This window comes from Kitasatospora sp. NPDC053057 (assembly GCF_044546945.1).
Lineage (GTDB): Bacteria > Actinomycetota > Actinomycetes > Streptomycetales > Streptomycetaceae > Kitasatospora.
Genome location: NZ_JBITZP010000012.1, coordinates 57672 through 173014, shown reverse-complemented (window position 1 = coordinate 173014; position 115343 = coordinate 57672). Strand labels below are relative to the sequence as shown.

Below are 115343 nucleotides of genomic sequence, written 5' to 3'. Positions count from 1 at the left end.
ATTTCGCATGGGGGTTTCGAGGCCCCTGAGGCTCAATAGGATTCGTCTGGTTCATACCCCGCAGCAGTGCCACAGGGGGCACGCGCGGCACGGCAAGTCGGCGGGCTGCCCACTCGGTGCGGTCCGCTCCGGAGGGATCCCAGATGTTGAAGAGGCAGGGGCGGAGTCTGTCCCGCATAACCACTGTCATGCTCACGACCAGTTTGGCACTGGGTGGAGGCCTGCTCGCGGCCGGTGCGGCGGCCGCGGCGGACACCCCGGCCTCGGGCGTGACCAAGGCCGTGATCCAGAAGGGCATGGTGGCGGAGAAGGTCGACGTCGCGGGCAAGGGAACGGTCGACGCCGGTCTCTTCACCCTCAAGACGAACGACGGCGGTCTGCTGCAGACCTACTGCATCGACTTCGACAACCCCGTGTACCTCGACAGCGGTGCGCAGTACCACGAGGCGGACTGGGCGGCGAGCTCCCTCGGGGCCAACGCCAAGGCCCCCATGATCCGGTGGATCCTGGACAACTCCTACCCGCACGTCAACCTGACGGCGCTGGCCGCGGCCATCAAGGTCGACAGCCTGACCGCCGAGGACGCCGCCGCCGGCACCCAGGCCGCGATCTGGAAGTTCTCGGACGACAAGAGCGTCACCCTGCACAACGCGAACGCCACCAAGCTGCGCGACTACCTGGTCAGCGACAACAACAAGGGCATCGCCGCCGAGCCGAAGCCCTCGCTGACCCTCACCCCGGACTCGGTCTCCGGGAAGTCCGGCGGCAAGATCGGTCCGTTCACCCTCAACTCCAGCGCCGCCGAGGTGAAGCTGACCGTCGCCGGCCCCGCCGCCGACAAGGCCAAGCTGGTCGACAAGGACGGCAAGCCGGTCGGCGCCACCCTGACCGGTCCGATCGCCAAGGACACCCAGCTGTTCCTGGACGTGCCGGGCGGCACCCCGGACGGTGCGGTCACCCTCAACGCGAACGCGTCGACCGTCGTACCCAGCGGCCGGGTCTTCATGACCGAGGTGGACGACGACGGCAACCACAGCCAGACCATGATCCTGGCCAGCTCCGACAAGCTCAGCGTCAACGCCGCCGCCAAGGCCACCTGGAAGCAGGGCAAGGGCGCGCTGGTCGACAGCAGCGCCAAGGTCGAGTGCGCCAAGAACGGCGTGACCGTCTCCGTCGCCAACAGCGGTGACGAGGCCGCCACCGTCACGGTCGACAAGCAGCAGGTCACCGTGCAGCCCGGCAAGACCGAGAGCGTGCTCGTCAAGGTCGCCGAGAAGGCCAAGTACGACATCAAGGTGGCCGGCCCGAACGGTTACACCAAGGAGTTCACCGGCGTCCTGGACTGCAAGGTCGGCGTGACCCCGAGCTCCGCCCCGACCACCCCGGCCGCCACCGGCACCACCACCGCCTCGGGCACCCCGAGCACCGGTGCCGCCCAGCCGGCCCCGTCGACCACCAGCGCCGCCCCGGGTACCGGTGGCCTGGCCCAGACCGGTGCCAACAGCAACACCCCGCTCCTGGCCGGTATCGCGGGCGCCCTGGTCATCGCCGGTGGCGCTGCGGTCTTCTTCCTGCGTCGCCGTGGTCGCCACGGTGGCAACGCTGCCTGACCGGTAGCACGCACTAGCAGCACCGGTCGGCGCTGCTAGGCCATGGGCCACGGCCCGGTTCCCCGCACTCGCTGCGGGGGCCGGGCCGTCGGCATTTCGGCAGGCCGGCGGGTCGGGCGGGCCGCGCGTGCGCCCCTCACCCGTCCGGCATGCCCCGGTGGGGGTCACCTGTGCGGTTCGGGGCTCCCGGCGGGTGCGGCACAATGGAAGGCTGCAAGCCGAATTACTCCCGACGACGCCGGAGCGATCTCACGTGGCGGAATACATCTACACGATGCGCAAGGTGCGCAAGGCTCACGGAGACAAGGTCATCCTTGACGACGTGACGCTCAGCTTCCTCCCCGGAGCGAAGATCGGCGTCGTTGGCCCCAACGGTGCCGGTAAGTCCACCGTGCTGAAGATGATGGCCGGCCTGGAGCACCCCTCCAACGGCGACGCCTTCCTCTCGCCGGGCTTCACCGTCGGCATGCTCCTCCAGGAGCCGCCGCTGGACGAGTCCAAGACCGTCCTGGAGAACGTCGAGGACGGCGTCAAGGAGATCAAGGGGAAGCTCAACCGCTTCAACGAGATCGCCGAGCTGATGGCGACCGACTACTCGGACGCCCTGCTGGACGAGATGGGCAAGCTCCAGGAGGACCTGGACCACGCCGAGGCCTGGGACCTGGACGCCCAGTTGGAGCAGGCCATGGACGCCCTGGGCTGCCCGCCCGGCGACTGGCCGGTCACCAAGCTCTCCGGTGGCGAGAAGCGCCGTGTCGCGCTCTGCAAGCTGCTGCTGGAGGCCCCCGACCTGCTGCTGCTCGACGAGCCCACCAACCACCTGGACGCCGAGTCGGTGAACTGGCTGGAGCAGCACCTGGAGAAGTACAAGGGCACCGTCGTGGCCGTCACCCACGACCGGTACTTCCTGGACAACGTCGCCGAGTGGATCCTGGAACTCGACCGCGGCCGCGCCTACCCGTACGAGGGCAACTACTCCACCTACCTGGAGACCAAGCAGTCCCGTCTCAAGGTCGAGGGCCAGAAGGACGCCAAGCGCGCCAAGCGGCTCAAGGAAGAGCTGGAGTGGGTCCGCTCCAACGCCAAGGGCCGCCAGGCGAAGTCCAAGGCCCGCCTCGCCCGTTACGAGGAGATGGCGGCCGAGGCCGACAAGATGCGGAAGCTGGACTTCGAGGAGATCCAGATCCCGCCGGGCCCGCGCCTGGGCAGCGTCGTCATCGAGGTCGAGAACCTCAACAAGGCCTTCGGCGAGAAGGTCCTGATCGACGACCTGAGCTTCACCCTGCCGCGCAACGGCATCGTCGGCATCATCGGCCCGAACGGCGCCGGCAAGACCACCCTGTTCAAGATGCTCCAGGACCTGGAGACGCCGGACAGCGGCACGGTCAAGGTCGGCGAGACCGTCAAGATCAGCTACGTCGACCAGACCCGCTCCAACATCGACCCGAAGAAGACCCTCTGGGAGGTCGTCTCCGACGGTCTGGACTGGATCAACGTCGGCCAGGTCGAGATGCCGTCCCGCGCCTACGTGTCGGCCTTCGGCTTCAAGGGCCCGGACCAGCAGAAGCCGGCCGGCGTGCTCTCCGGCGGTGAGCGCAACCGCCTGAACCTGGCGCTCACCCTCAAGCAGGGCGGCAACCTGCTGCTCCTCGACGAGCCCACCAACGACCTCGACGTCGAGACGCTCTCCTCGCTGGAGAACGCCCTGCTGGAGTTCCCCGGCTGCGCCGTGGTCATCTCCCACGACCGCTGGTTCCTGGACCGAGTGGCCACCCACATCCTCGCCTACGAGGGCGACAGCAAGTGGTTCTGGTTCGAGGGCAACTTCGAGTCGTACGAGAAGAACAAGATCGAGCGACTGGGTGCCGACGCCGCCCGTCCGCACCGGGCCACGTACAAGAAGCTGACCCGAGGCTGACATCCAGCTGTCACGACGGCCCGGCAGACTGCCCTCCGGGGCGGCCTGCCGGGCCGCGGCCCGTCACCGACACACGGCGGCGGGCGACCGGACACCGAGGAGAACACCCGTGGCTCGCCACATCTACCCCTGCCCGCTGCGCTGGTCCGACATGGACGCCTTCGGGCACGTCAACAACGTGGTCTTCCTGCGCTACCTGGAGGAGGCCCGGATCGACTTCATGTTCACCCAGGCCGCCGAGGCCGGGGCCGGGGAGTTCGCGGGTGGCTCGGTGGTGGCCCGCCACGAGATCGACTACAAGCGCCCGCTGGTGCACCGGCCGGAGCCGGTAATCGTCGAGACCCGGGTGACGCACATCGGCAACGCCTCGCTGACCGTCTCCTACGACATCAAGGACGTCCACCCCGACGGCTCCGAGACGGTGTACGTCCGGGCCTCCACCGTGGTCGTGCCCTACGACCTGGCCGAGGGCCGGCCGCGCCGGATCTCGCCGGTGGAGCGGGAGTTCCTCTCCCGGTTCATGGACGAGGCCCCCGCCGTCGCGGCAGTCTGAAAGTCCCAGGACCCCCGAACCGATTGAGCTGAGCCGCGTTGACCGTCACCGCCCGCCTCGCCCTGACCGACACCGGTGAGGCCGCCGACCTCTCCGCCTTCCTGCTGCGCCTGCTGCGCTTCGACAAGGCGGCGGCCGTGCGGCTGCGGGCGGTCGGCCCGGCCGGGGAGGACGGCGTGCTGGCGGTCTTCGGACGGCTGCCGCTGGGCGGCTCGGGCGCGCTGGCGATCCGCACCGCCCGGCTGAGCGGCCTGGACGAGCCGGTCGACCTGACCGTCTCGGCGGGCCAGTTGCTGGAGGGCGTGGACGGCGAGGCGGGCGCCGTCGCGCTGCCCGGGCCGGTGACCGGCCCGGCCTGGGCCGGGCTGCTGCCGCCGCGGGCGGGCTGGCGGCCGGTCGGGGCCCCGCCGGTGGCCGAGGTCTACCCGGAACTGATGGCCGGGGTGCGGGAGTTCCGCGAGCGCAGCGAGGCCGTCCCGGCGCACCACCGCACCCGCGCGGTGCTGGACCAGCTGGCGGACGAGATCTGGTCCCGGCCGGTCGGGGTGCTGCCGGAGCTGCCGCTGCGCGCGGTGCACGCCGCGTACGTGATCGGTTTCCTGAAGCCCGGCGCCCCGCTCTCGGTGCACCGGGCGGGCGGCTGGCTGCGGCTGAGCGCCCCGGCGGGCTCGGTGGTGGTGCGGACCGCGGCCGCGCCGGGCGCGGGGCTGGGGCTCAGCCCCCTGCGGTAGGAGCGGCCGCTCAGCCCGGGGTGTTGATCATCGAGGCGGCGGCATAGGTCAGGTAGTCCAGCAGCTGCCGCTCGTGCTCGGCGGGCAGCTCCAGGCCGGCCACGGCCGCCCGCATGTGCGTCAGCCAGGCGTCGTGCGCCGCCTTGTCGACCTTGAACGGCGCGTGCCGCATCCGCAGCCGCGGGTGACCGCGCTGCTCGCTGTAGGTGCGCGGGCCGCCCCAGTACTGCATCAGGAACAGCGCCATCCGCTCCTCGGCCGGGCCGAGGTCCTCCTCGGGGTACATCGGCCGCAGCAACTCGTCCTCGGCGACGCCCTCGTAGAACCGCCGGGCCAACAGCCGGAAGGTCGGCTCGCCGCCGACCTGCTCGAAGAAGGTCTCCTCGCTGAACGTGCCTCGTCCGATCTCTGTCACCCGACCATGGTCGCAGACGCCGACGGGAGTGTGCACTGGGACCAAAGGCGTACGACCGTTGCTTTGAATCTCTGGGAGTCTCAGCAATCCGGGCGTTTCCGCCCGGAAGGTCCGTACCGGTGTCACCAGAGCGCGAGTTGCGCTGCGGTGTCCTGATGACGGTCTCCCGTTTCCTTCTGCCGCTGGTGCGGCGGGGTTGCGCCACCTGCCCGCCCCGGCCCGGCCTTGCGGCCGGGCCGGGTGGTGCGGGTCTTGCGGTCGGCTCCACGGGGTTTTGGCGCTTTCGCGCCCTGGTCTCCGGCCACTCCGGTACCAGTGATGCGGGTTACCGCGTGGGCGGCGAGGTTGCGTGCCGCGTTCTCGTCCCGGTCGATGACCAGGCCGCAGGCGTCGCAGTGGAAGGTCCGGACGTGCAGCGGCAGCTTGGCTTTCACCGCGCCGCAGCCGGAACAGGCCTTGGAGGACGGAAACCAGCGGTCGGCGACCACCACGGTCCTGCCGTTCCATCCGGTCTTGTAGGTGATCTGCCGCCGGATCTCGCCGAACCCGGCGTCGGCGATCCGGCGGGCCAGCCGCCGGTTCCTGAGCATTCCGGCGACGTTCAGGTCCTCGACCACCACCGTGCCGTACTCGGCGGTGATGGTCGAGGTGAGCTTGTGCAGCGCATCCATGCGGAGGTTCGCCACCCGGTGGTGGACTCGGCCCAGCTCCTTGCTCGCCTCAAGCCATCCGTTCGACGGCTTCCGTCCGGTGCGCCGGTCCGGCCCCTGACGTCGGGAGACGCGGCGCGACAGCCGCTTGAGTACCTGGACCTCTTGCTCGTAGTGGCATGGGTTGGGGACGCGCCGGACCTCGCCGCAGCTGTCGGCGAGAACAGCCAGGCACTTCACGCCGAGGTCCACGCCGACCGTCACATCCGGTCGCGTCGGGGCACGCTGCGCTCGCTGGATCTCGACCTGGAAGCAGACGAACCACCGACCGCGCTCATGCCGGACGGTCGCCGAGAGGACCCGGGCGGATCCGTTCGCGATCCGGCGCTCCAGCTTCCGTGTGGACTCGTGCGTACGTACCGTCCCGATCCGGGGCAACGTCACATGCCGACGATCCGGCTCCACACGGATCGCGCCGGTGGTGAACCGACACGACAGCCGCGCCATGTGCTTGGACTTACAGCGCGGCAACCCCAGCGTCCTGCCCTTGCGCTCACCGCGCCGGGCCTTCGCGTAGTTGTCGAACGCCGCCGCCGCGTTCGCCAAGCCGGTGCTGTACGCCTCTTTGGAGTTCTCCCGCCACCAGTCGGCGAAACGCGGGTCGGTCTTCTTGACCTCGTTGAACACCTTCCGCAGTGCCGGCAACGACCACGGCCGCCACGGCGTCAGATCCTCCTCGGCGATGCCGTACGACGCCTCTGCCTTGCGTTGCCACCACGACGCCTCAACCCAGCACACCGCCCAGTTGAAAGCCGCGCGAGCCGCGCCACAATGCGACCTCAGCCGCCGCTCGGCCTCGACACCAGGGTCCAACGCGAACCGGAACGCCTGCACCACGAACCCCGGACGCGGCTCGAACCTTCGCACTGAACACCCCCCACCCGAACGAGAGCGACAACCAGGGCGACCGTAACAGCCACCACTGACACTGCTGAGCCGCGTGCAGGATCCGGCAAGTGGCACGGGGGAACGGATCGGTGGGCAACACCGATCCGTTCCCCCGGGCGGGTTCAAGAAGGAAGGGCCCTTGGTCAGGCGTCTTCCCACTTGAACAGCTTCCAGGCGATGCCGGTGAACACGGCCGCGAAGAGCAGCAGTCCGCCCATGGCGGGCAGGGCGTCCATCACGCCGCCGCCGCGGGTCAGGACGGACTGGGCGGCCGACACCAGGTGCTTCAGCGGCATGACCTGGGAGACGGTCTTCAGCCAGCCCGGGGCGCCGTCCAGCGGGAAGAACGAGCCGGACAGGAAGGACATCGGCAGCACGATGAGCTGGGAGATGCCGCTCGCCGCCTCCTCGGTCTTGGCGACCGAGCCGGCCAGCAGGCCGATGGACATGAAGGCGAGCGTCGCGCAGGCCACCAGCGGGAGGATCAGCCACCAGTTGCCGGTGAGCTTGAGCCCGAAGAAGCTGGTCGCGACCACCAGGAAGACGGTGGTCTGGAGGAAGGCGGTCAGCAGCGAGACCACGATCCGGGAGCTGACGACCGTACCGGCGCTGACCGGGGCCAGCCGAAGGCGGCGCAGCACCTTGGACTTGCGCCAGCCGACCAGGGTCAGCGCGGCGCCGAACACCGCGCCGGTGGCGACGGCCCAGCCGAGCAGGCCGGGGGTGAGGAACTGGATCGGCTTGAGCGACTTGTCCTCGACCTGCTGGGCGTCCACCACGAAGGTCGGCGGCTGCTTGGTGGCGGCCTGGTTGGCGCTCTGGACCACCGAGTTGACGATGCCCTGGAGCGCTCCGGCGCGGACCTGGTCGGCGGCGCTGTAGCGCAGCTCGACCTTGCCGTCCGGGCCCTGCGTGATCATCGCGTCGAAGTCGCCCTTGCGGACCTTCTCCAGCGTGCCGGCCTCGTCGTCGGTGCGGGTGATGGTGAGGACCTTGTCCAGCTCGGTCCGGCCCTCGCCCTGAATCGAGTCGAACAGCTTCACCGCGCCGACCTGGGCCACCTTGGCGTGCGGGCTGTTGTTGCCCTTGGTCACGCTGCCGAAGAAGACCAGGAACACCAGCGGGAACAGCAGGATGAAGAAGGTCGCGGTGCGGTCCCGCTTCATCCCGAGCAGCATCGCGCGGGACAGGCTCCAGAACGCGCTGACCCGCTCCCGCCCGTCGGCGGCGCCGGCCGAACCGCCGCGCGGGGCGGGGGCCTTCGGCTCGGTGGAGGTGGTTGCGGTCATGCGCGGAACTCCCGTCCGGTCAGCTGGAGGAAGACGTCCTCCAGGGTGGCGCCGCGCACTTCGAGGCCGCGCAGCGCGTTCTGCTCGGCCAGCACGCTGAGCACCGGGGCCGGAAGGCGGGTGGAGACGGAGAGCGAGACGGTGTCGTCCTCCAGGGTGGCGACGTCGGCGCCGGCCGCGGCCAGCAGCTCGCGGGCCCGTTCGACCGGCAGCTGGCCGGAGGCCACGCTGATCCGGACGGTGTCGTCGATCTCGCGGATCAGCGCCGCCGGGGCGCCGGTGTGCAGGATCTTCCCGTGGTCCATGATCGAGACCCGGTCGCAGAGCACCTCGGCCTCGTCCAGGTAGTGGGTGGTCAGGACAACGGTGCGGCCCTCGTTGTTGATGTCCCGCAGGAGGTCCCAGAGGTTGCGGCGGGCCTGCGGGTCGAGGCCGGTGGTGGGCTCGTCCAGGAAGACGAGCTCCGGGTCGTGGACCAGAGCGCAGGCGATCGACAGTCGCTGGGCCTGGCCGCCGGACATCTGGTCGGTGAGGGTCTCGGTCTTGTCGGCGAGGCCGACCCGCTCCAGCATCGCATCGGCCCGCTTGGGACCGACCCCGTAGAACGACGCGAAGGTGCGGATGGTCTCCCGGGCCGTCAGTTTCCGGAAGAAGGCGGAGGCCTGGAACTGCACGCCGATCCGCGGCAGCAGTTTCGGATTCCGCGGCCAGGGCGACATCCCCAGCAGTTCGACCCGGCCCTCGTCGGGCTTGCGGACCCCTTCCAGGATCTCCATGGTGGTGGTCTTCCCGGCCCCGTTGGGGCCCAGGATCCCGTAGAACTCGCCGGCCTCGACAGTGAACGACACCCCGTCGACGGCCTGCACATCCCCGTACCGCTGGCGGATGCCGTCAGCGGATATAGCAGCAGTCATGAGGCCAGAGAATAGGGGTTTCGGGGCGTCTTGTGCACACCGGGGACGGGGATTTGTGGATTTCCTGAGGAAGGCGGAAGAAAACCGGGCCGGGCGAAATGTTGAATTCCGCTCGGCCCGGCCGGAGTTGTCACTGACGAGGCCTCAAAGTGCAGGTCAGGCGCGGTGCACCGTGATCGTCGTCCAGGCGCCGATGTGGATCCGGTCGCCGTCGTTCAGTGGTACGGCGGTGTGCGGGGAGATCGGTTCCGCGCCGCCGTTCACGGTGGTGCCGTTGGTCGAGTCCTGGTCCACCAGTACCCAGCTGCCGTCCGCCTGTTCGGCGAGCAGCGCGTGCTGGTGCGAGGCGCCCGGATCCTCCGGCGGCACCGACAGGTCGATCTCCGGGACGGTGCCCCGGTGCTGGCTGCGCCGGCCGATCCGCAGCTGGCCGCGGCCGGTCAGCGGGATGCGGCGCTCGGGGCAGTACGGCGGGAAGAACAGGCCGGCCGCCTCGGGGCCGCTGCGGGCCATCATGTCGGTGAAGTAGTCGCGGTCGGCCGAGACCACCGCGATCCAGTTGGCCCGGACCGGTTCGGCCGGGACGGGCTCCGGCTGGGCCCCCGGCTGGGGCTGCGGCGGGGCCAGGTGGAAGGACGTGCCGAAGTCGCCGCCGCGGTTGTTCGGGCCGGGGCCGGCCGGCTGGGCGTACACCGGGCCGGAGTCCTCGCGCACCGGGGCCTCCGGGAAGGCGCCCTCCGGCGGAGGGTAGCCGTAGGTGTGCGGGTACTCCGGGGCCGACGGCTGGTGGGGCTGCGGCTGCGGCTGCGGCGGGACGGGCGGGGCCTGCGGAGGCTGCGCGGTGCCGCCGTAGGCCGCCGGGATGTTCAGCGGCGGGGGCTGCGCCGGACCGGGGGCGGGCGCGGGCGCCCCGCCGGCCGGCACCTGTCGGCGCGAGGGCGTGGACAGCTCGTAGTCGTAGCCGCACTCCTCGCAGAACCGGCCGGTCTGCGGGCTGCGGCAGATCGGGCAGACGGCCAGACCCTCGGTGAGGCCCTGCGGCGGCGGGGGCGGGACGGCCCCGGGCGGCGGGAACGCGCCACCCGGCGGCGGGTAGGCGCCGGGCGGGGGCGGCGGGACGGCCCCGGGCGGTGGAGGCGGCGCACCGTAGGGCGCACCGCCGTGCTGCGGGTGCCCGGCGGGTGCGCCGGGCGTGGGGTCGGCGCCGGGCGCTCCCGGGTAGCCCCCGTGGGCGCCGGGCGTCGGGACCGGCGGAGTCATCGGGAAGCCGCAGAAGTCGCACCAGTCCTCGGCCTGCGACTCGTGGCCCCTCGGGCAGATCGGCATCAGGTCCCCCTCGTTTCGGGCCGGTGCGGCGCGGCGTCGCGCCGGGCGGTCGGCCCGATCACGTCTTCAGCGGTCACTTCGCGGTCACTTCTTCACACGTACCGTCTTGGTCGACCGGGTCTCAAGGGTCATCGAGTCGGCCTCGCTCACGTTCTTACGGAACCGAACCGTACCCTCCTTCGGGTCGACCACGTCCACCACCTTCTGCAGCAGCTTGTACGTCCCGTCGTTCCCGGTCGCGTGGGCGATCCGGACGGCGGCGCCCAGCTTGGCGGTGGCGGTGTCGACGTCCCCGGCGCGGTGGGCCTCCAGGCCCTCCTGGATCGAGGAGGCGAGCTCGGCCTGCCCGGTGTAGTGGGCGACCTGCGGGCTGATCCGGGTGGAGGAGGCCAGGTCGTCCGTCCAGACCGCCTTGACCAGGCCCTGGCTGAGCACTTCGGGGGCGCCGCCGCCGACCTGCGGGGGCAGCACCAGGCTGACCCGGGCGGCGAGCATCTCGTTGCCGACCGAGGCGGCCGGGACCTCGACGCAGACGTGGTAATCGCGGCTCTCGTCGCCCCAGGAGCCGGTCGGGTAGTCGCCGGCCCGGGGGCCGGCCTCGGCGCGGCGTCCGGTGAGGTCCTCGACCGCGGGGGCGACCTGCTTGACGAACTTCACCGTGGCGTTGGCCGGGGTCCAGATCCGCAGGGCGACGTCGGCGACCTGCTTGCCCATCGCGCCGGTCATCATCGAGCGGAAGTCCTCGGCGAGGCCGGAGGGCTCGGCGACGATGTCGGTGGTGCCGAGCAGCGCCGAGGAGATCTTGCGCAGCTCGTCGATCCGCCAGTCGGTGCCGACGCCGCGGCAGTCGGCGGTGAAGTGGCCGGTGACCCGCTCGATGTTGCGGGCCAGGTCCTCCGCCGACTCGTGCTCGTTGTTGCCGTCGGTGAGCAGGATGGCGTGCCGGATGGCGATGTCGCGGCGGGTGAGGAAGAGCTTGTCGGCCTTGGCCAGCCAGGTGCCCATCGCGGTGCCGCCGGCCGCGGTGAGGCGGCGCAGCGACTCCTTGGCCTGCTCCCGGGTGCTCGGCGAGGCGGTCGCCAGGGTGCCGTCGCCGGGGTAGATGTCACGGGCCTCGTGGGTGCCGGCCACCACGGCGAAGGCGGTGCCGTCGCGCAGGGCGTCGATGGCGGCGGCGGTGGCCTCGCGGGCACCGTTGATCTTGGTCTTGGGGTAGTCCATCGAGCCCGAGCAGTCGACCAGGATCACCACGGCCGCGTCGGCGTCGCCGCGCTGCGGACCGGCGTCGGTGATCCCGAGCGGGCGGCCGCCGGAGGTGCCGCCGCCGGTGGAGGTGACGGTGACGATGGCGTTCACCTCGCGGGCGCCGTCGGCCAGGTACTCGTTCTGGAAGATCTCCACGTCGAACCTGGGCAGGTTCGGCTTCGCCAGTGTTGCCATGGGGCGGTGGCTCCCGTCGGGTGAGGGGTGGATGCGATCGGGTCGGTGGGGCGGTCCGGCAGTCCGGCGGACGAGGGCCGTCGGGCCGTCGGGCCGGGCGCGCGGACGGCCGGTCAGGCCGTCGGCGGGTGCGGCGGCTGCGGCGGGACGGGCGGCGAGACGGGCGGCGCGGGCGGGGCCGGGGGAGCCGTCGGCGGTGCGGGCGGCGCCGGCGGGGCGGCCGGGGCGGTCGGGACCGAGGGCAGCGGGGCGGCGGGGGAGCCGATCACCGGGAGGTCCGGCAGGGTCGGCTCGTAGTCCGGGTCGTCCTCGGGTGCGCCCGCGGGAGTGTGCGCCGCGGCGCCCGCGAGGACGGCCCTGGCCTCGGCCGGGGTGATCACCTTCAGGTCCAGCGCGGTGGGCGTCTCCTCGACCTCCTCGACGGAGACCGCCGGCGGGTCGATCGGCAGCACCGCGACGGTGATGTTGTCGTGCCCGCCGGCCGCGACCGCGAACTTCACCAGGGTCTGCGCCGCCGCGAGCGGCTCGGTGCGGGCGTCCGGCCGGACGAAGTACGCCAGGTCGGTGGCCGCCTCGGCGTAGTTCCACAGCCCGTCGGTGCAGATCAGCAGCACCCCGGGGACGTGCGGGGTGAAGTCGAGGGTGTGCGGCACGACCTCCTCGGCGTCGGCGCCGAGCCAGCCGGTGATCGCGTGGGCGCGCGGGTCGGCGTACGCCTCGGCCTCGCCCATCAGCCTGGCCTCGACCATCCGGGCCGCCCAGGAGTCGTCCTGGGTGAGCCGGAAGGGGACGGCGGTGGCGCGGTCGTCCGGGATCCAGTACGCCCGGGTGTCGCCCACCCAGCCGATGGTGATCCGGCCGCCCGCCGCTATGGCGCTGACGAAGGTGCAGGCGGGCGCGTTGAGGTCGGGGCGGGCGGGCCCGGCGCCGTCGGTGGCGAGGTCGGCGACGGCCTTGGCGGCGTCGGCGACGGCCGCGCGCATCGCCTCCTCCGGAGCCCGGCCGGCCTCCAGCGAGGTCAGCAGGGACTCCGAGGCGGCGTCGACGGCGGTCTCCGAGGCCTCGTCCGGCCGGTCGGAGGAGGAGACGCCGTCGCACACCACGGCGACCACGACCGGCTCCCCGCCGGGCAGGGAGGTGGCGGCGACGGTGAAGGAGTCCTCGTTGCGGTGGTGGCGCACGCCGCGGTCGCTGACCCCGGCGACGCCCGCGAGGGCCTTCTCCATGTGGTCGCGCGGGCGCGGCTGGGCGCTGCCGCAGCCCTCGCAGTAGCCGTCCTCGGTGACCTGCGGCTGCCCGCAGTTCACGCAGACCGGCCCGCGCTGCGACGGGACGGCCTCACCGCGGGCGGCGGCCCAGCCGGCGGGCATCGCGCCCGGGGCCGCCCGGCCGTCCCGGCCGGTCCCGCAGCGCCCGCAGAAGGCGTCGTCGGGGTCCATCGGCTCGGAACAGCTCGGGCACTCGGTCTGCTGCGGCATCGGCTACACCCACGTCCTGGGGCGGGCCCGGTTGGCCCGTTCCACCATCTCGATCCTGGTCTCGGCCCGGTCGGCCAACCGGGCGAGTACCCGGTAGGACTGTTCCAGGGCGAAGCGCAGTTCCCGCTCCACCGCGGGACGTCCCAGTACCACCAGGTCGGAGCCCTGCCGCGCACCGGCCGAACCGGCGCCGACCCAGCCGAGGGCCGCGCCGAGCACCTCGACGGAGAGCTCCTCGCGGCGGCGGTCGTCCAGCCGCAGCGCGGTCAGCTGGTCGGAGCCGGCGGCGAGGTCGGCGGCGAGCGGGTCGGTGGCGGCCCGTTCGCGCAGCCGGGCGCGGACGGCGGCGATCCGGGCGGCGGTGTACTGGCTGGAGGTGGCCGGGACGGACTCCAGCACGCGCACCGCGGCGGCCCGGTCGTCCTCGGCGAGGCGGACCCGGGCGAGGCCGAAGGCGGCGCTCAGGTAGGCGTGGTCGGTGGTCCACACCAGGCGGTAGAACTCGGCCGCGTCGCCGCCGTCGCCGAGCAGTTCGGCGCAGATGGCGAGGGCGAGCTTGGGCGCGGCCTCGCCGGGGAAGGCGTCGTAGACCGCGTCGAAGGCCTCGGCGGCGGCCCGGAGGCTGGTGACCCGCCCGCTCGCCTCCGGGCGCTCCTGCCCCTCGGCTCGGGGCGTGGCCCCGACCAGGGCGGCCAGGCCGCGGTACCAGACCACCCGCCAGTCGTCCGGGTGGTCGTGCTCCAGCTCGGCCAGTTTCTTCACGGCCGTGCCGTGGCGGCCGAGTTCGAGCAGGGCGCGCAGCTCGCGCAGCCGGCTCTCGATCGAGACGGCGGGGGCGCCGCCCAGGGCGACAAGCGCCTCCTCGGGGTCGGTGGCGAGCAGGGCGGCGAGGAAGCCGGCGTTGGGGTCCCCCGGGTCGACCCGGGGGACGGGCAGGGCGAGGGCGGCGGCCGACGGGTCCAGGTCGGCCACCCGGAGCTGCCCGGGCTGGGCGGTGGGCAGCACCAACTCGGTGTCGACGACGCGCAGTTCGGGGCCGAACAGGGTGGACGGTGCGGGCCGGGGCCGGTCGTCCTGGAGGGCCAGGATCTCCCGCAGGACGCCGGTGAGCTGGTCGGCCATCTCCTCGGCGGAGGAGAAGCGGCGGGCCGGGTCCGGGTCGGTGGCGCGGACCAGGAAACGGTAGTACGACTCGTACTTGGCGAAGACCTCGACGTCCTCGGGGCCGGGCAGCGAGTCGCGGTAGGTGGTGCTGTAGCCCTGGAAGTCGAAGGTGAGCACCGCGAGGGTGCGGGCCACGGTGTAGAGGTCCGAGGCGGGGGAGGGGCCGTCGGTGGCGATCTCCGGGGCCTGGTAGCCGATGGTGCCGTAGATCGGGCCGTCGTCGTCGAAGCGGCGGACCGCGCCCATGTCGATGACCTTGAGCGTGTCGCCGCTCTGGATCACGTTGTCGATCTTGAAGTCGCAGTAGACCAGGCCGCGGCCGTGCAGGTAGCCCAGCGCGGGCAGCGCTTCCAGGGCGTACGCGATCGCCTGCTCGACCGGCAGCGGCTCGCGCCGGCCGTCCGGGGTGCGGCGGTCGTTGGCGATGTCCTTGAGCGACTTGCCGCCGACGAACTCCATCACGATGTAGCCGTCGGTGGAGCCGGTGCGCAGGTCCGGGTGCTCGGCGAAGTTGATGATCCGGACGATGTTCGGGTGGTCCACCTCGGCCAGGAAGCGCCGCTCGGCGACGGCCGCGGCGAGCGCGTCCTCGTCCCCGGTGTCCAGCAGGCCCTTGAGCACCACCCACTTGTCGTTGACCCGCCGGTCCACCGCCAGGTAGATCCAGCCGAGCCCGCCGTGCGCCAGGCAGCCGACCACCTCGTACTGCCCGCCGACCAGGTCGCCGCGGCGCAGCTTGGGCGTGAAGGAGTACGGCGTGCCGCACTTGGTGCAGAAGCCGTCCGGACGGCCCGGGCGGCCGTTCTTCTCCCGGCCCACCGGGGTCTCGCACTTGGAGCAGTACCGCTTGCGCTCGGGGACCTCGGGGTTCTCCAGCACCGCCTTCGCCGGGTCGGCCGTCGCCACCGTCGGCACGGTGACCAGGCCGGCGCCCAGCCGGTTGCGGGTGCCCGCGCTGACGCTGCCCCGGGTGGAGCGCACCGAGACCGAGCGGCTGCTGCCGGTGCGGGTCGAGCGGTGCGAGCGGGAGCGGCCGGACATCGAGCGGGCGGAGCCGGTGCGGGCCGACAGCGAGCGGATCGAGCCGCTGCGGGCGGAGTCCGGGTTGACCCGGGCGGACGGGACGTAGGGCTGGGTGACGCCGGTGTCGGCGCCGGGCGGGGTCAGCCCGCAGTCGTCGCAGTAGCCGTCCGCGTCGATGGTGCCCGCGCAGTCCCGCGGGCACGGGGAGCCGGGGCCGGCGGCGGTCGGCGGGGGCGCCGTCGTTCCGGTGGTGCCCGTGGGGGCCACCGTGGAGGTCCCCGCCGGGGCCAGCCCGCACTCGTCGCAGTAGCCGTCGGCGTCGATCCTGCCGCTGCCGGAGCAGTCCGGCCGTACGCATGCCTCGCCCATCAACCTCAGCCCCCCTGTACCTGTCCGTCGACCGGCGTCTGGCCGGCCGCCTGGTGTGCCTGCGCGCCCTCGGAGGCCTCGGCCTGGGCCGGGCGCAGTGACTGCTGGAAGCGGGCCACCGCGGCGGCCGCCGCCCGCAGGTCGCAGGGCGCGCTCCACAGCAGCCAGCGCGCCTTCTCGTACCGCTCGATCACTTCCGGGTCCTCGGCGACCCGCATCCGGGCCGCCATCGCCTTGTAGGCGTCCAGCCGGCCGCGCAGTTCGGCCCGGACGGCCAGCGGCTGGGTGACCTCGGTGAGCGACTGCCGGGCCCGGGCCAGCTCCTTGGCGGCGGCGTCCTCCAGTGCGTCCAGCAGCGGCGCCAGCCGGCCCCATTGCCCGCCCTGGCGCAGCTCCAGCGCGGTGACGATCCGTTCGCGCAGCGCCGAGGCCGGGCCGGGCACGGCCGGGACGTCGCTGGAGGCTATCTTCGCCAGCACCTCGCCGCGCGCCCGGCGGGCCTCGGCCAGGGTGGCGTCGGCCCGCTGGAGCAGGTCGCCGACGCCCTGGAGGCGCTCCTCGGCGTCGTCGCGCAGCCGCAGCAGGTTCTCCAGCTCCAGCCGGACGCCGTCCAGCGCCCGCCCGGCCCGGTCGAAGCGCTCGGTGTCCACCACCCCGGACGGGGTGGCGAAGGCCTCGCCCTCGGGCACCGTGCCGCGCTGGGCGGGCACCCGGGCCGGGCGCCACAGCGCCAGCGGGTCCTGGCGGACCTCGGTGCGCAGCTCGGTGAGGTCGCGGCCCAGCCCGGCCAGGTCGTCGCCCAGCGGGTGGCTGCCGGTGCGCACGCCGAGCGAGGCCGCCAGGGTCCGCACCCGGTGCAGCTCGGCCAGCAGCAGGTCGATCCGGGCCGGCAGCGCCGACCAGACCGCGTCGGCGGCGCTGACCACCTCCAGCACGGTGGCGTACCAGGAGTTCATCCGGGCCATCAGCGCGTCCAGGCTGACCCGTTCGACCAGCTTGGCGGGCGCGCCCAGCAGTTGCGGCCCGTCCGGCAGCGCGCCGCCCGGGACGGTCACCGCCTCTCCGGTCAGCAGCTCGCTCAGCTCGGCGAGTTCGGGGCCGCCGGGCTTGGCCTTGCGGGCCCGGACCGCGCGGGCCGAGGCGAGCGCCTCGGAGTAGCGGTCGAACAGCGCCCAGAGCAGCGGAAGGCCCTTGCCGGCGACGGACCAGCGCTCCAGGGTGCGCCCGGTCAGTTCGGCGCCGTCCAGCAGCCGCAGGCCCGGATGGTCCTGCAGGGCGAGCAGCGCCGACTCGACCGCGTCCCGCTCCGCGCCGAGGCGCGCGAGCGCGCGGTCCACCTCCTCCCGGCTCAGTACCGGGCCAGCCGATGCCGCCACCGCGGTGTCCTTCCTTCCTCGCGCGGGCCGCCGTCGCGTGCGACGGGCGGTCCCACGACAACCCCCGTGTCCACCACCGGTCTCCCCGTGGTGATCGTCCCGAACCCTAGCCGGTGGGCGTTCGGGCGGTGCGGGCGCGGGGCGTCAAGACGGCGTCAACACCCCGCGTCCGCACTGGTCCGTACCCGATGCGGCGCCGCGCCGCTCAGTGCGGGACGGGCCAGTAGTGCTCGGCGTCGTTGAGCATGTACGGCTTCAGCCAGCGGTCGTAGCTGCGCCCCCACTCGCCGCTGGTGTGGTAGTCGGCCAGCACCTGGTTGACCCGCGCGGTGAGGTCCGGGCTGTTCTTGAACATGGCGACGCCGATCACCTCGGGCTGCACGTCGCCGTCCACGATCCGCACGGTCTGGTCCTGCGCCGCCTGACCGGCCGCCAGGCCGTCGTCGGTCATGGTGGCGTCGACCTTGCCGAGCTGCATCAGGACCAGGCAGTCCAGCTGGTTCTCCATCACGGTCAGTTGGGCCTTGGCGTCCTTCTTGGCGCCCTTGGCCGGGTCCATCACGTCGGCGGCGGTCGAGCCCTTGGCCACGCAGACGTTCTTGTGGCCGATCGCCTCGTCCAGGTTCTTCGCCGGGGAGGTCTTCGGCACCAGCACCCGCTGGGAGATGCTGAAGTACGGCTTGGAGAAGGCGACTTGCTCCATCCGCGCGCAGTTGACGGTCATCGTGCGGACGATCAGGTCGACCCGGCCCTTCTGCACCGCGTCGACCCGGTCGGCGGTGGCCACCGGCTTGAGCACCACCTTGTCCGGGTCACCCATGATGGCGGTGCCGATCGCCCGGGCCAGGTCGATGTCGAAGCCCTCGATCTGGCCGGTGTTCGGGTTGCGGGCGCCCCAGCGGTAGCTGTTCTGGTCGACGCCGATCACCAGGCTGCGCTTGGCCTTGATGGCCTTCACCGCCGGGCCGTCCGCCGAACTCGGCGGCACGCTGCTGTAGATGTCGCAGGTGTCGGACTGGTCCTGGGACTGCTGGACGGCCTGCGGCGCGGAGGCCGGTGCGGAGGTCGCGGCGGCAGGTGCGGCGCCGGAGGGGCCGCCCCCGCCGAGCACGGCCGCGCAGGCGGCCAGCGCGGCCAGGGCCGCGGCGCTCCTGGTCGGTACGGTCGTGGTGCGCATCGTTCCGTTCCCCTCTACCGGTACTCGGCGAGTCGTCGGCCCAGGCCGCGCAGCGCGGCGGCCGCGGCCACCAGGCCGAGCACCGCGGCGGCGCCGGCCGCCAGCCGGAGATCCCCGGCGGTGCCCTCGGCGGAGGCCGTGAACCGGGCCTGCTCGGCGTCGGCGGCCTGGGCGAGCGCCCGGTCGGTGGCGTTGAAGGCGGCGTCGGCGGTGCTGGTGCTGTCGGTGGCGGACACCGTCGCGTTCAGGGCACCCTGGTAGTCGGCGTTGTCGACCTCGGCCGTGCGCGCGGCGCGGTACCGGTCCTGCCAGACGTCGTACTGGTCCGCCGCCGTGGCCAGGGACTGGCGCGCGGCGGCGGGGGCGAGAATCAGCGCGTTGGAGAGCGTGCCGGCCCGGTCGCGCATCGGGGTGCTCTTGTCGGCCTTCCCGGCCAGGCGCTTGGTGACGTCCGCGTACTGGTTGGCGTAGGTGGCGGTGGAGCCGCGCGCGACCAGGTTCAGGTTCTCCGCCAGCCGGGCGGTCAGCACGTCCACCCGGGCCGAGTTGAGGGCCTGCAGCGGGAACGCCCCTTCGAGGTCGCTCTTCTTCAGCGCCGCACCGGTGGTCAGTCCGGCCACGGCGAGCCAGAGCGTGCCGGCCAGCACGGCGGCGGTGGCGCCCAGCAGGCCGATGTTGAACACCCGGTTGGTGCGGCGGAACAGGGTCAGCTGCACCCAGCCCAGCGCGGCCAGGGTGAGCACCGCCAGGACGTACGCGCCCCAGGGCGTCGACTGCGCCGCGGCGTAGTCGACCACCAGTTCGTGGTTCTCGATGGTGTTCAGCTCGGCGGCGGCCGGCAGCAGCACGGTCTGCATCTGCTCGGAGGCGTACCGCAGGTAGGCGCCGCCGAGCGGGATGCCCTGCCGGTTGTCGGCCCGCGCGGATTCCACCAGACCGGCGTACACCGGGAGTTGCTGGTTCAGCCGGGAGAGTGAGGCCTGTGCCGGGGAGGTCGAGGTGGTCCGGGCGGCGGCCTGGGAGACCAGCTTGGCGGCCTGGGCGAGGTCCTGCTCGTAGCGGGCCCGGACGTCCTTGGGCTCGGTGCCGGCCAGCAGGAAGCCGGAGGCCGCGGTGGTGGCGGCGTCGGCCAGCGAGCGGTGGATCTCGGCCGCGTCCCGGCTCAGCGGCTGGCTGTACGAAACCACCCGGTCGGCGGCCGACGCCCTGGTCTCCAACTGCCAGGCGGTGAGCCCGCCGAAGGCCACGGTGAGCACCGCGAGCACCACCCCGGCCAGCCGCAGCCGGCCCGGGGGCGTGCGGGTGGCCTTCGCCAGTCGGGCGCGTACGCCGCGCTCGGGCGCGCTCGGCTCGTAGTGCTTCGTGGACGCACCGGCCGGTCTGGGGACGGGAGAACCGGGCGGAGCCGCGCCCGACCCCGCTGCCGCCGCCCCCGGTGCGGCCGATGGCGCGCTCGGCCGCGCCGGGAACGTGGCGCCCGGTGCGCTGTTGCCTACTGGTGTTGCCACCCGCCTCATCCTCCCCTGGGGCCGGCCCGACACCCGGGGCCCGACCGATGGCAGCAGTATGGCCGTGACTCCCTTCGGCCACACCTGACTTGCGCCGATCTTGAGCATGTCGTGCACGGTTTCCGCACGCTCCGACAACGGCTCGCACCGTTCGCACCGTTCGCACCGTTCGCACCGCTCGTACAGTTCGTGCCGGTCATGCGCGGAGGTGGCGATCCGTGCGACGCGGGCGGTGCCCCGCGCGGTTCCGCGCCGCGCTGGTCCCGGGTGCGGCCAGCCCGCCCCTCCGTACCATGGGCCCCATGCGACTGCTTGGAACGATCTCGCCCGACCGCCCGCTGCTCGTCGTCGCGGTCCGCGAGGAGGCCGCCCACCTCGACGACCGGCTGCCCGTGCTGCTCACCGGGATCGGGAAGGTCAACGCCACCGCGGCCCTGGCCACCGTGCTCGCCCGGGGCGAGCAGCCCTCCGAGGTGATCAACCTCGGCACCGCCGGCGCGCTGCGCCCCGGCTGGGAGGGCATCCACCACGTCGTCCAGGTGATCCAGCACGACCTGAACAGCGAGGCCCTGCAGATCCTGACCGGCCGCAGCTACGGCGCCCCGCTGGTCGTCGGCAGGGGCGACGGCCCGGTGCTGGCCACCGGCGACCTGTTCGTCGACTCCCCGGCGGCCAAGGAGCGGCTGGCCGAGCACGCCGACCTGGTCGACATGGAGGGCTACGCCGTCGCCACCGTCGCCCACCGGGCCGGGGTGCCGGTGCGGCTGGTCAAGTACGTCAGCGACGAGGCCGGGGACGGTGCCGCGCACACCTGGCGGGAGTCGGTCGACGACTGCGCCCGGCACCTCGCGGACTGGGTGCGCACACAGGGCTGGTGACGTTTCGTCAGGCCGGGGCCGTCGCTGCGCTGGGTGCGGCGGGGGGGGGGGGGGCCCCCCCCCCCCCCCCCCCGGGGGGGGGGCGGGGGGCGGCGGGGGGGGGGGGGGGGGCGCCCCCCCCCCCGCCCCCCCCCGCCGGTGAGGCTCAGTCCCGGAAGGCCGAGAGGTCGAAGGAGGCCAGCCGCTCCGGGTCGAGGAGCACGTCGATCGCGGCGACCGCGCCGTCCACGACGGTGAACGCCATGATCGACAGCGCCCGGCCGTTGTCGCCGATGACCACCGCGCCCGCGGTGCCGTTGACCAGCGCCGGGCGGGCGAACGGCGACAGCTTGCCCCACAGGACGGCCTGCCCCGCGACCGTCGCGGCGCCGGTGAGCACCACGGTGTGCCGGGCCTGTCCGGCCCCGCCGTCCGAGCGCAGCACCACGTCCGGGTCGAGCACCGCGAGCAGGGCGTCCAGGTCGCCCTTGCGGGCGGCGGCGAAGAACGCGTCCACGGCGAGGCGCTGGCGGCCGAGGTCCGGGTCGGGTGCGGGCGCCTGGCCCTGCACCTTGCGGCGGGCCCGGCTGGCCAGCTGGCGGGTCGCGGCCGAGGTCTTCTCGATCAGCGGGGCGATCTCCTCGAAGGGCACCGCGAACAGGTCGTGCAGCACGAAGGCGACCCGCTCGGCGGGCGACAGCGACTCCATCACCACCATCAGCGCCAGGCCGACCGAGTCCGCGAGCATCACCTCCTGCTCCGGGTCGACCACCCCCTCGCGCCGCAGCAGCGGGTCCGGGATGCGCTCGGGGCCGCTCGCGCCGTCCGGTCCGGTCGGCTGCAGCGGCTCCTCGCGGCGCGCGGCGCGGTCGCGAAGCATGTTCAGGCACACCCGGGAGACCACCGTGGTCAGCCAGCCGCCGAGGTTGCCCACCGCACCGGTGTCGGTGCGGTCGTACCGCAGCCAGGCGTCCTGGAGCGCGTCCTCGGCCTCGCTGATCGAGCCGAGCATCCGGTACGCGACCGCGCGCAGGTGCGGTCGGTGCTCCTCGAAGAGCGCGGTCCGGGCAGATCTGTCGTCCACCGTGTCACATTCCTTGGTCGCCTCGGGTCAGGTCAGCAGAGCCACCCAACAGCGGGGACGGCCGGAGAGCAACCCCCGGCCGAGCGGCCGGCGGCTCGAACTGTCCTTCAGGCCTCGTAGGGTGACCGCCATGTCGTTCCTCCAGCGCCTCCGGGCCACCCCCGCCACCGTCGACTACCTGCTCTGGCCGGGGGACTTCTCCCTCGACGCCTACTCGCACGTGGAGGAGGTCGTGCTCGCCTCCGGGGAGGCCCTGGAGGAGGTGGCCAAGTGCGGTGGAGGCGGCACCTTCTTCCTGTGCGGCGAGGGCGGCGACGAGCGGCCCGTCCTCTACGCCGACTCCGAGGGCGGTGCGGCACTGATGGCGGTCGGGCTGGAGGAGATGGTCCGGCTGCTGCTCGCGGTGCCGTGGTGGCGGGACTGCGTGCGGCTCACCGAGGAGGAGAGCGCGGAAGCGGCCGAGGACTACCTGGAGGACGAGCCCGACCTGCTCGCCGACCGGGACGCGGCCGCCGCCGCGATCGGGCTCGAAGTGCCCACCGTGGCCGAGGCGTTGGCGCGGCTGCGGGAGGTCGCCTTCGGCTTCGGGCCGTCGTACACGCTGCTCAACGCGGTGGAGGGCAACGCGTACGAGCCGATCTTCAGGCCGTAGGGCCTTCGTTCGCGGCGTCGAGGACGGTCTGCGTCGTGACCACCTTGGCGAAGCGCATCGCGTGCAGGGTGGTCGCGGTGGCGCGGGCCAGGTCGGCGGCGGGGACGGTGGTGCCGTCGGGGCCGGTCATGTCGAAGGAGTGCATGGCGTCGGTCGGGAAGATCGCGTCGTAGCCGAGGTTGCCGGCCATCCGGGCGGTGGTCTCGTTGCACACGTTGGTGATGATCCCGGTGATCACCAGCTGCCGGGTGCCGCGCTCCTGGAGCCAGGTGTGCAGGTCGGGGGTGCCGTAGAAGGCGCTGTTCACGGTCTTGGTGATGTGCAGCTCGGGGGTGATCCCGGCGACGAAGTCCTTGAGTGCGTAACCAGGCGTGCCCTCGACCAGCGGCCCGACCGGGGAGGCGTGCTGCACGGTGACGATCGGGCGGCCGGTCGCCTGCCAGGCCGCGATCAGCTCGGCCATCCGCTGCTCGGCCTCCGGGTTGTCGCGCGGGCCCCAGAAGTCCTGGTCCTCGAAGCCCCGTTGGACGTCGATGAGGAGCAGGACGGCGTCGGGGTCGAGCGTGAGCGGGGCGTCGAAGGCGTCGGTGTTCGTCATGGGTCCATCGTGCTGGCCGCCGGCGGGGGACGGTGATGGGCAGGAATGCCACTCATCGATAGGTTCCTGCCATGCGAACTGTGGGCTGCCTGATCTTCGACGGCGTACGGGCCTTCGACTACGCGGTGATCGGCGAGGTGTGGGCGAACCGGGCCACCCGGCCCGGCGTGCCCGCCTTCGACCTGCGGGTCTGCGGCCCGGCCGGGGCCCGGGTGCGGCTGGGCGGCGGGCTGGAACGGGTCCCCGACCTCGGGCTGGAGGCGCTGGCGACCTGCGACCTGGTGGTGGTCCCGGGCGTCGAGGACCCAGCCGCCCGGCGGCCCCCGGAAGTCCTGGCCGCCCTGCGGGACGTCGCCTCCGCCGGCGTCCCCCTCGCCTCCCTCTGCGCGGGCGCCTTCGTCCTCGCGGAGGCCGGACTGCTCGACGGCCGCGAGGCCACCACCCACTGGGCCCTCGCCCCCGAACTCGCCCGCCGCCACCCGGCGGTGACCGTACGCCCCGAGGTGCTGTTCACCGGCGGCGACGGCCTGTGGACCTCGGCCGGCGTCGCGGCGGGCATCGACCTCTGCCTCCACCTCGTCCGCACCGCCCACGGCCAGCAGACCGCCGCCGCCATCGCCCGCGCCATGGTCACCGCCCCCTTCCGGGCCGGCGGCCAGGCCCAGTTCATCCCCAGCCCGGTGCCTCCGGTCGACGAGGACAACCCGCTCGCCCGCGTCCGCGCCGAGATCCTCGCCTCCCTCGACACCCCCTGGACCGTCCGCCGGATGGCCGCCGCGGCCCTGATGTCCGAACGGACCTTCGCCCGCCACTTCACCACCACCACCGGCACCACCCCGCTGCGCTGGCTCCTCGACCAGCGGATCCTCACCGCCCAACGCCTCCTGGAGGAGACGGACCTGCCGGTCGACACCGTGGCGACGAGCTGCGGTTTCGCCTCGGCGGTGTCGCTGCGGCCGGTGTTCGTCTCACGGGTGGGCGTGGCGCCGAGGGAGTACCGCCGGGCCTTCCGGGGGCGGGAGGGGGGTTAGCGGCCCTGGAGGCAGGCGGCCGGGAACGGGCCAGCGGCTTTCCCGGGGGCGGTTTCGTGCGGTCAGAGAAGGCGGCGCAGGAGGCGGGACTTGAGCGGGGTGAAGGGCGGGTAGGCCGGGCGGAGGGGGTCGGCGAGCAGGGGCTTGTCGAGGACGGACTTGGTGTGGCTGAAGGTGTCGACGGAGTGGGCGCCGTGGTAGCGACCGAGGCCGCTTTCGCCGACGCCGCCGAAGGGGAGGCCGGGGACGGCTATGTGGGCGTTGGGGACGCCGAAGGCGAGGGCGCCGGAGGAGGTGGCGGTGATGAGGCGGCGCTTGGTCGCGGCCGAGGAGGTGAAGGCGTAGAGGGCGAGGGGCTTGTCGCGGGCGGTGATGAAGGCGATCGCGGCGTCGAGGTCGGGGACGCGGATGATCGGCAGGACGGGCCCGAAGATCTCCTCCCGCATCACCGGGGCGTCCGGGTCGACGTCGGCGAGGACGGTCGGGGCGAGGTAGCGGTCGGCGCGGTCGTGGTCGCCGCCGGTGACGAGGCGGCCGTCGGAGAGCAGGGCGGTCAGGCGGTCGAAGTGGCGCTCGTTGACGATGCGGCCGTAGTCGGGGCTGTCGGCCGGGTCGGTGCCGTACATCCCGCGGATGGCGGCGGTGAGGTGGGCTTCGAGTGCGGTCGCGGTGTCGCCGATGGCGAGGACGTAGTCGGGGGCGACGCAGGTCTGGCCGGCGTTCATGAACTTGCCCCAGACGATCCGGCGGGCGGCCGTGGCGAGGTCGGTGCCGGGTTCGACGACGACGGGGCTCTTGCCGCCCAGTTCGAGGGTGACCGGGGTGAGGTGGCGGGCGGCGGCGGTCATCACGATGCGGGCGACGGTGCCGTTGCCGGTGTAGAAGACGTGGTCGAAGCGCTGTTCCAGCAGGGCGGTGGTCTCCGGCACGCCGCCCTCGACGACGGCGACGGCCTGCCGGTCGAGCGTGCGGGGCAGCCAGTGGGCGATGGCGGCCGAGGTGGCGGGGGCGAGTTCGCTGGGCTTGACCACCGCGCAGTTGCCCGCGGCGAGTGCGCCGACCAGCGGGGCGAGGGCCAGCTGCAGCGGGTAGTTCCACGGGCTGATGATCAGCACGGTGCCCAGCGGTTCGCGGACCGTACGGGCCCGGGCGGGCTGCAGCGCGAGCGGCACCGGGATGCGGCGCGGGCGCAGCCAGCTGTCCAGGTGGCGCAGGGTGTGGTCGATCTCGTTGATCGTGAGGCCGATCTCGGTGGTGTACGCCTCGGCGGCGCTCTTGCCGAGGTCGGCCTGGAGGGCGGCCGCGAAGGTGGCCTCCTGCTCGACCAACAGGCGGCGCAGCGCGCGGAGTTGGGCCTTGCGCCAGGCGAGGGGCCGGGTGCGGCCGGTGGCGAAGGCGGCGTGGAGGCGGGAGACGGTCGCGGCGGTCTCGTCGCTCCGGGCGGGCGTGGCTTCGACGGAGAGGCTCATGCCGCCGAGCATAAACGAAACGAAACGATTTCGTTTCTGGTTTTCGGTAAACTCCACGGCATGACGCACGGCACCACCCCGCCTCACCCCGCCGCACCCGCGCCGCGCCGGGGGCGCCCCCGCGACGCCGCCCGCGACCGGGCGCTGCTGGACGCCACGCTGGCCGTGCTGGCGGAGAACGGCTACGGCGGGCTGACCACCGCCGCCGTGGCGGCCCGGGCCGGGGTCTCGACCGCGACCCTCTACCGCCGCTGGTCCTCCAAGGAGGAACTGGTGATCGCCGCCGCCGCGCTCCACGGGGAGGGCTCGTACGAGCAGCCGGACACCGGCACCCTGGAGGGCGACCTGCGGGTCGTCCTGCGCGACAAGGCCGCCGCCATGACCGGCGAGGCGGGCCGGCTGATCCGCGCCCTGATCGGCGAGGCCGCCCACAACACCGCCCTGGCCGAGGCGCTGGTGACGGCCTTCCTCCAGCCGGTGTACGGGAGGGTCGCGGAGGTGGTCCGGCGGGCGGTCGAGCGCGGCGAGATCCCGCCGGTCGACGGGGTGGACCTGCTCGGCGAGGTGGTGGTCGGCCCGGTGATGACCCACTTCCTGCTCACCCCGCGGCTGCCCGAGGACGTCGACGAGGCCACCGCCCGCGGGACCGCCGACCGCCTGCTGCCGTTCGCCCTGCGGGCGGTCGGCGGGAAACCGTCCGGCTGACCGGGTTTCCGCGAGAAGAGGAGAGCCGTCCTTCTCGCTCTGGGCGGGTGCCGAAGAACGCGCAGGGCGTCCAGGGCGTCCAAGGCATCCGGGGGCTCATTGGGCGAGGGTGAGGCCGAGGGTGGCGACGGCCAGGGCCAGGTAGCCGGCGGGGAAGTAGATGTTGTGGATGACCCGGGTGCGGACGTGGGTGGCCACCGCGCCGACGTAGAACAGCACCAGCCCGACCGCGGCCGCGAGGCCCAGTGGCGGGACGGCGACCAGGCCGATCAGCAGTCCGGCGGCCCCGGCCGTCTTGAGCGCGGCCAGCCACGGGACCCACTCCGGCTTGACGTTCACCTCGGCCGAGTTGGCCAGGACGAATTCGGCCCTGGCGAAGTCGGCGGCGGCGATTCCGCCGTTGGCGGCGATGGCGACGACGGTCACGATGACGAGGGCGATGGACATGGGATTCCTTCGTGCCGGGACAGGACGGGACAGGACGGGACGGGACGGGACGGGCAAGTTCGAGGGGATCGGGGCGGTTTCCGCCTCGCCGCCCAGCCTCTTCGGGGCGCTCCCCTTGCGTCCAATACCTGCTTCCATAACCTGATGGAATGGATGTGGACACCCGGCTGCTGCGCACCTTCGCGGCCGTCGCCGAGGACGGCAGCCTGACCCGCGCGGCGGAGCGGCTGTACGTTTCCCAGCCCGCGCTGACCAAGCAGATCCGGCAGTTGGAGGGCCTGCTCGGCGTGCCGCTGTTCGCACGGTCCCGGGCCGGGATGGCGCTCACCGTGGCCGGCCGGAGTCTGGCGGCGCGGGTGCCGGGGCTGCTGGCGGACTGGGACGCGGTGCTGCGGGAGACCAGGAGTGCGGCGAGCCGGGCGGGGCGGGTGCTGCGGGTCGGCTTCCTGGCGAGCGCCGCCAACGAGGCGACGCCGGGCATCGTCGCCGGGTTCACCGCCCGGCACCCCGGCTGGCGGGTCGAGATGCGGCACACCGCCTGGTCGGATCCGACGGCGGGTCTGGCCGCCGGGGAGGCCGATGTCGCGCTGCTGCGGCTGCCGTTCCCCGGGCAGGAGCGGCTGCGGGTGGCCGAGCTGTTCACCGAGCCGCGCTGGGTCGCCCTGCCCGCGGCGCACCCGCTGGCCGCGCTGGAGGTGGTCCCGTTCCGCGAGTTGTGGGACGAGCCCTTCGTGGCAGCCCCGGCCGAGACCGGCCGCTGGCGGGACTACTGGGTCGCCGCCGACGAGCGCGAGGGGCACCCGGTCCGCTTCGGCGCGGTCGTCGAGCACCCGGACGACTGGCTGAGCGCCATCGCCAACGGCTACGGCGTCGCGCTCGCCCCCGAGTCCACCGCCCGTTTCTACGCCCGCCCGGGGATCGCCTACCGGCCGGTGAGCGGAGTGAGCCCGAGCCGGACCGGGGTCGCCTGGTCCCCGGCGGACGACGGGAACCCGGTGGTACGGGACTTCGTGGAGTGCTGCCTGGCCGCCGCCGCACAGGAGTGACGGGTGGTCGTCGACAAGAGGGAGGGGTGGCAGCCCTCAGCGCCGCCACCCCCATTGGCTACTCGGCACCGGACCGGTGGTTCATTGAGCCAAACCCCGCCTTGGGGTGAAACCGGGTGGGGATCCGTGCGGGGTTCGGTGGGGGTTCGGTGAGCGTCCCATCCGGTGGAGCAGGCGCGCCTGCTGGGAGTGGCCGGGCCGGTCTTGCGGGGCGGCGAAGTAGCGGTGGGTGGAGCCGGGGTCCACGGGGGTTTCGGGCAGGCCCGCGTAGACGGCGGCGAGGTGTTCGTCGAGCCAGCTGACGAGGGCGGGGTGGAGGGTGCCGTCGAGGCCGAGGGCGGTGGCGAGGTCCCAGGTGTGGACGGTGCTGTCCGCGGTCCGTACGGCGAGCGCCTGCCGGCCGGTGACGGGGCCGAGCGGGTAGTCCAGGACGCGGCACAGGGCGCCGGACTGGCCGTAGGCGTCGGCCAGTCGGCGGACGGACGCGGTGTAGGCGGCGGCGGGGGCCGCACTGAGCGCGTCGGCGTCGCCGAGTGCGTCGGTGTCGCGGAGCCGGAGGAACTCGGTGCGGTGGCCGCCGTTCAGCAGGAGGAGGTGGTTGAGGTTGCCCCGGGCCATGTGGTTCACCAACTGCCGTACGTCCCAGTCGGTGCAGGGCGTGGGCAGGGTCCACTGCCCGGGGCGGACGGACCGCAGGATCCGCTCGAACTCGCCGCTGGCGAGCAGGAACCGGTCGAGGAGTCCGTCGAAGGCGGCGGCACTGGTCATACGGCCCATCCTGCGAACCGGGGCCGGCCCGCACCGGCGGGTTTCGGACCTCGCGCTGGGGCGTTACCCGAACCCCGGAGCTCCTACCCGGGGTTCGGGGAGACGCCCCGGGCGGGCTCAGCCCGCGAGAGTCTCGCGCAGGCGCTTCTTGTCCGGCTTGCCGACGGATGTCAGCGGGATCGCGTCCACCAGGTGCAGGGCCTCGGGGGCGTAGATCCGCCCCTTGTTGGCGGTGACGAACGCGCGGATCTCCTCCAGCTGCGGCTGCTGACCCTGGGCGGGGACGACGGCGACGTGGACGTGCTCGGCCTGCTGGGTGTCGCGCACGCCGAAGACGGCGCACTGGGCGATCGCCGGGTGGGTGAGCAGCAGGTCCTCGACCTCGGTGGGGTAGACGTGGCCGCCGACGACGATGATCAGGTCCTTGAGGCGGTCGGCGAGGTAGAGGTAGCCGTCGGCGTCGAAGTAGCCGATGTCGCCGGTGTCCAGCCAACCGTCCCGCAGGACCTGGGCGGTGAGCTCGGGCTGCTTCCAGTACCCGGCCATGAGCGTGGCCGAGCGGACGTGGACCTCGCCCTGTTCGCCGGCCGGCAGCACGGTGCCGTCGGCGGCGCGGATCTCCACCTCCACGTCGGGGAAGGGACGGCCGACGGGGAGCGGACCGTTGTCGCCGAACTGCGCGTGCTCGGCGGGGGTGAGGAGGGCGATCTTCTGCGCCTCCGACATGCCGTAGAGGCTGACCAGGACGGGCCCGAACACCTTGAGGGCCTCGCGGATCCGGGTCGGGGCGGCGGCGCAGCCGCCGTAGGAGACCCGGCGCAGGCTGGACAGGTCGGTGCGGCCGATGGCCGGGTGGTCCAGCAACTGGTAGATCAGCGGGGGCAGGACCCACAGGTCGGTGATGCGGTCGCGTTCGATCGCGGCGAGCACCTCGCCGGGGTCGAAGGAGCGCTGGAGGACGACGGAGCCGCCGCGCTGGAGCGTCACGTCGGAGAACACACCGGCGAGGTGGGCGAGCGAGGTGGCGGCGAGGAGGCGGGGCGGTTCCTCCTCGGGGCGGCCGACGAAGGGGACGTCGAACATGTTGCGGTAGGGGCCGTGCAGGCTGACGATGCCCTTGGGGATGCCGGTGGTGCCGCCGGTGTGGCGGATGCCGAGGTCGTCGCCGGGGCCGATGTGCACGGCGGGCTCCTCGGCGGGCCGGCCGGCGGAGGCGGCGATCACGTCCTCGCCGATGGTGCCCGCATCGGGTCCGGGGCCGAGGGTGAGGACGGCCGGCACGTCGATCAGCGGCAGCAACTCGGCGGCGCCCGCGTACCGTTCGGCGTCCACGAGCAGGACGGTGGTGTCCACGCTGGCGGTGATCTCGGCCAGGACCGGGGCGCTCATCCCGTCGTACAGGTTGACCACCCGCGCGCCCGTGAGGCCGGCCGCGTAGCGGGCGCTGAGCGCCTCGGCGGTGTTGCCGGTGAGCAGGGTGACCGTCGCGCCGCGGCCCACGCCCCGGGCGAGGAGCTCGTGGGCGAGGCGGTAGGTGGCGGCGGCGAAGTCGCCGGCGGTGATCTCGACGCGGTCGGCGGTGGTGATGGCGCGCCGGTGCGGGTTGGAGACCAGGGACCGGAGGATCAAAGCGGGTGCGCTGACGAACTCCTGGTCGGACATGGCCACTTCTTCCTTGTAGTTTGCAACCATGACGTCAGGCTAACTCCATCCCCCGTCCGGTGTTGTCGAGTTCAGGCCATGTCAGGTCGGAAGTCTGACGGCAAGTCGGCCGAAGGGCGGAGGACCGTGTCGGTGACGGCCACATGGCCCTGCCGGCTGGGGAGTTCGGGGCGGGCCCGCCGGTGCACTCCTCCGGCGGGCCTGCGGCCTTGCGGTGCCCCGTCCGGGGCGGGGGCTACCGGTCGGCGGTGAGCTTGCCCGCCACGCCCCAGTTCTCCCCCTGGTACTCCTGGACCCACACGAACACGCTCTCGGCGGGGACCTCCAGCGCCTCCACGAAGGCCTCGGTGACCTTCTTGACCAGCTCGCGCTTCTGCTCGACGCTGCGCGGGCCCTGCTGAATGGTGACGATCGGCATCTTCGGCTCCTGACCGGGTGTCCTGCCGGGCTCTTCCGCCCGGCTCTTCCGCCGGTTTCTCCGGCTGAGAACAGTCCACCCGATCCGGCCGCCCGCACCCAGACCCGAATCACTCTGGCAGCGATCACGAATCCTGATCGCCCCAGGTCGGGGGCGCTTGGCGGCAGGCTGCCAGGAGCAGCCGGGGGAGTGGGGCGGACCGCCGTACGGCGATCGAGGTCGGCAGCGCCAGCGGGGTCCGGCAGGGCCGGAAGGCGACCCGGTGGGAGTTCGTCATCCGGGCGTTGGCGGCGTACACCACCGTCCACATCGGGGTGCCGGTACCGATCGAGGCCAGGGTGTCCTGCAGGGCGCCGTGCGCCGGGCCGAGGGTCGGCCGGAAGCCGGCCTCCGCGCACGCGCCCATCACCAGGTCCACCAGCGCCGGGTTGGTGCGGCGATCGGTCAGCCGGAGCGGCAGGGCGGCGAGGTCCGCGAGGTCGACCTCGTCCGCACCGGCGAGCGGGTGCCGGGCGGGCAGCGCGAGCACCAACTCGTCTTCCCAGACCGGCAGGAAGCGCAGGTCCGGACTGCTTTCGGCCATCGCCCCGCGCACGAACGCGGCATCGAGGCGCCCCTCGGACAGCCGCGCCAGCCGCTCCCGCACCGGCACGGACTGCAAGTCGACGCGCACCCCGGGGGCCTGCCGCTGATAGGTGTCCAGGATCAGGTCCAGCCGCTCGCCGAGCCCGCTGATGGTGCCCAGCCGCAGCACGGCCGGCGCGGCCAGATCGGCGGCAAGCGCCCGGGCGGCGTCCTCGGCCGCCAGGACGTTCCTGGCGGCGGGCAGGAACCGCTCACCCGCCGGCGTCAGCCGCACGTACCGGGGCGACCGGTCGAACAGCTCGACCTTCAACTCCCGCTCCAGTCGCCGGACCTGCTGGCTCACGGCCGGCTGCCCGAGCAGCAGCTTCTCGGCGGCCCGGCCGAAGTGCAGCTCCTCGGCGACGGCGACGAAGCAGCGCAGCTGCCGTAGCTCCATGCGGTTCCTCCGCTCGGTGGGTCGACGGGCTCATGGTCGCAGGCCGGGGCGGCGGGTTCACTCCTCGGTGTGGACAGTGCTCCTTCGGACCGGGAGGCCGCGAGGTCAGCGGGACTCGTTCCCGTCCGCCCCCGGTGGTCGGAGGCACCCCTCCAGGTGGTCTATAGTTAACCCATCACCCAGATGCGCGGGTGGCGGAATAGGCAGACGCGCTGGATTCAGGTTCCAGTGCCCGAAAGGGCGTGGGGGTTCAACTCCCCCCTCGCGCACAGTGAACGGCCGGTTGATCTTCGGATCAACCGGCCGTTCTGCTTTCCGAGTCAGTGGCAGAGGGCCGTGTCCACGGCGCTTTCGAGGTGCTTCGTGACCTCGCCGTCCGGCGAACGGGGCCCCACTAGGCTGGGCCGGTCGGCCGTACACGCCTGGGGGGAATCGGCACGTGAGCTTGATGGAGCACGATCCGCGGGAGATCGGCGGGTACCTCCTGGAGGGCAGGCTCGGCGCGGGCGGGATGGGCGTCGTCTACCGCGCCCGGTCGGTGTCCGGCCGCCAGGTGGCGATCAAGGTGATCCGGCCCGAGCTGGCCGCGGACGCCGAGTTCCGGGCCCGGTTCCGGCAGGAGGTCACGGCGGCGCGCAAGGTCAGCGGCGCTTTCACCGCGCCCGTGCTCGATGCGGACGCCGACGCCCCGGCCCCCTGGCTCGTCACCCTCTTCATCCCCGGCCCGTCCCTCGGCGAACGGGTCGCCGGCCAGGGCCCGTTGACCCCGCCCGAGGTGCGCCGCCTTGCCGCCGGACTGGCCGAGGCCCTGCGGGAGATCCATCGCGTCGGGCTGGTGCACCGCGACCTCAAGCCCGGCAACGTGCTGCTCGCCGAGGACGGCCCGCGCGTCATCGACTTCGGCATCGCCCGCAGCGCGGGCGAGACCCAGCTCACCAGCACCGGGGTCGCCGTCGGCACCCCGCCGTTCATGGCGCCCGAGCAGTTCCGCAACGGCACGGCGACGGCGGCCACGGACGTGTTCGCGCTCGGCTCGGTGCTCGCGTTCGCGGCCACCGGGCGCGGCCCGTTCGGCGCGGACTCCTCGCACGCGGTGGGCTTCCGGGTCGTCTACGAGGAGCCGGACCTCGCGGGGCTGGCACCGGAGCTGTATCCGCTGATCACCGGGTGCCTGGCCAAGGACCCGGAGCAACGGCCCACGGTGGAGGGGCTGTTGAGGATGATCGCGAAGGGGGCGCGGGAGCGGACGGTCCAGCTGCGGACGGGGCCGGTGGCGCCGGCTGTGACGCAGGCCGTTGCCACGCCGACGGCCCCCAACCCGGTTGCCCCTGCGGCGCCGGGGCCGCCCGGGCCGCCGACCGTCCCTCCGTACCTTCCGCCCGTCCCTGCCGACCGTCCACGCCCGCGCAAGGCCCTGCTGATCGGCTCAGCAGTGGCTGCCGTTGTGGCCGCGGCCGGCACGTTCGGCTACGTCGCCTGGCACGACCAGCAGCGGGGCGCCGGGCAGACCGGGCCGTCCGCCCTCGCCTCCGGTGTCGCCTGCGCCCCGGCCGGAAAGGCCACGATCGGCGCGGACGGCATGGAGGCCGCCCTCGTCCAGCAGTGGACGGCGGACTTCGGCAAGGCCTGCCCGAATGACCAGCTCACCTTCAAGCCCCCAGCCGGCCCCTTCGACGATCCCTTCAAGTTCGCCAACGCAACCCACTTCGCCAATGGTGAGGTCGACGGCGCCAGCTTCGACACCCCCCTGACCGACCAGCAGGCGTTCCAGTACGGCAAGCACTGTGCCGCCGGTCGGATGTCCCAGCTCCCGGTCACCGTGGTCCCCGTCGCGGTCGTCTTCAACGTGCCCGGGGTGACGGACCTGGTGTTCGATGCCCCGACGCTCTCCAAGATCTTCCAGCGCCAGATCGAGACCTGGAACGATCCGGCCATCAGGGCGCTCAACCCGGCCACGGTGCTGCCGAGTTCCCCGATCGACATACGGGTCGCGTCCGGCCAGTCGTGGTCCGGCTACGTCTTCCAGCAGTACCTCAGCAAGGCCGGCGGCTGGCCGTACGAGGTGAGCACGGTCTGGGATCCCACAATGAAGGCCGCACCCGGTACGACCGAGGCGAGCATCCCCGGCGTCATCGGTGGCGCCACCGGGTCGATCGGCGTCGTCCCGCTGAAGGACGTCGGGAACCTCCACACGGCCCGGGTGCGGACGGGTGACTCCGACGTGGCCCCGAGCATCCCGGGCGCCGAAGCGATGGCCGCGACCGGCACGGTGGAGACCTCGGACAGCCGGGTGTCGGTCAAGATCGACTACCAGAAGCCGGTGAAGGGCGGCTATCCCGTGGTCGGATTCGGCTACCTCGACTTCTGCGAACGCGGCGGGGGCTCCGCCAATGTGGCGAGCCTCGCGACCTACGCGGTCAGCGGGCCGGGCCAGGCGACGGGCGAGTCCCTGAAGTACGGCACGCTGCCCCCGGCCGTGACCCAGCAGGTGCAGAGCACCCTGGCCGGGCTGCGGTCCAAGTAGGGCCCGGCGTCGGGCCCGGCGTCCGTCAGAGGCTGCGGGCGGTGATGTCGCCGTTCGAGGTGGTGCGGATCCGGAGCTCGGCGCCGCCGTCGTTCCTGAGGGCGTTGCTGATGCGGCCGTGGCCGGTGCCGGCGTCCAGGGTGGCGGAGACGCCCGCGGCGGCGCCGATCGTGATGTTGCCGGACTTGGCGTGCTCCTGGCTCTGTGGCGCGGGCCGCTCCGGCCCGTCGTTCCTGATGACCACGAGCCTGGGGCCTGACCTTGGGTCAAGGTCAGGCGCGGATCCGAGAAGCCGAACGCGCCCGGACGGGCAAGGCCGTACGGGCGCGCGAGCGGGTCCGTCCCCCGTCCTACTGGACGACCTGGACCTTGTCGGCCTGCATGCCCTTCTGGCCCTGGACGACCTCGAAGGTGACCTTCTGGCCCTCCACCAGGGACTTGAAACCGCCCCCCTCGATCGCCCTGAAGTGCACGAACAGGTCGGGGCCGGACTCCGGGGTGATGAAGCCGTAGCCCTTCTCGTCGTTGAACCACTTCACGGTGCCGTTCTGGCGCTCGGCCATGTCCACTCCTCGGGATCGGATCGCACTGTCCCGTGATCCTCTCACGCAGAGGGTGCCAGTCGACACGAAGAGTAGTGGGCGCCGGGGATGGCGTCCGCCGAGGCGCGCAGGAGCAGGTCACGCAGGGCGGCGGGGTCGGGCGGGCCGGCCGTGGCGGAGCCGGTGTTCACCGTGGGCTCCGCGTCAGCGGTCGCCCTGCTCCTGGCGCGCCAGCGCCTCCACCAGGCTTCCGGGCCGTACGTCGGTCCAGTGTTCCTCGATGTGGTCGAGACAGGACTGGCGGCTGTCCTCGGCGTGGGAGATCCGCCAGCCGGCGGGCACCTCCAGGAACGCGGGCCACAGCGAGTGCTGGTTCTCGTCGTTGACCAGGACCAGGAAGCGGCCGTCGGGGTCGTCGAAGGGGTTCTGCACGACCGGGTGACTCCTTCGTTCCGAGGTGCGGGGCGCGGCGGGTTCCGGGCAGGGCGCTGCCACTGCTCGGCGGCGCAAGGACAGCCTGCCGCCCCCGGGGGCCGTCCACCAGGTCTTTAAGGCGGGACGAAAGAACCCAGGCGGGCCGGGGCGGATTGGCCCGGGAACAGGTGATGCACGTTCTGCTGGAGATGTCCAGGGGGGAGTTTTCTGCACCCGAGGACTCCAGTCCACTCTCCTGTCCCACCCGACGTGCGGGGCTAGGGTCGCTGGGCGGCCGGCGGGACGATGGGCGGTGACCCGAAGCGCGGAGCCGCAGCCGCCGATCGTTGATGCGGTCAACTGGCCTTCCCGGTCGGCCGGTTGACCGATCATGCGGCCGGATGGAATCATGTACAGGTCAACTGTTGGTCAAGTCAAGCATCCCAGTCCCGATCCTTAATTGCCTGTGAAGATTGAGTGGATCGTCCGCGACCCTGATCCCGGCTGAAATTCGCGGTTCGGGTGATTCGGCGAGTGCAACCCCTCTTCCGATGATGTAGAGGGGTCGCTTCCGCGTGCGGTGAGCCGCTGCCGGCCGGATGTGGAATTAATCCCTCCGGCTGTGAAGGGAAACGGGCCGGTGTCCGTCCAATGGTTCCCCTACTGTCTATCGCTGCTGCTTATCGTTGCCTACCCCCCGTTCGTGACCTATGGTGCGTATGGGTACTGTGGGACGCAGGGCGCCGGCGGGGCGCTAGTGGCGTCGACCTCGTAGCAGAAAGGTTCATTCGCAGGAGTCCTGGGAAAGTGTGGAGCTTGTCGTTCGCCTATACGGGGGTGGGAGCGTGACGCGCCTTATACTGTCATCTGCGAGTCTCGCGAAGACGCGAATCCTGGATGAGCCGGAAGAGCTCGTGGAGGCGCTTCTCGCATTGGAATTACTGGCCGCCGGAAGAGGTGGCTCGGAATTCGCCCCGTGGCGGGCGCAGGCTGTCGCCGCACTGGGCACCCGGGCCCTGTTCAAGCTGACCTCGATGCTGCACTCGCTCCCCGACGTCTATGACGTCGTCCGGGGCGTGGGCGGCCCGGACGGATCGACCGACGGGCAGCCCGGTGATTCCAGTTGGCGCGTCGTCAAGGACGTCCGGGAATTCCACCGGCACGCGATCGCCCCGCACTGGCACCGCATCGGCGGCAGACTCGCGATCGACCGGGCGGCGCGCGGGCAGATCATGCTCAGCGGCGGCATGGAGAAGGTGCTCAGCACGCTCCACCCCGCCGTCCGCTGGGAGTCGCCCCACCTCGATGTACCCGGTCCGGACGTCGAATGGAGACTCGGGGACGGCGGGCTGCTGCTGGCGCCCTCGCTCTTCCTGCACTCGCGGGCCCCCATGCTGCTGATCGACCCGTCGGGGGCCGGGGCGCCGGTGCTCGTCTACCCGATCCCGGTGAAGCAGAAGTGGCTGACCGCCATGTGGAACGAGGAGCCGGCCCGGGACGTCGCCGCACTGGGCGCCCTGCTGGGCCGGACCCGGGCGGCCGTCCTGCGGGCCCTCACCGACAGTTGCAGCACCACGGAGCTGGGGCACCGGGTGGGTATCTCGGTGGCGGCGGCCAGTCAGCACGCGGCCATCCTGCGGAGCGCCGGGCTGGTGACCACCCTTCGATCGTTCAACACCGTGACGCACACGCTCACCCCGCTGGGCAACGCGCTCCTCCACGAGGAGCTCATCGCCTGAGCGGGCGACGGGCGGGCTCGACGTGGTCGTGCCCGCCCCTCGCCCGTGCCCGGGGGCGGCGGCTGGGGGAATGAGCCGCCGCTTCCGGGTGCGACGTGTCGCCGTCGGCATCGCGCGGGGCCCGCTGGGGAGTCGGCGGGCCCCGGCGGCTGTGGTGCTACCGGGTACTGCGGGTCGCCACCGGTGTTACGCCAGGCTGAGCGTCACGTTGATGCAGACGCCCACCACGACGATGGCCAGCAACACCCAGGGCCACAGCGGACGTTCCTTTTGGGGCTGCCATCCAGACATGGTATTTCCTGTTCGCCGTGAGGAGTGGGAAGTAGTAGGGCAGCGGATGCTCTCCCGCTGCACAGCGAGGCTAACCCGCGCCCGGCGGCCGGCGCAGTCAGGTTCCCTACCGTTCGCAGGTGCAGTTCTCTGCACCCGTCCCGTCCGTCAGGCCCGTGCACGGCGGCCCGCCTGGGGCTGTTCGCCGGCTCCGGCCCGCCCGTCGAACACGATTCGACCAGCGCTATTCGGTCACTGTCAAAAGACGTAGCGGGGCCCGGCCGGGTGATCTTAAATCAAGAGCGTGCTCAGGGTGACGGGGAGTTCCCCCGAGCATTCCCGGACAAGTCGACATCCCGGTTTCCGCACTGCGGTCCCGGTATTTCCTCAGATCACTGTTGCCGCCGAGGCGAATAAGAGAATCCGCGTGGGTGGTAACGGGGGAAGGTCTATCAGGTGGTCATCAATACAGGAGAGCCCCGCCGGATTTCCGTGTTCGACACCACGCTCCGCGACGGCGAGCAGGCGCCCGGAAACGCCATGACGGCTGAACAGAAACTCGACGTGGCAATGGCGATCCAGAGCCTGGGCGTCGACATCATCGAGACCGGCTTCCCGGCGGCCTCTCCGACCGACTTCAAGGCGACCCGGATGATGTCCGAGCGGCTGACGGACGCCCGGCTCTCCTCGTTCTGCCGGTCGGTGCCCAAGGACGTGGAAGTGGCCGTCGAGGCCGGCGGCACCGAGCGGCACCAGATCCAACTCCTGGTCACCGGCAGCGACATGCACCTGGAGCACAAGCGCGGCATCACCCGCGAGCAGGCGTACGCCGAGGTCCGCGCCGCCATCAAGACGGCCAAGGAACTCGGTGTCACCGACATCTCGATCGGCATCGAGGACGCCAGCCGTGGCGAGCACGACCTGCTGCGCGGCTATTGCGAGATCGTCGCGGAAGCCGGCGCCACCACGATCGCCCTGGGCGAGACCTCCGGTTGCCTGGTGCCCGCCGAGTTCGGCGACCTCACCCACACGGTCCGGCAGTGGCTGCCCGCCGGGACGGTGCTGTCGGTGCACTGCCACGACGACTTCGGCCTCGCCGTCGCCAACACCCTCGCGGGACTGGAGGCCGGTGCCGACGAGATGCAGGTGACGCTCGGCGGGATCGGCGAGCGCGCGGGCAACGCCGCCCTGGAGGAGCTCGCCGCCGTCCTGCTCTACAAGGCGGCCCACTACGGCTTCACCACCACGATCCGGACCGAGCGGCTGTACGCGGCCTACCAGGTGCTCACCCGGGCCATCTCGATGGAGACCCCGCGCAACAAGGCCATCTTCGGGCAGTACTCCTTCGCCACCCAGGCCGGGATCCACCAGGCCGGCATGCTGGCGCGCCCGGAGACGTACGAGTACCTGGAGCCCTCCCGGGTGGGCCGGGAGCGTTCCCTGCTGGTCGGCCGCCACTCCGGCCGCGGCATCCTGGCGCACCTGCTGGAGCAGCTCGACGTGCCCGCCACCCCTGAGCTGCTGGACGAGCTGTACCACGACTACATCGCCAGCCGCACCGGCGGCGAGTGCGATGAGCTGTCCGTGGTCCGCGCCAGCCTGGCCGAGCGGTTCGCCCAGTCGGCCGGGGTTGCCGCGTGACGACCGACGCCCCCGCCACCCTGGCGGAGAAGCTGTGGGAGACGCACGTCGTGCACCGCGCCGACGGCGAGCCCGACCTGCTCTACATCGACCTGCACCTGACCCACGAGGCCACCTCCCCGCAGGCGTTCGACGGCCTCCGGCTGACCGGGCGCACCGTGCGGCGCCCGGAGCTGACGCTCGCGCTGGAGGACCACAACGTCCCGACCGACTCGACGGTCATCGAGGACCCGGTCAGCCGCCTCCAGATCGACACCCTGCGGCGCAACTGCGAGACGCACGGCATCGAGCTCTACCGGCTCGGCCACCGCCGCCAGGGCATCGTGCACGTGGTCGGCCCGCAGCTGGGGCTGGTCCAGCCCGGCATGACGGTGGTCTGCGGTGACAGCCACACCTCCACCCACGGCGCCTTCGGGGCGCTGGCCTTCGGCATCGGCACCAGCGACGTCGAGCACGTGCTGGCCACCCAGTGCCTGGCGATCAGCCGGCCCAGGACCATGGCGGTGGAGTTCACCGGTGAGCTGCCCCCGGGCACCGGCGCCAAGGACCTGGTCCTCGCGCTGATCGCCGAGATCGGTGCCAACGGCGGCCAGGGGCACGTCATCGAGTACCGCGGCGCCGCCGTCCGCGCGCTGTCCATGGAAGCCCGCATGACGCTGTGCAACATGAGCATCGAGGCCGGGGCGAGGGCCGGCCTGGTCGCCCCCGACGAGACCACCTTCGCCTATCTCAAGGGGCGCCCGCACGCGCCGCAGGGGGCGGACTGGGACGCGGCCGTGGCCCACTGGCGGACGTTGCGCACCGATGACGGCGCCGCCTTCGACAGGACCGTCGAACTGGACGTGTCGGGTCTGAGCCCGCTGGTGACCTGGGGCACCAATCCCAGCCAGGCGGTGCCGCTGAGCGGGCTGGTGCCGTCCCCCGCGTCCTTCGTCGACCCGGCCGAGCGGGCGGCGGCCGAGCGGGCCCTTGAGTACATGGACCTCACGCCGGGAACCCCGCTGCGCGAGGTCCCCATCGACGTGGTCTTCCTCGGCTCCTGCACCAACGGCCGGATCGAGGACCTGCGCGTCGCCGCCGAGGTGCTGCGCGGGCGCACGGTGGCCGGCTCCACCCGGCTGCTCGTCGTGCCCGGCTCCGTACAGGTACGGGAACAGGCCGAACAGGAGGGCCTGGACCGGGTGTTCCTCGACGCGGGTGCCGAATGGCGGCTGCCCGGCTGCTCGATGTGCCTGGGCATGAACACCGACCGGCTGACCGGGCCGCAGCGCTCGGCATCCACCTCCAACCGCAACTACGAAGGCCGGCAGGGCTCCACCGCCCGCACCCATCTGGTGTCGCCGGTGGTCGCCGCCGCGACCGCGGTGGCCGGCCGGCTGTCGGCGCCCGCCGACCTGGGATGAGAGAGGGCCATGGAACCCCTGATCACGCACACCGGGTGGGCGGTGGCACTGCGCCGTGATGACATCGACACCGACCAGATCGTCCCGGCCGAGTACTGCAAGCGGGTCGTCAAGAGCGGGTACGCGGACGCCCTGTTCGCCCGCTGGCGGCAGGAGCCCGGCTTCGTCCTCAACCGCCCGGCGCACTCCGGTGCGACCGTCCTGCTGGCCGGCCGGAACTTCGGCATCGGCAGCTCGCGGGAGCACGCCGTGTGGGCCCTGAAGGACGGCGGCTTCGTCGCGGTCGTGGCCTCCGGCTTCGGCGATATCTTCCGGCGGAACGCCATGAACAACGGGCTGATCCCGGTGGACCAGCCGGTGGAGGTGGTCCAGGAGCTGATGGCCGAGGCCGAGCGGGACCCGTCCTTCACCCTCACCGTCGACCTCCAGGAGCTCCGACTGGTCGCCGGCGGCCGCAGCTGGCCCTTCGAGGTCGAGCAGCGGGCCCGCGAACTGCTGCTGCAGGGTCTGGACACCATCGAGCTGACCATGCGGCGCGGCGAGCTGATCGAGGCGTACGAACGGCGCCGCCCCTCCTGGCTGCCGACCATCCCCGCGGGATCCGGCGCCGAGCACGTCACCGGGGGAGCGCGGTGACCGTGCCCCCGCCCTCCCGCACCACCCCGGGCCGTCCGCTCGGCGCGCAGCGCGTCCGGCAGCTGCCCGCCGGCGGCCTGGTCGCCCTGCTGGCGGCCCGGGGGGCGGACTCGGTGGATCTCGCGGCCGGCACCCCGGGGTGGCCGCCCACCCCGCCCGAGCTGGTGGAGGGCGCCGTCCGCGCGCTCCACCAGGGCGTCCACCAGTACGAGGACCCGGCCGGGAACCCGCGGCTGCGCGAGTGGATCGCGGGCTCCCTGCCGGGCCGGCCCGACCCCGACACGGAGCTGACGGTGACCGCCGGGGCGAGCGAGGCGCTCGCGGTGGCCCTGCTGGCCTGCGTCGACCCCGGGGACGAGGTAGTCGTCCTGGAGCCGTTCTACGAGAACTTCCTCAGCGCGGTCGCACTGGCCGGCGGGGTGCCGCGGTTCGTCCGGGCCGAGGGCCCGGACTGGGCCGTGGACCCGGCCGCGCTCACCGCCGCGTTCGGCCCGCGCACCAGGGCGATCGTCCTCAACAGCCCGGCCAATCCGACCGGGCGGCTGCTCACCGACGAGGAACTGAGCCTGATCGCCGAGCTGTGCGAGCGGTGGGACGTGCTGGCCGTCTCCGACGAGGTCTACGCCGGATACGTCTACGACGGCGCGCGGCACCGCTCGGCGGCCGAGCTGCCCGGGCTGGCCGAGCGGAGCATGGTGCTGGGCAGCTTCTCCAAGAGCCACGCCGTCAGCGGCTGGCGCGTGGGGTACCTGCGCGCCCCCGCCCCCTGGACCCGGTTGCTGCGGCAGGTCCACATCGCCACCACCGGCGGGGCCGCGGCGCCGCTGCAGCGCGCGCTGGCGGACGCCGGCCCGGCCCTGCGGGACGGCTGGGACCCGGCCGGGTCGATGCGGCCGCTGCGCGACCTGGCCGTCCGGATGCTCACCGAGGCGGGCTTCGACTGCGTCGCGCCCCAGGGCGGCATCTACGTGACGGCGGGGATCCACCGCCTCACCCCGGAGCCGAGCCCCGCCTTCGTCCGTGACCTGGCCGCCGAGACCGGGGTGCTGCTGGCGCCGGCCACTCCCTTCTTCGCCGACTCGCGGCGAGGCGACCGGTACGTCCGGGTCGCCTTCAACCGCCCCGAGGCCACCCTCCGCGAAGCCCACCGGCGCCTGACCGGCCGACCCTAGGACGATTCCGTGCAGATCGAGCAGAACACCCAGAAGATCATCGTGATGCCCGGCGACGGCATCGGCCCCGAAGTGACCGAGGAGGCCGTCCTGACGCTCCAGGCCCTCGGAGCCGGCCTGGAGTTCACCTTCCTCGACCAGATCAACGCCGACCGCTACCTCCGCGACGGCGTGGCCCTCACCGACGGCGAGCTGGAGACGGTCCGGACGGCCGGCACGGTGCTGTTCGGGGCCGTCGGCGACCCGCGGGTGACCGACCCGGACTACGCCCGCGGCGTGCTGCTCCGGCTCCGTACCGAACTGGACCTGTACGTCAACTACCGCCCGGCGGTGCTGCTGGACGAGCGGCTCAGCCCGCTGCGTGACGAATCCCGCCGCGGTATCGACTGCGTGGTGGTACGGGAGAACACCGAGGGCCTGTACACCGGAGTCGGCGGCAGCCTGCGGACCGGCACGCCCGACGAGGTCACCGTCGACCAGGAGACGAACACCTACCTCGGGGTGGAGCGGATCATCGAGTACGCCTACGGCATCGCCCGCCGGTCGGTGTGCATGGTCGACAAGTCCAACGCGGTGCGGTTCGGCGGCCGGCTGTGGCAGCGGGTGTGGCGGGACGCCCGGGACCACCACCCCGAGCTGGACTCGTCCCATCTGTACGTGGACGTCGCGGCGATGAAGCTGGTCAAGGATCCCGCGTCCTTCGACGTGATCGTCACCAACAACTCCTACGGCGACATCCTCAGCGACCTCACCGCCGAACTCGCCGGCGGGCTGGGCACCGCCGCCTCGGCGAACATCAACCCGCAGACCGGGGTGGGCCTGTACGAGCCGGTGCACGGCAGTGCCCCCGACATCGTCGGCAAGGGACTCGCCAACCCCGCGGGCGCCGTGCTGAGCGCCGCCCTCCTGCTGCGTGACCGGGGCTTGAAGAGCGAGGCGGAGGCCCTGGAGAGGGCGGTGCGCCGCACCATCGCCGAGCGCCGCTGCACCCCGGACCTCGGCGGCACCCTGAACACCCGGCAGGCCGGCGAGGCCATCCGGGCGGCGCTCGACTGACCCGCGTCCCCACGCGGCCACCCGCCCCGACGAACCAACCGCATCCGGACAACAGGAGGAGCACGTTCCCATGACCACAGCGATCACCCTGGCCGCGGAGCCCCGGCTCGGCGGGTTGGTCTGCGGAGTGTCCAGCCCGGGCCGTCCTGCGCTGACCGAACTCGGTGCCCAGCACGGCCCGTCCATCCGCGAACGGGTCGTCGGGCACGGTGCCGCGCTGCTGAGTGGGTACCGGTGGACCGACTGGAACGACCTGGACGCCTTCGTCAAGCAGGTCGTCGGTTCGCCGCTGGACTACACCGAACGCTCCTCGCCGCGCACCGAGTTGCACCCGGGCGTCTTCACGGCGACGGACCACCCGCCGACCGAGGAGATCTTCCTCCACACCGAGCAGTCCTACAACCTCACGGTGCCGCGCTACCTGTTCTTCTTCTGCCGGCAGGGCGCCCCCGAGGGCGGCGCGAACCGCCTCGCGGACTGCCGGGCGATCCACGACGCGCTGCCGCGCGAGGTGGTCCGGCGGTTCGACCGGGAGGGCTACCTGCTGGTACGCAACTTCCTGCCCGGGCTGGGCCTGACCTGGCAGCAGGCGTTCGGCACCGAGGACCCGGAGCGGGTACGCCGGTACTGCGCGGACAACGGCATCGAGGTCGAGTGGCTGGCCGAGGACCACGTCCAGACCCGGCAGGTGCGCTGGGCGGTGGCCACCCACCCGGAGACCGGCGCGAAGTCCTGGTTCAACCACATGACGTTCTTCCACTCCAGCTCGCTGAACAAGGACCTCGCCGAGCTGCTGCTGGAGGAGTACGGGCCCCGGGGGATCCCGACCAACACCTTCCACGCCGACGGCACCGAGATCGCCCCGGACGTCATCGAGGCGCTGCACGCCGGCTACCGCGACCACCAGGTCGACGTGACGTGCCGCACCGGTGACGTGCTGATCGTCGACAACCTGAGCGTGGCGCACGGCCGGGCCCCGTTCGTGCCGCCCCGCGAGCTGTTCGTGAGCATGGCCGACGCGCTGTCCTGGGAGCGGCTGCGCCCGGTGGAGCGGACCGCGCTGCCCGGCGGAGCGGTGGGACTCGCGGGGTGACGGAGCGCACCGAGGAGCCGGTGACGGCGCGGTGCGACGGGCGGGCGCAGGCGGCTGCGCCCGCTCGTCCGCTGCGCCGCAACCGCGAGTACAACCTGCTGTGGAGCAGCAACGTTCTCTCCCAACTGGGCTCCCAGGCGACACTGTTCGCCTATCCGCTGCTGGTGATGGCGATGACCGGGTCGGTCTTCCAGGCCTCGCTGGTGGAGTTCGCCGTGGCCGCCTCCCGGATGGTGGCGGGGCTGCCGGCCGGCGCGGTGGCCGACCGGGTGCCGCGCAAGCGGGTGATGCTGGCGTCCGAGGCCGCGCGGGCGCTGGCCCTGGCGGTGCTGGCCGTCGCGATCGCCGCCGGGCGGGCGCCGATCGCGCTGATCCTGGCCGTGGCCGTGGTCGAGGGCGTGAGCACCGCGCTGTTCAGCGCCGCCGACCAGGCGCTGCTGCCGCTGGTGGTGCCGGAATCGCAGCTCTCGTCGGCGGTGGCGCGCAACACCGCGCGCTACTACGTCGCCACCATCACCGGGCCCGGCCTCGGCGGGGTGCTCTACAACGTGATGCGCGTCCTGCCGTTCGCGACCCAGGCGGTGGCCTCGCTGGGCGCGCTGGTCGTCCTGCTGTTCCTCCGGGCGCCCGAGGAGCGCAAGCGGATCGCCGCCGCCGAGCCCGGGGGCCTGCTGCGGCAGACCCTGACCGGGCTGAGCTGGCTGTGCGGACACCGCCTGCTGCGGGCGACCGTGGGGCTCACCATGGGCTTCAACGCGGTCTTCAGCGGGCTGCTGCTGGTCGCCATCGGCATGGCCCAGCAGGCCGGGGCCGCCGACGAGGTCGGGCCGATCGGGATGCTGATGGGCACCGGCGGAGTGCTGGGCGCCCTCGCCGCGCCCAGGCTGCGGCTGCGGCTGGCCCCGTACACGGCGGTGCTGCTGCTGACGTGGGGGGCGAGCGCCCTGGTGCCGCTCCTGGCGGTGCTGCCGGCCGGGTACTGCTACGGGGCGGTGCTCGGTTGCACCGCCTTCCTGGCGCCGACCGTGACCGCGGTCATCGCCACGCACCAGATGACGACCACGCCGGACACGATGCGCGGCCGGCTGGCCGGGGCGATCGGGGTGAGCCTGGGCGCGGCCTCCGCCGTGGGCACGCTGGCGGGCGGGGCGCTGCTGGAGTTCTCCGGGCCGGTGGCCACGGTGCTGGCGGCCACGGCGGTCCTGGTGCTGCTGGCCCTGCTGGCCACCCTCAACGGAGCCATCCGCGCGCTGCCCGCGCCGGGTGAGCCGGGACCGGGACGGAGCGGTTGACCGGGCCGGTCTCCACCGGCCCGGTCAACGGCTCTTCGTTCAATCGCCCTGGGCGTCTATCGAGTTGAGGTACGTGAGCACGGCGCGCACCCGACGGTGGCCGCCGTCCGTGGCCGGCAGCCCGAGCTTGGTGAAGATGTTGCCGATGTGCTTGTTCACCGAGGTCTCCGCGATGAACAGCAGCTTGGCGATGGCGCCGTTGCCGTGCCCCTCCGCCATCAGCGAGAGCACCTCGCGCTCGCGCGAACTCAACGCGTCCAGCGGGTCGTTGCGCACCCGGCGCACCATCAGCTGGGAGATCACCTCGGGGTCCATGGCGACCCCGCCGCCCGCGACCCGCTCCAGGGCCTGGAGGAACTCCTCGACCCGGCTGACCCGGTCCTTGAGCAGGTAGCCCACCCCGGAGGCGCCGTGGACCAGCAACTGGGCGGCGTAGGCGTGTTCGACGTACTGGGACAGCACCAGGACCGGGAGGTCCGGCAGTTGCTCCCGGGCGGTCACCGCGCTGCGCAGCCCCTCGTCCCGGTAGGTCGGGGGCAGCCGGACGTCCAGCACGGCGATGTCCGGACGGTGTTCCAGCAGCGTGGGCAGCAGGCTGTCGCCGTCCTCCACGGTCGCGCAGACCTCGTGGCCCACGCTGGTCAACAACAGTGACATGCCCTCCCTCAGCAGGGCGTTGTCCTCGGCGATCACGATCCGCACGGCAGCTCCACTCGAAGTACTGTCGGTCCGCCGGGAGGACTGTGCAGCTCGGTCACGCCGTCGAAGGCCGCGACGCGGCGCTTGATGCCGCGGATCCCGCTGCCGGAGCCGGTCGTGGCCGCCCCGCCCTGCCCGTCGTCCCAGACGGAGATATGAATCCTGCTTTCGGTGGTGCGCAGCTGCACTTGGCTGCACTCGGCCCCGCTGTGCTTGGCGACGTTGGTCAGCGCCTCGGAGATGACGTAGTAGGCCGCGGCCTCCACCGCGGCGGGCGCCCGGCTGCCCCTGGACTCGTACTCCAGGTCCAGCTTGGTGGGGATCTGACAGGCCGCCACCAGCGAGCGGGTCGCCTCGGCCAGACCGTGGTCGGCGAGCACCGGCGGATAGATGGAGCGCACCGCGACGCGTAGCGACTGCACCGCCTGATCGGCCAAGTCGCGGGCCTGGTCGATCATTTCGGGCAGCTTCTCGGGGTTGTCCTGGAGCACCCGCTTCATCAGGGCCAGCCGCAGCGACACCGATACCAGTCCGGCCTGCGCACCGTCGTGCAAGTCGCGTTCGATGCGCCGCAGTTCGGCGGCGTGCGCCTCCAGGGCCTCGGTCCGGGTGATGGTCAGCTCCTCCACGCGCTTGGCGAGGGAGGTCCGGCGCTTGCGCGGCTTGAGCAGCGCCCGGGTCATCAGGGCGTGCAGCTGGGCGCACCAGGGGAGCAGCCAGCCGGCCAGCGCCCCGTAGGCCAGGCCCGCGAAGCAGGCCCCCAGCGCCGAGCCCCACGAATCGATGTTCCAGACGAGGAACTGTGCGGGCTTGGGCACGATCTGCCACCACAGCGGAATGGTCAGCCAGCTGGCCGACCCCACGCACAGCCCGATGGCCAACGCGGCGCCGAGCGTGCCGAGTACGGCGTGCAGCAGCAGCCACAGCAGGTCGGTGTAGGTGGCCTTGTCGGTGAGCATCACCTGCGCGCGGACCAGCACCCGGCCCCCGGCCTCCCGGTAGGAGGATGGGATCTCGCAGTCCAGCCACCGCCCCGCGCGCCGACGGTGGGAGTCGGCGGCTCTCCGGAGCCGGGCCAGGGACAGCGGCAGCAGACTCAGCCCGGGGCCGACCAGGCTCAGCACGAACACCGCGAGGAGGGCGTAGAAGCCTAGGAACGCCACCACCGCGGTGCCGCCGACTTCCAGGAGGTACCGCAGCGCCAGGACGAACCGTCGGACGAAGGCCTGCTGTGTGGTCGCCGGGGCCAACCCGCGGCGCGGCCGCTGGGGAACGCCATCCATCGTCGCCAAGCCCCCGTTACCCGTTTTCACCCACGGTATCACCGCGAGGTGATCTCCGCGGTTCGGTCGTCACCTGGACAGGGGGGTAGCCAGCTGCACCTTTCGAACTCCAGCAAACATCGTGGTGCCCACAGGAGTCGGGCGCCTAGCGTGAGTTCGACGTGTCGATAAGAGGGCGGGAAGGTGGGACGCTGTGGCGCACGGCCAGTGGGCGGTGGAGTTGCGGTCGGTCGAGAAGAAGTACGGTCGCGGAGCGGGTGAGGTCGCCGCGCTGCGCGATCTCAGCCTCTCCTTCGACCGGGGATCGTTCACCGCGGTCATGGGCCCGTCGGGTGCCGGAAAGAGCACGTTCCTGCACTGCGCGGCAGGACTGGACCGTCCGACCTCGGGCTCGGTGTGGCTGGCGGGCACGGACCTGGCGACGCTGGACGAGGCGCAGTTGACCATGCTGCGCCGGGAGCGGGTCGGCTTCATCTTCCAGGCGTACAACCTGCTGGGGTCGCTGACGGTGGCGGAGAACATCACGCTGCCGCTGCTGCTCGCCGGGGTCGCGGCCGAGCCGGGCTGGCTGGAACAGGTGGCACGGCGGGTCGGGCTGTCGGAGCGACTGCAGCACCGGCCGGCTCAGCTGTCCGGCGGCCAGCAGCAGCGGGTGGCGATCGCCCGGGCCCTGATCACCAAGCCCGAGGTGATCTTCGCCGACGAGCCGACCGGCGCGCTCGACAGCCGTACGGGCCGTCAGGTGCTGTCGCTGCTGCGGGAGATCGTGGACCGGGACGGCAACACCGTCGTGATGGTGACCCACGACCCGATCGCCGCCTCCTTCGCGCAGCGAGTGGTGTTCCTGGCGGACGGCGCCTTCGCCGAGGAGATGGCGGCGCCGACCGCCGAACGGGTGGCCGCGCGGATGACCCGCCTAGAGGAGTGGTGAGCAGATGGTGTTCAAGCTCGTCCTCATGACCTTGCGGGAGCGCAAGGCGGGACTCGTCGGGGCTTTCGTGGCGCTGGTCGGGGCGTCGATGCTGATCACCGCGTTCGGCGCGCTGCTGCAGTCCGGACTGGGCTCGGGGGTGGCCACCCAGCGCTACGCCGGGGCGCCGGTGGTGGTCGGCGGCAAGCAGTCGTTCAAGGTCACCGACGGCAAGACGAAGGAGAAACCGCTGCCCGTGCCCGCGCCGCTGAACAGCGACGTGACCGACAAGGTGGCCGGGGTCGAGGGCGTGCAGCGCGCGGTGCCGGACGTCAGCTTCCCCGCCCAGGTGGTGGACGAGGACGGCGGGCTGGACGCCGGCGGCGGCGAGCAGCCGTCGAGCGGGCACAGCTGGTCCAGTTCGGTGCTGGGCCCCTTCGCGCTGGATCGCGGGCGGGCGCCGCAGCAGGCGGGCGAGGTGGTGCTGGACGCGCGGCTGGCCGACCGGGCGGGGGTGTCGCCCGGGCAGCGGGTGCGCCTGGCGACCACGCAGGAAGCGCGGGAGTACACCGTCACCGGGGTGGCCGCGCTGAAGGGGGGCGGGAAGCCGCGCTCGCCGGCGGTGTTCTTCACGGACGCCGAGGCGGCGACGCTCTACGGCCACCCCGGCCGGATCGACGCGGTCGGGGTGCTGGTCGCGCCGGGCGCCGACCCGGACAAGGTGGCGGACCGGATCGACAAGAAGCTGGCCGGGGCGGGTGCCGACACCTATCTGGGCGAGGACCGCAGCCAGGTGGAGTTCCACGACGTGGCCTCGGCCCAGACCAACCTGGTCGAGCTGGCGGGATCGCTCGGTGCGACGGTGGTGCTGATCGCGATGATCGTGGTGGCCAGCACCCTCGCCCTCAGCGTGTACCAGCGCCGCCGTGAGCTGGCCCTGTTGCGGGCGGTCGCGGCCACCCCGCGCCAGGTGTACAAGATGATGGCGGCCGAGGTCCTGATCGTCTCCCTGGTGGCCTCGGTGATCGGGTGCGTGCCGGGCATCCTGGTGGCCAAGGTGCTGATGGGCGCGCTGAGCGTGATCGGCATGGTGCCCGACGACTTCGCGTTCTCCGCCGGCCCGGTGCCGATGCTGGTCGCCGTCCTGGCCTCGGTGTTCGCCGCGGAGGTGGCCGCGGTCGGGGTCGCCCGCAAGGCTGTGGCGATCCGGCCGGTCGAGGCGATGGGCGACGCCCAGATCGAACCGGCGAGGCTGGGGCGCGGCCGGGCGTTCTTCGGGGTGCTGCTGTTCCTGCTCGGCGTCGCGGCCTCGCTGCTGCCGCTGTTCTTCGGCAGTGTCTTCGCGGTGGCCGGGGCGGGCACCGGCGGACTCGTCATGATCATCTCCGTGCTGATGCTGGCCCCACCGGTGGTGAGCGTGGCGAGTCGGCTGATGGCCGGGCCGGTCCGCCGGCGCACCGGGCCGCACGGCTACCTCGCGGTGGCCAACACCCGGGCCAACGCCCGCCGGCTGGCGGCCGGCATCGGTCCGCTCACCCTGGCGATCGGCTTCGCGCTGGTGCAGCTGTGCATCCCGACGACGACCGCGGCGGCGGCCCAGGACCAGGCCGAGGCGGGCATCGTGGCCGAGTTCACGGTGCAGGGCGGGCCCGGTGGGCCGCCGCTCGGCGTGGTCAAGGACGCCGCGGCGCTGCCGGGAGTGGCCGCCGTCACCGGGGTGATCCGGGTCCAGGTGAACGGCTCCCGGAAGGTGCTCGACTCGCCGGAGATCTTCAAGTACCAGGCCCAGGGCGTCACTCCGGACAAGGTGGCGCAGACCATGGACCTGGGCGTCACCGAGGGCTCCCTGGACGACCTCCGCGGCGACGTGGTGGCGATCAGCGGCGGTGCGGCGAGCACGCTGGGCGCGCACGTCGGTGACCGCATCCGGCTGAACCTCCCGGACGGCGCCGAGGTCAGGCCCGCGGTGGTCGCGGTCTACGACCGGGGCCTGGGCTTCGGTGATGTGACGCTCCCTCAGGAGACCGTGCTGGCCCACAGTTCCCGTCAGCTGGAGGACGCGGTGTTCGTCAAGACCGCCGCGGGTGCCGACCAGGGTCAGGTCGGCAAGGCGCTGCGCGGCCTGGCCGGCCGGTACCCGGGCCTCAAGGTGCTGGACGGGGGCGGCCTTTCGGCCGCGCAGCAGGAGCAGGCCATGTCCTCGGTGCTGACCAGCGCGCTGCCGCTGGCGCTGGTCTTCGGCTACCTCGCCATCTCGGTGGCCAACACGCTCGTGCTGGCGACCCTGGGCCGGGTGCGGGAGTTCTCGCTGCTGCGGCTGGTGGGGGCGCCGAGGGAGCAGGTGGTGCGGATGATGCGGGTGGAGGCCGGGATGGTGGTGGCCATCGCGGTGGTGGTGGGGACGGTGGTGCCGCTGCTGCCGCTGATCACGGTGAGCCTGGGGCTGACCGGATCGCCGGTGCCGCACTTCCCGGTGCTGATGTACCTGGGGATCGTCGCGGTGACCGCGCTCATCGGACTGGGCGCGATCCTGGTACCCACCCGGTTCGCGCTGCGGACCCGCCCGGTGGAGGGCATCGGCTTGCGGGAGTAGCGTCCGGCCGACCCGATGGGCCCGTGGTGCGTTGGACGCGCCACGGGCCTTTTGGTTGTGATCGGGCCCGCACAGTGCTGTGATCGGGCCCACACGGCGGATACCCGCTTCCCGCACCCGCAGAATGCCAACCAGCGTTTTTCACAGAGGACTTAAGGACGCTGACCGGCGCAAAAAGCCCGTGCTAGCCTTCAGAAACAAGTCGATCTTCCCAAGTCGCGGTCCGTGCGCACCAGTCCGTGCGCAGCTGGAATTCGCGGCTGTTCCAGGCTGTCTGCGGCCCGTCACGGAAAGCGTCACGGAAAGCGGAGTAGAGGGGGTTCCTGGTGTCACCGGGACTTGTTGCCCAATTCCCGAGAATGGCCGCCGGTTTCGGGGTCCGAAACGCTCAGCTCGCGCTGCTCGACGACGCCGGAGTGCGGACGGCCCGCGTCGGCGGACCGGAGGCGGCGCAGCTGCGCTTCCCCTTCGCCTCCGTCACCAAGCTGTTCACCGCCACCGTGGCGATGCAACTCGTCCGCGACGGCGACCTCAGCCTGGACACCGCCCTCGGGCGGTACGGCGAGGAGTTCGCGGCCGCGCCCAACGGCCTCGGTGCCACGGTGACCCTGCGCCACCTGCTGAGCCACACCAGCGGCCTGGTCTGTTCCCTGGACGGCGAGGACCGGACCCCGCGCGGCTTCGCGGCCGCCGCGGGCGAGCCGGCCCTGCTGTTCCGGCCGGGCAGTGCCTTCTCCTACTCCAACGTGGGCTTCGCACTGGTCGGCCGACTGATCGAGGTCGCCGTCGGCCTGAGTTGGCGCGAGGCCGTGGACACCTTCCTGCTGTGCCCGCTCGGCATCACCCCGGTGCACCTGCCCGGCCCGGGGCCTTCGGCGCCGGGCCCGGCCATCGCCGTCGGCCACGCCGTCACCACGGCGGGCGCCGTCCCGGTGGACGTCCGCGTCCCCGCGGCCCTGGCGCCGACGGCCGCGCTGGCCGGCACCGCCGACGACCTGGTGGCCTTCGCCCGGCTGCACCTGGCGGAGCGCGTCGAGGCGTACGAGGCGCTGCTGGACGAGGACGGCGTCGCGGCGATGCGCGGCCCGGTGCCGGGTGCCGAGCCGTACGGGCTCGCCGACGGCTTCGGCCTCGGCTGGGCCAGGTACGGACCGGCCGACGAGCCCTGGATCGGTCTGGACGCCATGGGTGGCGGCACCACCTGCAACCTCAGGGTCCAGCCGGGCACCGGCACCGTGCTGGCCCTGGTCACGGACTCCACGGCGGGGCTCGCCCTGTGGCGCGAGCTGGTCGACCGGCTGCGCGCCGAGGGCCGGGACGTCGGCGCACCCCCGGTCGGGCGGTCCGAGGTGCATCCGGCGCCCGCGGGCGCCGCCGACCTGGCCGGCACCTGGGCCAACGGCAGCATGGCGTACCGCCTCACCGGTGGGGCCGGCGCCCCGCTGCACCTGGAGGAGGACACCGGGGCGCGCTACCGGATCGACCTCGACGGCCGCGGGCGATTCTCCGCCCATCGCCTGGATTTCCCCGAGGCCCCGTACGCGGGCCGGTTCCTGCCCGATCCGGATAGCGGGAGAAGTCCGCTCCTGCAGTTCGCCGGACGTGTTCTCCGCCGGGAATCCCCGTACGAGGAAAGAGCCGGGAATTCCCTCACGACCGGCTGACGAATGACCCGGACAAGCCTCCCTCCCTTCTCGCACGACTCATTCGCTGGAGTATGGAAGTGACAGGAACGAACGGCACCCGGCTGGTTTCCGCGGAAACGGCCGCCGAGAGCGGAGGATTGTCACCGGTCCAGCGGCGGCTGTGGTTCCTGAACCGGCTCCAGGAATCCGGCGCCGGTGCGACCACGGCCCGCGCCGTCCGACTCGCCGGTGCCCTCGATGCGTCCGCGCTCGGCGACGCGCTGGCCGACCTGCTGGCCCGCCACGACCTGCTGCGCACCGTCCACGTCGAGCAGGACGACCGCTGCCGCCCCGAACCGCGTCCCGCGCACGAGCCGTTCGCCGACCTGGCGGTCCGCTCGGCCGACCCGGCCGCGCTCGACCGGCGGCTGGCGGAGGCGGCGGCCCGCCCCTTCGACCTGACCCGGGACACCCCGCTGCGTGCCGAGCTGTTCCGGCTCGGCTCCGACGAACACGTCCTGCTGCTGGTGCTGCACCGCATCGCCGGGGACGAGGCGTCCTGGGGGCCCCTGCTGGGCGACCTGGCCGAAGCGTACGCCGCCCGCTGTCGCGGTGAGGCCCCGTCGAGTGAACGGCCGCTCCAACATGCCGAAGTGATGGAACGTCAGAACCTCGGAACGTCCGACCGGCCGTCGTCGGCCGCTGCGGTCGAACTGGAGTTCTGGCGCGGCGCCCTGGCCGGAGCTCCGGAACAGCTCCAGCTCCCGGCGGACCGCACCCGCCCGGTGGCCGCCACGTACGAGAGTGCCCGGCTCCGGCTGCGCCTGGACGCCCGGTGCCATCGCGCCGTCGAGGCGCTGGCCACCCGGACCGGAACCGAGGCCTTCGCCGTCCTGCACGCCGCGCTCGCCGTCGTGCTGCGCCGCTTCGGCGCGGGCGACGACCTGCCGCTGGGCACGGCGGTGAGCACCCGGGGAGACGGCGAGTCGGCCGCGGTCGGTCCGTTGGAGAACCTGGTGGTGCTGCGGACCGCGGTGCCGGCCGGCGGGAGCTTCGCCGACCTGGTGCGGGCCTGCGCGGCCACCGCCGACGCCGCCCGTGCGCACGGCGGGCTGCCCTTCCCGTGGCTGGTCGACGCGCTGCGGCCGGACCGGGCGCTGAACCGGCACCCGCTGTGCCAGGTCGTCCTCGACCTCGTCCACCCGGTGCCCGCCCCGGACGCCTTCGGCGACCTGGCGGCCCGGACCTGGGAGGTGCCCGCCGCCGGCTCGCCGTACGACCTCCACGTGCGGGCGGTGCCGGAGCACGCGGACGGCGCCCCGCGCGGCCTGGACCTGCTGGTCGACTACAGCCGCGAGCTGTTCGACGAGTCGACCGCGCGCCGTCTCGCCGAGGCCGTGCCGCGGCTGCTGGCCGAGGCCGTCGAGGACCCCGAGCGGGCGCTCGACGGCTTCGACGTCCTGGACACCGGCGAGCGCGAGCGCGTGCTGACCCGGTGGAACGCCACCGCCGGGCCGATCCCGGACGGCACCGTCGCCGACCTCTTCGAAGCCCAGGTGCGCGCCCGCCCGCAGGCCCCGGCCGTGGTGCACGCGGGCCGGACCAGCAGCTACGCGGAGCTGGACGCCAGGGCCAACCGGCTCGCCCGGGCCCTGGCCGACCGGGGTGCGGTCCCCGGCGCCTTCGTCGCGCTCGTGCTGCCCCGCGGCACCGATCTGCCGGCGGCCCTGCTCGCGGTCGCCAAGACCGGCGCGGCGTACCAGCCGCTCGACCCGGAGTACCCGGCCGAGCGGATCGCCCATGCGCTGGCCGACACCCGGCCGGTCGCCGTCATCACCGACAGCCGCACGGCCGGGCGGCTGCCTGCCACCGGTGCCCGCCTGCTCGTGCTGGACGACGCGGACACCGAGAACGAGTTGGCGGCGCTGCCGGACACCGCGCCGGTCGCGGTCGGCCGACGCACCGTGCCGGGCGCCGACCAGCCCGCGTACGTCATCCACACCTCCGGCTCGACCGGGCGGCCGAAGGGCGTGGTGGTCGGCCGGCGGGCGCTGGCCAACTTCCTCGCCGCGATGGCCGACCTGCTGCCGCTGACTCCCGCCGACGTGTGGACGGCGGTCACCACCGTCGCCTTCGACATCGCTGCCCTGGAGCTGTACCTGCCGCTGACCGCGGGGGCCACCGTGGTGCTGGCCGACCGGGAGACCGTCCGCGACCCGCGGGCCCTGGCCGGCCTGATCACCGGCACCGGGACCACGGTCATGCAGGCCACCCCCGGTCTGTGGCAGGCGCTGTGCGAGCAGCAGCCCGAGGCCGTCCGCGGACTGCGGATCGCCGTCGGGGGCGAGGCCCTGCCCGCCGCCCTGGCGCGGACCCTGCGGGAACTCGGGGCGGAAGCCGTCAATCTCTACGGTCCGACGGAGACCACCATCTGGTCCACCGCCGCCAGGCTCGACGGCCGCCCGGGCGCCCCGGCCATCGGCACCCCCATCGCCAACACCCGGGCGTACGTGCTGGACGCCCGGCTCCGGCCGGTGCCGGTCGGTGTGGCCGGTGACCTCTACCTCGGCGGGGCCGGCGTCGCGCACGGCTACCACGGCCGCCCCGGGCTGACCGCGGAGCGTTTCGTGGCCGACCCGTTCTCCGGCGAGCCGGGCGCGCGGCTGTACCGGACCGGCGATGTGGCCCGCTGGGCCACCGACGGCGCCCTGGAGTTCCTCGGCCGCAGCGACCACCAGGTCAAGGTCCGCGGCTTCCGGATCGAACCGGGCGAGATCGAGGCCGTCCTGGAGCGGCACCCGGACGTGGCCACGGCGGTGGTGACGGCCACCGAGGTCCGGCCCGGTGACATCCGGCTGGTGGCGTACGCGGTCGCGGCCGCGGGCCGGCGGCTGGACCCGGCCCGGCTGCGGGAGCACGCCGCGTCCGCGTTGCCCGACTACATGACCCCGGCCACGGTCGTTCCGCTGGCGGAGCTGCCGATGACCCCCAACGGCAAGGCCGACCGGGCCGCGCTGCCGACGCCCGTCCTGGAACCGGCCGAGACCCGGCGCGGGCCCCGGATCGCCCGCGAGGAGCAACTACACGCCCTGTTCTGCGAGGTGCTGGGCGTCGACGGGATCGGCATCGACGACAGCTTCTTCGACCTGGGCGGGCACTCCCTGCTGGCCACCCGGCTGGTCAGCCGGATCCGCGCGGCGCTGGACAGCGAGGTGTCCGTCCGCACCCTGTTCGAAGCCCCGACGGTGGCCGCGCTCGCCCAGCGACTGGACGGCTCCCGGAGCGGGGCCGGTCCGCGGCGGGTCGACCGCGGCGGGCCACTGCCGCTGTCGTACGGACAGCAGAGGCTGTGGTTCCTGCACGAGTACGAGCCCGGCGGCATCGAGTACAACTCGCCGCTGGTGCTGCGGCTGACCGGCGAGCTGGAGGCCGACACCGCCGAGGCCGCGCTGCGGGCGGTGGTCGCCCGCCACGAGGCGCTGCGGACCACCTTCGACGTCGTCGACGGCCGGGGCGTGCAGCGGGTGCACGACACGGTGGAGGTGCCGGTGCGCCGGGTGGACCTGTCCGACCGCCCGGCGGCCGAGCGCGACGCCGAGCTGGACCGGCTGCTGCGCGAGCACGCGTCGCTCCCGTTCGACCTGCGCCGCGGCCCGCTCCTGCGGGTGGTGCTGGTGCGGTTGTCCGGGCGGGAGCACGTCCTGGTGCTGGACATGCACCACATCATCACCGACGGCTGGTCCAAGAACGTGCTGGCGCGGGAGTTCTGCGCGTTCTACGAGGAGGCGGCCACCGGCACCCCGGCGGGCTCGGAGGCGCCGCCGGTGCAGTATCCGGACTACGCCGTGTGGCAGCGCGCCGAGGAGGAGCGGCGCAGTGGCGCCGGGCCGCGCGAGGACCTGGAGTACTGGCGGCGTCGGCTGGTCGGCGTCGGTCCGCTGGAACTGCCGACCGACCGGACCCGTCCGCCGGTCCGCACCTCGGCGGGCGACCAGCACGTCTTCGCCATCCCCGCCGAACTGGCGGAAAAGCTCGGCGAGTTGTGCCGCGAGCAGCAGGTCACGCTGTTCGCCGCGCTGGTGGCGGCGGTGCAGCTGCTGCTGTCCCGCTACAGCCGGCAGCGGGACGTGGCGCTGGGCACGATCGTCTCCGGGCGCGACCGGGTCGAGCTGGAGAACGTGCTGGGCTACTTCGTCAACACCCTCGTGCTGCGCGGTTCGGTCCGCCCCGAGGCGACCGTCGGGGAGTTCCTGGCCGAGACCCGGCGCATCGTCCTGGAGGCGCTCACCCACCAGGAGCTGCCCTTCGACCGCCTGGTCGAGGAACTGCAGCCGGAGCGGGACCCGAGCCGCACCCCGCTGTTCCAGGCGGGGGTGACCCTGCACCGGGCGCAGACCGTCGAGTCCGCCCGGCTGCGGGCCGAGGAGGTGCGCGCACCGCGGGTCACCTCGATGTTCGACCTGGGCTTCGAGTTCGAGGACCGGGACGGGGAGCTGTCCTGCCGGCTGGAGTACAACACCGACCTGTTCGACCGCTCCACCGTGGAACGGATGTCCGGCCACCTGCTGGTGCTGCTGGCGGCGATGGCCGCCGAGCCGCACCACACGCTGGGCGAGCTGCCGTTGATGGGCGAGGCGGAGCGCCGACTGGTCGAGCGCTGGAGCAGCCCGGACCCGGGCACCGGTGCGCCCGAGCACCGGAGCGTGCCCGCGCTCCTCGCCGAGCAGGTGCGCCGCCGACCGCACGGACTCGCCGTGGTGGCCGGTGCCCGGCGCCTGGAGTTCGGCGAGCTGGACGGGTGGGCCGATGCGCTGGCGCGGCGGCTGGTGGCCGAGGGGGTGCGCCCGGGCGAGGTCGTCGCCGTCCGCACCGGCCGGGGCCTGGAGATGACCGTCGGTCAGCTGGCCGTCCTCAAGGCGGGCGCCGCGGCGCTGCCACTGGATCCGGCGGTGCCGGCCGAGCGGGCCGCGGACATCCTGGACGACGCCGGGGTGCGGGTGGTGGTCGCCCGGCGGCACCCGGCCGACGGTCCGGTGCCCGAGCACGGCCGGGTGCTGTACGTGGAGGACGCCGACGGGGAGGCGGTGGACGGGCCGCCCGAGGTCCCGACCGGCCCCGGCGACCTGGCGTACGTGTTCTACACCTCGGGCTCCACCGGCCGGCCCAAGGGCGTGCAGATCGAGCACCGCAGCGTGCTGAACCTGCTGCGGTGGTACCGCGACTACTACCGGGTGGGCCCGGAGGACCGTGCCTCGCAGTTGGTGGCGCCGGGCTTCGACCCGACGGTGCTGGAGCAGTGGGGCAACCTCGGCGCCGGGGCGAGCGTGTGGTTCGTCCCCGACGAGCGGCTGGACGACCCGCACCTGCTGGTCGAGTGGTTCCGGGCCCACCGCATCACCCACACCGTGGTGCCGGCGCCGCGGCTGGAGTCCGTGCTGGACCAACCTGGCCTCTACAAGGGGGAGTTGCGCTTCATGCTCACCGGCGCCGACGTCGTCCGCCGCCGGCTGCCCGCGGACGCCCCGTTCACGCTGGTCAACCACTACGGTCCGACCGAGACCACGGTGCTGACCACAGCCGCCGTGCTGCGCGAACGCGGGGACGCCTCCGACGAGCGGTTGCCGTCCATCGGCTCGGCCATCGCCGGGACCCGCACCCGCGTGCTCGACGAGAACCTCCGGCCGGTGCCCGCCGGCGTGCCCGGTGAGCTGTTCGTCGGCGGCCGGGGCCTGGCCCGCGGCTACCTCAACCGCCCGGAGCTGACCGAGGAGCGCTTCGTCCCCGACCCCTTCGCCCCGGGGGAGCGGCTGTACCGCACGGGCGACCTGGTCCGGTGGCTGCCCGACGGCGAACTGGACTTCCTGGGACGGCTGGACAACCAGGTCAAGGTCCGCGGCTACCGCATCGAACTGGGCGACGTGGAGAACGCGTTGTCGCGGCTGCCCGGGGTGGCCAAGGCCGCGGTGATCGCCCAGCCGAGCGCCTCCGGCTCCGCCGTGCTGACCGGGTACGTGGTACCGGACGGCGCCGGCGAACCCGACCCGGAGAAGCTGCGGGAGCAACTCGGCGTCGGACTGCCCGAGTACATGGTGCCGGCCCACATCCTGGTGCTGGCCGCCTTCCCGGAGACCACCAGCGGCAAGATCGACCGCAACGCCCTGCCCCGGCCGTCGGCCCGTCCGCAGGGCCGGGCCGACCACGTCGCGCCCCGCAACGCGGTGGAGCGGGCGCTGACCCGCATCTGGGAGCAGGTCCTGGACACCGAGCCGATCGGTGTCCTGGACGACCTGACGGCCCTCGGTGCCAGCTCCGTCCTCACCCTGCAGACCGTCTCCCGCATCCGCGAGGACTTCGGCGTCACCGTCTCGGTGCGCGAGGTCTTCACCGCCCGGACGGTGTCCGAACTGGCCGGCGTGGTCCGGGACAAGGCCCGCGCGCAGCTGCGCCGGACCCGACCGGACGCCGTTGTCCGCACCACCAGCGCACGAGGGGAATGACATGCCCGACCAGATCGCCGGCACAGCCGGGCCGGATGACTTCGACCAGCTGGACGACGCCGCCCTCGACGCGCTGCTCGAAGAGCGGCTGAACGCCCGGACGGAGGCGGACCCGGAGTCCGCCGCCATCCCGCCGGTCGACGACGCCCGGCCCGCCCAGCTGTCCTTCGGGCAGGAGCGGCTGTGGTTCCTCGACCGGTACGAGTCCGGCAGCACCGAGTACAACTCCGCCATCGGGCTGCAACTGCGCGGAGAACTGAGCGTCGAAGCGCTCGCCGCTGCCCTCGGCCGACTGGTCGCCCGGCACGAGCCGCTGCGCACCACCTTCGCCACCGCCGGGGGGCGGCCGCACCAGGTGGTCCGCCCGGCGGGGCCGGTGGGCCTGGCCGTCCAGGACCTCGGCGGGCTCCCCGAGGACGCCCGGCAGGCCCGGGCGGACGAGCTGCTGCGGGCCGAACTCGGCCGCCCCTTCGACCTGGTGGAGGGGCCGCTGCTGCGGGCCTTGCTGCTGCGCCTGGGCACTGCCGAGCACGTCCTGCTGCTCACCGTGCACCACATCGCGGCCGACGGCTGGTCCAAGGGGGTGATCGCCCGGGAGCTGGGCGAGCTCTACGGGGCGGCGCTGGAAGGCCGTGAGCACCGACTGGCCCGGCTGCCGGTGCGCTACCGCGACTTCGCCAGCTGGCAGCGGGAGAGCCTGACCGAGGCCCGGCAGGAGTCGGAACTCGCCTTCTGGAAAGACCGGTTGGCGGGGGTGGAGCCGTTGGAGCTGCCCACCGACCGGCCCCGGCCGGCCGTCCGCACCACCAACGGGGCGCTGGCGCCGTTCAGCGTCCCGGCCGAGGTGGCCCGGGGCCTGGCCGAGCTGGGCCAGCGGTACGGCGGCACGCTGTTCTCGGCGCTGGTCGCCGCCTCGCAGGTGCTGCTGGCGCGCTACTCCCGGCAGCGGGACGTCGCGGTGGGCACGGTGAGCGTGGGGCGGGACCGCACCGAACTGGAGCCGCTGGTCGGCTTCTTCGTCAACACCCTGGTGCTGCGCTCGGACGTGGACGCCGACCTTCCCTTCACCGGCTTCCTCGCCGGGGTCGCCGACACCGTGTGGGAGGCGCTGGCCCACCAGGACGTCCCGTTCGACCGGTTGGTGGACGCGTTGCACATCGAGCGGGACCCCAGCCGCACCCCGCTGGTGCAGGCCGCGGTCGTCCTGCAGAACGCCCCCGCCGGCGAGATCGCGCTGCCGGGACTGGAGGTGACGGAGTTCCGTCCGCCGTCGGTGTCCTCGGTCTTCGACCTGACGTTGGAGTTCACCGAGACCGCCTCCGGTGAACTGGCCGGGACGGTCGAGTACAACACCGACCTGTTCGACGCCGCGACCGTGACCCGGCTCACCGGGCACCTGGGCGAGCTGCTCGCGGGCATCGTCGCCGACCCGGACCGCCCGGTCGGGGACCTGCCGCTCCTGACGGCCGGCGAACTGCACACCCTCACCCGGGAGTGGGGCGACCACCGCGTCCCGTACCCGGCCGACGCCACCGTGCACGGCCTGGTCGCCGACCGGGCCCGGCGCGACCCGGACGCCGTCGCGGTCGACGCAGCGGCGGGCCCGCTCCGCTACCGGGAGCTGGAGGGGCGCGCCAACCGGCTCGCCCACCACCTGATCGCCCAGGGCGTCCGGCCCGGCGACCACGTCGCGGTCTGCCTGCCGCGCGGCGCCGAGTTCTACCAGGCCCTGCTGGCCGTGCTGAAGGCGGGCTGCGCCTACGTGCCGCTCGACCCCGACCACCCGGCCGAGCGCTTGGCGCACATCCTGGACGACACCGGGGCGCCGGTGTGCCTGACCGAGCGGAGCCTGGCCGACCGGATACCCGCCGGCCGGAGCCGGACCGTCCTGCTGGACGAGGAGGCCGGGGCGATCGCCGCCCGCCCGCAGGACGCCCCTCCGGTGACGGTCGGTCCCGGCGACGCGGCGTACGTGCTGTACACCTCCGGCTCCACCGGCACCCCCAAGGGCGTGGTGGTCGAGCACCGCTCGATCGTCCGGCTGGTCACCGGCAACGACTACGCGCCGCTGCACCCGGACGACGTGGTGGCCCAGGCCGCGGACGTCACCTTCGACGCCGCCACCTTCGAGATCTGGGGCGCGCTGACCGCCGGGGCGCGGCTGGTGCCGCTGGAGCGGGAGACCCTGCTGGACGCCCGGGCGCTGACCGGGGCGATCGAACGGCTGGGCATCACCACGATGTGGCTGACCGCCGGGCTGTTCGACCAGGTGGTGGCCGTCGACCCGGCCGCGTTCGGCAGCCTGCGCAATCTGCTGTTCGGCGGGGACGCGGTCAATCCCCGCCGGGTGGCCCAGGTCCTCGCGACCGCGCCGCCGCAGCGCCTGGTCAACGGCTACGGACCCACCGAGACCACCACCTTCGCCGCCTGCCACCGGGTGTGCGGGGCCGACGGCACCAGCCCGATCCCGATCGGCCGCCCGATCGCCAACACCTCGGTGTACGTCCTGGACGAGCGCCGGTCGCCGGTGCCCGCGGGGGTGGCGGGCGAGCTGTACATCGGTGGGCCGGGGGTCGCCCGTGGCTACCTCAACCTGCCCGAGCTGACCGAGGAGCGCTTCCTCGCCGACCCCTTCTCCGACACGCCCGGCGCCCGGCTGTACCGCACCGGCGACCTGGTGCGCTGGCGCGGCGACGGCACCCTGGAGTTCCTCGGCCGTACCGACCACCAGGTCAAGGTGCGCGGCTACCGGATCGAGCCCGGCGAGATCGAGTCCGTCCTCGAACAGCATCCGCGGCTCTCCGCCGCCGTGGTGGTGGTCCGTCAGGACGGTTCCCGCAAGCAGCTCGTCGGCTACGTCCGGCCGTCGGACGGCGACGCTCCCGATCCGGCCGAGCTGCGGGTCTTCGCCGAGGCCCACCTGCCCGGCTACCTGGTGCCCTCGGCCTTCGTGGCGCTCGCGGAGTTCCCGCTCACCGCCAGCGGCAAGCTGGACCGGCGCGCCCTGCCCGCCCCCGCCGACCGGCACACCCCCGGCGCCGGCTACGCCGCCCCGACCGGCGAGGCCGAGCAGGCGCTGGCGCGGGTCTGGTCCGAGGTGCTCGGCATCGAGCGCGTGGGCACCCGCGACAACTTCTTCGATCTCGGCGGCGACTCCATCCTCAGCATCCAGGTCGTCGCCCAGGCCCGACAGGCCGGTTGGGAGCTGACCTCCAAGGACGTCTTCGCCCGGCAGACGGTGGCCGAGCTGGCGCGGGCCGCCGTACCGGTCACCGCCGGAGCCGACTCAGGGCCGGTCACGGGGGATGCGCCGCTCACCCCCGTCCAGCGGTGGTTCTTCGCCCATCACACCCGGGCCCCGCACCACTTCAACCAGTCCGTGCTGCTCACCCTCGCCCCCGGCACCGACGAGCGGGCGGTGGCGGCGGCGCTGCGCGCCGTGGTCGCGCACCACGACGCGCTCCGGATGCGCTTCCGCCGCCGGGGCGGCGAGCCGTACCAGGTCAACCTGCCGGTGGGGGAGGGGCCCACCCTGGAACGGGTCGAGCTGGGAGGCCTCGCCGCCGGGGAGCGGCGCCGGGCCGCCCTCGCCGTGGCCGAGCGGGCCCAGGCCGGACTCAGCCTCGAAGACGGGCCGCTGCTCCGCGCCCTGCTGTTCACCGGCGCGCCGGGCGAGCCGGCCCAGCTGTTCCTGACCGTTCACCACCTGGTGGTCGACGGGGTGTCCTGGCGGATCCTGCTGGAGGACCTGGAGCGGGCCCACGCCCAGGCAGCGGCCGGCCGGCCGGTGGACCTGGGCGCGAAGACCACCTCCTTCCTCGACTGGGCCCGCCGACAGGCCGAGCACACCGCCGCGGGCGGCTTCGACGCCGAGCTGGACCACTGGCGAGAGGTGGCCGGTCGACCGGCCGCGCCGCTGCCCGTCGACCGCGACGGCGGGAACACCATGGCCTCGGTGCGCCGGGTGCGGGCCGCGCTGGACGCCGGGACGACCGACGCCCTGCTGCACCGGATCCCGGCGGTCTACCGCACCCAGGTCAACGACATCCTGCTCACGGCCCTCGGCCAGGTCCTGTGCCGGTGGACCGGCGAGGAGCGGGTGGTGGTCGACCTGGAGGGGCACGGCCGCGAGGAGATCCTCGACGGGGTCGACGTCTCGCGGACCACGGGCTGGTTCACCTCGATCTTCCCCGTCCTGCTGAACGTTCCCGGCGGAGCCGGGCCGGGCGAGCTGATCAAGTCGGTGAAGGAGGGCCTGCGGGCGGTCCCGCAGCGCGGCGTCGGCTACGGGGCGCTGCGCTACCCGGCCGCGGGGCGGTCCGTGCTGCCCGAGTGCGCCCCGGCCGTCAGTTTCAACTACCTGGGGCAGTGGCAGGACGCCGGTGGCGACGGGCTGTGCACGGCCGTCGAGTTCGACTTCGGCCGGGACCACAGCCCGCTGGAGGAGCGCCCCCACCTGCTCGACATCGTCGGCGAAGTCCGTGGCGGCGAACTGGAGTTCACCCTCTACTACGGGCAGGACGTGCACGCGGAGGGGACCGCTCAGGAGCTGATCGACGGCCTGGCCGACGCGGTGCGCGCGCTGATCGGGCACTGCCTGCAGCCGGGCGTCGGCGGCGCCACGCCTTCCGACTTCCCGCTGGCCGGTCTCGACCAGGCGCGGGTCGACCTGCTGGCCGGGACCGGCGGCCAGGTCGAGGACATCTACCCGCTCACCCCGATGCAGAGCGGCATGCTCTTCCACGCCCTCACCGAGCCGGACGGCGCCTACCTCGACCACGTCGCCTTCCGGCTGGAGGGCGCCGGTGACACCGACGCCCTGGAGACGGCCTGGCACCGGGTGGCCGAGGCGACCCCCGCGCTGCGCACCCACCTCGTGTGGGAGGGGGTCGAGCAGCCGCTGCAGATCGTGCGGCGCGACGCCCGGCTGACCGTCCGGACCCTGGACTGGCGCGGCCGCACGGAGGACGAACGCGCCCGTCTGCTGGAGGAGCTGACGGCGCAGGAGCGGCGGGCCGGGATGGACCTGTCCCGCGCACCGCTGACCCGGGTGGTGCTGGCGAGGGAGAGCGAGGACGCCGTCCGGGTGGTGTGGACCTTCCACCACATCGTCCTCGACGGCTGGAGCACCTCCCGGATCCTCGGCGACGTCTTCGCCCAGTACCGCTCCCTGGCGGACGGGGTGGCGCCGCAGCAGGCCGTCCCGGTCCGGCCCCGGTTCCGCGACTACGTCCAGTGGCTCGGCCACCAGGACGCCGCCGAGGCCGAGGCGCACTGGCGGCGGGCGCTGGCCGGGCTGCACTCGCCCACCCCGCTCCCGTATGACCGCCTCCCCGCCCCGGGCCACCAGTCCGAGTCCGCCGAGCGGGTCCGGGTGGAACTCTCGCCGGAGCGCTCCGCCGCGCTCGTCGAGCGGGCCCGCAGCCACCGGCTCACCCTCAGCACGGTGGTCCAAGGGGCCTGGGCCCTGCTGCTGTCGCGCTACAGCGGCGAGCAGGACATCTGCTTCGGCGCCACCGCCTCCGGCCGGCCGGCCGACCTGCCGGGCGTGGGCGAGATGGTCGGCAACTTCCTCAACACGCTGCCCGTCCGCACCACGGTGGCCGAGGAGGACAACCTGCTGGACTGGCTGCGGCGGCTGCAGGAGGAGCAGGTCGAGTCCCGGCGCTTCGAGTACGCGCCGCTGCCCCGGATCCAGTCGGCCTCCGAACTGCCGCGTGGAACAAGGCTGTTCGACAGCATCGTGGTCTTCGAGAACTACCCGGGCAACGACGGCGTGGCGGCCGAGAACGGGCTCGCGGTCACCGACGTGGCCGCGGTGGACACCACCAGCTATCCGCTGGACCTCACCGCCCACCTCGACGGCGACCGGCTCGCCCTCCAACTCGCCTACGACCCCGCCCTGTTCGACCGGGCCCGGGTGGCCCGGATGGCCGAGCACCTGGCCGCACTGCTGCGCGGCACGTCCGACGGCCTGGACCGTACGGTGGCCGAGCTGAGCATGCTCACCGACCAGGAGCGGTCCCGGCTGCTCGGGGACTGGAGCGGCACGCCCCTCCCCTTCGACCAGGACAGCTGCCTGCACGAGCTGATCGCCCGGCAGGCCCGGCTCACCCCGGACACCGAGGCGGTGGTGTACGGCTCGGCCTCCCTCAGCTACGCCGAACTGGACGAGGCGGCCGACCGGTTGGCGCAGGAGCTGGCCGTGCGCGGCGTGGGCCCGGACACGGTGGTCGCCATCTGCGTCGAGCGCGGGCTGCCCATGATCGTCGCCCTGCTCGGCGTGCTCAAGGCGGGTGGCGCCTACCTGCCGCTGGACCCCGGGCACCCCGCCGAGCGACTGGAGTACGTGATCGCCGACAGCGCCGCCCGGCTCGTGCTCACCCAGGCGTCGGTGGCCGGCCGGCTGCCGGACGGCGTGCCGGTGCTCCGACTGGACGAGGAGTGGCCGCGGATCGCCGGCCTGCCCGCGCGGACCCCGGAGTCCGGCGTCACCCCGGGCCACCTGGCCTACGTCATCTACACCTCCGGCTCCACCGGGCGGCCCAAGGGCGTCATGGTCGAGCACCGCAGCGTCGTCTTCGCCGCCGAGTCCTGGAAGCGGGTGTACCGGACGGCGGAAGTGCCGCCCGCCCGCCAGCTCAACGTCGCCAGCATGTCCTTCGACGTGTTCGTCTCTGACCTGGCGCACGTGCTGTGCCACGGCGGAACGCTGGTCATCGCACCCGCCGAGGCCACCACCGACCCCGGGCTGCTGCTGGACCTGATGCGCACGGCCCGGGTGACCCACCTGGAGACCGTGCCGTCGCTGGCCAACGCCTTGGTCGAGGAGGCCGAGCGGCGGGGAACCGGACTGCCGCCGCTGCGGGTCCTCGCGGTCGGCTCCGACAACTGGCGGACGCAGGACTGCCGCCGGCTGCTCGCCCGGGCGGCCGAGGGCACCGAGGTGCTCAACTCGTACGGCGTCACCGAAGCCACCGTCGAGTCCTGCGCCTACCGCGTCCGGGCGACCGGGCTGCCGGACGGCGCCGGGGTGCCGGTCGGGCAGGCGATCCCCGGCGTGCGCACCTACGTGCTGGACGAGGCGCGCCGGCCCGTCCCGGTCGGAGTCGTGGGCGAGCTGTACATCGGAGGCCCCGGGGTGGCCCGGGGCTACCTGAACCGCCCCGAACTGACCGAGGAGCGCTTCCTGCCGGACCCGTTCGCCACCGAGCCCGGAAGCCGGCTGTACCGCACCGGGGACTTGGTCCGCCGGCGGGCCGACGGGGACATCGAGTTCGCCGGACGCTCCGACGACCAGGTCAAGATCCGGGGCTTCCGGATCGAACTGGCCGAGGTCGAGGCCGCCATGCGTCGCCACCCGGCGGTGGCCGACGCGGTGGCCGCCGCGCGGACGGACGGCGCGACCGCGCCCCGCCTGGTCGGGTACGTCGTACGCGTGCCGGGACGGCCGTTCGCCGCCGGCGAGCTGCGCGGCCACCTCGAAGAAGTGCTGCCGCGGTACATGGTGCCGACGGTCTTCGTGGAGCTGGCCGCGCTGCCGTTGAACGCCAACGGCAAGGTCGACCGCCGCGCCCTGCCCGCCCCGGACCCGGAGACCGCCCGCGGCACCGGGCACGTGGCGCCGCGCAACCGGGTGGAGCAGGCCCTCGCCGAGGTCTGGGCCCAGGTCCTGCGGGTCGACCGGGTCGGGGTCGAGGACAACTTCTTCGACCTCGGCGGCGACTCCATCTTGAGCATCCAAGTCGTGACCCGAGCACGACAGAAGGGGATTACCTTGTCGTCCAAGGACTTGTTCGCCCACCAGACGGTCGCCGAGCTGGCGTTCGCGACGACCGCCGCCGAGACGGCCGGTCAGGCGGCCGGCACCCGGCGCTCCGAGCCGGTGACCGGCCGCGTGCCACTGACCCCGATCCAGCGCACCTTCTTCGACCGTCACCGGACCGCACCGCAGCACTCCACCATGTCGGTGCTCGTCGACCTCGCCGGGGAGCCGGACACCGCCGCGCTGCGCCGCGCCCTCGACGCCCTGCCGGACCACCACGACCAACTGCGGGCCCGCTACACCAGCGCGTACGGGCGATGGCAGCAGGAGGTGGCCCCGGCGGGCACCGGCTGGCCGTTGGAGGAGGTGGACCTGTCCGGGCAGGACGCGCCCGAGGAGGCGATGCACCGGGCAGCCGCCCGGATCCAGGCGGGCTTCGAGCTCGCCGCCGGTCCCCTGGTCGGCGGGGCGCTGTTCCGCCCGGGCCACGGACGCTCCCCCCAGCTGTTCCTGACCGCCCACCACCTCGTGGTCGACGCGGTCTCCTGGCAGCAGCTGCTCGCCGACCTGGAGACCGGCTACGCCCAGGCGGTGGCCGGCGCGGCGGTGGACCTCGGGGAGAGGACCACCTCCTTCCGGGACTGGGCGCTGCGGTTGTCCGAGCACACCGCGGCCGGCGGCTTCGACGACGAGCTGGACCACTGGGTGGCCACCGGCCGCCGGGGCGAGCCGGGCCTGCCGGTCGACCGCCCGGGCACGGCGACCGTCGCCTCGGTGGGCGAGGTGCGGGTGTCCGTCGGGGCGGAGGACACCAGGGCGCTGCTGCAGGACGTGCCGGCGACCTACCGCACCCAGGTCAACGACGTCCTGCTCACCGCGCTCGGCACCGTACTGGCCGACTGGACCGGCCGGCCGAGCGTGCTGTTCGACCTGGAGGGCCACGGGCGCGAGGACCTCTTCGACGACGTCGACACCAGCCGCACCGCCGGCTGGTTCACCAGCGCCTTCCCGGTGGCGCTCACCCCGTCCGGCGAGGACTGGGGCGAGCGGCTGAAGGCGGTCAAGGAGCAGCTGCGCGCGGTGCCGCGACGCGGCGTCGGCTACGGCGCGCTGCGCCACCTCAGCCCGGCCGGCGCGCCCGCCGAGATCCTCGCCGAGACCCCGCGGGCCCAGGTGTGCTTCAACTACCTCGGGCAGGCCGACGATTCGCCGGCCGACGGCGGACTGGTGCGCGGCGTCCGGCTGGGCTTCGGCACCGAGCAGGCGCCCGAGGAGACGCTGGAGTACCTGCTGGACATCGTCGCCCAGGTCCGGGGCGGCCGCCTGGAGATCACCCTGTTCCACTCCGCGGCCGTGCACGACCCCGCGACCGTCGAACGGCTCGGCGAGCGCCTGGTCGCCGCTCTCGGCGGCATCGTCGCGCACTGCGCCGGGGCCGGCACCGGCGGCGCAACGCCCTCGGACTTCCCCCTGGCGCGGATCGACCAGCCGACGCTCGACCGGCTCACCGAACACGGCGGCCGGATCGACGACCTCTACCCGCTGACGCCGATGCAGAGCGGCCTGCTGTTCCACAGCCTCACCGAGGAGTCCGGGGAGGGCATCTACCTGGGCCACCTGTCGTTCGTCCTGGACGGCGTGGACGACCTCGCCGCGCTGGCCGAGGCGTGGCAGCTGCTGACCGACCGCACCCCGATCCTGCGCACCGCGGTGGCCTGGGAGGACGTGGACGACCCGCTGCAGGTCGTGCACCACGGTGTCCGGATGCCGGTGGAGGTGCTGGACTGGACCGGCCTCACCGAGGCCGAGCGCACCGGGCGCTTCGAGCGGCTGATGGACGAGGAGCGGGCCCGCAGCATGGACCTGACGGCCGCGCCGCTGTCCCGGGTCACGCTGATCGCCGAGACCGAGCGCAGCGTGCGCACCGTGTGGACCTCGCACCACGTGCTGCTGGACGGCTGGAGCAGCGCCGACCTGCTGGCCGAGCTGCTGGAGCACTACCTGCGGGTGCGCGGCCTCAAGCAGGGCCCGCTGCCGGCCCGTCGGCCGTTCCGCGACTACGTGGCCTGGCTGGACCGCCAGGACCCGGCAACCGCCGAGCGGTACTGGCGGGGCGTGCTGGAGGGCCACACGTCCCCGACCCCGCTGCCGGTCGACCACGACCTGCCGGGCACCGAGTGGACCGGATCCCGGGCCCGGGTCTCCTTCCAGCTCCCGCAGGAGACCTCGGACGCGCTCGGCGAGCTGGTCAAGCGGCACCGGCTGACCGTCAACACGCTCGCCCAGGGCGCCTGGGCGCTGCTGCTGGCCCGCTACTCGGGGCGCACCGACGTGTGCTTCGGATCCGCGGTGTCCGGGCGGCCGGCCGACCTGCCCGGGGTCGAGACGATCGCCGGCATCTTCATCAACAACATCCCGGTGCGCACCCGGGTCGACGGCGAACGGCGGCTGCTGGACTGGCTGGCCGACCTGCAGCAGGAACAGTCCGAGGCACGCAGCCACGAGTTCGTGTCGCTGTCGCAGATCCGCGGCTGGGCCCAGGTCCCGGCCGGCACCAGCCTCTACGACAGCTACATCGTGGTCGAGAACTACCCGTACGAGGGCGAGATGGGCGCCGGGTACGGGGTGAGCCTGCGCGACCCGCAGGCGCTGGAGTTCACCAACTTCCCGATGGTGCTGGCGGTGTTCCCGGCCGGACGGCTGGGCTTCCGGCTCGCCTACGACCCGGTGCTGTTCGAGCCGGAGACCGCCGAGCGCGTCCTCGCCGACCTGCGCGCCCTGCTGGAGGAGATCGCCCACGCCCCCGAGCGCACCGTCGCGCAGTTCGGCGAGCTGAGCGACGAACACCGGCGCGAGGTGCTCACCGCGCACCAGGGCCCGCGGATCACCTTCGACGACCGCCCGGTGCACTTCCGGTTCGCCGAGCAGGCGGCGCGCACCCCGCAGGCGGTCGCGGTGGCCGACCGGAACGGCCGGCTCACCTTCGCCGAACTCGACGCCGCCGCCAACCGGTTGGCGCACCACCTGGCCGAGCGGGGCGTGGCCGCCGAGTCCCCGGTGGCGGTGCTGCTGGAGCGCGGCACGGACCTGGTCACGGCGCTGCTGGCGGTGCTCAAGGCCGGCGGCACGTACACCCCGGTCGATCCCGCGGCGCCCGTGGAGCGGCTGGCGGTGCTGCTGGAGGACACCGCGGCGCCCGTCGTGGTCACCCAGCGCAGCCTGCGCGGGCGACTGCCGCAGGGCGGGGCCGCGGTGGTGAGCCTGGACGAGGAGCGGGAGCGGATCGCGGCGCGGCCCCACACCGCGCCCGAGGTCGCCGTCTCCCCGGACGACGCGGCGTACGTCATCCACACCTCCGGTTCGACCGGGCGCCCCAAGGGCGTGGTGGTCGAGCACCGGAGCCTGGCCAACCTGTTCGACAGCCACCGGCGGACGGTCTTCGGCCCGGTCCGGGCGACCGCGGACGGCCGGGCGGTGCGGGTGGCGCACCTGGCCCCGGTGTCCTTCGACGCCTCCTGGAACCCGGTGCTGTGGATGGCCGACGGCAACGAGCTGCACATCGTCGACGACACCACCCGCCGGGACGCCCAGGCGCTGGCCGACTACCTCGTCGAGCACGGCATCGAGTTCCTGCAGACCACGCCGTCGTACCTCCAGCAGCTGGCCGACACCGGCCTGCTGGAGCGGCCCGGGCTGCGGCTGCGCGGCCTGGCCCTCGGAGGCGAGCCGATCGGCCGGCCCCTGTGGGACCGACTGCGCGCCCGCCCGGACCTGGTGAGCTTCAACTTCTACGGCCCGACCGAGTGCACGGTGGACGCGGTGACCACCCGGCTGGCCGACAGCGAGCGCCCGGTGCTGGGCCTCCCGGTGCAGAACACCCAGGCGTTCGTCCTGGACGAGGACCTCACCCTGCTGCCGGTGGGCGCCACCGGCGAGCTGTGCCTGGCGGGGGCCGGCCTGGCCCGGGAGTACCTGGGACAGCCGGAGCTGACGGCGCGGTCCTTCGTCCGGGCCCCGTTCGGTGCCGGAGAGCGCCTCTACCGCACCGGCGACCGGGTGCGCCGACTGCCCGACGGGACGCTGGAGTTCCTGGGCCGCCTGGACCACCAGATCAAGCTGCGCGGCTACCGGATCGAACCGGGGGAGATCGAGCACGCGCTGACCGGCCACCCGGACGTCGAGGAGGCGGTGGTCGCGGTCCTCGGCGAGGGCGAGGCCAGGCGCCTGGCCGGATACGTCCGGGTGGCCGACCCGGCGGCCTTCGACGCCGAGGCGGTGAGCGCCCACCTCGCCGAGCGGCTGCCGGACTACATGGTGCCGCCGGTGCTGGTGCCGCTGGCGCGGTTCCCGCTCAACGCCAACGGCAAGGTGGACCGCAAGGCCCTGCTGGAGACCGGGGTGCCACAGGCCGCGGGCTCCGGGTACGTGGAACCGCGCACCGACACCGAGAAGGCCCTCGCGAAGATCTGGGCCGACGTCCTGGAGGTGGAGCGGGTCGGCGTCCACGACAACTTCTTCACCCTCGGCGGGCACTCCATCCTCAGCCTGAAGACGCTCTCCCAGATCAAGCGGGCCTTCGGCGTCCGGCCCAGCTTCCGGGAACTGCTCGAAACCCCGACGCTGGCCGGCTTCGCCGAGCTGATCGAGGAGGCGCTGCTGCGGGAGCTGGAACGCACCGCCACCGAGGGAACCACAGCGGACGGCGCCGCCGGCCCGGAACGGAAGGCCTGAGACGTGTCCACATCGCGCGAGGACAGGATCGCCGCGCTGCCGGCGCACCTGCGCGAACAACTGCTGCGCCGCCTGGCCGGAGCCTCCGGTCCGGCCGAGGAACCGGGCATCCCGACAGTGCCGCGCAGCGGGCCGCTGCCGATGTCTTTCGCCCAGCAACGCCTGTGGTTCCTCCACGAGTTGGACCCCGAGTCGGTCGGCTACAACTCCTGCTTCGGGCTGCGGCTGACCGGTGAGCTCGACGCCGGGGCGCTGCGTTCCGCCCTCATCGGCGTGGTGCGGCGGCACGAGGCGCTGCGCACGACCTTCGACTCGGTCGACGGAACACCGGTGCAGACCCCGGGCGAGGAGTTCGCCCTCCCCTTCGAGCAGGTCGACCTGAGCGGACTGGACGGTGCGGACCGGCAGGCGGAGCTGGACCGCGCGGTGGCGCGGGACCTGGCCCGGCCCTTCGACCTGCGCACCGGCCCGCTGCTGCGGGCCCTGCTGGTCCGCCTGGCGGAGCGGGAGCACGTCCTTGTCCTGACGCTGCACCACATCAACCACGACGGGTGGTCGATGAGCATCGTGACCCGGGAGATCGGTGAGCTGTACCGGGCCGGGCGCGAGGGCCGGGCCGCCGACCTGGCGCCGGTACCGCTGCAGTACGCCGACTTCGCGGTGTGGCAGCGCGAACAGTGCTCACCGGACGCGCTGGCGCCGTCGCTGGCCTACTGGAAGGAGCGGCTGGCCGGCCTGTCGCCGCTGGAGCTGCCGGCCGACCGGCCCCGGCCGGCCGTGCGCACCTCGGGCGGGGACGTGGAGTCCGTCCTCGTGCCGGCCGGGGTGGCCGACGGGCTGCGCGCCCTGTCCCGAGAGTGCGGAGCCACACTGTTCATGACGCTGACCGCGGCCGTCCAGGTGCTCCTGGCCCGTTGGACGGGGCAGCGCGACGTCGCCGTCGGAACGCCGGTGGCCGGGCGCGGGCACCCCGGCCTGGAGGGGGTCGTCGGCTTCTTCCTGAACACCCTGGTGCTGCGGGCCCGGCTGGAAACCGGCCGGTCGTTCACCGAGCTGCTGGCGGGCGCGCGCGAATCCGTGCTGGAGGCCTTCCAGCACGAGGAGGTGCCCTTCGAGCAGGTGGTGGACGCGGTCCAGCCCGAGCGGGACGCGGGCCGGATGCCGCTGGCGCAGGTCCTGGTCGTCCTGCAGAACGCCCCGGAGGCGCGGCTGGAACTCAGCGGGCTGGGCGTCGAGCAGTACCGGCTCCCCCAGGCCAGTACGGGCTTCGACCTCGTCCTCGGCTTCGAGGAGCGGCCCGACGGCTCGCTGGGCGTCGACGTCGAGTACAGCGGCGACCTGTTCGACGCCGCCACCGTACGGCGGCTGTGCGGACACCTGGTGACGCTGCTCGGCTCGATCGCGGCCGCACCCGACCTGCCCTGGACGGACCTGGCACTGCTGACCGACGAGGAGCACCGGCGGCTCACCGGCGAGTGGGCCCGCACCCCCGCGCCGGACATCGACGACGTCGGCGTGCACGAGCTGATCGCCCGGCGTGCGGCGGAGCATCCCGGGGCGGTCGCCGTGGAGTGCGGCGAACAGCGGCTGACGTACGGCGAACTGGACCGCAGGTCGGGCGAGTTGGCCCGACACCTGGCCGCCGTGGGGGTGACGCCCGGGTCGGTGGTGGGCATCTGTCTCGACCGCGGCCCGGACCTGGTGGTGGCCACCCTGGCCGCGCTGCGGACGGGCTCCGCCTTCCTCCCGCTGAACGCCGCCTTCCCGCCCGCCCGGCGGGAGCTGATGCTGTCGGAGACCGCGGCGCCGGTCGTGCTGACGCAGCGCTCGCTGCTGGGCGACTTCGCGGACACGGCCACCCGTGCCATCGCCGTGGACGGGCCGTGGCCCGGCGACGGCGACGGCACGGACACCGTCGAGGAGCCGCGGGTGGGGCCGGAGGCGCTGGCGTACGTCATCTACACCTCCGGCTCCACCGGCACCCCCAAGGGCGTGCTGCTCCGCCACCGCGGGCTGGTCAACATGGTCACGGCCACCGCCGGGCGGTTCGGGCTCGGGGTGGGCGGCCGGGTGCTCCAGCTGTCCTCGCCTAGCTTCGACGGCGCGGTGTGGGAGACCTTCCTCGCGCTCACCTCCGGCGCCACGCTGTGCCTGCCCGAGGCCGGAGTCGAGGCGATCGGACCCGAGCTGGTCATCGGCCTGGCGAAGGGCGAGCCGGTGCTGCTGAGCCTGCCGCCCGCGGCCCTCGCGGCCCTGGAGCCCACCGACCTCGCCGCGGGCTCGACCGTGCTCGCGGTCGGCGACCGCTGTCCGGTCGAGCTGGCCCGCGCCTGGTCGGGCCGGCACCGCTTCGTCAACGGCTACGGGCCCACGGAGGCCACCGTCGGCGCGGCGCTGTTCGAGGGCGAGATCCCCGCGGACGCCGCCCGGCTGCCCATCGGCAAGCCGATCGCCGGCGTGGAGGTCTACGTCCTGGACGAGGAGCTGCGGCCGGTCCCGGTCGGCGTGACCGGTGAACTGTTCATCGGCGGACGGGGCGTGGCCCGGGGCTACCTCGGCCGTCCCGAACTGACCGGGCAGCGCTTCGTCCGCCACCCGTTCAGCGACGACCCCCGGGCCCGGCTGTACCGCACCGGCGACCTGGGCGCCTGGCTCCCCGGCGGGGACCTCGACTTCCGGGGGCGCACCGACGACCAGGTGAAGATCCGCGGCTTCCGGATCGAGCTGGGTGAGATCGAGACCGCCATGGGCCGACTGGCCGGGGTGGACCAGGCGTGCGCCCTGGCGCTGGACCACGGCGGGCGCAAGCAACTGGTCGGCTACCTGGTCCCGGCCCCGGGGGAGACGCTCGACCCGGGCCGGGTGCACGACGAACTGACCGCGCTGCTCCCGGAGTTCATGGTCCCGTCGGCCTTCGCCGTGCTGGACCGGCTGCCGCTGACGGCGCACGGAAAGGTGGACCGGCGCGCGCTGGCCGAGCGACCGGTGACGGCGCGGCGCGAGCACGTCGCGCCGCGCACCGAACGGGAGGAGGTGCTGGCGGAGGTCTTCCGCACCGTCCTCGGCGTCGAGCGGGTCGGCGTGCACGACGCCTTCTTCGACCTCGGCGGCGACTCCATCCTGTCCACCCAGGTGGTCTCCCGCGCCCGGCAGGCCGGGCTGGAACTGACGGTCAAGGAGCTCTTCCAGGCCAGGACGGTGGCCCGGCTCGCCGAACTGGTGCGCACCGCCGACACCTCCGGGGCGGAGCGGGACGGGCAGCCGGACGCCGGTCCGGTGCCGCTGACCCCCGTACAGCACTGGTACTTCGACACCCACACCGCCAACCCGCACCACTTCAACCAGTCCGTCCTGCTCGAACTCGCCCCCGGCGCCGACCCCGACGCCGTACGGGCCGCGCTGGCGGCCGTGGTCGCCCGCCACGACGCGCTGCGGCTGCGATTCACCCGCGTCGGCGGCCAGTGGCGCCAGGAGGTCGTCGAACGCCCCGACGGCCGTTGGCACTTCGTGCACCTCGACCTCTCCGGCACCCCGGAGGAGCAGCTGCCGGACCGGATCGACGCGGCGGTCCTCGCGGCCCAGACCGGCCTGTCCGTCACCGACGGGCCGCTGCTGCGCGCGGCGCTGTTCACGCCGGCCGACCGGCCGCCCCAGCTCTTCCTGACCGCGCACCACCTCGTCGTGGACGGCGTCTCCTGGCGCGTCCTGCTGGACGACCTGCGGATCGGGTACGGCCAGCTGTCGGCCGGCAAGGACGTCGACCTAGGCCCGCGCAGCACCTCCTTCGGGCAGTGGGCGCGGCGCCTGGAGCAGTTCACGGCGGAGGGCGGCTTCGACGACCAGTCCGAGTACTGGCGGGCCGCCACGGCGGACGCCCCCGCGGTCCCCGACCCGGGGCTGGTGTCGCAGGCCCGGACCGTCCACGAGCAGCTGACCGCGGAGGAGACCGACGCACTGCTGCGCCGGGTCCCGGGGGCGCACCGGGCGCGCATCAACGAGGTGCTGCTGGCCGCGCTCGGCCGGGCCCTGTCCGGCTGGACCGGCCGGGACCGCACCCTGGTCGAGCTGGAGGGCCATGGTCGGGAGGACTTCCTGGACGGCGTCGACCTGTCCCGTACGGTCGGCTGGTTCACCGCCGCCCACCCGCTGGCGCTGGCCGTGCCGGCCGACGCACCGATGTCCGCGGCGGTCCGTACGGTCAAGCGGCAGCTGCGTGCGGTACCGCGGCACGGCATCGGCTACGGCGCGCTGCGCCACCTGACCGCCGACCGGCCGGGCCGCCCCCGGCTGGACCCGGTGCGGGCCCTGGTCGGCTTCAACTACCTGGGGCAGTGGGACTCCGCGGCCGCCGGCGACGGACTGGTGGTGCGTCCCCTTCCGCACGGCGGCGCCGATCACCACCCCGCGGAGCGCCGGGCGCACCCGCTGGACGTGGTCGGCTCGGTGGAAGGCGGGCGGCTGGAGTTCAGCTGCACCTACCCCGCCGGGCACTTCACCGAGGCGTCCGTCGCCGAGCTGCTGACGGGGATGCTGGACGGCCTGCGCGAGCTGGTTCGCGCCACCCCCTGAACCCCCGCGGCCCCCTTCGCGCCGCCCGCCATCGTCCGTCACACTTCCCGAGGAGAGCCATGACTCACCGAGCGCAGTCCGCCGTCCCCGCCCGTGAGGCCCGTCGGCGCCGCTACCTGATGTGCCGTCCCACGCACTTCGAGGTCACCTACCGGATCAACCCGTGGATGGACCCGGCGAAGCCGGTGGACACCGATCTGGCCGTCGCCCAGTGGGAGAAGCTGCGGGCGCTCTACCTGGAGCTGGGCCACGAGGTGGAGCTGATCGACCCGCTCAGGGGCTACCCCGACATGGTCTACGCCGCCAACGGCGCCACGGTGGTGGACGGCAAGGTCCTGGGCGCCCGGTTCCGCAACGTCGAGCGGTCCGCCGAGGGGCCGGCCTACCTCGCCTGGTTCCGGGACAACGGCTTCACCGAACTGCACGACCCCGAGTACGTCAACGAGGGCGAGGGCGACTTCCTGGTGGCCGGGAGCCTGGTCCTGGCCGGCACCGGCTTCCGCAGCGAGCCCCGGTCGCACGCCGAGGCCCAGGAGTTCTTCGGCTGCCCGGTCGTCAGCCTGGAGCTGATCGACGAGCGCTACTACCACCTGGACACCGCGCTGGCCGTGCTGTCCGACGACGAGGTGATGTACAACCCCCGGGCGTTCTCGCCGGGCAGCCTGGCCGTGCTGGAACGGCTGTACCCCGACGCCGTGCTGGCATCCGCGGAGGACGCGGCGGTGTTCGGGCTCAACGCGGTCAGCGACGGGAGGCACGTGGTGCTCCCGGAGGCGGCCACCGGCTTGGCGCGGGAGCTGCGCGAACGCGGCTTCGAGCCGATCGGGATGGATCTGAGCGAGCTGCTCAAGGGCGGCGGCAGCGTCAAGTGCTGCACCCTGGAGGTCCGCGAAGCCGCTGCCTGACGCCCCTCCGGTGAGGTCCGGTGAGGTCCGGCGATGGCGGTGAGGGCGGTGCACCCGACCGCCCTCGCCGGCCCTCACCGCCCCGCCCGACCCGTGTGCCCACATCCCCCTCCTGACTGGAGCCCTTTCATGACCCAGCCGAACGTCGCGTCCGACCCGTCAGCGCCCTTCTCCGGCGGCCGGGTGACGACCGCCCCCGTGGACCCGGAGCCGTTCCTGCTGCGCATCGAGGCCGCCGAACCGGGCGTGCGCCTGGACCGGTGGATCAGTGCCAACCGCACCCGCCTCGTCGATGAACTCCACCGCCACGGCGCCCTGTTGTTCCGGGGATTCGCGGTCGACAGCCCGGCGGAGTTCGGCAGCGCCGCCCGCGCGTACTCGCCCGACCTGCTCGACTACCTGGAGCGGGCCGCACCGCGCACCGAGATCGCCGACAAGGTCTTCACCTCCACCGAGCTGGCCGCCGACCGGTGGATCGACTTCCACCACGAGATGTCCTACTCCCACAACTGGCCGAGCACGCTGTACTTCTACGGCGACCGCCCGTCCGCGCAGGGCGGAGCCACCCCGGTGGCCAGCGAGCGCGCGGTGTACCCGAGGATCCCCGAGGAGATCCGCGAGCGCTTCCGGCGCCACGGCGTCGCCTACGTGCGCAACTACAGTCCCGGACTGGACATCCCCTGGCAGGACGTCTTCCAGACCACCGACCGGGCGGAGGTGGAGGCCTACTGCCGCGCCTCGGACACCGAGTTCAGCTGGATCGGCGAGGACGGGCTGCGCACCCGCTCGGTCCGCCAGGCCGTCGCCCGGCACCCGCGCACCGGTGAGACGGTGTGGTTCAACCACGCCCACATGTGGCACGTCTCCACCCTCCCCGGGGACGTGGCGGAGTACCTCCTGGACGAGTACGGTCCGGAAGGCGTGCCGCGCAACGCGTTCTACGGGGACGGCACGCCCATCGAGGACGAGGCCGTGGCGTTGATCGGCAAGCTCTACCAGGAGGCCGCGGTGTCGGTGCCCTGGCAGCGCGGGGACGTCCTGGTGGTCGACAACTTCCTGGCCACCCACGCCCGGGAGCCGTTCAGCGGCGACCGCCGCATCCTGGTGGCGATGTCCGACCTGTACGTGAGCCAGGGGATCTGAGCCCCGCCCGGCGGGAGGTGGTGCAGCGAACTGCACTCCGGACTGGGCACCCACACCCGTGTGCCGGGCGGCCCGCGCGCGGGACGATGAAGCCGTCCGAAGAAGTGCGGCGGAACCGGTAGGGCGGATCCGCCGAAGACGAGCTGCCGGTGGAGGAGCCGCTGTGGACGAAACGTTGGCAGCCCGAGGGAGCACGGCCCGAGCACGTCGACGTCCGGGATGGCGGGCGGCGCTCTGCCTGGCCGCCGTCGCCGTGCTCCCCCTCGGAGCGACCGCCTGCAAGGCCGACGCCCAGACGACGGCGGACCGGGTCGAGGTGTGCTCCCGGGTGCTGGGGCTGACCCTCTTCGATCCCTTCCCGAACGACGCCGACAAGGCCCGCAAGGACGTGCGCGAGCGCGCGGACAAGCTCGACGAGCTGGCGAAGATCGCGCCGGACGACGACCTGCGCAAGGCCGTCGAGACCGCCGCGAAGTCGCTGCGCGACGCCCAGCCGAAGGACCACGGCGCCCGCACCGTGGTCGACTACCTGGCCGAACAGAACGACCGGCTGAAGGACTTGCGGAAGACCTGCACCGACTCGAACAAGTACTGACCTTCCGGAAACACGGATCACGAGCCAGGGTGGCGTGGCCCGAGCAGAGCGCTCACCGCCCACCCGTCAGCGCGCCGGGGCCGGAACACCCCCCGTACGCCGGCCCCGGCGTCGGCCGTAGGGCGCCTCAAGACCCCCCGGTTCTTGGGGCGCCCGTCGGCCCGAGATGCTGTGACCCCCACCCGCATCCAGGAGTGACCGGTGGCCGGCGAGATCGGTACGGCGTTGGGCGCGTTGGTCCTGGCGGGTGGCTGCCTGTTGCTGCTCGGCTTCGGGCTCGACCTGCTGCGGCCCGGGCGGGCCGCGCCGCCGGAGCCCTTCGAACAGCATCACCACAGTGGTCCCGGTTCGTTACACCCAGGGGTCGATCGGGGTGAGGGTGCCGAGCCGGTCCTCGACGTGCTGGGCGGCGGCCAGGCAGAGGTCCTCGCGGAACGGGCGCCCGACCAGCTGCACTCCGGTGGGCAGGCCGTCGGGGTCCAGCCCGGTCGGGACGGCGACGGCCGGGACGCCGACGAAGCTGGTGACCGAGCAGAGCCGCATGGCCGAGGCGACCCGGTCCCGCCCGGCCTGGTCGCGCGACTCCAGGCCGGGTTCCACCGGGGGCTCGGTGAAGACCGGGCCGAGCAGCAGCGGGTAGGTGTCCAGGAACTCCGTCCAGGAGCGGCGGATGTTCATCCAGGTGCCCATGAGCCCGATCAGCCCGGCGGCGTCGACGGGCGGGGTGTGGCGCATGGTCAGCTCGATGTAGCGGTCCCCGCCCTCGCCCAGCAGCTGCCGCACGGCGGGCCAGCTGGGGGCGAACTCGGTGTTGGTGAGCCGGTGGTAGGCCCTCAGCGCCTCGTCCAGCCGGGGGACGTCGGGGACCTCGTCCACCTGGTACCCGGCGTCGCGCAGGGCTTCGGCGGCGGCCTCGACGGCGCGGCGGACGGCGGGGTGGACGCCGTGGCCGCCCGGGTCGGCGACCATGGCGACCCTCGGCGGGTTGCCGAGCGGCTCGCCGTGCAGGGTCCCTCCGTACAGCGGCTCTCCGTACAGCGGCGCCGGGACGGCGCGCGGGTCGCGTGGATCCGGCCCGGCCAGGGTCTCGTACGCGAGCCGCAGGTCGGCCACCGTGCGAGCCAACGGGCCGTCCGTGACCAGGAGTTGGGAGGCCGGGCCGGGATCGTCCGGGCCCAGCATCCGCTGGTCGGCGGCGAACCGGCCGGTCGTCGGCTTGAGTGCGGCGACCCCGCAGAAGGCAGCCGGGACGCGAACCGAGCCACCGGAGTCGTTGCCGAGCCCCAGCGCGGCCATGCCGGTGGCCACCGCCACGCCGTCCCCGCCGCTGCTGCCGCCGGGGGTGCGGGTGGCGTCCCACGGGTTGCGGGTGTCGCCGTACAGCTCGCTGCGGGTGTGCATCCCGGCCAGGATCAGGGTCGGCATGTTGCTGTGCCCGATCGGGATCGCCCCGGCGGCGCGCAGCCGGGCCACCGGGATGGCGTCGGCGGGGGCGATCAGCTCGCGGAAGCGCGGCGTGCCGAAGGTGGTCGGCACGCCCTCGATGCGGGTGCACTCCTTGACCGTGAACGGCACCCCGGCGAGCGGGCCGAGCCGCTCGCCCGCCGCCCGGGCCCGGTCGGTCTCCCGGGCGGCGGCGCGGGCGCGGTCGGCGAGGAGCTGGGTGACGGCGTTCACCTGCGGGTTGACCTCGGCGATCCGGGCGAGGTGGGCGTCCACCACCTCGCGCGCGGACACCTGGCCGCTGCGGACGGCGGCGGCGATGGCGGTGGCGGGGAGTTTCCACACGGGGGGCTCCTTGGTTCGTTCCGATGCGATTGCTGTTCCGATGCGGGTGCATCGGATGCGGCGGCACCGGAACCCTAGCCGGAGATCCGATACGCTTGCATCGGAATAATTTTCGAGTGCGGACGGGAAGTGCGGGGGCCGGTATGCCGAAACAGGTCGACCACGAGGAACGGCGCCGACGGATCGCCGAGGCCGTGTGCGCGCTGATCGACGCCCAGGGCCTCGAAGGCGTCACCCTGCGGGACGTCGCCACCAGGGCGGACGTCTCCATGGGCGCCGTCCAGCGCTGCTTCCGCACCAAGGAGGAGATGCTGCGGTTCGCCCTCGGCCACATCGGCGCACGCGTCACCGAACGCGCCCACGGCCGGGTCGTCGCCAGCCCCGCCCAGTCCGCAGCGAGCACCGTCGGACACGTCGTCGGCGAGGTCGCCCTGCTGCGCGACGAACACCGGGCCGAAGCACGGATCTGGCTCGCCTTCCTCGCCGCCGCCGCCGTCGACCCGGCCCTCGCGGCCGGCCTGCGGACCAGCTACGCCGACCTCGAAGGGCTGCTCGCTGGACTCATCGCGGAAGCGTCGGACGCTGTCGACGCCCGGCGCGAAGCCCGCACCCTGCTCGCCCTCGCCGACGGACTCACCGCGCACGTGCTGATCGGCCACCGGACGACGGCCGAGGCGGAGGAACTGCTGCACGCGCACCTGGCCGGGGTGTGGGAGGCGGCCGCTCGTACGACTGCCGGCCGCTGAATCCCCGTTGCCGGGGGGCGGGCGCTGCGGCGAGGATCTGTTCGTGTCCGAGACGGCGTTCGAAGGGCCCGCAGGGGCCGAACTGAAGCCCTACCCGAAGATCCCCGCCCGGGGACGCTCCGGCGCACCCGGCGGCCGCGAGTGGATCGCGGCGGAGAAGGTGCACGGCGCCCACTTCGCCGTGGTCTGCGAAGGCCCCTCCGTACGGCCCGCCAAGCGGCGCGACCTGCTGGGCGACGAGGAACTCGACGCCTTCTTCGGCGTGAGCCGGATCTGGCCGCAACTCCTCGTCGCAGCCGGGCGCTTCGCAGCCGCTCTACGGGCAACCCGGGGGGAATCCGCCGTCGTCACCGTCTACGGCGAACTCGCCGGCGGCCGCTACCCGCACCCCGACGTGCCCGCCGTCACCGGAGCCGAACCCGTACAGACCGGCGTCTGGTACGCCCCCGGGCTGCGCTGGCTCCCCTTCGACGCGACGGTGGAGACGGCCGAAGGGCGGTGGTGGATCGCCGACCGTGAACTCCGGTCCGCCGCGTCCGCCGCCGGCCTCACCTGCGTGCCACTGCTCGGACACGGCTCCCTGAACACCCTGCAGGACCTGCCGGTCACCTTCCCGAGCCGCGTCCCGGCCCTGCTCGGACTACCGGAACTGGCCGACAACCTCGCCGAGGGGTACGTCCTCAAACCGGCCGGTGAATGGCACGAGTCGGACACCGCCCGGCCCGTCATCAAGGCCAAACAGAAGGCCTTCGCCGAGGACGACCGCTACGACGGTGCCCGCCCGTACCTCCCCCCACCGGAAGGCGCGGCAGGCGTCCCCGCCTGGCTCCTGGTCCAAGCCTCCACCCTCCTCACCCCCACCCGCGCGGCGGCCGCCGTCAGCAAACTCGGCCCCCGCACACCGGCCGACACGGTGGCGGCGGAGATCGCCCACGACGCGGCCGACGAACTCTCCGAAGCCCTCGGCGGATTGGAGCCCGCCACCCTGGAGGCGCTCCGGCACGCCCTCGAACCCGCAGCCCGCTCCCTCGCCGCCTTCGACGCGGCGGACCGGCGGTGACGCCGGGTCCTGGCCGAGAGGGCTGAGGGGGCCGTGGACCGACCGGGCGGAACGGGTCGACGGCGGCTTCCTCGCCCTTCCGCGTGCCCGGACCGTACGGAAGGGGGGCGCGCGCCGCCCGGCCTCGCGCCGGTTCACACCTGCGCGGGGGGTTCTCGCGACCGGGCTCTTATTGTACTGTCCGTCTAATAAGCGGGCGAGCGGGAACCCGCAGGAGCAGGCACCTGGAGGCAGCCATGGCTCTCACCCGGCAGGCGACCGAGCACGGCCACACGGCGGCCGACGACGACGTCTCGAAGCGGCTGCTGGACTCGGCCGCCACCCTCTCCTTCGACCCCTTGACCGAGATCGACTGGGAGGCCCCCCTCCCGGAGGAGCACTACGGCCTCAACCCCGAGTGGAGCACCCTCTACGGCACCCGGCTCTGGGACGGGATGACCGAACAGCAGCGGGTCACCCTCACCCGGCACGAGGTCTGCTCGATCATGAACACCGGCATCTGGTTCGAGATGATCCTCCAGCAGATGGTGCTGCGCGATCAGTACCTGAAGAACCCCGCCAGCGCCGAGTTCCAGTTCGCGCTCACCGAGATCGCCGACGAGTGCCGCCACTCGATCATGTTCGCCCGCGCCTGCCAGAAGATGGGCGTCCCCGCCTACCGGCCCAACAAGGTGATCGCCCAGGCCGGGCGCGCCTTCAAGGCGCTCGCCAAGGGTGAACTCGCCTACGGCGGCATCCTGGTGGCCGAGGAGGTGCTGGACGTCATGCAGCGCGACTGGATGCGCGGCGAGAACGTCCTGGAGATCGTCCGCGGCACCTCCCGGATCCACGTGGTCGAGGAGTCGCGGCACATGAAGTTCGCCCGGCAGGAGATCCGCGAGCGGATGCGCCACGCGGGCCCGGCCCGCCGCCGCACCTCGGCCACCGGCATCGCGATCGGCGCGTACGTCATCGTCAGCAGCATGGTCCACCCGGGCGTGTACAAGGCCGCCGGGCTGGACGTCGCGCGGGCGCTCGCAGAGGCGAAGGACAACGAGCACCGCAAGGCGATGATGCGCAACAGCTCCCGGCACCTGATGGCGTTCCTCGCCGAGGCCGGGCTGCTCACCAGCCGATCGGCGGCCGTCTACCGCCGCGTGCACATGCTCTGACGACGAACCAGCTAGAGCGAGGACCCCACTCCGGCCATGGCCTACGCGATCACCCGTACCTGCTGCAACGACGCCTCGTGCGTGTCCGTCTGCCCGGTCAACTGCATCCACCCGACCCCGGACGAACCGGAGTTCGGCAGCACCGACATGCTGTACATCGACCCGCGGGCGTGCATCGACTGCGGCGCCTGCGCGGACGCCTGCCCGGTGGACGCGGTGTTCCCGGTCGACCGGCTGCGCGGGCCGGACGTCGTCTTCGGCGACCTCAACCGGGACTGGTACCGCGATCACCCCAACGACCACGCCTGGGGCGCGCCCAGCTTCCCGCGCAGCCTGCCGGGTGAGCTGGGCACGCTGCGGATCGCCGTCGTCGGCACCGGGCCCTCCGCCGGGTACACCGCGCAGGAACTGCTGCGCTGCACCGGCGCCGAGCTCACCATGATCGACCGGCTGCCGGTCACCGGCGGCCTGCTCCGGCACGGCGTGGCGCCCGACCACCAGTCCACCAAGCGGATCGCGGAGAGCTTCGCGAGCGTCTTCCACGACCCGCGGCTGCGGATGCACCTCAACCTGGACGTCGGCACCGACGTCACCCACGAGGAACTGGCCGCGCACCACCACGCGGTGGTGTACGCGGTCGGCGCGGCCGCGGACCGGCGGCTCGGCGTGCCCGGCGAGGACCTGCCGGGCAGCCTGCCCGCGACCGCCTTCGTCCGCTGGTACAACGCCGACCCGACGGTGCCGGCCGGCACGGTGGAGCTGTCCGCCGAGCGGGTGGTGGTGGTCGGCAACGGCAACGTCGCGGTCGACATCGCCCGCATCCTGCTCACCGACCCCGACCGGCTCGCCGCCACCGACATCGCTGACCACGCCCTGGCCGCGCTGCGCCGCAGCAAGGTCCGGGAGGTCGTGCTGCTGGCCCGGCGCGGGCCCGAGCAGGCGGCCTGGAGCAGGCCGGAGTTCCTGGCGCTGGGCCGGCTGCCGGGAGTCGAGCTGGTGGTCGAGGACCACCCGGAGGTGCGGGCGGCGATCGAGGCGGCCGCGCCGGACTCGCGGGCCGGGCTGCTCGCCGGCCTGCCGCTGGTGCGGCACGACGGCGGCGCGGAGCCGGGGCCGGGGCGGCGGATCGTGCTGCGCTTCCTGTCGGCGCCGGTCGAGCTGACCGGTGAGGACGGCCGGGTCTCGGGGCTGACCGTCGAGCGGACCGCGCTGACGGCGGACGGCGAGCCGCTCGGGGTGGCGGGGGAGATGGACACCCTGCGGGCCGGGCTGGTGGTGCGCTCGATCGGGCACCGGGGCGTGCCACTGCCGGGGCTGCCGTTCGACGAGCGGACCGGGACGCTCGCGCAGCGCGGCGGACGGGTCGTCGACCCCGCCACCGGGCGGGCGCTGCCGGGCGCGTACGTGGTGGGCTGGGCCAAGCGCGGGCCGTCCGGCGGGATCGGCGCCAACCGGGCCTGCGCCCGGGAGACGGTGGACGCGCTGCTGGACGATGCGGTGGCCCGGGTACTGCCCGAACCGTCGGCGGGGCGGGCGGAGTTCGAGCGGCTGGTGCGGCGGCGCCGGCCGGACGCGGTGGGGCTGAAGGAACTGCGCGCGGTGGACCGGGCGGAGCGCGAGCGGGGCGCGGCGCAGGGGCGGCCGCGGGTGAAGCTGGCGACGGTGGCGGAACTGCTGGCGGCGGGCCGACGGCGCTGAACCGCGCGCCCGGACTCGGTAGGCAGGGCGGCCCGCGCGGGTGGAGGCGTGGGCCGCCCGGTTGACGTGGCCGTGACCTGGCGCCCGGGGGCGCGTTGGGTTGATGTGAGTAGTTTTGGGGTGGCATCGGCTGCGTGGCGTCGGCCGACCGAAGAAACGATCCTGCAGCGGGCAGGGCACCCTCCGGAACCTGACCCGGAGGTGCCCATCTATGCCGAACTGGCGCGCCTGTGGCAGTCGGAGGGGCGATCGGTGCCCGGACTGCCGGACCCGGTCTGGGAGTCGCTGGCCGCCTCGGTGGCGTCGACCGTCTCGGCAGGCTCGGCCACCTCCGAACCCTCGGGATAGAACCGCCGTACGCGGAACGAGCCACTCGGGTACGGCGGCGGGGCGGAGTGCTCGTCCACGGCGGTGGTCACCCCGATGGCTTGACGGCGGTGTGAACGTACCAGGCGACGTACTCGCGCACGTCGTACATCTCCACCGTGGAGCGCAGGTTGAGCCACCGCGCCGGGTCGCCGAAGCGGCGCAGCACCTCCCACGGCAGCCGGAAGTACGCGTGCACCGCCTCCGTGGTGGGCGTGTAGTACGGCGTCGCGTCCAGTGCCTCCTCGACCTCGAAGCCGGCCTCGGCGAGCAGCTGCGGCAGGTTGCCGGCGTGGTAGAAGCGGGCGCCGGTCATCGCCATCGCGTCCAGGTACGGTTCGAGCAACCCCCGTGCATGCTGCGGGAGTTCGTCCAACGGGCCGGTGCTCATCGGGCCGAGCAGCACCAGCCGACCGCCCGGGCGCAGCACCCGGTGGAACTCGGCCAGGGCGCGGGCCGGGTGGTAGGAGTGGACGAGCGTCTCCATCGAGTACGCGCCGTCGAACTCGCTGTCCGGGAAAGGGAGTTCGTGGTAGTCGCCCCAGCTGAAGACGGTCCGGTCGGCCAGCGCGGCGCGGGCGCTCAGCCGACGGGCCTCGGCGAGGTGGAAGTCCAGCACGTCGACCCCGGTGACCAGCAGCCCAAAGCCGGTCGCCATCGCCCGGGCCACCACCCCGGCCCCGCAGCCCGCGTCCAGCACCCGGGACCCGGCGGGCAGGGCCAGCTTGCGGCCGAGCACGTCCTCCAACTGTCGCTGCGCCCGCCACAGTCGCCACTTCGACTGCCCGGGCTCGGTCCACCCCCAGTGCCGGGCGTTGCGGGCCACCCGGGTGTAGAACCACCGGCTGCCAATGCGTCCGTACACCCGGCGCAGCGCGGCGAGGTCGAGTTCCTGAGCACCCATGCGGACACGCTAGCCGCGGGCCGGCGGCCCCTCCCGGCGGCGCCACGGGGGCTGCGCCGTCAGGAGGGTTCGTACGGTCTTCGGACTGGGTGATCAGCCGACCAGGGTGTCCTTCAGCCAGGTGCCGGCAACACCGGCACGTGCGGTCACTGCGGCGGGACTCAGGCCGCCCCCGCCGCGCCGCGGAGGATGCCCTGGCCGTCCCGGCCGCGCAGGGCCAGCGCCGCCGGGAGCACCGCGGCCGTCAGGGCGATGACTGCGCAGGCGGCGGCGAGCACGCCCAGCACCGTCCAGGGGACGACCGCGGGCGTCGGGCCGACCAGGTCGGTCAGAGCGGCCCAGGAGCCACCGACGCTGATCGCCGTGCCGAGCACGCCCAGCAGGGTGCCGGCCGCGACGCACATCAGCGTCTCGACGGCGACGGTGCGCAGCACCTGGGCCTTGGTGGCGCCGGCCAGACGCAGCAGGGAGAGCTCCTGGCGGCGGTCGCTGACCGTCATCACCAGGGAGTTGGCCAGCGTGATCGCCGCGTAGCAGATCGCCAGGCCGAGGATCATCAGCAGGGCGTTCCAGGAATCCCGCTCGGTGCTGTCGGTGGCGGCGGACCAGACCTCCTCGGGGGTGGTGAGCCGGGCGCCCAGCCCGTCCACGGCCGTCCGCAGCGCGGCGGTGGCCTGCGCGCGGTCGGTGCCGGGCAGCAGCCGCAGGTCGATCCGGCTGACCAGGGCCGGGCCGCCGACACCGCCGGTGACGGCGTTGGGGCCGGTCACCCAGGCCTGGACGGCTTCGGCGCCGGTGCCGAGCAGGGCGGCGACCCGCAGGTTCCGCGGGGTGCCGTCGGCCAGCCGGACCGACACCTGCCCGCCGACCGCGGGCGAGCCGGGCCAGGTGCGGCTGAGCACGATCGAGTCGGGGCCGAGGTCGGCGAGCGAGCCGGCGATGACCGGGAGCCGGTCGACCTCGGCCAGCGCGGTGGGGTCCGCCGTCGCGGCGCGGAAGGGCACCAGGGCCTGGCCGTCGGCCACGGTCGCCATGACGGAGGTCGGGGTGATCACCAGCGCCCGCACCCCGGGGACCGAGCGGACCCGTTCCGCCACGGCCGTGCTCAGACCGGGGGTACCGGCCGGGGTGACGACCAGGTCGGCGGCGGACAGCTGGTGGTGGACCTCGGTGACCTGCGAGCGGTTGATGGTGTCGATGCTGCCGAGCAGGCACCCGGCGAAGGCGATGATCAGCACCACCGGGGTGGTGGTCGCGGCGGTGCGCCGGAAGGCGGTCAGCGAGCTCTGCCGGGCGGTGGCCCAGACGATGCCGCCGCCGTCCTCGACTGCGCGGCCGCGCAGTCGGGCCACCAGCCCGGGCAGCACCGTCAGCAGCCGGATCGCCGGTCCGGCCAGCACGGCCGCCAGCAGCACGCAGCCGGTGACGATCGCCAGCAGCAGGGAGAGCGAGTCGGCGACGTTGGCCGCCGTGTCCGGCCAGCTCTTCGCCGTCAGTACGAGGGCCGCGCTGCCGCCGCCCAGCACCAGCAGGCCGCTCACCCAGCGGAACGCCAGCGCGAGGCGCGAGGTCCGTTCGGCGTCCGCCTCCGCGAGCGCCTCGCCGGGGCTGATCAGCCCGGCCTTCACCGAGGAGAACACCACGCCGGTGATCGCGGTCAGCAGCCCGATCGAGGCCGCGACGAGCAGCCCCCACCAGGTGACCGGGACGGTGAACTCGGCCGGCACCATGCCGTGGTCGACCAGCCAGCGGCCGGCCGGCGCCGTCCCGGCCGCGCCGAGCGCGCACCCGGCGGCGGAGGCCAGCACGCCGACCACCAGGGCCTCCCGGTTGACCAGGGTGCGCAGCTGCCGGCGGGTGGCGCCGATCAGCCGCAGCAGGGCGAGTTCGCGGCGGCGCTGGGCGATCGACAGCGCGAAGGTGCCGCCCACCACGAACACGGCGGTGCCGCCGGAGACCGCGGCGGACAGGCCGAGCGGGGTCTGCACGCCGTCCAGCCGGCTGCTGACCTCGGCGTGGTGCGGGTCCGCCTGGCTGCGCTCGGTGCCGGTGAGCACCCGGGCGACGCTCGCGCCGCCGGTCGCGTCCACGGCCCGGCGCACCGCGTCGGCGGGGCCGAAGGCGGCCAGCGCGCCGACGGCGGGGCAGTACCGGGCGGCCTGGGCGTCGGTGAAGAAGACGGCGTGCTCGTACGGCTCGGCCTCGGTGACGCCGGAGACCGTCGCGCTGTGTACGCCGTCGGCGGTGACGTACCGGACGCGCTGTCCGACCTGCTCCGGGCGGCCGCCGCCGATGACGACCTGGTCGTCGGCGGCCGGGGCGGCGCCGGCGGCGAGCCGGTAGCCCCCGAGGGCCGCGCTGGACCAGGCGCGTCCGACCTGGTCACGCGGGCCGTCCGGGAGCTGGGCGTAGAAGGTGTGGTCCTCGACCGTACGGCCGGTCGCGGCCACGGCGGCGATCAGCCCGGCGGGCAGACCGGGCTGGGCGGGGACCGGGGTCGGCTGGACGTCACCGTTCGCGGGCTTGAAGTCGACGTTCAGGTCGGCCGTCACCAGGACCGGGGCCTCGGAGAAGCGCTGGCGGCCCTGGTCGGGGACGTCGACGGTGGCGGCGATGACCAGGATGGACGTGGCTATCAGGGCGACGCCGCAAGCCAGCGCGACGAAGCTGCCGACGAACGAGGCCCAGCGGAGCCGGACGGAGGCGAGGGCGAGGGTCAGCATGCCGCAGCCTCCGCCGAGTGAGCCTGCGCCGAGTGAGCTTGCGCCGAGCGAACCTCCGGCGAGTGGGCCTCCAGCGCGGTCATCCGGGCGGCGACCTGCTCGGCGGTGGGCCGCTCCAGCGAGCCGGCCAGCCGGCCGTCCCGGAGGAAGAGCACCTGGTCGGCGTAGGAGGCGGCGACGGGGTCGTGGGTGACCATGACCACGGCCCGGCCGGGGTCGTCCGCCATCCCGCGCAGCAGGGCGAGCACCTCGCGGCCGCTCTTCGTGTCCAGCGCGCCGGTCGGTTCGTCGGCGAGCAGCACCGCCGGGCGGGTGATCAGCGCCCGGGCGATGGCGACCCGCTGCTGCTGGCCGCCGGAGAGCTCGCCCGGCCGGTGCCCGGCCCGGTCGGCGAGGCCGACCGCGGCCAGGGCGGCGGTCACCTCGGTCGGCGCGGGGCGGCGGCCGGACAGCTTGGCCGGGAGTGCCACGTTCTGGGCCGCGGTCAGGGCGGGCAGCAGGTTGAAGGACTGGAAGACGAAGCCGATCCGCTCCCGGCGCAGGACGGTCAGCTCCTTGTCGCGCAGCCCGCCGAGGACGGTGCCGTCGACCCGCACCTCGCCGCCGTCGATCGCCTCCAGGCCGGCGGCCGACCGCAGCAGGGTCGACTTGCCGGAGCCGGAGGGGCCCATGACGGCGGTGAAGGTGCCGAAGGGGAACCCGACGCTCACGTCGTCCAGGCCGACGACGGGTTCGGGCCCGCGCCGGTAGGTCCGGCGGACGGAGCGGAGTTCAACGGCGAAGTGCGCGGCGTTCATGATCCCCATCCCACCGCGCCGGACCAGGCCGGCTCAATGAGCAGGGGTTCACTTCCGGGGGTGTAGCTAGCTACACCCCACGCCAGGTGCGCTTCAGCTCCGCCCAGCGCTGCGCCTGCTCCGGCGTCAGAGCGCCCCGGAGCTCGGCCAGCTTCAGCAGCTGGGCCTCGGCGTCGGCGCCGAGCGGCTGGGCCTCGGCCCGGTAGTGGTCGGCGAGCAGGGCGTCCAACTCGGGTCGGGTGAGCGCCGGGTCGAGGCGTTGGGCGAGCTTGGCCATGTTGCGGTAGGAGCCCTGGAGCAGGAACGGTGGCTCGGTGCGGGCGCGGTCGTCCTGGGCGGCGGAGGCGAGGTAGGCCCGGTTGACGGCCAGGACGGTGCCGCGCAGGTGGAGCAGTCCGGCCAGGACGGCGGTCATCCGCTCCACCTCGGCAGCCGGCCAGGCGCCGGCCAGGGTGCCGCCGGGGGTGCCCGCGGCGCGGGCGAGCAGGGTGTCCAGGTCGGCGCGCTCGGCGGTGGCGAGCGGGGCCAGGTGCGGGTTGGCGGGCAGGGCGTTCTCGACGAAGCTGAGCGCGAAGAGGTCCTCGCGGCCGGCGACGGCGTCGCCGAGGTTCCAGACGTCGGCGCGGTTGGCGAGCATGTCGGGCAGCCGGAACAGCCGGCCGGACTCGGTGTACGGGTTGGCGGCCATCACCACCGCGAAGCGCTTGCCGCGCAGGTCCCACTCGCGGGCCTCGCCGTCCCAGACGCCGTCGATCCGGCGCTGGGCGTCGCACAGCGGGATGAAGCGCTGCAGGAACTCGGGCGAGGTGTGCTGCACGTCGTCCAGGTAGAGCAGCACGTTGTCGCCCGCGTGCAGGGCGAAGTTGAGCTTCTCAAGCTCGCGGCGGGCGGTGGCGTCGGGCGCCTTGGCCGGGTCCAGCGAGGTGACGTGGTGGCCGAGTGCCGGGCCGCTGACCGAGACCAGCAGCAGGCCGAGCCGCTCGGCGAGGTACTCGACCAGGGTGGTCTTGCCGTAGCCGGGCGGGGAGACGAGCAGCAGCAGGCCGCTGCGGTCGACCGGCCCGCCGGAGTCGACGGTGCCGAGCTGCTTGGCGAGGTTGTCGCCGACCAGCGGCAGGTACACCTGGTCGATCAGCCGGTTGCGGACGAAGCCGTTGAGCGGCGCGGGGCGGTACTGGTCGAGCCGCAGCCGGGCGTGCTCGGCGGCCAGCAGGTCGCCGCGCAGCCGCTGGTAGGCGCGGTAGCCGGGCACCTCGACGGCCTCAAACTCGCCGACGCGGGCGAGCAGTTCGTCCAGCCGCAGGTCCAGGGCGCCACCGGAGACCCGCGGGTGGTCGCCGAGCAGCCCGGTCAGCCGGGTGGCGACGGCGCCCTCGGCGGGGCGGCGCGGCAGCGACGGGCAGAGCAGTACGGCGGCGGCCTCGGCGAGGTCGCCCGGGTCGGCGTCGGCGGCGGCCGACTCCAGCCAGGCGGCGGCCAGTTGGCGCCGAACGGGGAGCAGCGAGGGCTCCTCGGGCAGGGCGGCCAGCGCCTCGGTCAGCCCGGCGGACTCGGGCGCGGCGCGGAACTTCTCCAGCAGGGCGGCCGCGCCGGCCGAGTAGGCGAAGGTCGGGGTGGCGGCGGCGAGTTCGGCCACCAGGTAGTCCCCGGCGCCGAGCGCTGCCGGCACGTCAGGTGCGAACTCCGCGACGGCGGCCGACAGTTCGGAGGCCAGCGCGGCCAGGGCCGGCACCGGCCCGTACGTCTGGCGGGCCAGGCCGAGCGAGCGGGCCCGGGTGTGCCAGACCAGCCGCTGCCGCTCGTCCGTACCGTGCGCCCAGTACAGCTGGGCCGCCGCCCGGGCGGCGGCCGGGTGGCGCAACAGGCCCGCCTCGGCGCCGAGTTCGAGCAGGGCGCGGAGCACCAGGGCGGCGTCGTGGTCGTGCACCCCGCGCTGGTAGCCCTCGTCCGGGCGCTGTTCGGCGGCCCGGCGGACGTACTCCAGCAGGTCGCCCTCGTCCGACAGCGCGTCCGCCAACAGCACGTCCGCCGACAGCGCCTCCGGTGAGGCGGCCAGCAGCAGGCTCGCGGCCAGGTACTCGGCGCGGTAGAGCGTGGGCGTCTCGGAGGGCAGCGGCCGGGCCCAGTACCGCTCGGTGGCGGCGAAGGCCGGGTCGGTGACGGGGGAGCGGTAGTCGGTGCCGGTGAGGGTGAAGGCAGGGCGGCCACGCCAGGGCAGCAGGGTGAGTTCGGGGCGCTGGGTGGTGACGGTGAACAGGTGGCGGCCCAGCCGCAGGGTGCCGGGGCCGTCCCCGGCGAGCTCGGCGCGGTCGCGCAGGGCGCGGTGGGCGCGGCCGCGGGCGGCGCGCAGCCGTCCGGTCAGCTCCTCGGCCCGGACCCGGTCGCCGAGCTCGGTCAACTGCCGGGCCAGGTCGCGGAGTTTGACGGCTGTCGGGTCGGCGGCCAGGGCGGCGTCGATCTCGGCGGCGGTGTCGAGGGCGGCGAGGCGCCGGTGCAGGGTGTCGAGGACGCGCTCGGCGGAGGCGGCCAGCCGGTCGGCCCGGCCGGCCCGCTCCTCCAGCAGGTGCTGGCGGCGGGCGGTGAGCGCGTCGTGGACCTCGGTGCGCCGGTCGGCGAGCTGTTCGCCGAGCGCCGGGTCGGCGTCGGCGAAGCGGGTCTCCAGCTGTTCGATCCGCAGCAGCAGCCGGCCGAGCTGGTCGTCGCAGCCCTCGGGGGTGTCGGCGGCGGCGAGGGCGGCGGTGACGGCCTGGGCGAGCAGCGCGGTCTCGGCGGCGAACTCGGCGGCGGCCTCTCGGGTGCGCAGCTCCCGGCGGCGGACGGTCAGGGTGGTGCGGGCCCGGTTGAGCAGCCCGAGGACGTCGGCGAGCCGGTCCAGGATCGCGGTGCGGGTGGTGGCGTCGGCCAGGTCGAGGGTGCCGACCAGCTCCGAGACGGTCTGCAGGGCCTCGCTCTGCTCGCTCAGCCGCGCGGACAGCGGTTCCGCCTCGGCGGCGGTGGCGATGGCCGCGCACTGCTCGACCAGTTCGCCGGCCCGGAGCCGGTGCGGCTCGAAGGCGGCGGGTTCGGCGAGCTGGACCACCGCCCGGTCGGCGGCCTCGGCCAGCCCCTCGGCGAGGTGCTCGGCGAGCGCGTCGATCCGCTGGCGGTCCACCCGCGGCAGGTCGCGCAGCGCCTCGACCCGGCCCTGGGCGCGGCGCAGTGCGGCCAGCCGGTCGACCCACTCGGCGGCGTCGGCGAGGGTTTCGCCGCGCGCGGTGCGCAGCAGGCCCTCGACATGCTCGGCGGTCTCCTCGGTGCGGGCCGCGGCGTGCGCGGTGAGCTGGGCGATCGCCTCGTACTCGGCGATCACCTGCCGGGCGGTGTCGCGGATCTCGGCGAGCGGCGCGGCGAGGTCGCCGAGGCCGTCCTGGCCGAGCCAGTGGTGCCGGTCGGCGGTGCGGGTGCAGGCGGCGAGCACGGCCCGGTGCCCGGCCGGGGTGTCGGCGCCGGCCGCGGCCAGTCGGGCCAGGGCCAGGCAGTCGGCCAGGCCGCGGACCAGGTCGGCGTTGCCGATCCGGGCCAACGGGCCGGTGCCGGGCGGCTGTTGGGCGGCGTGGCGTTCGCTGGTGAACGGGCTCTGCCACAGCTGGACGGGGTGCAGCCGGGTGGGGCCGTCCTCGGCCGGGCGCAGGGCGATGAGGGTGCCGTCGTCGAGCAGCGCGTAGCCCTGGCAGGCGAGCGGGGCGGCGGCCTCCTGGCGGACGGAGTTGTACGGCTGGAGCAGCGCGTGCCCGTCGGCGGGGGAGCGGAACTCGTACAGCACGTCCTCGCCGTTGGGGGAGAGGAGGGTGCGCTCGTACACCAGGCCGTCCACCGGCTGGTCGAAGACGCGCACGGTGCCGTCGGCGAGGTGGCAGCCGCCGGGGAAGGCCACGCCCTGGTCGGCGGGCAGCCGCAGGCAGGCCTGGCCGAGTGCGTCGATCCGGGTGACCCTGCCGGTGGGCAGGTGGACCACCAGGTGCCGGACGGTCTCCTCCTGGTACGGGCGCACCCGTACCAGCAGCAGGGTGCCGAGCCGGGCGTGGGCGATCTGGGCGTCTGCGAGGGTCTGCAGGGCCTCGGCGAGCGGCTCGTGGTGGAGTTCGCGGCCGTCGGGGGTGGTGAGGGTGAGTCGGCCGCCGTCCACGCCGAGGCGGAGTTCCCCGGCGAGGTCGGCGCGCGGCGCGGTGCCGGGGGCGGCGGTCAGCTGGTCGTCACGGGTGAGCGGCGTCCAGTCGAGCTGCTGGCCCTCGGCGGGGGCGTGGTCGCGCTCGCCGCGCCCGTCCTGGTAGTCGGCCCGGTCGTCGTCGAGGCGCCAGCGCAGCACCCGGACGTCGGCGGCGGCCGGGCCGGTGCGGAAGACGGCGAGCAGCCGGCCGCCGACCGGGCGCAGCCGTTCCAGCCGGGCGTCGCGGAAGTAGCGGCGCAGCTCGGCGAGGTCCTGGCGCAGCCGCGGGTCGTCCAGCAGGCTCCCCTCGGCGGGGGCGGGGGACAGGTCCGGGTGGTGCAGGCCGAGGACGTCCCCGGTGTCGTCGGCGGAGGCTTCGGGCCGGGTGCCAAGCAGCAGCATTCCGCCGGCGGCGGTGAGGTCCTGCGGCAGGCAGGGCCGGGCGGTGGTGAGCCGCCCGGTGCCGGTGAGCCGCAGCTCCCCGCCGCCGAACTCCTCGACCCGGCGGGCGTTCAACGCCCGTGCGCGGTCGGCGAGTTCGGCGGCGGCCCGGGCGAGCCGGTCGCGCAGGACCTCGTAGGTGCCGGCGTCGAGCCGGGTGTCGAGGGCGTCCACGGTCAGTTCCTCGGGTGCTCAGCGGGTTGTTACTTCGAGCCGTTCACGGAAGCGGCGGACAGTGCCCCGATCGGGGTCTCCGCGATCCCCAACTTCTTCGCCGAGTCGAGCAGTTGCCGCAGCTGCCCGGCCTGCTCACCGCCGCTGCCGATCAGCTTGAGCAGCAGCGCGGACACCGTCAGGTTCTGCACGTCCGCGGTGGACGCCGAGGACAGCACCCGGGTGAGGTCCTCGGTGAAGCTGGCCCGTCCGTCCAGCCACGGCCCGGCCAGGGCCTGGGCGGTCTGCGAGTGGCCGACGAAGGCGTCCACGCTCTTGCCGGCCGTCACGGACTGCACCAGCTTCTCGAAGAACACCGAGTCCCCGCCGACGATGTCGATCTTCGCCTTCTCCAGGCCGGTCGCGACCAGCGCGGCCTGCGCCTCGGCGATCTGCCGCTGCGTCTCCAGCCCGGCGAGGCGGACGTCCTTCTCTGCGGCCAGCCGCAGCCGGTACTCCTCGTGCTCGCGCGAGGCCTCGTCCAGCTTGGCCATCGCCGCGGCCTTCTCGGTCAGGCCCTCGGCCTCCGCCTTCAGCTTGGCGCCGACCTCCAGCGCGGCCGCCTTGGCCTTCTCGGCCTGCACCACGGCCTCGGCGCGGCCGACCTTCTCCACCGCCGCGGCCTCCTGCTCCCGCACCTGCACCCGGGCCAGCCCCTCGGCGGCGGCCTCCGCCCGGACGCCCTCGGCCAGCTTGACCTTGGCGGCCGCGTCCAGCTCGGCGGCCTGCTGCCGGGCCTCGGCCAGCACCAGCGACTCGCGGGCCTTGTGGGAGGCGGCCTGCTCGGCGGCCTCGGCGGCCTTGATGTCCTTGACGAGCTTCTCCTGCGCCTCCGCCTCGGCCTGGATGACCACGGCCTTGCGCACCCGCTCGGCCTCCTCGGTGGCCCGCAGCGTCTTGACGGCCTCCTCCTGCTCGGCGACGGTGCGCTCGACCGCGACCCGCTCGCGGACCACGTCGGCGACCTCCCGGCGGCGGGACTCGACCTCCTTGGTCTTGGCCATCACGGCGAGTTCGGTCTCCCGCTCGCGGCCGACGACCTCCAGCAGGCGGTCCTTCTCGATCCGCTCGTTCTCCACCGCGATCACCCGCTCGCGGTTCTTCTGCGCCACCGCGACCTCGCGGGCCTGGTTCTCCCGCTGCACCCCGAGCAGTTCCTCGGTGCGCAGGAAGGCGGTCTGGGCGTTGAGCCGCTCCTCCTCCTGCACCCGGGCGATCACCGCGTCCTCCTTGGCCCGCAGGGTCTCGATCTCGCGGCGCTGGCGGATCTCGGCGTCGGCCTGGCGGCGTTCGAGCTCCAGGACGGTCTCCCGGGCGTCGACGTTCTGCCGGGTGATCTCCTTCTCCTCGTTGCGCTGGTACTCGTTGGTGCGCACGTGCTCGATCGCGGTCAGCTCGGTGATCTTGCGGATGCCCTGGGCGTCCAGGATGTTGTCGCCGTCCAGCTGGCTCATCGGGGTCTGCTCGAGGTGGTCGATGGCCGCGTCCTCAAGGGTGTAGCCGTTGAGGTCGGTGCCGATGACCGCGATGATCTGGTCCCGGAACTCGTGCCGGTGGGTGTACAGGTCGGTGAAGTCCAGCTGCTTGCCGACGGTCTTGAGCGCCTCGGCGAACTTGGCCGCGAAGAAGTCCTGGATCGCCTGCGGGTCACTGGCCCGGGCGGTGCCGATCGACTGCGCCACCTTGACGACGTCCTCGACGGTCTTGTTCACCCGGACGAAGAAGGAGATCCGGATGTCCGCCCGGATGTTGTCCCGGCAGATCAGACCGTCCCGGCCGGCCCGGTGGATCTCCACCGTCTTCGCCGTGATGTCCATCAGCTCGGCCTTGTGCAGGATCGGCAGGACGATCGCGCCGGTGAAGGTGACGTCCACCTTCTTGGTCCGGGAGACGATCAGGGCCTTGCCCTGCTCGACCTTCTGGAACAGGCGGCCCACGAAGAGCAGGACGGCGAGCAGGATGAGCAGCACGACGGCGACGAGTACGCCGAAACCCACGGCGATGGTGTCCATCACGGAGTCCTTTGACGAGATGGTGGTGCGAAGTGGTATGTGAATTTCAGAAACTGACTTGACGTCAGATGCGTCAGATACGTCAGAGGCCTGGCGGAGACGGGTCGAACGGCGCGACCAGGAAGTGCTCGCCGTCCGCGTCGTAGTCGTAGATCAGCGCGGTGCGACCGGCGGTCAGCCCCGGCTCGGCGTCCGGGGTGCGGACCTGGACGGTCGCGGTGGAGCCGTCCTCGGCGGTCACCTCGGCCTGCCCGAAGTCGGCGGTCACCCGGCCGGTGCGGATCACGCAGACCCGGCCCACGAAGTCCCCCCGGGTGATCGGCCGGTCCTCCGGGAACAGCCGCCGCAGCGGCCGGACGAGCACCCGGGTGCCCGCCCAGGAGGCGACCAGCGCGACGGCGAACACGCCGCCGCGCGCCGGTGCCCCCGAGGTGAGGACGGTGCCGGACAGGCTGACGAACCAGGCGAGCGCGACCAGCAGCGAAACCGCCACCGTCGCGGGCACCCCGCCCAGCCCCAGCGCGTCCAGCACGCCCCCGTGGTGGCCGTTCCCGTGCTCGGAACCGTGGGCACTCCCCCCACCGGCACCGTGCCCGCCGGACGGCCCGTGGGCCACGTTCCCCCCGACACCGTGCCCCCCGGCACCGTGTCCGACGTGACCCACCGGGCCCACGTGCCCGGCGTGCCCGGCACCCAGGTGGTGCCCGACGCCATGCCCCCCGTGCAGGGCGTCGAACCCCAGGCCACCGATCAGCATCAGCAGCCAGTACCCGACGACCACCACCAGCGCGAAGCTGAACACCGCCGTCGGAAAGGCCAGCGCGGCCGCGAAGAAGCCCCCCGTCCCGGCCATGCTCCCCCGCCTTTCCCACGGCGCCGCACATCGGCGCCGGGGAGATCATGGCAGCGGGGGAGGCGCCCGCACATTGCCAGGATCCGGCAATCTTTACGGCCTTTTGACACCCTGGTACGCGCGTTTCCCGTGACACTGCAACAGTCGGGCAACAGGACGGCCCCGGGCAGGTCATCCGGGGTTTGCCGACCCCTTGCGGGCGCGCCGGGACGCGCCCTACAGCGGCTGCTCCGGCCAGTTCAGCAGCCGCGCCCCCATGGCCGCCGTCTCCAGGGTGAAGCGCTGCAGCGCGTCCGCCGGGTCGTACCCCGTGAGCGTCTTGATCCGCTCCAGCCGGTAACTGAGCGTGCGCACGCTCAGCCCCAGCCGGCGCGCCGCCTCCGCGTTCACGTACGCCGCCTCCGCCTGCACCGCGATGGTGTCCAGCAGCGGACGGGCCCCGCCGCGCGCCTCGGTCAGCGGGCCGAGCACGCTGCGCACCAGATCGGCCATCGCCGCCCGGTCGCGCATCAGCACCGGGAAGACCAGCAGCTCCTCGGCCTTCAGCCGGCAGGCCGGCAGGTCCAGCCGCTGGGCGTAGTCCAGCGCGTCCAGTGCCTCGTCGTAGCTGCGCAGCACCCCGCTCGCGCCCGAGTGCCGGCGCCCGGTCGCCACCCGCAGCACCGGGCGGTAGCCGGGGCCGGGGCGCAGCGTCAGGTCCGCGAAGGCCTCCAGCACGGCCCGCTCGGAGTCCGGGGCGATGCACACCAGCCGGCCGTCCTTGCTGGCCAGCAGCACGTCCCGCTCGCCGAACCGCCCGGTCAGCTCCCGCTCCACCCGGTGCACCATCGGATGGACGTCCGCGAACCGCTCGTCGCCGATCGCCACCGCCACCGTGTACGCGCCCGCCAGCCGCAGCCCGAACCGCTCCGCGCGCTCGGCGAGCAGCCCGAGGTCGCTGCGGCCGTGCAGCAGGTCGTCGATGAACTCCCGCCTGGCCGCCTCCTCCTGGCGGACCGCCAGGCGCTGCGACCGCTCGTGCCCCTCGCCGAGCGCGGCCAGTGCGGCGTCGGTGGCGGCCAGCACCGCGTCGCCCATCCGGCGCAGCTCGCCGACGCTGCTCGCGGCCGTCGTCCCCGGCAGCGTCTGCCAGGCCCGCCGGGCCGCGGCCAGGCAGTGCGAGACCACCTCGCGCAGCCCGTAGCCGGCCTCGGCGCACTGCTCGCCGAGCCGGCGCAGCCCCTCCAGTTCGTCCCGGCGCAGCAGGCGCCCGGTGCGGGAGACGTCGGCGAGCAGGACGAGGTACGCCTCGGCCAGCTCGGTGGGTATGTCGCACTCGTTCGTCTCGGTCACCGTGTCCTGCCAGCCCCCGTGCGGCCTGATTTCGGGCGGTGAACCCTATCAGGGTCCTTACGGCCGGGGCTCGTGCACTACCGCTCGCGGAAGTGCAGCACGAAGCGCGCGCTGCTGCCGTCGATCCGCCGCCGGACGTACAGCGACGGGGTGCCGTCCGGGGTGCAGCTGACTCCCTCGCGCACCAGCAGCGGGGTGCCGGCCGGGACGCCCAGCAGCTCGGCGTCCGCCAGGTCCGCGCCGATCGCGCCGAAGGCCCGCCAGTCGTACTCCAGCTCCACCCCGGCCGCCCGGGCCAGGTCCCGCACCAGGTTCCCGGCGTGGCCGGGCCGCACCAGCTCGGCGGGCAGCGGCCCGAACGGCACCCAGTAGCTGCACGCCGCCCGGGCCCGCCCGCCCAGGCGGATCACCGAGTCCAGCCGGGACAGCCCGCCCGGCTCCCGGCCGAGCTGGCGGGCGGCCTCCTCGTCCTCCGCCGAGCCGGTCACCGGCGGGGCGGCGACCACGAACTCGCCGTCCCCCTGCTCCCCCTCGGGCAGTGCCTCGTGCACGCTGCCCAGGTCGAAGCGCTGGCTGCGCGGGTCCACCGCGATCGAGACGCGGACGGCGGGCGGGCGGACGAAGGTGCCCACGCCCCGGCGGATCTCCACCACGGCCGCCCGCTCCAGCTCCGCGACCGCCTGCCGCACGGTCAGCCGGTTCACGCCGAACTCGGCGCTCAGCTCCGGCTCGCTCGGCAGCCGGGCGCCCGCGGGGTAGCCGCCGGCGTCGATCCGCTCCTGGAGCCGGCGGGCCAGCCGGCGGTACAGCGGGGTGTTCGGGGGAGTGCTCGGGAGGTTCGTCGCCACGGACCGATCCTACGAAGCCGAGGCCGCTCCTCCGGCTCGCCGTGGCGGGCCGACAGCGGTGGGATGGAGAGGTGACCCGCACCCGGCGAGGGATTGGACATCTAGACGTCTAGATGTCCTACTGGATGTCCTTCCCCTCCGTGTGCGGCTTCACCGAAAGGCCCCCTCGCATGTCCCTGGTCAACTTCCGCGACCCCGCCGCCCTCAGCGACCCCGAGGGCCTGCGGATCCGCGCCGGTGTGCTGTACCGCTCAGCCCAGCCCTACCCGGCCGCCGACGAGGCCGTCGTCGCCCAGCTGCGCTCCTGCGACATCCGCACCATCGTCGACCTGCGCGACCCCCGCGAGACCCGGCCCGCCGACTGGGCCGCCGCCGAAGCCGCCGGGATAGCCGTGGTCGCCGCCCCGGTGAACCCCGCCACCGACGCCCTCACCGCCCACATGGCGACCATGACCACCGCCGCCGACCTCGGCGAGTTCTACCTCCTGCTCGCCGAATCCGCCCCCGAAGCCGTCGCCGCCGCCGTCGAGGCCACCACCCGCCCCGGCGCCGTACTCCTCCACTGCGCCGCCGGCAAGGACCGCACCGGCCTGGTCATCGCCCTGCTCCTCGACCTCCTCGGCGTCCCCGCCGACCGCATCATCGCCGACTACGCCCGCACCGCCGACGCCCTCCCGCAGATCTTCGCCAACCTCGCCGAACGCCACCGCACCGCCCTCAACGACCACGGCACCACCCGCGTCACCGACCCCCAGGGCCGCCACCTCACCATCCCCGCCCCCCTCCTCCAGGCCCCCGCCGAAGCGATGTCCGTCTTCCTCGCCCACGTCCGAACCCGCCACGGCGGCGCCGCCTCCTTCCTCCCCGCCTGCGGCGTCCCGGCGGCCACCCTCGGCGCCTTCCGCGCCAAGGCCGCCGCCCCCACGGCCTGAGGAGCCGGGGCCGGACCCGAGCTGCTCTCCTGACCTGTCACTGCCGGGCCCTAGCCTGAGTAGCCATGAGCTACTCCGGCGTGTGGTTCCTCATCCCGGCACCCGCCGCCGCGGTCGAGCGTCACGGCCCGAGGCTGCGGGCACTCCTTGACGAGCACGCCGCGGACCCGGGCAACGTCGAGCTGCGCCGACGCTGGGAGCGGGGTGGCGCGCTGAGCACGGACGAGCTGGAGGGCCTGGTGCCCGGTCCGCTCGGGCAGGATCCGAACGGGCTGTACGAGGCCTGGAACGACTGCGGCAAGGAGATCGGCCCGTACGTCTGCGTCTCCGCCCGCAACCGCTACCCGGTGCTCGGCCTGGCCCACGCGCTCGGCCCCGAGCGGCTGGCGGGCCTGCCGGGCTGGTTCGGGGACCTGGTCCTCAGCCCGGAGGAGGTGCGGGCGGCGCTGCCCGCCGTGGAGGCGGTGTTCGACCTGGACGACGCGGAACGGGCCGCGGCCGAGGAGCGCGCCCGGGACGTTCTGCGGGGCACGGACGACGTCTCCGGCCTGTTCGACGCCGTCGTCCCGGTCTGGCGCGCCACCGTCGCAGCCGCGCGCGGCATGATCGGCGCCCAGCTGATCCCGTAGCCCCGACAAGCGGATCGCCGCGCTGGTCCGCGGTGGGCAGTCGGCGAAGGCGCAGCGGCTGTTGCCGCCCGAACGCCCGTACCAGTTGCCCGCCGAGACCGCGCGGCGCCTCAACATCCTTTGACCAGGCGGGACTTCACACGTCCCGTCGCCGTACCACGATCACCGTCACCGCCACCGAGACGGCTGCCCACACCCCCATGGTGATCCAGGAGTCCAGCACGCTCGGCGCCCACTTGCTGATCGTGGTGTTGGAGTCGGGGTTGTAGGTGAGCCGGCCGACGGTGGCCAGCGGCAGGTGGCTGCCGATCTCGTGCAGCCACCGGTAGCGGTCCCCGCCGAACATCAGCGGCAGGATGAAGATCAGCAGCACCAGCGACACGATCGAGCCGGTGGCGTGCCGCAGCACCGCGCCCAGCGCCATCCCGATCAGTGCGCAGACCGGCACGATCGCCGCGTAGCCGAGGACGGCCTGCAGGCTGACCCCTTCGGTGATGGAGAGCCCGACGTGCCGGGAGGCCAGCATCGCGTTGGTGGTGAAGAAGGACACCGTCGACACCACGGCCCCGGCCAACGCTGTGATCCCGCCGATCAGCACCACCTTGGCGGCGATCACCCCGCGCCGGTCCGGCACCGCGGCGAAGGTGGTGCGGACCATGCCGGTGGTGTACTCGCCGAACACGGTGATCGCCCCGAGGCTGCCGGCCGCGATCGCCAACAGGTAGCAGGCGATGTCGCTCAGGCCGTGGTACAGCGGGTCGTACCGGAACGCCGGATAGCCGGCCATCTTGGGCGGCGGGTTGTCGATGTACGTCAGGTCGCTGTGCACGGCGTTGATGTTGATCACGATCGCCACCAGCGAGGCGAGTGCCAGCAGCCAGTACGTCGACCGCAGCGAGCGCAGCTTGATCCACTCGGCGGCGAGCAGGTCGGTGAACCGGGGGACCGGCTCGGCGAATCGGACGGAGCCAACGGTCATGGTGCTCATCGGGCCTCTCCAGCCAGGTACTCGACGCTGTCGGCGGTCAGGGACATGAACGCCGACTCCAGGGACGACGTGCGCGTGGCGAGCTCGTGCAGCACCACGCCGTGGCGCTGCGCGAGTTCACCGATCCGCTCGGCGGGCATTCCGGTGACGACCGCGAACTGCGGCTCCACCAGGCAGACTTCGGCGCCCTCGGCGCGCAGGGCGTCGGCCAGCAGGGAGAGTTCCGGCGCCCGCACGGCCACGCTCGACTCCGCGTTGCGGGCCGAGAACTCGGCGAGGCTCTCGTCGGCGATCAGCCGGCCGCGGCCGATCACGATCAGCCGGTCGGCGGTGTGCTCCATCTCGGCCATCATGTGGCTGGAGACGAAGACCGTCCGCCCCTCGTCCGCGAGCCGCCGGAACAGCCCGCGCACCCACAGCACGCCCTCCGGGTCCAGCCCGTTCAGCGGCTCGTCGAAGAGCAGCACCGGCGGGTCGCCGAGCAGGGCGCCGGCGATGCCGAGACGCTGCTTCATGCCCAGTGAGTAGCCGCCGATCCGCCGCCCGGCGGCCTTGCCGAGCCCCACCTCGGCCAGCACCTCGTCGACCCGCCCGAGCGGGATCCGGTTGCTGCGGGCGAGCGCCGACAGGTGCGCCTTGGCGCTGCGCCCGCCGTGGACGTCGCCCGCGTCCAGCAGGGCGCCGACGTGCCGCAGTCCGCGCGGCCGGCCGGCGAAGGGCACCCCGCCGACGGTGACGGTGCCCTCGGTGGGGGTGTTGAGGCCCAGGATCATCCGCAGCGTGGTGGACTTGCCCGCGCCGTTGGGGCCGAGGAAGCCGGTGACGGTGCCCGGCCGGACGGTGAAGGTCAACTGGTCGACGGCCGTGGTGGCGCCGTACCGCTTGGTCAGTCGCTCGATCTCGATCACGGGGACAACCGTGCCGGTCAGGGCCGTGGTCGGGCATCGGGCGGCGGGACACAACCGGGAGCGGCCGCCCCCGCCCCCGGGATTACTCCCGCGGGCCAATGCGCCGCCGTACGGCCCGCCGCTACCATCGCGTCATGATCACCGAACCCCGCCCGCCCCTGCTCAGGCGCCTGCCCGCGGGCGTGTGGGTCGCGGCGTTCTGGACGACCATCGTGGTGTTCCGGTTCTTCACCCGGGACAGGGAGCTGATCCACCTCTTCGACTACAACGGCAACACCGAGGACATGCCCCTGGTGGTCACCGCCGTGGTCACCACGCTGGTCGCCTTCCTGCTGGTCCGACTGCCGCTGGCGGCCGTCGCGGTGGCGCTGGCGGGCGGCGTCTTCGCGCTTGGGATGTGGACCGTCCCGACGGCGCCGGTGCAGTTCCTGATCGCCGAGGTGGTGGTCGGCTACTGCGTGGTCACCCGCTCCCGCCTGGTCTCGACGATCGCCGCGTCGATGCCGCTGACCGTGCTCGCCACGCTGTTCACCTGGGGCGCCGTCAACGGATACGCCGTGAACCCGTACGCCTACGTGGGCCTCGCCGCCACCGTCCTGATCGCCTGGCTGATCGGCAACACCGTCCGCCAGAGCCGCGCCCACGCCGAGGCCCTGCGCGGCCGCGCCTCCGAGCAGGCCGTCACCGCCGAACGGCTGCGCATCGCCCGCGAGTTGCACGACATGGTGGCCCACAACATCGGCATCATCGCGATCCAGGCGGGCATGGGCAGCCGGGTCATGGACACCCAGCCCGCCGAGACCCGCAACGCGCTGGACGCCATCGAGGCCACCAGCCGGGAGACCCTGGCCGGGCTGCGCCGGATGCTGGGAGCGCTGCGGCAGGGCGAGGGGGAGGCCGCGCCGCTCGAAGTCGCGCCGGGGCTGGGCGAGTTGGACCGGCTGGTGGAGAAGACGGCGGGCGCCGGGGTGCGGGTCGCGATCACCCGCGGCGGCGAAGCCCGGGCCCTGCCGCCCGAGGTGGACCTCGCCGCCTTCCGGATCGTCCAGGAGGCGGTCACCAACGTGGTCAAGCACTCCGGCACCCGCGACTGCCACGTCACCGTCGAGTACGGCACGGAGCAACTCGCCGTCACCGTCGTCGACCTGGGCGCGGGCTCGTCGACCCACACTCCCGGCACCGGCTACGGCCTGGCCGGCATGCGCGAGCGGGTCGCCCTGCTGCACGGCGAGTTCAGCGCCGGCCCGCGCAACGGGGGTGGCTTCCGGGTCGCCGCCCGACTGCCGATCTCCAAACCGACCGAAACACCGGAAACACCCGAAGCAGCCGTCCTGGAGGTGGGACCGTGATCCGCGTCGTCCTGGTCGACGACCAGCCCCTCATCCGCACCGGCCTGCGCGTGCTCATCGCCGACGCCCCCGACCTGGAAGTGGTCGGCGAGGCCGGCAACGGCGCCGAGGCCGTCGAACTGGTCGCCCGGCTGCGCCCGGACGTCGCCGTGATGGACATCCGGATGCCCGGCATGGACGGCATCGAGGCCACCCGCCGGATCCTCGCCGACCCCGAGCCGGCCACCCACGTGCTCGTCCTCACCACCTTCGACGACGACGACTACGTGTACGGCGCGCTGCGCGCCGGGGCGAGCGGCTTCCTGGTCAAGGACCTCGCCCTGGAGACCATCCTGGACGGCGTCCGGGTGGTCGCCGCCGGCGACGCCCTGCTCGCCCCCGGCATCACCCGCCGCCTGATCGGCGAGTTCGCCGCCCGGCCGGACGCCTCCGCCCGGCCCCGGAAGTCCGCCGAGGGCATCACCGAGCGCGAGCGCGAGGTGCTCACCCTGGTCGGCCGCGGCCTGTCCAACACGGAGATCGCCGAGGAGCTCACCATCAGCGTGGCCACCGCCAAGGCCCATGTCGCCCGGCTGTTCACCAAGCTGGACGCCCGCGACCGGGTCCATCTGGTCATCCACGCCTACGAGTTCGGCCTCGTCGCGCCCTCGTAAAGGCGCCCTCGTAGCGCGCCGCGGAGCTGCGGACAGTGCAAGGCGGACAGCGCGAAGCGCCGGGGTGGGCCCGCACAACCCACCCCGGCGCCTTCCCCCGCATCGGATCCTCAGGGCACAAGACCCCTCCGGCCGTTCGGATCCGTCGGATCAGTCGTTCCCCGAGCTGCCCCACGCTGCTCAGGGGGCGCTGATCAGGGGACGATCGCGTGCGAGATCTGGCAACCGCTGACGTCGTTCGACCAGGTGCCCTGCATCGCGAACGACCCGGTCGCGAAGGTCACGTTCTGCGAGCCGCCGACGCCGCCGACGCCCTTCCAGGCGCACTTGTCGGCGTTCTCGTAACCGGTCGAGTCGGTCCAGCCGCCGGCCGGGTTCTGGTCGGTGACGGTCTCCGAGTACTCGTGGCCGAACACCATGGTCACGCCGTCCAGCAGGCCCGCGTTGCCGCTGTTGACGTAGTTCTGGCCGCAGGAGGTGCCCATGTCGGTCACGTACGGGTCGTTGCTGAACGCCACGTCACCGTAGGGCGAGGTGGCCGCGCCGCCGGTCAGCGTGGTGTCGCCGTTCCAGTCGTGCCAGGCGCAGAAGTTGCCGGTCGAGGTGTTGAAGCCGTCCGGGTGGGTGCCGGTCGGCGAGAGCACCACGTACTGGGCGTTGCGGTTGGACGCCGCGGTGGTGTTGCCGAAGTGCCCGGCGGCCTTGATGGCCTCGTTGGCGATCTGGTTGCCGGTGGCCTGGCCCGGGGCGGCGGCGGAGGTGTCCACCCAGACGCCGGCCAGCGCGCCGCCGGTCGGGTAGCCGACGTGCGCGGCGGTGGACCCGCAGCTGGTGGCGCCCTTGGCGACGCCCTCGCAGTACTGGGTCATGACGCCGGACCAGGTCTCGTTGTTGGTGCCGAGACCCTTGTACAGCTGCTGGGCGCGGACGGCCTCGCCCGACGGGTCACCGGTCAGCGTGGTGTAGCCGTTGGCGTCGGTGCCCGCGGTGCCCCACTGGGAGCCCCAGAAGATCACGTACACCTTCGGCGCGCCGGTGGTGACGCCGATGCCGTCGACACCGCCGCCGAAGTGCAGGTTCGAGGTGCGCTGCGCCGAGGCGGTCTTGCTCGCCTCCTTGGTGGGAACGACGCCGTGCCGGTACGGGTGGCTCTGCCCGGCGAACTCGCTGCCCGGCTGGTCGGCCTGGGCGGCCGGGGCGGCGGCGAAACCGGCGGCGGCCAGCGTCAGCGCGCTGAGCCCGGTCAGGGCCCGGACTCGCGCCCGGCGGGAGGTGGGGGACATGCCCATCGTGAGGGTTCCTCTCTCATGCCGACCGCACACCGGTAGGGCGCGGCGACACCGTGGGGGACAAATGGGGAGGAGCGACGGCAGGCAAGCCGGTTGCCACCGACCGTTCGTCATGAACAGTCAGTGAAGCGGGGATGGGGGACCGGTTCACTGCCGACGGCCGGAAGCAAAGCACCGCCGCCGAAACCGGGTCAACGACGCCGATAGTAAGACCAGCCCCAAGGGAGGCCCCGGAAAACGTATCGAAAGTCAAAAGCCCCCAGCTGACAGCAGGTTGATGCGCGTAGCGACGGCGAATCTCAACAGTTGAAGGGGGCTTTTACACCGTATTGCCCTCCCCAGGACCTGCACGAATCGCCCACCCCGGGCCCCTTCCCACCCCCGGTCCGGTGCCCTACGGTGTCGGCACTTCGATCTCGGCGATCCGGATGATCCGGCCGTGCGAGTCCAGGACGACGTCGTAGGCGTTGCCGTAGCAGCCGTACGGGTCGGCCGGGTCGCGCTCGGCGAGGCAGTCGTTGAGGTGGGTCACCAGTTCGTCCGGTTGGACGGGCTTCGCCGCCTCCTCGTGCGCGCGGTCGACCAGGGTGGCGGTGACGCCCGCCGCGGCGAAGCCGTAGTGGACAGGGGTGCCGGTCGCCTCGTAGCGGGGCGGGGTGCAGGTGTAGCGGGCGGGTTGGGCGGTGAGTTCGGCCGGGCCGGCGGCGACCATGATCAGCACCTGGTGGCCGGGGACGGCCGCGGGCGCCGTGCACTCCGGCGCGGGGTCCGCAGGGTCCGCAGAGGCGGCAGGGTCCGCGGGGGCGGCGGGGTCGGTGATGGGTCCGGCGGCGGTGTAGGTGCTGTCGTCGACGACGTCGCCATCGTCGTCCAGCGGGTCGTCCACGCCGTCGTCGGCGAGGGCCGCGGCGGAGGAGGCGGCGGTCACCGTCGGGCGGGAGTCGGCGGGGGTGCAGCCGGTGAGGCCGGCCACGGCGGTTGCGGTCAGCACGGCGGCGGCGAGGAGGATGCGGGGCACGGCCATGGCACCAGTCTCCCCGGGCGGCGGTGGCGGTCGGCACCGGGGTACACGCCGGGCGCGCGCCGAACAGTTCCCGCCGCCGAACGGTTCCCGTCCTCGCCGAACTGTTCCCGCCCCGCCGGACGTGCGGATCCGACGGGGGCGCGAAACCTCAAAGGGAGAGCCCTCAAGCCGACACGGCCTCAGGCCGCGACCGTCCGCGGCGCCTCGTACACCTCGCGCACCCGCGCCTGCGCCGCCCCGTCCACGCCCAGGTGGTCGAGCCCGAGCAGCGCCGCGCCCAGCACCGGCGGCGCGACGACCACCCGCGGCTCGGCCAGTGGCGCGGCCTGCGCCAGGCGGGCCGTCAGGTTGTCGAGCAGTAGCGGCTGCCGGGAGGCGATCACCCCGCCGCCGAGCACCACCGGGGCGGGCGAGTCCAGCAGTTCCAGCCGTCCGAGCGCGACGACGGCGAGCCGGACGATCTCGTCGGCCTGCCGGTCGATCAGTTCCAGGGCGACGGCGTCCCCCTCGACCGCGGCCGCGAACAGCACCCGGACGATCTCGTGCAGCCGCGAGGCCGGCAGGTGCCCGAGGTGGACGGCCTCGGCGACGGCCCCGGCGCTGGGCAGGCCGAAGTGTTCGGCGATGGCCCGGGCCAGTGCGGTGGGCCCGCCCCGCCCGTCCTCGGCGCGTACGGCGTGCCACATGCTGTTGACGGCGAGGCCGGAGCCGCCGCCCCAGTCGCCGGTGAGTTCGCCGAGCGCGGGGAAGCGGGCGGTGCGCCCGTCCGGCAGCAGGCCGACGCAGTTGATCCCGGCGCCGCAGACCACCGCGACCCCGCGCGGGCCGTCGGTGCCGGCCCGCAGCAGGCCGAAGGTGTCGTTGACGACGGTGGTGCTGAGGCCCCAGGGGTGCGATTCGAGGGCGGTGCGCAGCGCCTCCTCCTCGACCGGCAGGTCGGCGTTGGCGAGGCAGGCGCTGACGTGGCTGGTGAGCACGCCGGCGCCGCCGGCCAGGCCGGCGGCCGCGGCGGCCTGCTCGACCAAGGGGGCGAGGCCGGCCACGGCGGCGGCGCCGCCGATCTTCTGGGGCGCGAAGCCGCCGCCGCGGGCGGTGCCGAGGACGGTGCCGTCGGCGCCGATCAGGGCGACGTCGGTCTTGGAGTTGCCCGCGTCGATGGCGAGGACGCCGGACAGGAGTGGTTCGGGCTGGTGGGTCATCTGGTCCCCGGGCTCGTACGTGGCCCGGCCGTGAAGCCCGGCCGGGGGTGATCGGTCTCCTCGCCGTGCCCGGCCCGCCGTCTCGGCGGGCCGGGCGCCGGGCGCTCAGGCCCAGGTGAGGTGCTCGCGGTTGTGCGCGAGCAGCCGGTCCGTGAGCTGGTCGGCGAGGTCGATCTGGCCGACCAGCGGGTGGGCGAGCAGGGCGTCGAAGACCCGGTCGCGTCCGCCGTGCAGGGCGGCGTCGAGCGCGAGGTGCTCGTACGAGGTGACGGCGGCGATCAGTCCGGCGAAGAGCGGCTCGACCGGCCGCTGCGGCAGCGGCCGGATGCCGTTGGCGTCCACCTCGGCCGGGACCTCGATGACGGCGTCGTCGGGCAGGAAGGGCAGCACCCCGTCGTTGCGGGTGTTGACCACCTGGACGGACGTCCCGCCGCCGGTGCCCAGCAGGGCCGAGATCAGCTGGACGGCGGCCTCCGAGTAGAAGGCACCGCCGCGCTTGCCGAGCAGCTCGGGCTTGGTGTCCAGTGCGGGGTCGGCGTACAGCTCCAGCAGCTGCCGCTCGATCTCGGCGACCTGCGCGGCCCGTGAGCCCTGGGCCTTGAGTTCCCCGACCACCGCGTCGTGCTGGTAGAAGTACCGCAGGTAGTACGAGGGCACCACGCCGAGCCGCCGGACGAAGGCCTGCGGCAGGTGCAGGTCGTCGGCGATCTCCTTGCCGAAGTCACTGAGCAGCGAGGGCAGCACCTCCCGCCCGCTCACGGCGCCCGGGGCGTCCAGCAGGGTCACCCCGCGTTCCCAGGTGAGGTGGTTGAGCCCGACGTGGTCCAGCCGGACCAGCTCCGGGTCCACCCCCAGGTGGGCCGCGAACTTGCGCTGGAAGCCGATCGCGACGTTGCACAGCCCGACGGCCTTGTGGCCGGCGCTCCGCAGGGCCCGGGTGACGATGCCGACCGGGTTGGTGAAGTCGACGATCCAGGCGTCCGGGCTGGTCCGGCGGACCTGCTCGGCGATGTCCAGGACGACCGGCACGGTGCGCAGCGCCTTGGCGAGCCCGCCCGCGCCGGTGGTCTCCTGGCCGACGCAGCCGCACTCCAGCGGCCAGGTCTCGTCCTGGTTGCGCGCGGCCTGTCCGCCGACCCGCAGTTGGAGCAGCACGGCGTCGGCGTCCGCGACGCCCGCCGTCAGGTCGGTGGTCACCGACACCGCTGCGGGGTGCCCCTGCTTGGCGAAGATCCGCCGGGCGAGGCCGCCGATCAGCTCCAGCCGCTCGGCGGCCGGGTCGATCAGCACCAGTTCGCCGATCGGCAGGGTGTCGCGCAGCCGGGCGAAGCCGTCGACGAGTTCGGGGGTGTACGTCGAACCGCCGCCGACGATGGCCAGCTTGAGCGAGGAACTGCCGGACTTGAGTGTGGCGGCCATCAGCCCTTGACCCCTGTCAGTGTCACGCCTTCGATGAAGGCCTTCTGTGCGAAGAAGAAGAGGACGATCACCGGGGCCATCACCAGCAGGGTGGCGGCCATGGTGAGGTTCCAGTTGGTGTGGTGGGCGGCCTTGAACGACTCCAGGCCGTAACTGAGCGTCCAGGCCTCGTGGTTGTTGCTGGCGTAGATCTGCGGGCCGAAGTAGTCGTTCCAGCAGTAGAAGAACTGGAACAGGGCGACGGCGGCGATGGCCGGCTTGGCCATCGGCAGGACGACCCGCAGCAGGGTGCGCAGGTCGCCGCAGCCGTCGATCCGGGCGGCCTCCAGGTACTCCTTGGGGATGGTCATCAGGAACTGGCGCAGCAGGAAGATCGAGAACGCGTCGCCGAAGGCCATCGGGATGATCAGCGGCCAGAGCGAGCCGCCGAGGCCCATCTGCTTGGCCCAGAACAGGTACATCGGGATGACGGTGACCTGCGGGGGCAGCATCATCATCGCGATGACCGCCATCAGCGCCAGGTTGCGGCCGCGGAAGCGGAACCTGGCGAGCGCGTAGGCGACCGGCAGGCTGGAGACGACGGTGAGCAGGGTGCCGGCGCCGGCGTACACCAGGGTGTTGCGCCACCAGGTGAGGAAGCCGGGGGTGTCCCAGACCTTGCCGTAGTTGCCCCAGTTCCAGGAGGTGGGCCAGTAGTCGGTGGTGAGCGCCTGCTGGTCGTTCATCACCGAGGTGAGGAAGACGAAGACGAAGGGCAGCAGGAAGAACAGCGCGGCGGCGATGGCCAGCGAGTGCACGGCCACCCAGTTGAGCAGCGCGCGGCGCCGGGCGGCCCGGGCGGCGGCGGTGCCGGTGCGGGAGGCACCGGCCGGTGCCTTGGTGAGGGTGGAGCTGAGAGTCATGGTGGGGTCCTCAGGGTCCGCTAGTCGTCGCTCGCCATGAAGCCGGACTTGCGGCGGAGCAGGATCGAGGTGACGGCCATCGAGATGGCGAACAGCACCAGGGCGACGACGCAGGCCGCGCCGTAGTTGAAGCGCTGGAAGCCGAGGTTGTAGACCATCTGCGGCAGGGTCCAGGTGGAGCCCTGGGGGAAGCCGGGCTCGAACTGCTGGCCGGAGTTGCCCGCGATGCCGCTGGCGACCTTCCCGGCGACGATCGCCTGGGTGTAGTACTGCATGGTCTGGATGACCCCGGTGACCACCGCGAACATGATGATCGGCGAGATGTTCGGCAGCGTGACGTACCGGAACTTCTGGAACGGGCCGGCGCCGTCCAGTTCGGCCGCCTCGTACTGCTCCTTGGGGACGTCCAGCAGCGAGGCCATGAAGATGACCATCAGGTCGCCGATGCCCCACATGGCGAGCAGGGTGAGTGCGGGCTTGGACCAGTTCGGGTCGGCGAACCAGCCGGGCTGCGGCAGGCCGAGCTCGCCGAGCAGGTGGTTGAGCGGGCCGGTGCCGGGGTTGAGCAGGAAGGCGAAGGCCACCGTGGCGGCCACCGGCGGGGCCAGGTAGGGCAGGTAGAAGACGGTGCGGAAGAACCCGGCGCCGGTCTTGACCTTGGTGATGAGCAGCCCGATGCCGAGGCCGAAGGCGACCCGCAGGGTCACCATGATCAGGACCAGCCACACGGTGTTGCGCAGGCCCTGCCAGAAGGTCGGCAGCTCGTTGAGGACGTAGTCCCAGTTCTTCAGGCCGTTGAAGGTCGGGGCGCCGAAGCCGTTGTACCGGGTGAAGGAGAAGTAGGCGGTGGAGACCAGCGGGTAGACGAAGAAGACGCTGAACCCGATCAGCCAGGGGGAGAGGAAGGCGAGGGTGCGGGCCGCCTCCCGGCGGCGCTTCCGGCGCAGCAGGTGCTGCGTGGAGGGCGCCGCCGGGTCGGGTGCCCCCGCCCCAGCGCCCTTGCGGGTGCCGAACGCGAGTGACATGGGGAGCTCCGTGGACCGTTCCCGTTACTTCGCCTGGGCGATGTCGGTGTCGATCTGCTTGGCCGTGGCGGCGAGGCCCGCCTGGACGTCGGTCTGCTTGCCGGACTCGATGTCGTAGCCGAGGTTCTGCAGGGAGACGATGTAGCCGCCGCCGTTGACGCTCGCCGGCGTGGTGCCCGAGTCGGGGTTCTTGGCGACGTCCAGGAAGGTCTTGAAGGCGGGGTCGCTGACCAGCTTCGGCGAGTTGAGCGCGTCGAAGGTGCTGGGCACGTTGTGGATCGCGTTGGCGAAGTCGACCACCGCGTCGGTGTCGGTGGTCAGGAACTTGACGAACTCCCAGGCCGCGGCCTGCTTCTTACTGGTGCTGGCGATGCCGACGATGGTGCCGGTCTGGTAGCCGCGGCCGTAGGTGGCGGCCTGGTCGTCCGGGACGGGGAACGGCGCTGTGGCCCAGTCGAAGTCCGGCTTGTTCTCGGCGAGCGAGGCGGTGCGCCACTCACCGTCGATGGCCATCGCGACCTGGCCGGTCTGGAAGGGGTTCTTGGCGCTGAACTCCTCGCCGAAGGTGGCGCGGTACTTGTCCAGCCTGGCGTAGCCGCCGAGCTGGTCGACCATGCCCTTCTGCCAGGTGAGCATCGCCGCGACCTTGGGGTCGGTGGCGAGGTTCGACTTGCCGTCGGCGCCGAAGTAGGTGGCGCCGTACTGGCCGAGGAAGTGCTCGGTGGTGGACTCGTAGCCGTGGTACAGCGGCATGAAGCCGAGCTGCTTGTACGAGTCGCCGTCGGCGACGGTGAGCTTCTTGGCGTCGTCGGCGAACTCGCTGAAAGTCTTCGGCGGGGCGGTGATGCCCGCGGCGGCGAAGGCCTTCTTGTTGTAGTACAGCCCGTAGGCGTCGCCGAGCAGCGGCAGCGAGCACTGGTTGCCCTGGAACCGGGTGTAGTTGAGCATCGCGGCGGGGAAGGTCTTGGCCGCGTCGATGCCGCTCTTCTGCAGCTGGGGCTTGAGGTCGGTGAACGCCTTGGTCGAGCAGAACATGCCGACGTTGTTGGTGGTGAAGGAGGACACCACGTCCGGCGCGTCGTCACCGCCGGCCCGCAGGGCCTGGTTGACCTTGTCGTCCGCGACGTTGCCCACCGGCTTGACGTGGATATTGGGGTGGGCCTTCTCGAAGGCGGCGATGGTGTCGTTGATCGCCTTCACCTCGTTGTCCTGGCTCCAGCCGTGCCAGAAGGTGATGGTGACGTCCTTGCCGCCGGCGGAGTCGTCGTTGCCGCCCGACTCGCTGGAACCGGTGCAGGCGGAGGCGAACAGGGCCAGGACGGCGCTGCCGGCGACGGCGGCGACCGTGCGGCGGCCTCTGCGGGAGGTGGTGGCGTGCACTTCGAGGTCCTCCTGGGGGTGCGCGGGCAGGCGTCATTGCCTCGGGGCCCGCGTAGGGGGTCGGGGAGAGGTGGGTGCAGGGGGAGCGTCTGTGGGCGGTGTCTGTGGGCGGTCTGTGGGTGGGCCGGTGGGCGCGGTTCAGTGGGTGGAGAAGACCGTCTCGCGGGCGTCCGTGAGGGCGCGTTGCAGGGCGCCGAGCAGGACGGGCGAGCCGGGCAGGGCACTGCTGCGGATCTCCGGACGGGCGAGGCAGATCCGGGCGAGCTCGTCCTCGACGAGCGCGCGCAGGCGTTCGCCGCCGGCGCTCGGCACCGCGCCGGAGAGGACCACCAGCTGGGGGTCGACCACGGCGACGATCACGGACAGCCCGACGGCGAGCCGTCCGGCCAGTTCGGTGAGGAAGGCGTCACCGGCGCCCGGGGTCTCCAGGGCCTTGGCGATCGACTCCTCCGCGGTGGGCGCGCCGAGCCCGTGCTCGCGCGCCAGGGTCCGGACGGCGGGTGCGCCGACCTGGGCCTGGAAGCCGCCGAACTTGCGGCGGCGGGCGTCCCACTCGACCGGTGAGCCGGGCACCGGCATGTAGCCGACCTCACCGGCGCCGCCGGTGAAGCCGCGGTGCAGCCGTCCGGCGAGCACGATCGCGGCGCCGACGCCGGCACCGGCCCAGAGCAGGACGAAGTCCTCGAAGCCGGCCGCCGCGCCGGAGACCTGCTCGGCGACCGCGGCCAGGTTCACGTCGTTCTCGATCGACACCGGCGCGCCGATCGCCTCGGTCAGCTCGGCCACCAGCCGGGGCGAATGCCAGCCGGGCAGGTGGGAGGCGTAGTGCAGCTTGCCGGTGACCGGGTCGGGGGCGCCGCCGACGCCGATCGCGACGGTACGCAGGCTGCCCTCGGGCAGCCCGGCGGCCCGGACCGCCTCGGCGACGGCGGCGGCCACCCTCGGCACGGTCTCCGCGGCCGGTACGCCTCTGGTGGACACGCTGTGCTCGGCCAGCGTGCTGCCGGTGATGTCGGCGACGGCGACTCTGATCCCGCTGTTGGTGACGTCCAGCCCGGCGACGTACCCGGCGGCCGGATTCACCTGGTACAGCTGCGCGTTGGGGCCCGGCCCGCCCTCGGTGGTGCCGACCGGCAGGACCAGCCCGGCCGCCTCCAGCCGGGACAGCAACTGCGAGGCGGTGGGCTTGGACAGCCCGGTCAGGGCGCCGATCTGGGTACGGGAGAGCGGGCCGTTCTCCAGCAGCAGTTCGAGGGCGGCGCGGTCGTTGATGGCGCGCAACAGGCTGGGGGTGCCGGCGAGGGGGGCCTTGGCGGTGCTCTTGGTCATGCCGGAATCCTCCCCTTCCCACCGATCGACGTGAACTGTTAGGAAACTTTCCAGTTGCTTCGACAGGACCGTACGGTCCGCCTCAGCGGGGTGTCAATGGCCACTGCAGCGGCAGATGCCGAAGCGTTACCGGGCAACGCAAAGCCCCGCCCCACCGGGGTGGGAGCGGGGCCGGCACACCCTGTCGCCCGTCGCCGCTTCGGCACAGCCGAAGCGGCGACGACATTTCCGGACCTTTGCGCAGGAAGTCGGCCGGACCGACTTCCTGCGCAAAGGCGGGAAGGCTGTGGGGCAATCACAGCTTCCTCTCACCGCCCCGTCGCGATCGAGCGCACCGTCACTGCCCTGGGGCCGGTGGGAGGTCCGTGACCGTGCGCCGAGCCTGATCACGCGCGCGGAAGCCGAAGCTGATGAGGGTGACGCTCTCTCCGGCGCTGAGGGGTGTGCGGCCGTGC

Annotated in this window: 80 protein-coding genes and 1 tRNA gene (1 of these 81 only partly in view); 37 read left to right on the top strand and 44 right to left on the bottom strand. The window is 73.4% G+C overall.

The window, feature by feature from the left end:
- Positions 1–188: 188 nt before the first annotated feature.
- The 4 genes from ACIG5E_RS15780 (at position 189) to ACIG5E_RS15765 (ending at position 4812) form a co-directional block, all read left to right on the top strand.
- A complete protein-coding gene (locus ACIG5E_RS15780) occupies positions 189–1610 on the top strand; it encodes a Cys-Gln thioester bond-forming surface protein (protein ID WP_396533972.1) in 1422 nt (473 codons plus the stop codon).
- A gap of 253 nt (positions 1611–1863) precedes the next feature.
- The gene (gene ettA, locus ACIG5E_RS15775; protein WP_396533971.1) at positions 1864–3528 is read left to right on the top strand and encodes an energy-dependent translational throttle protein EttA; all 1665 of its coding nucleotides are present in this window, start codon (positions 1864–1866) and stop codon (positions 3526–3528) included.
- Between the two features lie 109 nt (positions 3529–3637).
- A complete protein-coding gene (locus ACIG5E_RS15770; protein WP_396533970.1) occupies positions 3638–4081 on the top strand; it encodes an acyl-CoA thioesterase in 444 nt (147 codons plus the stop codon).
- A 38-nt stretch (positions 4082–4119) separates the two neighbouring features.
- The gene (locus ACIG5E_RS15765) at positions 4120–4812 is read left to right on the top strand and encodes a hypothetical protein (RefSeq protein ID WP_396533969.1); all 693 of its coding nucleotides are present in this window, start codon (positions 4120–4122) and stop codon (positions 4810–4812) included.
- Positions 4813–4822: 10 nt separating this feature from the next.
- Here ACIG5E_RS15765 and ACIG5E_RS15760 read toward each other — a convergent pair whose 3' ends face one another.
- The 11 genes from ACIG5E_RS15760 to ACIG5E_RS15710 all read right to left on the bottom strand — a co-directional run bounded on the left by ACIG5E_RS15760 (position 4823) and on the right by ACIG5E_RS15710 (position 19889).
- A complete protein-coding gene (locus ACIG5E_RS15760) occupies positions 4823–5227 on the bottom strand; it encodes a globin (RefSeq protein ID WP_396533968.1) in 405 nt (134 codons plus the stop codon).
- Positions 5228–5349: 122 nt separating this feature from the next.
- Positions 5350–6774 carry an IS607 family element RNA-guided endonuclease TnpB gene (gene tnpB, locus ACIG5E_RS15755; RefSeq protein ID WP_396533967.1) on the bottom strand — a complete coding sequence of 475 codons (1425 nt, stop codon included), beginning with the start codon at positions 6772–6774 and terminating at the stop codon, positions 5350–5352.
- Between the two features lie 194 nt (positions 6775–6968).
- Positions 6969–8114 (bottom strand): ABC transporter permease, encoded by a 1146-nt coding sequence (locus tag ACIG5E_RS15750; protein WP_396533966.1) that lies wholly within the window; start codon positions 8112–8114, stop codon positions 6969–6971.
- Positions 8111–9028, bottom strand: coding sequence for an ABC transporter ATP-binding protein (locus ACIG5E_RS15745; protein WP_396533965.1), 918 nt, complete (start codon positions 9026–9028; stop codon positions 8111–8113). The genes ACIG5E_RS15750 and ACIG5E_RS15745 overlap by 4 nt, the downstream gene beginning before the upstream one ends.
- Positions 9029–9184: 156 nt before the next feature.
- Complete coding sequence (locus tag ACIG5E_RS15740; protein ID WP_396533964.1) at positions 9185–10354, bottom strand: FHA domain-containing protein; 1170 nt, start codon at positions 10352–10354, stop codon at positions 9185–9187.
- A gap of 84 nt (positions 10355–10438) precedes the next feature.
- Complete coding sequence (locus ACIG5E_RS15735) at positions 10439–11794, bottom strand: VWA domain-containing protein (protein WP_396533963.1); 1356 nt, start codon at positions 11792–11794, stop codon at positions 10439–10441.
- Positions 11795–11907: 113 nt separating this feature from the next.
- Entirely contained in the window at positions 11908–13272 is a 1365-nt protein-coding gene (locus ACIG5E_RS15730; RefSeq protein ID WP_396533962.1) for a PP2C family serine/threonine-protein phosphatase, read from the bottom strand.
- 3 nt (positions 13273–13275) lie between these two features.
- Positions 13276–15828 (bottom strand): tetratricopeptide repeat protein, encoded by a 2553-nt coding sequence (locus ACIG5E_RS15725; RefSeq protein WP_396533961.1) that lies wholly within the window; start codon positions 15826–15828, stop codon positions 13276–13278.
- Between the two features lie 5 nt (positions 15829–15833).
- A complete protein-coding gene (locus tag ACIG5E_RS15720) occupies positions 15834–17204 on the bottom strand; it encodes a hypothetical protein (RefSeq protein WP_396533960.1) in 1371 nt (456 codons plus the stop codon).
- A 205-nt stretch (positions 17205–17409) separates the two neighbouring features.
- Positions 17410–18381, bottom strand: coding sequence for a glutamate ABC transporter substrate-binding protein (locus ACIG5E_RS15715; RefSeq protein WP_396533959.1), 972 nt, complete (start codon positions 18379–18381; stop codon positions 17410–17412).
- 14 nt (positions 18382–18395) lie between these two features.
- Positions 18396–19889, bottom strand: a complete 1494-nt coding sequence (locus ACIG5E_RS15710) for a hypothetical protein (protein WP_396533958.1) — start codon at positions 19887–19889, stop codon at positions 18396–18398.
- A gap of 302 nt (positions 19890–20191) precedes the next feature.
- Between ACIG5E_RS15710 and ACIG5E_RS15705 the strand changes: the two genes are divergently transcribed.
- The gene (locus ACIG5E_RS15705; RefSeq protein ID WP_396533957.1) at positions 20192–20767 is read left to right on the top strand and encodes a nucleosidase; all 576 of its coding nucleotides are present in this window, start codon (positions 20192–20194) and stop codon (positions 20765–20767) included.
- A 145-nt stretch (positions 20768–20912) separates the two neighbouring features.
- Here ACIG5E_RS15705 and ACIG5E_RS15700 read toward each other — a convergent pair whose 3' ends face one another.
- Positions 20913–21830 carry a sigma-70 family RNA polymerase sigma factor gene (locus ACIG5E_RS15700; RefSeq protein ID WP_396533956.1) on the bottom strand — a complete coding sequence of 306 codons (918 nt, stop codon included), beginning with the start codon at positions 21828–21830 and terminating at the stop codon, positions 20913–20915.
- Between the two features lie 130 nt (positions 21831–21960).
- On the opposite strand from ACIG5E_RS15700, the gene ACIG5E_RS15695 reads away from it, so the two are divergent.
- Entirely contained in the window at positions 21961–22482 is a 522-nt protein-coding gene (locus ACIG5E_RS15695) for a hypothetical protein (protein ID WP_396533955.1), read from the top strand.
- Here ACIG5E_RS15695 and ACIG5E_RS15690 read toward each other — a convergent pair.
- Positions 22472–23080, bottom strand: a complete 609-nt coding sequence (locus ACIG5E_RS15690; RefSeq protein WP_396533954.1) for a cysteine hydrolase family protein — start codon at positions 23078–23080, stop codon at positions 22472–22474. The genes ACIG5E_RS15695 and ACIG5E_RS15690 overlap by 11 nt on opposite strands.
- Positions 23081–23151: 71 nt before the next feature.
- Here ACIG5E_RS15690 and ACIG5E_RS15685 point away from each other — a divergent pair, with 71 nt between their 5' ends.
- Positions 23152–24111, top strand: coding sequence for a GlxA family transcriptional regulator (locus ACIG5E_RS15685; RefSeq protein ID WP_396533953.1), 960 nt, complete (start codon positions 23152–23154; stop codon positions 24109–24111).
- A 62-nt stretch (positions 24112–24173) separates the two neighbouring features.
- Here the strand turns inward: ACIG5E_RS15685 and ACIG5E_RS15680 are convergent, their stop codons facing one another.
- On the bottom strand, positions 24174–25580 hold the full coding sequence (locus ACIG5E_RS15680; RefSeq protein WP_396533952.1) for an aldehyde dehydrogenase family protein: 1407 nt from the start codon (positions 25578–25580) through the stop codon (positions 24174–24176).
- A gap of 60 nt (positions 25581–25640) precedes the next feature.
- Between ACIG5E_RS15680 and ACIG5E_RS15675 the strand changes: the two genes are divergently transcribed.
- Entirely contained in the window at positions 25641–26285 is a 645-nt protein-coding gene (locus ACIG5E_RS15675; RefSeq protein WP_396533951.1) for a TetR/AcrR family transcriptional regulator, read from the top strand.
- Between the two features lie 96 nt (positions 26286–26381).
- Here ACIG5E_RS15675 and ACIG5E_RS15670 read toward each other — a convergent pair whose 3' ends face one another.
- Positions 26382–26732 carry a DoxX family protein gene (locus tag ACIG5E_RS15670; protein ID WP_396533950.1) on the bottom strand — a complete coding sequence of 117 codons (351 nt, stop codon included), beginning with the start codon at positions 26730–26732 and terminating at the stop codon, positions 26382–26384.
- A 149-nt stretch (positions 26733–26881) separates the two neighbouring features.
- On the opposite strand from ACIG5E_RS15670, the gene ACIG5E_RS15665 reads away from it, so the two are divergent.
- Complete coding sequence (locus ACIG5E_RS15665; RefSeq protein ID WP_396533949.1) at positions 26882–27778, top strand: LysR family transcriptional regulator; 897 nt, start codon at positions 26882–26884, stop codon at positions 27776–27778.
- Between the two features lie 81 nt (positions 27779–27859).
- Here ACIG5E_RS15665 and ACIG5E_RS15660 read toward each other — a convergent pair whose 3' ends face one another.
- From ACIG5E_RS15660 to ACIG5E_RS15645, 4 genes are all read right to left on the bottom strand, one after another.
- A complete protein-coding gene (locus tag ACIG5E_RS15660; RefSeq protein ID WP_396533948.1) occupies positions 27860–28546 on the bottom strand; it encodes a TIGR03086 family metal-binding protein in 687 nt (228 codons plus the stop codon).
- A 117-nt stretch (positions 28547–28663) separates the two neighbouring features.
- Positions 28664–30238 (bottom strand): AMP-binding protein, encoded by a 1575-nt coding sequence (locus tag ACIG5E_RS15655; RefSeq protein ID WP_396533947.1) that lies wholly within the window; start codon positions 30236–30238, stop codon positions 28664–28666.
- Between the two features lie 205 nt (positions 30239–30443).
- Positions 30444–30710 carry a 4-oxalocrotonate tautomerase DmpI gene (dmpI, locus tag ACIG5E_RS15650; RefSeq protein ID WP_396533998.1) on the bottom strand — a complete coding sequence of 89 codons (267 nt, stop codon included), beginning with the start codon at positions 30708–30710 and terminating at the stop codon, positions 30444–30446.
- Between the two features lie 40 nt (positions 30711–30750).
- Entirely contained in the window at positions 30751–31647 is an 897-nt protein-coding gene (locus ACIG5E_RS15645; RefSeq protein ID WP_396533946.1) for a LysR substrate-binding domain-containing protein, read from the bottom strand.
- A 185-nt stretch (positions 31648–31832) separates the two neighbouring features.
- Between ACIG5E_RS15645 and ACIG5E_RS15640 the strand changes: the two genes are divergently transcribed.
- Positions 31833–31916, top strand: a tRNA-Leu gene (locus ACIG5E_RS15640).
- A gap of 179 nt (positions 31917–32095) precedes the next feature.
- Complete coding sequence (locus ACIG5E_RS15635) at positions 32096–34171, top strand: serine/threonine-protein kinase (RefSeq protein ID WP_396533997.1); 2076 nt, start codon at positions 32096–32098, stop codon at positions 34169–34171.
- 25 nt (positions 34172–34196) lie between these two features.
- Here the strand turns inward: ACIG5E_RS15635 and ACIG5E_RS15630 are convergent, their stop codons facing one another.
- The 3 genes from ACIG5E_RS15630 to ACIG5E_RS15620 form a co-directional block, all read right to left on the bottom strand.
- A complete protein-coding gene (locus tag ACIG5E_RS15630; RefSeq protein WP_396533999.1) occupies positions 34197–34415 on the bottom strand; it encodes a hypothetical protein in 219 nt (72 codons plus the stop codon).
- Between the two features lie 106 nt (positions 34416–34521).
- Entirely contained in the window at positions 34522–34734 is a 213-nt protein-coding gene (locus ACIG5E_RS15625) for a cold-shock protein (RefSeq protein ID WP_396533945.1), read from the bottom strand.
- Between the two features lie 183 nt (positions 34735–34917).
- Positions 34918–35145: an MbtH family protein gene (locus ACIG5E_RS15620; RefSeq protein ID WP_396533944.1), complete on the bottom strand. Its 228-nt coding sequence runs from the start codon at positions 35143–35145 to the stop codon at positions 34918–34920.
- Between the two features lie 896 nt (positions 35146–36041).
- Between ACIG5E_RS15620 and ACIG5E_RS15615 the strand changes: the two genes are divergently transcribed.
- The 8 genes from ACIG5E_RS15615 (at position 36042) to ACIG5E_RS15580 (ending at position 45429) form a co-directional block, all read left to right on the top strand.
- Complete coding sequence (locus ACIG5E_RS15615; protein WP_396533943.1) at positions 36042–36866, top strand: ArsR/SmtB family transcription factor; 825 nt, start codon at positions 36042–36044, stop codon at positions 36864–36866.
- Between the two features lie 726 nt (positions 36867–37592).
- A complete protein-coding gene (locus tag ACIG5E_RS15610) occupies positions 37593–38777 on the top strand; it encodes a LeuA family protein (RefSeq protein ID WP_396533942.1) in 1185 nt (394 codons plus the stop codon).
- Positions 38774–40180: a 3-isopropylmalate dehydratase large subunit gene (leuC, locus tag ACIG5E_RS15605; RefSeq protein WP_396533941.1), complete on the top strand. Its 1407-nt coding sequence runs from the start codon at positions 38774–38776 to the stop codon at positions 40178–40180. Before ACIG5E_RS15610 ends, leuC begins: the two co-directional genes overlap by 4 nt.
- Positions 40181–40189: 9 nt before the next feature.
- On the top strand, positions 40190–40816 hold the full coding sequence (gene leuD / locus ACIG5E_RS15600; protein WP_396533940.1) for a 3-isopropylmalate dehydratase small subunit: 627 nt from the start codon (positions 40190–40192) through the stop codon (positions 40814–40816).
- The gene (locus ACIG5E_RS15595) at positions 40813–41988 is read left to right on the top strand and encodes a pyridoxal phosphate-dependent aminotransferase (protein ID WP_396533939.1); all 1176 of its coding nucleotides are present in this window, start codon (positions 40813–40815) and stop codon (positions 41986–41988) included. Before leuD ends, ACIG5E_RS15595 begins: the two co-directional genes overlap by 4 nt.
- A 9-nt stretch (positions 41989–41997) precedes the next feature.
- Positions 41998–43044 carry an isocitrate/isopropylmalate dehydrogenase family protein gene (locus ACIG5E_RS15590; RefSeq protein WP_396533938.1) on the top strand — a complete coding sequence of 349 codons (1047 nt, stop codon included), beginning with the start codon at positions 41998–42000 and terminating at the stop codon, positions 43042–43044.
- A 70-nt stretch (positions 43045–43114) separates the two neighbouring features.
- Positions 43115–44137: a TauD/TfdA family dioxygenase gene (locus ACIG5E_RS15585; RefSeq protein WP_396533937.1), complete on the top strand. Its 1023-nt coding sequence runs from the start codon at positions 43115–43117 to the stop codon at positions 44135–44137.
- Positions 44134–45429: an MFS transporter gene (locus ACIG5E_RS15580; protein ID WP_396533936.1), complete on the top strand. Its 1296-nt coding sequence runs from the start codon at positions 44134–44136 to the stop codon at positions 45427–45429. The genes ACIG5E_RS15585 and ACIG5E_RS15580 overlap by 4 nt, the downstream gene beginning before the upstream one ends.
- A gap of 39 nt (positions 45430–45468) precedes the next feature.
- Here ACIG5E_RS15580 and ACIG5E_RS15575 read toward each other — a convergent pair whose 3' ends face one another.
- Both ACIG5E_RS15575 and ACIG5E_RS15570 read right to left on the bottom strand, forming a co-directional pair.
- Positions 45469–46131: a LuxR C-terminal-related transcriptional regulator gene (locus ACIG5E_RS15575; RefSeq protein ID WP_396533935.1), complete on the bottom strand. Its 663-nt coding sequence runs from the start codon at positions 46129–46131 to the stop codon at positions 45469–45471.
- Complete coding sequence (locus ACIG5E_RS15570; RefSeq protein WP_396533934.1) at positions 46119–47411, bottom strand: sensor histidine kinase; 1293 nt, start codon at positions 47409–47411, stop codon at positions 46119–46121. The genes ACIG5E_RS15575 and ACIG5E_RS15570 overlap by 13 nt, the downstream gene beginning before the upstream one ends.
- Positions 47412–47604: 193 nt before the next feature.
- On the opposite strand from ACIG5E_RS15570, the gene ACIG5E_RS15565 reads away from it, so the two are divergent.
- From ACIG5E_RS15565 to ACIG5E_RS15525, 9 genes are all read left to right on the top strand, one after another.
- Entirely contained in the window at positions 47605–48342 is a 738-nt protein-coding gene (locus ACIG5E_RS15565; RefSeq protein WP_396533933.1) for an ABC transporter ATP-binding protein, read from the top strand.
- Positions 48343–48346: 4 nt separating this feature from the next.
- Positions 48347–50914 carry an FtsX-like permease family protein gene (locus ACIG5E_RS15560; RefSeq protein ID WP_396533932.1) on the top strand — a complete coding sequence of 856 codons (2568 nt, stop codon included), beginning with the start codon at positions 48347–48349 and terminating at the stop codon, positions 50912–50914.
- A gap of 359 nt (positions 50915–51273) precedes the next feature.
- The gene (locus ACIG5E_RS15555) at positions 51274–52578 is read left to right on the top strand and encodes a serine hydrolase domain-containing protein (protein ID WP_396533931.1); all 1305 of its coding nucleotides are present in this window, start codon (positions 51274–51276) and stop codon (positions 52576–52578) included.
- A 59-nt stretch (positions 52579–52637) separates the two neighbouring features.
- The gene (locus ACIG5E_RS15550) at positions 52638–59036 is read left to right on the top strand and encodes an amino acid adenylation domain-containing protein (RefSeq protein ID WP_396533930.1); all 6399 of its coding nucleotides are present in this window, start codon (positions 52638–52640) and stop codon (positions 59034–59036) included.
- Position 59037: 1 nt separating this feature from the next.
- A complete protein-coding gene (locus tag ACIG5E_RS15545) occupies positions 59038–71532 on the top strand; it encodes an amino acid adenylation domain-containing protein (protein WP_396533929.1) in 12495 nt (4164 codons plus the stop codon).
- Between the two features lie 3 nt (positions 71533–71535).
- The gene (locus ACIG5E_RS15540) at positions 71536–76101 is read left to right on the top strand and encodes an amino acid adenylation domain-containing protein (RefSeq protein ID WP_396533928.1); all 4566 of its coding nucleotides are present in this window, start codon (positions 71536–71538) and stop codon (positions 76099–76101) included.
- A gap of 59 nt (positions 76102–76160) precedes the next feature.
- A complete protein-coding gene (ddaH, locus tag ACIG5E_RS15535) occupies positions 76161–77006 on the top strand; it encodes a dimethylargininase (protein ID WP_396533927.1) in 846 nt (281 codons plus the stop codon).
- A gap of 129 nt (positions 77007–77135) precedes the next feature.
- Entirely contained in the window at positions 77136–78149 is a 1014-nt protein-coding gene (locus ACIG5E_RS15530) for a TauD/TfdA family dioxygenase (protein ID WP_396533926.1), read from the top strand.
- A 163-nt stretch (positions 78150–78312) separates the two neighbouring features.
- On the top strand, positions 78313–78744 hold the full coding sequence (locus ACIG5E_RS15525) for a hypothetical protein (protein WP_396533925.1): 432 nt from the start codon (positions 78313–78315) through the stop codon (positions 78742–78744).
- Positions 78745–79095: 351 nt separating this feature from the next.
- On the opposite strand, the gene ACIG5E_RS15520 is transcribed toward ACIG5E_RS15525, so the two are convergent.
- Positions 79096–80532 carry an amidase gene (locus tag ACIG5E_RS15520; RefSeq protein ID WP_396533924.1) on the bottom strand — a complete coding sequence of 479 codons (1437 nt, stop codon included), beginning with the start codon at positions 80530–80532 and terminating at the stop codon, positions 79096–79098.
- Between the two features lie 143 nt (positions 80533–80675).
- Here ACIG5E_RS15520 and ACIG5E_RS15515 point away from each other — a divergent pair, with 143 nt between their 5' ends.
- The 5 genes from ACIG5E_RS15515 (at position 80676) to ACIG5E_RS15495 (ending at position 85535) form a co-directional block, all read left to right on the top strand.
- Entirely contained in the window at positions 80676–81278 is a 603-nt protein-coding gene (locus ACIG5E_RS15515; protein ID WP_396533923.1) for a TetR/AcrR family transcriptional regulator, read from the top strand.
- Between the two features lie 43 nt (positions 81279–81321).
- Positions 81322–82338 carry an RNA ligase family protein gene (locus tag ACIG5E_RS15510; RefSeq protein WP_396533922.1) on the top strand — a complete coding sequence of 339 codons (1017 nt, stop codon included), beginning with the start codon at positions 81322–81324 and terminating at the stop codon, positions 82336–82338.
- 236 nt (positions 82339–82574) lie between these two features.
- On the top strand, positions 82575–83489 hold the full coding sequence (locus ACIG5E_RS15505) for a diiron oxygenase (protein ID WP_396533921.1): 915 nt from the start codon (positions 82575–82577) through the stop codon (positions 83487–83489).
- A 36-nt stretch (positions 83490–83525) separates the two neighbouring features.
- Positions 83526–85187, top strand: coding sequence for an FAD-dependent oxidoreductase (locus ACIG5E_RS15500; protein WP_396533920.1), 1662 nt, complete (start codon positions 83526–83528; stop codon positions 85185–85187).
- Positions 85188–85388: 201 nt separating this feature from the next.
- Positions 85389–85535: a hypothetical protein gene (locus ACIG5E_RS15495; protein ID WP_396533919.1), complete on the top strand. Its 147-nt coding sequence runs from the start codon at positions 85389–85391 to the stop codon at positions 85533–85535.
- A gap of 67 nt (positions 85536–85602) precedes the next feature.
- On the opposite strand, the gene ACIG5E_RS15490 is transcribed toward ACIG5E_RS15495, so the two are convergent.
- From ACIG5E_RS15490 to ACIG5E_RS15455, 8 genes are all read right to left on the bottom strand, one after another.
- Positions 85603–86457, bottom strand: coding sequence for a class I SAM-dependent methyltransferase (locus ACIG5E_RS15490; RefSeq protein WP_396533918.1), 855 nt, complete (start codon positions 86455–86457; stop codon positions 85603–85605).
- Between the two features lie 161 nt (positions 86458–86618).
- Entirely contained in the window at positions 86619–89180 is a 2562-nt protein-coding gene (locus tag ACIG5E_RS15485) for an FtsX-like permease family protein (protein ID WP_396533917.1), read from the bottom strand.
- On the bottom strand, positions 89174–89977 hold the full coding sequence (locus ACIG5E_RS15480; RefSeq protein WP_396533916.1) for an ABC transporter ATP-binding protein: 804 nt from the start codon (positions 89975–89977) through the stop codon (positions 89174–89176). The genes ACIG5E_RS15485 and ACIG5E_RS15480 overlap by 7 nt, the downstream gene beginning before the upstream one ends.
- A 70-nt stretch (positions 89978–90047) precedes the next feature.
- Positions 90048–94778 carry a DNA repair ATPase gene (locus tag ACIG5E_RS15475; protein WP_396533915.1) on the bottom strand — a complete coding sequence of 1577 codons (4731 nt, stop codon included), beginning with the start codon at positions 94776–94778 and terminating at the stop codon, positions 90048–90050.
- Positions 94779–94807: 29 nt separating this feature from the next.
- The gene (locus tag ACIG5E_RS15470) at positions 94808–96829 is read right to left on the bottom strand and encodes a flotillin family protein (RefSeq protein WP_396533914.1); all 2022 of its coding nucleotides are present in this window, start codon (positions 96827–96829) and stop codon (positions 94808–94810) included.
- 82 nt (positions 96830–96911) lie between these two features.
- Positions 96912–97682, bottom strand: a complete 771-nt coding sequence (locus ACIG5E_RS15465) for a hypothetical protein (protein ID WP_396533913.1) — start codon at positions 97680–97682, stop codon at positions 96912–96914.
- A gap of 216 nt (positions 97683–97898) precedes the next feature.
- Positions 97899–99014, bottom strand: a complete 1116-nt coding sequence (locus ACIG5E_RS15460; RefSeq protein WP_396533912.1) for a PucR family transcriptional regulator — start codon at positions 99012–99014, stop codon at positions 97899–97901.
- 77 nt (positions 99015–99091) lie between these two features.
- Positions 99092–99862, bottom strand: a complete 771-nt coding sequence (locus ACIG5E_RS15455; RefSeq protein ID WP_396533911.1) for a GntR family transcriptional regulator — start codon at positions 99860–99862, stop codon at positions 99092–99094.
- 170 nt (positions 99863–100032) lie between these two features.
- On the opposite strand from ACIG5E_RS15455, the gene ACIG5E_RS15450 reads away from it, so the two are divergent.
- Positions 100033–100794, top strand: coding sequence for a tyrosine-protein phosphatase (locus ACIG5E_RS15450; RefSeq protein WP_396533910.1), 762 nt, complete (start codon positions 100033–100035; stop codon positions 100792–100794).
- Positions 100795–100859: 65 nt separating this feature from the next.
- The gene (locus ACIG5E_RS15445) at positions 100860–101423 is read left to right on the top strand and encodes a hypothetical protein (protein WP_396533909.1); all 564 of its coding nucleotides are present in this window, start codon (positions 100860–100862) and stop codon (positions 101421–101423) included.
- Between the two features lie 136 nt (positions 101424–101559).
- Here the strand turns inward: ACIG5E_RS15445 and ACIG5E_RS15440 are convergent, their stop codons facing one another.
- Complete coding sequence (locus ACIG5E_RS15440; RefSeq protein WP_396533908.1) at positions 101560–102411, bottom strand: ABC transporter permease; 852 nt, start codon at positions 102409–102411, stop codon at positions 101560–101562.
- On the bottom strand, positions 102408–103319 hold the full coding sequence (locus tag ACIG5E_RS15435) for an ABC transporter ATP-binding protein (protein WP_396533907.1): 912 nt from the start codon (positions 103317–103319) through the stop codon (positions 102408–102410). Before ACIG5E_RS15435 ends, ACIG5E_RS15440 begins: the two co-directional genes overlap by 4 nt.
- A 134-nt stretch (positions 103320–103453) precedes the next feature.
- On the opposite strand from ACIG5E_RS15435, the gene ACIG5E_RS15430 reads away from it, so the two are divergent.
- Both ACIG5E_RS15430 and ACIG5E_RS15425 read left to right on the top strand, forming a co-directional pair.
- Positions 103454–104668: a sensor histidine kinase gene (locus tag ACIG5E_RS15430; RefSeq protein WP_396533906.1), complete on the top strand. Its 1215-nt coding sequence runs from the start codon at positions 103454–103456 to the stop codon at positions 104666–104668.
- Entirely contained in the window at positions 104665–105321 is a 657-nt protein-coding gene (locus tag ACIG5E_RS15425) for a response regulator (RefSeq protein WP_396533905.1), read from the top strand. The genes ACIG5E_RS15430 and ACIG5E_RS15425 overlap by 4 nt, the downstream gene beginning before the upstream one ends.
- Before the next feature lie 194 nt (positions 105322–105515).
- Here ACIG5E_RS15425 and ACIG5E_RS15420 read toward each other — a convergent pair whose 3' ends face one another.
- From ACIG5E_RS15420 to ACIG5E_RS15380, 9 genes are all read right to left on the bottom strand, one after another.
- On the bottom strand, positions 105516–106610 hold the full coding sequence (locus ACIG5E_RS15420; protein WP_396533904.1) for a hypothetical protein: 1095 nt from the start codon (positions 106608–106610) through the stop codon (positions 105516–105518).
- 394 nt (positions 106611–107004) lie between these two features.
- Positions 107005–107634, bottom strand: a complete 630-nt coding sequence (locus ACIG5E_RS15415) for a hypothetical protein (protein ID WP_396533903.1) — start codon at positions 107632–107634, stop codon at positions 107005–107007.
- Positions 107635–107813: 179 nt separating this feature from the next.
- Positions 107814–108833, bottom strand: coding sequence for an N-acetylglucosamine kinase (locus ACIG5E_RS15410; RefSeq protein WP_396533902.1), 1020 nt, complete (start codon positions 108831–108833; stop codon positions 107814–107816).
- 105 nt (positions 108834–108938) lie between these two features.
- Positions 108939–110252: a 6-phospho-beta-glucosidase gene (locus ACIG5E_RS15405; protein ID WP_396533901.1), complete on the bottom strand. Its 1314-nt coding sequence runs from the start codon at positions 110250–110252 to the stop codon at positions 108939–108941.
- The gene (locus tag ACIG5E_RS15400; protein WP_396533900.1) at positions 110252–111154 is read right to left on the bottom strand and encodes a carbohydrate ABC transporter permease; all 903 of its coding nucleotides are present in this window, start codon (positions 111152–111154) and stop codon (positions 110252–110254) included. Before ACIG5E_RS15400 ends, ACIG5E_RS15405 begins: the two co-directional genes overlap by 1 nt.
- 20 nt (positions 111155–111174) lie before the next feature.
- Complete coding sequence (locus tag ACIG5E_RS15395) at positions 111175–112179, bottom strand: carbohydrate ABC transporter permease (RefSeq protein ID WP_396533899.1); 1005 nt, start codon at positions 112177–112179, stop codon at positions 111175–111177.
- 24 nt (positions 112180–112203) lie between these two features.
- The gene (locus ACIG5E_RS15390) at positions 112204–113559 is read right to left on the bottom strand and encodes an ABC transporter substrate-binding protein (RefSeq protein ID WP_396533898.1); all 1356 of its coding nucleotides are present in this window, start codon (positions 113557–113559) and stop codon (positions 112204–112206) included.
- A gap of 138 nt (positions 113560–113697) precedes the next feature.
- Entirely contained in the window at positions 113698–114888 is a 1191-nt protein-coding gene (locus tag ACIG5E_RS15385; RefSeq protein WP_396533897.1) for an ROK family transcriptional regulator, read from the bottom strand.
- A 337-nt stretch (positions 114889–115225) separates the two neighbouring features.
- Positions 115226–115343, bottom strand: the final stretch of a protein-coding gene (locus ACIG5E_RS15380; protein WP_396533896.1) for a tetratricopeptide repeat protein. 1103 nt of this gene lie beyond the right edge of the window; only the last 118 of its 1221 coding nucleotides appear in the window; its start codon lies beyond the right edge, outside the window — the gene reads right to left on this strand; it ends in the stop codon at positions 115226–115228.

Coding starts and splice junctions, on each gene's coding strand:
- ACIG5E_RS15745 (WP_396533965.1), bottom strand. CDS start 9,028: ATGACTGCTGCTATATCCGCTGACGGCATCCGCCAGCGGTACGGGGAT.
- ACIG5E_RS15450 (WP_396533910.1), top strand. CDS start 100,033: ATGTCCCTGGTCAACTTCCGCGACCCCGCCGCCCTCAGCGACCCCGAG.
- ACIG5E_RS15690 (WP_396533954.1), bottom strand. CDS start 23,080: ATGACGAACACCGACGCCTTCGACGCCCCGCTCACGCTCGACCCCGAC.
- ACIG5E_RS15395 (WP_396533899.1), bottom strand. CDS start 112,179: ATGTCACTCGCGTTCGGCACCCGCAAGGGCGCTGGGGCGGGGGCACCC.
- ACIG5E_RS15675 (WP_396533951.1), top strand. CDS start 25,641: ATGACGCACGGCACCACCCCGCCTCACCCCGCCGCACCCGCGCCGCGC.
- ACIG5E_RS15740 (WP_396533964.1), bottom strand. CDS start 10,354: ATGCCGATCTGCCCGAGGGGCCACGAGTCGCAGGCCGAGGACTGGTGC.
- ACIG5E_RS15400 (WP_396533900.1), bottom strand. CDS start 111,154: ATGACTCTCAGCTCCACCCTCACCAAGGCACCGGCCGGTGCCTCCCGC.
- ACIG5E_RS15680 (WP_396533952.1), bottom strand. CDS start 25,580: ATGAGCCTCTCCGTCGAAGCCACGCCCGCCCGGAGCGACGAGACCGCC.
- ACIG5E_RS15430 (WP_396533906.1), top strand. CDS start 103,454: ATGATCACCGAACCCCGCCCGCCCCTGCTCAGGCGCCTGCCCGCGGGC.
- ACIG5E_RS15505 (WP_396533921.1), top strand. CDS start 82,575: ATGGCTCTCACCCGGCAGGCGACCGAGCACGGCCACACGGCGGCCGAC.
- ddaH (WP_396533927.1), top strand. CDS start 76,161: ATGACTCACCGAGCGCAGTCCGCCGTCCCCGCCCGTGAGGCCCGTCGG.
- ACIG5E_RS15470 (WP_396533914.1), bottom strand. CDS start 96,829: ATGGACACCATCGCCGTGGGTTTCGGCGTACTCGTCGCCGTCGTGCTG.
- ACIG5E_RS15440 (WP_396533908.1), bottom strand. CDS start 102,411: ATGAGCACCATGACCGTTGGCTCCGTCCGATTCGCCGAGCCGGTCCCC.
- ACIG5E_RS15715 (WP_396533959.1), bottom strand. CDS start 18,381: ATGCGCACCACGACCGTACCGACCAGGAGCGCCGCGGCCCTGGCCGCG.
- ACIG5E_RS15465 (WP_396533913.1), bottom strand. CDS start 97,682: ATGGCCGGGACGGGGGGCTTCTTCGCGGCCGCGCTGGCCTTTCCGACG.
- ACIG5E_RS15480 (WP_396533916.1), bottom strand. CDS start 89,977: ATGAACGCCGCGCACTTCGCCGTTGAACTCCGCTCCGTCCGCCGGACC.
- ACIG5E_RS15410 (WP_396533902.1), bottom strand. CDS start 108,833: ATGACCCACCAGCCCGAACCACTCCTGTCCGGCGTCCTCGCCATCGAC.
- ACIG5E_RS15420 (WP_396533904.1), bottom strand. CDS start 106,610: ATGGGCATGTCCCCCACCTCCCGCCGGGCGCGAGTCCGGGCCCTGACC.
- ACIG5E_RS15490 (WP_396533918.1), bottom strand. CDS start 86,457: ATGGGTGCTCAGGAACTCGACCTCGCCGCGCTGCGCCGGGTGTACGGA.
- ACIG5E_RS15780 (WP_396533972.1), top strand. CDS start 189: ATGCTCACGACCAGTTTGGCACTGGGTGGAGGCCTGCTCGCGGCCGGT.
- ACIG5E_RS15730 (WP_396533962.1), bottom strand. CDS start 13,272: ATGCCGCAGCAGACCGAGTGCCCGAGCTGTTCCGAGCCGATGGACCCC.
- ACIG5E_RS15485 (WP_396533917.1), bottom strand. CDS start 89,180: ATGCTGACCCTCGCCCTCGCCTCCGTCCGGCTCCGCTGGGCCTCGTTC.
- ACIG5E_RS15655 (WP_396533947.1), bottom strand. CDS start 30,238: ATGGTTGCAAACTACAAGGAAGAAGTGGCCATGTCCGACCAGGAGTTC.
- ACIG5E_RS15635 (WP_396533997.1), top strand. CDS start 32,096: ATGGAGCACGATCCGCGGGAGATCGGCGGGTACCTCCTGGAGGGCAGG.
- ACIG5E_RS15555 (WP_396533931.1), top strand. CDS start 51,274: ATGGCCGCCGGTTTCGGGGTCCGAAACGCTCAGCTCGCGCTGCTCGAC.
- ACIG5E_RS15515 (WP_396533923.1), top strand. CDS start 80,676: ATGCCGAAACAGGTCGACCACGAGGAACGGCGCCGACGGATCGCCGAG.
- ACIG5E_RS15385 (WP_396533897.1), bottom strand. CDS start 114,888: ATGACCAAGAGCACCGCCAAGGCCCCCCTCGCCGGCACCCCCAGCCTG.
- ACIG5E_RS15735 (WP_396533963.1), bottom strand. CDS start 11,794: ATGGCAACACTGGCGAAGCCGAACCTGCCCAGGTTCGACGTGGAGATC.
- ACIG5E_RS15625 (WP_396533945.1), bottom strand. CDS start 34,734: ATGGCCGAGCGCCAGAACGGCACCGTGAAGTGGTTCAACGACGAGAAG.
- ACIG5E_RS15665 (WP_396533949.1), top strand. CDS start 26,882: ATGGATGTGGACACCCGGCTGCTGCGCACCTTCGCGGCCGTCGCCGAG.
- ACIG5E_RS15545 (WP_396533929.1), top strand. CDS start 59,038: ATGCCCGACCAGATCGCCGGCACAGCCGGGCCGGATGACTTCGACCAG.
- ACIG5E_RS15585 (WP_396533937.1), top strand. CDS start 43,115: ATGACCACAGCGATCACCCTGGCCGCGGAGCCCCGGCTCGGCGGGTTG.
- ACIG5E_RS15705 (WP_396533957.1), top strand. CDS start 20,192: ATGCGACTGCTTGGAACGATCTCGCCCGACCGCCCGCTGCTCGTCGTC.
- ACIG5E_RS15750 (WP_396533966.1), bottom strand. CDS start 8,114: ATGACCGCAACCACCTCCACCGAGCCGAAGGCCCCCGCCCCGCGCGGC.
- ACIG5E_RS15570 (WP_396533934.1), bottom strand. CDS start 47,411: ATGGATGGCGTTCCCCAGCGGCCGCGCCGCGGGTTGGCCCCGGCGACC.
- ACIG5E_RS15445 (WP_396533909.1), top strand. CDS start 100,860: ATGAGCTACTCCGGCGTGTGGTTCCTCATCCCGGCACCCGCCGCCGCG.
- ACIG5E_RS15530 (WP_396533926.1), top strand. CDS start 77,136: ATGACCCAGCCGAACGTCGCGTCCGACCCGTCAGCGCCCTTCTCCGGC.
- ACIG5E_RS15560 (WP_396533932.1), top strand. CDS start 48,347: ATGGTGTTCAAGCTCGTCCTCATGACCTTGCGGGAGCGCAAGGCGGGA.
- ACIG5E_RS15645 (WP_396533946.1), bottom strand. CDS start 31,647: ATGGAGCTACGGCAGCTGCGCTGCTTCGTCGCCGTCGCCGAGGAGCTG.
- ACIG5E_RS15695 (WP_396533955.1), top strand. CDS start 21,961: ATGTCGTTCCTCCAGCGCCTCCGGGCCACCCCCGCCACCGTCGACTAC.
- ACIG5E_RS15660 (WP_396533948.1), bottom strand. CDS start 28,546: ATGACCAGTGCCGCCGCCTTCGACGGACTCCTCGACCGGTTCCTGCTC.
- ACIG5E_RS15500 (WP_396533920.1), top strand. CDS start 83,526: ATGGCCTACGCGATCACCCGTACCTGCTGCAACGACGCCTCGTGCGTG.
- ACIG5E_RS15415 (WP_396533903.1), bottom strand. CDS start 107,634: ATGGCCGTGCCCCGCATCCTCCTCGCCGCCGCCGTGCTGACCGCAACC.
- leuD (WP_396533940.1), top strand. CDS start 40,190: ATGGAACCCCTGATCACGCACACCGGGTGGGCGGTGGCACTGCGCCGT.
- ACIG5E_RS15670 (WP_396533950.1), bottom strand. CDS start 26,732: ATGTCCATCGCCCTCGTCATCGTGACCGTCGTCGCCATCGCCGCCAAC.
- ACIG5E_RS15725 (WP_396533961.1), bottom strand. CDS start 15,828: ATGGGCGAGGCATGCGTACGGCCGGACTGCTCCGGCAGCGGCAGGATC.
- ACIG5E_RS15685 (WP_396533953.1), top strand. CDS start 23,152: ATGCGAACTGTGGGCTGCCTGATCTTCGACGGCGTACGGGCCTTCGAC.
- ACIG5E_RS15405 (WP_396533901.1), bottom strand. CDS start 110,252: ATGGCCGCCACACTCAAGTCCGGCAGTTCCTCGCTCAAGCTGGCCATC.